The following is a 115,343-nucleotide window of genomic DNA, read 5'->3' as shown; positions in this document are numbered from 1 at the left end:
TGGCGGTGAAGTGGCTGGAGTTTGACAGGCCAATGGCAGAGCCGATGTCGGCGATCGACAGTGCGCTGTGGGTCAGTAGCCGTTTTGCTTTGGCAATGCGCCGATTCAGGAAGAACTGATATGGCGTGGTCTGGAATGTCGCGGAGAATGCTCTGGTGAACTCGCGCACGGTCATGCCGCAGCAACTGGCGAGCTGAGCCAGTCCGATGAGATGGTCGGGACTGGTATCCAGGTATTCGATCAGTGCGGCCTGCGCGGCCCTGTCCAGCCCGCGATAGAACGGGGGCTGCACCGCGCCATCGCCGGTGTGTCTGTCGGCAAGATGGAGCAGTAGTGATTCGGTGAGCGATTCGATCAGTAAGAGTGCGAAGACATCGTCTCGGTCCTTCACGTCGCTGATTCGCTCGATGAGGTGATGCGTTAGTGAATCACGTTGTCCAATAGCAGGTTTAATGGTGCCGTGGGTGATGGCCTTGGTGGGGATGGAGAGTTGGCAGTACTGGACGGTGTCGCCCTGCGCCAGTGCCGCGTATTGGTGTTCGGCGGGAATGACCCACACATCACCGATGTTCGGCAGCGCACGACCCGACGGCCCGTGCTCGATGTCGAATTCCATGGTGCGCATGCGGCCGAGGCGATGAATCACGATGACGTGATGGGATTCGCGCCAAGACCAATCCGTGGGCGCGGCGATGTTCTCGGTGGCAAGGGCCAGCTCGACGTCGCCCGCGGCAATCCTGGTGGACGAGGTCAGCCGACGGACACCCTTGGTCCGCTCGGCATACCGGGGCGTGTCAAGCATGGGTGTGACTCCGTCCGCGTGTCAGGAGTCCAGCGTATCTGTGCAGATGGCCAGCTGCAGTTCACGGGTGTCCTGTCGTTGCGTGAGCTAAGTTCACCGCGAAGCCATCAAACGCGCGACGCCACGCATCACGGTGCGACGCGCCAGGTCCCGTGCGTTGTCCGCGAGTGACCGCGTCGGGGGAGTAGGTGCCGTGCCGAGACGGGAAAAGAGCCTCAGAGCATTGGTACGGTCGATCGCGGCGCGAGCCGAGTTGTCCAGCGGGTAGTTCTCCAGACCGGCGGCGAACAGTTGTGAGGCTGCGAGCGGCGCGAACGGCCAGTCCGATCCGAACAGGACGTGACCGGGTTCGGCGAATGCCAGCAACGAGGGCAGTGCAGCGGGGCTGGAGGACAGCGCGGTATCGAAGTAGAAACTTGCGAAGTCATCCAGATTGTCCGCAGGGCTGGCTCCCGTGTCGCTGGTGATGGCGACGGCCATGCGGTGGCTGGCGTACGGCACGAAGCCACCCGCGTGACTGAGGATGAATTTGATGTTCGGGTATCTGCGGCGGATTCCGTTGCGGACCAATAGGTATGCGGCCCGGGTGGTATCGAGAAGGAAGTCGGCGGCGAAGGGCAGCACTCCGGTGATGGCCGGTCCGGGCAGATCGGCGGGATGGATGAAGACCACCGCTGAGCGGGCGTCCAGTGCGGCGAACAGATCGTCCTGTCCGTCCTGGCCGAGGTATACGCCGTCGTTGTTGGCCAGCAGGACCACGCCATCTGCGCGCAAGACATCCAGTGCACGAACAGTTTCGGCGACGGACGCATCGATGTGGGGCATCGGGACGGTGGCGAAGAAGCCGAACCGCTCCGGATGTCCGTCGACGACGGACGCGGTGTAGTCGTTCAGGTCGCGGGCCAACGCCGCAGCATCAGAGGCGGAGGACAAGAAGGTAGTGCCCGCCCGCCGGCCTCATCGATTCCGGCGGTCTGTAGGACCTTGCGATACAGGGCCGGGATGCAGTGATGGTGGGTGTCGATGCGTGCCATGAGTATCCGCCTCAGTTGTCGGTTTCAGGGTGCCGCACTGATTGTGCCCCCGATCTCGTGCCCAGCGGCCCTAGTGCGAGAGCACCTACAGTGGTTGTTCGAAGAACATCGAGAGGACCGTATGTCTACGGAAACGCCTGCTACACGCCTTGAGGCGGATGTCCGGGTTGTGCAGCCGCGCGCCTTCCTGCCGGTCTTTCTGCTGGCCTACTTCGCCTCCGCGGTCGCGCTGCTTGCCGCCGGTGCGGTGAGCATCCCGCTGCGGCTGGCCGAGCTGGACCCGGCGCACAAGACGCAGGTGCTGTCGCTGACGATGGCTCTCGGTGGCATTGCGATCATCGTGGTGACGCCTCCCTTGGGCCATCTCAGTGACACCTCGATCTCGCGGTTCGGTATTCGCAGGCCGTTCCTGGTGGGTGGCACTCTTGTCGGTGCGGTGGGTCTGACGACATTGGCCACGGCTCCGACGGTCGGTGGCGTGGTCGCGGGTTGGTGCATCACCCAGATTGGCTTCGCCGCAACTCTCGTGGTCTTCAACGCGCTGTTGGCAGATCAGATATCGGTCGCTATCCGGGCACGGGTGGCGGCGGTGTTTGGCATCTCGACCAGCCTTGCGCCTGTGGTCGGCAGCGTATTCATCAACGTCCTACCGAACGATCCGCGATGGTGGTTCGGCCTCCCGGCGGTACTGGCGCTGATGTTCAATGGCGCCGCCGTACTTGTTCTGCGTGACATCGTCCGCACGGAGCGGGTTCCCCGAAGCTGGCAAGCGATCCTCGCGAGCTATTGGATGAATCCAAGGAAACACCAGGATTTCGCGTGGGCATGGATCTGCCGTCTTTTCGTCACGATGTCGGTGCTGCTGGTGACGGTCTACATGCTGTACATCGTGGCGGGCACCTTGGGGTTGTCGGAGCATGAGGCCGCCGCCAAGTACGGCGTCATCATCGGTGCCTTCCTGATCACCAATACGGTCACCGCAGCGATATCGGCGTGGTGGTCAGATCGCACCGGCCGTCGTAAGGGCATCGTCTGGACCTCATGCCTGATCACTGCGGTCGGCCTGGTGATCTTGCTGCTGTTCAAGGACTTCCATTCCCTGTTGCTCGGCGCGGCAGTGATCGGAGCAGGGCAGGGTGCCTACGCCGCTGTGGATTTGGCGCTGATGACGGAGGTGCTCCCCGAGACGGAGTCGTCGGGGAAAGACCTTGGCGTGGTGGCCATGGCGTACCTGTTACCGCAGCTGCTTGTGCCCATGTTGGCAACAGCGCTATTTGGGTTACATCACGCCCAAGGGGACTTCAGCATTCTGTATCTGGCGTCCATGGTGCTGTCGGTCCTCGGTGCGCTGGCAGTGCTTCCGATCAAATCCGTACGGTAGCCGGCCCTACGTGATCGACGCGATGGTGGTGTCCGCTGCTGTCGGGGAGAACAAATCGATCGCCGGCAGCAACGCGCGCAGCACGGCGGCGTTGACCTCCACCGGCTGGTGAGTCACTGCGCGCGTGATCCAGCGGCCGGCCTCCTGTGCGGATAGGGCCACGGCGGCTTCGTATTCCGCTGTGGGCGCGATCATTTCGGTGCGTACCAGCGGGAAGTACACATTGGTCGCGCGGATACCGGGGTGTGGCTGTTCGGCGTTGAGGGTGCGGCCGAAGATCGCCAGTGCGCTCTTGGACGCGGCATAGGCAGAGAAGCGCGGAAAAGTGTTGGCGTGCAGGGCCCATGTGCAGACATTGACGATTTGGCCGCGTCCACGCTCGATCATTCCGGGCAGTAAACCCAGGGTCAGCTGCACGGGCGCGAAGTAGTTCAGCGCCATGGTCCGCTGGTAGTCGTGCAGCCGGTCGGTCGCGTCGATGATGCGACGGCGGATCGAACGGCCGGCGTTGTTCACCAACACATCCACGCGCTGATGGGCGAGGTCCTCCAGCAGTCTGGCGATTTCGGCCTCGTCGTTCAGATCGCAGGTGCGCCACTCGCAACCGGTCTCATCCGCGAGAGCCTTCAGCTCATCCGCGCGCCGGGCCACACCGATCACGCGGGCTCCCCGGGCGCGTAGTTGGATGACGGCCTGTCGGCCGATTCCGGCCGACGCACCCGTAACCACCACTGTCAGTTGGCTGACGTCACGTCCCGGTCCTGCCAGCAGGGAATCGAGCGGCGCCGGCAGCAGGGTGCGGCGCTGAGCAAGATTTTGGACAGTACGGCGTACGGACACGGAAATCCCCTTCACATCGGTGGTGGCCACTTCCTACCGATATGACCACACGGTCATATTAACGGCCTGGGTATGCCCCGTGGTCGGGGGTCTACGCGTATTGATGACGCCCGACGGTATGTGTACAGTGATCGAAAAGTGAGCAGTGATCACAGCTGGAGGCGTTGATGGCGACACTGAGTGACGAGGCGCGAGCGCTCCGAGAGCGCATCATGGCGCAGGTGCTGAATGACGGAACCGTGCCCACGGTTGCGCAACTACTCAGCGAGTTCGCGCTGTCGGAGGGGGAGCTCGCGTTGCTCCTACGTGACCTGGAGGGCGCGATCTGTGTGGCCCGCCAGGACCAGGAGCATGCGGATAGCGAGACTTTCCAGGATGAGGTGCTCGATGCCCCGCAGCCGCCGCGGGGCGAGCTGGTCTATGCGCGCCCGTTCGCGACCTTCAAGAACCACTACGCGATTACCGTTGAGGGCAAGCAGAAGTGGTTCGCCGAATGTGCTGTCGAGGCGTGCGCGATATCTGGGCAGTTCCCCGGCGCGGAGGTGATCGTGGACTCTGTGTGCCGGCACACCAAGCAGCCGGTGCGCCTCGTCGGGCGGGATGGCCTGCTGGTGGACTACTCACCCAAAACGCTGCGGGTGCACCTCGGATATCCGGTTCGTGAGATGCCCCATCGGGTCGTCGGCTGGTGCGATTACAACAGCTTCTTTGCCTCGGAAGACGCCGTGAACCAGTGGAGAGCAGAGCATCCCGAGATCGCCGGAGTTACTCGATCGCCCGCGGAGATGGCGCGCCTGGTTTCCGGCTCGATCGCGCAAGGGCGACACGACTACTCCTACCAACCCAGTCTGCCGCTGCTGACGATGGCGCGACAAATGCGGCAGATGGGCCTCACCCGCGCTACGCGGCTCGGGTTCCACGTGCCCGATCCATTTTGGCTGCCGACACCGAAGATGCTGTCCAGCTGGCGAAGGAACGGTCTGGGCAACTTCATCCGGCTGCGATTTCACTGAATACGTCGAGGGAATACGGAGCCAAGGGAGCTGAGGATGTCTCGAGCCGATGTGTACGCGATGGTTCAACAGGAGAAGCGCGACCTGGCCGCACTGCTGCGCACGCTCGCTCCGCAGGAATGGGACGCACCGTCGCTGTGTGCGGGATGGAGGGTGCGTGATGTCGTGGCCCATGTGTTGTATGACGGAACTTCGTTTCCCAGGTACTTCTACGAGGTCGTTCGGGTGCGCGGATCGGCCGATAAGTTGAACCAGCTCTATATCGACCGAGCAGAAGGGTGGTCGACGGACAAGCTGCTTGCGGCGTTCGAATCCACGATCGACAGAAGCTATTCGGCGAAGATCCAGCCAAAGCTGGTTCTCGCTGACCTGCTCATTCATCACCAGGACATCCGACGCCCGCTGAACCGGCTCCGGAAGGTGCCCGTTGGCACGCTGCGAACCGTACTGGAGAACCCTGACCCGTTTATTCACTCGAAACGCAGACTCAAGGGGTTGCGTTGGACGGCAACCGATGTGGACTGGACCTACGGCGACGGCCCGGAGATTCGAGGCCCAGGAGAGGCAATCGTGATGGCGGTCGGTGCCCGACCTAGCGTGCTGTCCGAGCTCACCGGCCCCGGCGTGGATCTACTTCGCCCCAGGCTCGGCAACAGCTGAGCACGCAGCATTCATAGACTGGCCACGTGCCCACCCCGACGAATGCTGCGGATGTCCCCGCCACGAGGCGGGCTAGACAGCGTGCGCAGACAACGGATGAGATCAAGTCCCACGCCAGAAAGCAGCTCGCCGACGGCGGCACCGGTGCCCTGTCCTTACGGGCGATCTCCCGAGAAATGGGCATGGCACCCGCAGCATTGTTCCGCTACTTCGATACGCAGGCGGCGCTGATTACCGCATTGTGCGTTGACGCCAATGTCGCCCTTGCCGAAGCGATGAGCGAGGGGCAAGAAGCTGCGGACCAGGGCAGTGCGACGGGCCGGGTACGCGCCGCGTTCGTCGCCGCTCGGCGCTGGGCGCTCGCCAATCCTGGAGATTTCGCATTGCTCAGCGGTACGCCCATCCCGGGATATCGTGCGCAGCCCTCCGAGACCGGTCCTGCTGCTGTGCAAGTCATGGTGTCCTTTATGGGTGCGTATCTCAACGCTGTCGCGGCGGGAGAGGCGGTGCCGCAACGCACTACATTCCGCCCGTTGGCTCCGGGGCCACTTCTTGCTGCGCTGCTGGGAACGACGTCGGACGAATCGGCTGACACCGCGATCATCGGGATCGGTATCTCGGCGTGGACATCCATCACCGGGTATCTCGCCGGCGAGATCTTCGGGAGCCTTCGGGATCTCGTGACAGACAGCGATGCGCTCTATGACGATCACGTGGACACCGTCATGCGTGGAATGGGCTTCGCCGTCAGCTAGTGTCGGCCGAAGGTGCGGGCGAACTTGCGGAGTCTCGGTGGCGGATCGGCGGCAAGTGCCTCGATCTGTTTCCGGCCCTTATCTGCCGCGCTGGCCAGTTCGGCACTGTGTTCTGAGATGCGTTCCGCGAGTTCACTTCCCCGCCGTGACGCAATATCCGCCAGCTGACCGCCTCGCCGTTGCGCGGCCTCGGCGATCTCTGCACTCCGTTCGCGGGCGTGTTCGGCGATCACGGGAACCTTTTCGCGCGCCGCCTCTCCCAGCTCTACCGTCTTGGCGCGGAGCGACTGTGAAGTGTCTTCGACTCCGGGGAGCGCAGAGGTAACCACAGCGACAGCATCGCTAGCTGCCCTGCGCGCGCGCCACGATAAGCCGGGCCGCCCCTCAGTATCGATGCCCGCGATGATCAGACCGCCCAAGATTGAGACGTTCTTCCAGAAGTCCGTCTTCTGCTGCAATTTGAGGGCAGGATCGGTCTCGCGCCAGAACGCCTTGCTGCCCAGGGTCACCGGGACCAGTGTGCCTGCCAGTACCCATGCCGATATCCGGGGAAGCCTTCCACTGGCCAAGGCCAAACCAGCGGCAAGCTGTGCTGCCCCGTGTATTTGGACGTAGGTCTTCGGGTCTCGTGGCAGGTAGCGGGTAGCTGAGCTGGGCGCGTTCTCCAAAAGATCGTTGACCAGTGGTTCAGCGACGGCGGCCGATGCCTCCGGATGACGCAGGCCATCGGCCCCCGCAGCGATGAATATGGACCCGAGCATGGGACGGGCAATGCGGCGTACCAACACTCAGAACCACACCTTGCGACCCGCGACGGGCCTGCCCACCGCCCCTAAGATCCACAGGACGGCACCGGCCACCACCAGGATTATCCCAACCGTCTGGAGAATCGGGACGGCCAAGACATACCCCAGGACTGCCAGCAGAACACCCAAAATAATCATGATGCTGCTCTCCTTGCTCAAGGTTCGTAGCGGCCACTTCGGCCTCACGGCGGGGGTATACCCGCTCGATGTGATTCCGAAACACGAACAATGGGCAGATGTTTCGAACGGCACGTGTGTGCGGTAGTTGGTGCCCAGATCAGCGGGTTTCGCCGCCGTCTTCCGTGGTGTTCCACGTTCCCGGGAGCATGGGGGTAACCCGGCTTTCGGGGGAGTCTCCGGCGAGGGTGGTGAGTCCGGCGGCTTCGGCAGGTGCTGATGTGGTGCGCACACCGGCGAAGCCGAGCCTCCCCACGCCTGTACGCGAGGCGCTCACCGTCAGTGGATCGCCGGTGGCGGTGTCGACGGCGATGTCGTTGTCCAGGGTGGCGTACTCGTGACGGTACCCGCGGTCCTCTGCGGTTCCGCGACGGCGCCTGCGGCTCTTGGACTTTCCGGGGTTGCAGGCCAGTGCGGCCGCAGCCGCCACGGCACTGCTCGGGGCCTGGGCCGCGGCGCCAATGCTCTGGCCCATGGTTGGCCCGAACCCGAATCCGGGGCCGTCCCCCCGAACGGCGTATCCGAGTCCTTCTGCGCCCGCGGGTGGTGGGGTGGCGGGAGCCGGGGCAGAGGTGGGAGTCACCGTGGAGGTGGATGGTGGGGGAGGTGCGGCCGAGCTCGCCGTGGTCACCGTGCCACCACTCATCGCGACAGCGTTCGGCTGGTCGGCACGGGGATGGACGACCTCCGCGGCGACATCGGCAGGTGGCGCCGCAGGCATCTGAGAGAGGCTGCCCAAGGTGATGGCGAGCGGCAGAGAGATACCCGCCGCGGGGCCCAAGATTGCGGCGTAGATAGGTGTTCCCATCACACCAAACGTTGCGGCATAGGCGAATACGAAGAACAGCGGCTGCCAGGTAACCAGGGCTGCGGCCGGATTGGTGGAGAAGTCGATGATGATCTGGATGATGGTGCCGACCGGGTCGGTAATCAGTCCCTTCAACGCACGATACATCCCCAGGAAGTGTTGGGAGTTCGCCAGCAACATCTCGATGGGATCGTTCGGATCGGGCACGATGGGCGGTGGCTTGGTGGCATCCTGAGCCGCGGCCCGCGCGGTGCGACCACTTTCTGGCGAGAGCACTGCCGGTGACGGGAGGGTCGGCGGTGCTGTGGTCACCGAAGTTTCGGAGACGGCCTGGTAGGTGCTCATCACGGTCGCGGCCTGTATCCACATCCGGATGTAGTCGGCCTCGTTGACGGCGATCGGAATGGTGTTGATACCAAAGAAATTGGTGGCGGTAAGCGCCCCATGCGCCGCGTGATTCGCGGCGAGCTCGGCAAGGGTGGGCATGGTGGCCAGCGCCTCGGAGTAGGCCGTGGCTGCCGTCTCGGTCTGGGCAGCCACTCCGGCGCTGACGGTACTGGTCTGCTGTAACCAGCTGAGGTATGGAACATGCGCCGCCTGGTATTGATCGGCGCTGGAGCCGATCCAGGGGCCGCTTTGTACCGTGCCCAACGTCGTAGTGAGTTCGGTTGCCGCCGCGGAGTATTCAGTGCTCAACGAGCGCCAGGCGTATGCCGCGGCGAGTAGAGACCCCGGGCCGGGGCCGCTGCTGAGTAGGGCCGAATGCACTTCTGGAGGTGCCGCCATCCATACCGGAGCCGTCATGACCTGTTGCCTGTGCGGTCGACCGGACCGACTGTGGGGGAATCAGTTTCACAACGCATCATCTGACCGATTTCCAGGGCCACACGCGTGCAGCCTGGCGTCTCCTCTCCAGTGCTGCTGGCCGCCTGTGAGATCGGGCCAGCCAATGAAGGTTAGCGTAACCTTCCTTCGATGTGGGGGCGTCCCTCCGTGGCAAATCTGGTTCGGCCGCGGTGCGAGATCGCTATCGGCTCAAGTCCCACTGGCCGAAATCGGTTGCCAGCACATCGTCTACGTCCACGTGGACGTCACCGATCAGTGGGCCGGGGTTCGACGCGGTGTTCACTGCGGTCTGGTACAGCACGGCTGCTGGCTCACGTGCCCCACCTGACCAGGCTCGTGTCTGCCAGGCCCAGCGGTAACCGCCGGTCGTGGAATGCCCGATGACGCCGTCGCCGATGGCCCATCCGCACGCCCGGGCGTGACCATAAATACCGGTACGGCGAACGCCGAGCACCGAATTGATACCCCGGAACCATTGGACTGCAAGTGTTTTCCAGGTGTTTTGGTCGATGTCCTCGTCAACGCTGAAGAAGATCGGTGCAGTATCGGGCCCGTCTGCGGCCCCGTGTAGCCGCAGGGCGGTCTGGGCATCGGCAACGCCGCCGTCGTAGCCGCGGGTGAAGTCGGACGGAGTGGGCCATCCTGGCTTGCCGTACTGGTAGCAGCTGACGATGTGCAGTCCGGCGGCACGTAACCCGGCGGTGTAGTCGCGGGTGACGGGTTTGAAGTCAAAGGTGGCTCCCGGCCGCAACTCGGATACATAGACGAGCGCACCCGCGTAGCCGGCGGATTTGATCTGTTCGGGGGTCACCAGCCGTTCGGTGAAGTCGATGAGTCTGAGCCCGTCCGCGGAGGCACTCGGTGCCAGGACCATCGGAAGGCCCGCGAGGATCGGCGCGGCCAAGGTGTATCGAAGGGCATCGCGTCTCGAAACCGGCCGGTGCATGGCGCGATGGTATCGGTCCGGTACGGGCGCGCGGGTTCTCTTGCATCGTGATGATGCGACGATGAAGCCATGACGGCAACGCTTGTCGCGAAAAATGTGGCCGGCGGATTCGCCCACCGCACCCTCTTCGAGGGGCTCGACGTAACCGTTGCGCCGGGGGACGTGATCGGAGTCGTGGGCGCCAACGGCGCCGGCAAGAGCACCCTTTTGCGAATCCTCGCCGGGGATTTAGAACCACTCGAAGGTGTGGTCAGCGTTGCTCCGGCCGACGCGTTCATCGGCTGGTTACCGCAGGAGCATGAGCGCCTCCCCGGCGAAACCGTCGCGGCCTATATTGCCCGCCGCACCGGGTGTACCGATGCCACTCAGACCATGGAGGCCGCGGCCGCGGCGCTGTCCGACCCCCGGCAGGGCCTGTTGGAGGCCGATCTGTCCGAGGCCTACTCCGCGTCGTTTGATCGTTGGCTCGCCTCTGGGGCGGCGGACCTCGACGAGCGGTTGCCGGCGGCGCTGGCCGATCTGGGCCTCGGTCTGGATACGGTGCGGCCGGAGTCGACCTTGATGACTTCCTTGTCGGGTGGGCAGGCGGCACGTGTTGGACTGGCGGCCCTGGTGCTCTCGCGGTTCGACATTGTCTTGCTCGATGAGCCGACAAACGATCTCGACCTGGACGGACTGGCTCGGCTGGAGGACTTCGTCCGCGATCTTCGCGGTGGTGTGGTGTTGGTGAGCCACGACCGCGAGTTTCTGGCCCGCAGCGTCACCCACGTCCTCGAACTGGACCTTGCCCAGAACACCACCACAGTGTTCGGTGGCGGTTACGAAAGCTATCTGGAAGAGCGTGAGGTTGGCAGGCGCCACCGGCGCGAACAATATGAAGAGTTCGCCGAGAAAAAGGCCGACCTGGTGGCGCGCGCACGCACTCAGCGGGAATGGTCGAGCCAGGGTGTGCGCAACGCGATGCGCAAGGCTCCCGACAACGACAAGATCCGGCGCCGGGCGGCCTCCGAATCCAGCGAGAAGCAGGCACAGAAGGTTCGCCAGATGGAGAGCCGAATCGCCCGTCTGGAAGAGGTGGTCGAGCCCCGCAAGGAATGGGTGCTCGAGTTCACTATCGGCGCCGCACCCCGGTCGAGTTCGGTTGTTGCGACCCTGGCCAATGCTGTTGTGCGGCAAGGCGACTTTGTTCTCGGCCCGGTCTCCCTTCAGGTTGATGCCGGTGAACGGGTCGGGATCACGGGGCCCAATGGGGCAGGAAAGTCCACGCTGCTGCGGCTGCTGTTGGGACGTCTGCAACCCGATGAGGGCCGTGCGAGCCTGGGAGCAAATGTCTCGATCGGCGAGATCGACCAGGCGCGTGGCGATTTCACCGGCTCGGATCGGCTTGTGGACCGCTTCGAGCAGCGGTTGTCGTCATGGTCGACAGCCGATGTACGCACCCTGCTCGCCAAGTTCGGGCTGCGCGCCGATCATGTGGAGCGCCCGGTCGACGAGCTCTCACCCGGTGAGCGCACCCGTGCCGGTCTCGCGCTGCTGCAGGCGTGCGGAACCAATGTGTTGGTTCTGGACGAGCCGACCAACCACCTCGACCTTGCCGCCATCGAGCAGCTCGAGCAGGCGCTCGAGGCCTATGACGGTGCGCTGCTGCTCGTGACACATGATCGCCGGATGTTGCAGAACGTTCGGCTGGATCGTTTATGGAGGGTCGACAACGGACGCGTGACAGAGCTCTAGCGCCGTCAGATCAGCCGAAGCGGACGTTCAACGTCGCCAGACCAAAGATCTTCTTACCGCTGGACTTCGCGGTGACGACGATGACGCCGGTGCGGGTTTCCGGATCCAGCGATTTGATCTTGCCGCAGAACTCGATGTCCGCGCCTTCGGCGGACGACACAATGGCCGGTGCGGACAGTCGCACCGCGTAACGGGTCACCGCACCCGGGTCGCCCGACCAGACCGAGAAGAATCCGGCACCCAATCCCATGGTCAGCATGCCGTGTGCGATCACATCGGGCAGTCCCGCCAGTTTGGCGATGTCTTCGTCCCAGTGGATCGGGTTGGCATCGCCCGCCACACCGGCGTAGTTCACCAGGTCGCCTCGGGACAGTCGGGTGTGGTGCACCGGTAGCTCGTCGCCGACCTGCACGTCGTCGAAGGATGGCGTGCCCGGTGCGCGGCTGGTGTCCGCGGCGATCCGAACCTCGCCCTCGGGCCGGACGGTCTTCTCGTAGGCCTCGGCGGCTACCCCGATGCCAGAGAAGTCGACGTCGTGCATCATCGCTCTCTGCACGGCCGCCATCGTGCCCGGATTGATTTCGTCGGCGGTGATCCCGACGACGGTGGTGTGCAGGGTGTGGACGCGATCGCCCGCCGTGTCGGTGAAGGTGTTGGTCACGGTAATCAGGTCTCTGCCCGCAACCCGGCGCACCGAGGTCAGTTCCACGTCGATGTGCAGCTCGTCACCGGCCACGATCGGGCGGTGCTGTTCAAAGACCTCTTCGGTCTGCAGGTAGGTGTCGTACCCGACGACCACGGACTCGAACATGCGCCGGTTACAGGCCATGGCCGGGGTCGACGTGAACGTCAACGGTGCCACCAGACCGGAATAGCCGAGCGCCGCGGCGGCGCCCTCGTCCCAGTGGGCGGGGTGGTAGTCCTGCACCGCGCGGGCGTACTCGCGCACCTTCTCCCGGCCCACCAGGTAGGGGCCGTCCATCTGGTAGTAGTGGCCGACGCGTGCTTCGAGTGCCGACGCTTCTGCTGGTGCAGTCATGAGGTGTCCAACTTTTCTACCGGCCTGTTCGCTGAGGCCGACGGAAGCACCCTAGCGCGCAGGTCCTGGGTAGTTGGTCGCCGATCCATATCCGAAACCCTCGTTGGAGCGATCATTAGTTTGTAAAATGGGTGGTCACCGCCCGTATTTGCCGTTGTTGTCGCTGAGAAACGGTGGTCGGGGGTGGTGCCCGTACAAAGAAGGGAGGGCACTGTGGCAGCCATCATGAGAGGTGTCGTGACCGCGGCCTTTGCCGCCGTGATCGCGGGTGCTTTTCAGGTCTCGGCCCCCGCGGCGTACGCGGCGCCTACCGCTCGCGTGATGTGCGAGAGGGTCAACGAAGTCGGCGATTGCGAGGAACTCCCTCCCAACCAGCAGGACAGCGGGGACAACTGTGTACTGGTCAACGCGTTGGGCGCCTGTGAAGACAAGCAGGAAGTCGACGATCCTCCACACACGATGGATAGGTAGCTTCCGCGGATCGCCACTGGGCCGAATGGCGCTTGTTGAGGTGCTGAGGCTATTTTTCTGAGGTGATTTCCTCAGCTGCTGGTGTCCTCGCGCGACGGATCGCTCCCCTGCTGGCCGTGATGTGCCTGGGCCTCTTCGTGGGCCCGGTGGCGCGTGCGGACAACCCTTTGGACGGTCAAGGGTTCTACGTCAACCCGAACTCGGCAGCCATGCGTGCCGCACAGGGCGCCGGGAGCCCTGAGCTGACGGCCATCGCCAACACGCCGCAGGCGTACTGGATGGACAATGTGTCGACTCCCAGCGTGGACGCGAAGTACATCAGCGCGGCGCAGGCCTCCGGCGCCACCCCGGTGCTGGCGCTCTACGCAATCCCCCACCGCGACTGCGGCAGTTTCGCCGCCGGCGGTTTCGGATCCGCCGATGCCTATCGGGGATGGATCGACGGCGTCGCATCGGCCGTGGGTTCAGGGCCGGCGGTAATCATCCTCGAACCGGATGCCCTGGCCATGGCGGACTGTCTGTCGCCCGGTCAACGCCAGGAACGCTTCGAGCTGATGCGCTATGCCGTCGACACGTTGACCCGTAACCCGGCCACGGCCCTCTATGTCGACGGCGGCCACTCGCGGTGGGTGAGTGCCGACGTGATGGCGGCCAGACTCAACGATGTCGGCGTCGGAAAGGCCCGAGGCTTCAGCCTCAACACCGCGAACTTCTTCACCACGGATGAAGAAATCGGTTACGGCGATGCGATTTCGGGAATGACGAATGGCGCGCATTACGTGATCGATACCTCGCGTAATGGAGCGGGCCCCACCGCGGATGCTCTCTACTGGTGCAATCCCAGCGGTCGCGCGTTGGGCACTGCGCCCACGACGGCCACCGCGAGCCCGAACGTCGATGCCTACCTGTGGGTCAAGCGTCCCGGGGAGTCTGACGGGTCATGCGACCGCGGGGACCCTCGGGCTGGCACCTTCGTGAACCAGTTCGCGATCGATCTGGCGCGTAACGCGGGCCGATAAGAGATTGGGCTACTTGCCCGTCCATTGAGGTGGGCGGCGTTCGAAGAACGCGGTGATTCCCTCTGCCATGTCCGCGGACTGCAGCACCGCCTCGAACGCCGTCTCGGTGTCGGCCCATCCGGCGTCATCTGCCTTCTCGAATGCCTTGTGCGTCGCGAGTAGACTTTCTTGAACAGAGACAGGCGAATTGAGCACGATCCGTTGGGCTAACGCGATCGCAGACTCCAGGGCCGAGCCGCTTTCGGTCACCTCATTCACCAGCCCCAGCTGGTAGGCACGATCCGCCGTTATCGGATCGCCGGTGAGCAGTATCTGCCGCGCGATGTTCAGAGGCAGCGCCCGCTGCGCGCGGAACAGGCCACCGCAGGTAGCGATCACTCCCCGGCGGGCCTCGGGCAGTCCGAAGGTGGCTGACGCGGACGCCACTACCAGATCGCACGCCAGCACGATCTCCATGCCGCCGCCCAGGGCCATTCCTTCGACGGCGGCGATCAGCGGCTTACGGCGCGCGCGCCGGATCACTCCGTACTCTCCGCCGCGAGTGGTGCGCGGGCCGGATGTCTCGGCGAGATCGGTGCCCGCACAAAATCCCTCGCGGTAACCGGTCAGCACGGCCACCCACAGGGTCGGATCGTCTTCGAAGTCGTTGAGGGCGGCGTCCAGTGCCAGGGTCATCTCTGGATTGATCGCGTTGCGCTTCGCGGGCCGGTCCATCCGGATCACGCAGATCCGGTCGTTCTTCTCGATCTCTACAGGCATACCGCTGAGCATGACCGATCTTGAGTCGGGTTTCTAAACTTTCCTACCGCGCGTGTGCGGATCGTCGATTCCCCACGCGATGATCCGGTGTGGGGTGATCCGGATGATGTCTCCGCTCAGCCCGCCGTCGGTGCTGCCTTGGCCGGGCAGCACCTCCGCAGTTCCCCGGATTTCGATTCCGTGCGCCCGCGGAGGTTGCACCGAGAGCACTTCGTCGACAATGAAGGCCACGCGAGGATCGCTGATTACGTTGCGCCACTTCTGTGTTGACGCAAGTGCGTGACCGGCGATATCTATCGTTGCTCCATCCGGACCGATGTGCACCCCGACCGGTCTGATCTGTGGATCGCCGTCGGCTCCAATGGTGCACAGGTGGCCGACGGGTTGTTGGAGTAGGAATTCTTGTTCCCTGGGCGTGAACGCCATGGACCCGACCCCTCAAACCTTGCGGGCGATCACGAGATGTCCGGGCAGTTGCGCAGTTGCATGGCCCGTCCCTGCTTGAAGATGGGCCGGGCGGATGCTCTCGATCTGCCAGTACTTCGAGATCACCTCGCGTAGTGCATCTTCGGTGAACTGCGTGGGTGCCGGACCGTCGTGGTTGGGGAACGCGTCGGTGCCGAACGCCAGGATGTAAAACGAGGCGTCTGGCGCCGCCGCACGATGGACGGATCGCAGGTACCCGTCGCGCAGCTGAGCCGGTAGCGCATGAAGCAGCCCGCTATCGAAGATGGTGGAGAAGCGGCCGTCGTAGCCCGTGAATGAGCTGATGTCCGCCTGTTGGAAGGTGGCGGTACGCAGACCGCGTTCGGCGGCGGCGAGTGTGGCGGCCTCGACCGCGGTGGGCGTCAGGTCGATCCCAACGACGGCGTGCCCGCGCGCGGCCAGTGCAAGTGCCAGTTCGGCGTAGCCGCAGCCGGCATCGAGGACCTCGCCCCGAACGACACCTTCTTGGTCGATGAGTGCGGCGAACTCGGGTTGCGGTTCACCGATGTTCCACGCTGGCCTGTCGCTTCGGTAGGCGCCATCCCAGTCGATCACGTGTGTCATCTATGCGGCCCTTCTCGTGAGTGTTGTCGATAGGATAACTCAACAGTTGTCTATATTTATTTCCTGCGAGGATGTGCCCATGTCTTCACCAACACCCGAGCGCAAGGGGCAGCGGACACGGCAACGGATTCTGTCGGCCGCCCGTCGGGTGTTCGCCGAGGTCGGGTACCAGAAAGCCACGATCCGGGGTATCGCGGCTGCGGCCGATGTGGACAAGTCGTCAGTCATCCAGTACTTCGGGAGCAAGAGCAACCTCTTCCGCGAGGCCGTTCAGTGGTCGATCCCGGTACAGGAGTTGACGGTGTCGAACCCGGCCGAAACCTCGGAGAACTACCTGCGTGGGTTGCTTTCGGGATGGGCGGCCGAGCCGAATGGGCCCATGGCGGTTCTGCTCCGCAACAGTATGACCAGCGAGGATGCGTTGGAACTGTTGCGTGAACAGGTCACCGATAACGCGGTGAGTTCGGTGGCGGCCACTATCGATGAGCCTGACGCGCGGCTGCGAGCGGCGCTGCTGAGTGCCGTGCTGATGGGTATCGCCAGCCAGCGCTATCTCCTGCAGTTGCCCGACTTGGCGGCCGCCAGCGACGACGAGATCGTCGCGCTGATGGCTCCGCTCTTGACCACGCTTATCTCCCCTTGAGGCGCTGCCGGAAAAGCGGCAATTTGGGGTCTTTCTGAGACCAGTTAGCGGGCGTTTTTCGCGGACTTTTTCGTTATCAAACCGTGGGGAACGCGTTACCGAAACGGCAAGCGCGCCCGCTACTTCGGGCGTTGGCACGTCCATACGATCACATCGTTCATGACGAAGTGGTCATCCCAAAGGGGTCGGTCGATGAGGACAGTTCTTCACATGGTTGTCGCAGTATCCGTGGTCGCGGCGACGATGGCCGGGCGTCCCCCCGGCATCGAGGCTGCGGCCGTCAGCCTGCCGCTCGATCTGGACGTCAGATCCATTGCGCCCATGCCGGATAAGCCGGTGGGCATCGCACATCCGGTGGTGGTGACATTCAATGGGGTCATCGCCAATCGCTATGCCGCCGAGCGGGCGCTGGGGATCACCTCCACGCCCGCCATGACGGGGAAGTACGAATGGCTCGAGGACAACGTCGTGCAATGGATGCCAGATCAGTTCTGGCCGTCGCACAGCACCGTAAAGCTCATGGTGGGCGGCAAGCCCGCGGAGATCACAACTGGCCCGGCTCTCGTCGGTATCGCCAGCATTTCGCGGCACACGTTCACCGTGTCCTATGAGGGAGTGTGGAGAAGGCCATCGGACGGGGTATCGGGATTGCCTGCGCCGCACCATCTTCCGCGCCTGGGTGAAGAAGGGGTATTTCCGGCTTCAATGGGCCGCCCAGAGTATCCGACACCCATCGGCACCTACGCGGTCCTGGGAAAGGAGCGCTCGGTGCTGATGGATTCCAGTAGTGTCGGCATCCCGGTCACCGCCGCCGATGGCTACAAGATCGATGTGGAGTACGCCGTCCGCTTCACCAGTCGTGGTCTGTTCGTGCACGCGGCTCCGTGGGCCGTACCGGCGATGGGCTATGAGAATGTCAGCCACGGCTGCATCAGCCTGAGTCCGGCGGCAGCCCAGTGGTACTTCGACAACGTCAACATCGGCGACCCGGTGGTCGTGCAAGAGTAGTAGTTCTGAATATTTGGCGAGAAACAGTAGTGCCGAGGCCGCGTTCGCGGCCTCGGCACTACTGAAGAATCGGGTTTGGTTTGGCTATCAGCCTTGCGGACCGGCGGGAGTCGGGACACCCGGCGTCGGCGCACCCGGGACCGTGGAACCGACCGGGATGCCCTTTCCGGCCACGGGGCCTGCGGCCAGGGCACCATCAAGGGGCGCGGCCGCGGGGACCACGGCAGGTGCGGCCGGAACTACCGGTGCGGCCGGAACCACGGGCGCCGCAGGAACAATCGGTGCGGCCGGGATGACGGGCGCTGCCGGTACGACAGGTGCCGCAACAGGCCCCGGCAGTATCGGCACCCCGGCCACGGGCGCGGCGCCTGCGGCGGGGGCGCCGACTAACGCACCCTTGCCGGAGCCTCCGGGGCCGTCTTCAACCGCGTGGTGCGCGCTCCCGGATGACTCTGCGACTGCGGATGGCGCCCATACGAACGCGGCCGCACATAAACCAGCGCTGGCAATTACCTGAATAGCCATTCGATCAAAGATGATGATCGCCACCGACCCGACTCCCTAGCTTGAGCGTGTAAATCACGCTGGTGAAATTCGATGGCTGAACTTTATAACGCCCCAAAATTGACGTCCAGCTGACGTTCAGGTTGGTTATGAAGTTGATGCGGAATATGAACTGTGGCTGTGACCTAACGGGCGCACGGCGGTAATCAGATGTCTCCCAGATGTCCGGATAATTGCCATGTCAGAAGGCGCATACCGATGAGACCGGGGGTATTTTCAGGCGAGATGGAACTGTGACGGAATAGTATTCGATATGAGTCGGTAGTCACGTAAAAGCGCCGGTATCTGAATAAATGAAGATCACTCGGTTTATGGGGGGCGAATGTGATTAATTAGCAATGCCTAAGAATGGCGCACGAACTGAACCAGAAATGCAAATTTCTACTCTGGAATTCAAAATACGTTCGTGACTCAAATAGTCTTGGTTTCCTATGCTTTCCCGGCCGCACCCCGGCGCGCCGCTTCCCGGCGTGCGCCGTCGACGAGGCTCGACATTGATTTACGCAGGACCCACACCATCGCGGTATCGGGTACTGGGATCAGCGGGGTGGACTCCATGGAATAGCGCACGGCCGTTCCCTGCGGGTGGTCGGTGAGGGTGATGGTTCCGATGTGCGAGCGCACCGGCAGTCCACCGACGACGCGATACTGAATGCGTTCCCCGGCAATAAGTTCGAGGATCTCTTCCTTGACGCCGACCGGGCCCACACCGATTCGGTGAATCGCCCCCACACCCTGCCGTTCGGTGGTGCCAGGCCGGACCAGCTTGACTGTGAAGGGCAGAAATTCGTTGTACCCTTCGCGGTCGGCGAACAATTCATACACAGTCGTTCGGGGTGCCTCGAAGATTGTTTCCTCGATGTACTGCGCCATGTGATGTCCTTTCCTATCCGTCAAAATCATTGGGTCGTTATGAGCGTTTGCGGGTTCGCAAGACATGCGAACCCAACCGGGAGAACCCCTTGACGCGCACGCCGCGCAGGTGACGGAGAACGAACTCGTCGTCGTCTCCCAGTGCCGCCGCGGCGGCGTCGTCGAGAAGGATCGTTCCGGGCCGGGCCACGCCGGTCAGTCGTGCGGCGACGTTGACCACGGTGCCGTAGAGATCGCCGAAGCGTACGAGCACTTGTCCGTAGGCCAGGCCCACCCGGATCTGCGGCATATCCGGAATGTCCTGTGCTGCTGCAGTAATCGCTGCATTCATGGCAACGGCGATGCGCGCGCCGGCCCCGGCGCTCGCGGCGGCGAACATGACTTCGTCGCCGACGTTCTTGATCACCCAGCCGCCGTGGGTGGTGACTGCCTCGGTGAGTGCGGTCTCGAAGGTCTCGAGCAGGTTGGTCAGTTCGTCGAGGTCCAGATGGCGGGAGAGGCGGGTATAGCCAACCATGTCGGCGAAACCAACAAGCAATTGTCTTGTGGTGCTGCCGGATTCATTCGACCGGGTGAGTGCTGCAGCCAAATGTCGCTGCCAGGCATAGTCCTGCAAGTCGGTCAGTGTGGAGATTGTGCGTGTAACCGCGTCGACGCTTGAGCCGGTTGTGAACGCGTCGCCATCGTTGGCAATGCGATCTTCGACCTCGCGGGTCAGTAGGTCTGCCTGCCATTCGGCCAGCCGCGCCATGGCCTGGCCGAGGGTGCGGGCCGCGGTGACCTGGCTCTGCTCGTTGGCTGCGGTAGCCGTTCCCAATGCGGCGAAGGTGCGGATCGCGGCGACGTCGGCATCGGTGAACACGACCTCGTCGTCGCTTTCCGCCGCGGCGAAGCCCAGTGCCACCCATAGCTTGCGGGCGCGTTCGACCGGAACGCCGGACAGCTCGGACACCTGAGACCGGGTGTACTTGCGGGGGCCACCGAGGAGCGACTGCTCGATCGCGGCGTCCACCACCTCGTTGAGCTCGCGAGACTCGGCCATCTCGCCAGTACAACACACCTACAACCCGGTGTCGGCAGAACCCTGTGAGCCGCAGGCAGTGTCAGGAACCTTGACTTGATTCAAAGAAACCCCGAGTATCTCCAGGGAGATTCCTCGATGGCGGGGCAAAGGGACGGTGCGATGAACTGGAACTTCTTGGGGCACAACTGGCACCTCTTCGGGTACCTGGCGATTCTCGCTTTTGTGGCCCTGCTGACCTTCGCGACGTGCATGTTCGTGTACACCACGCGCTTGAGGAAGCAGGTGTCGTCACCACTGGCGGACCGGATCGGTGGCTATCCATTGGTCTTGAGGAAGGTGCGCAAAAGGGAGCCAATGTCGCCCGATGAGCTCACCTTTGCACGGCAGGCCATCGCCGATCGCGGATCGTTGTGGGCGTTCTCCATTCCGGCGACCATCTTCAGCCTGGGCTGTTTCTATGTGCTCGGCAGCCTGGAGCAGCTACATGGAGCCACCCCCTCCGAGCGGACGTTCCTCGGGGTCATTCCGATGATCTCGTCGATCAACATCACGGCGCAGGTGCTGCGGATGCGGCGGCTGAAGGGGCGGCTGCCGCGCGCGTCGTGATACCGATCTGACGGATTGCCGAGGCCGGCGAAAGTTGCCGCTCGCATTCCCAGGTTTGGCTGATAGCATTTCCGACCGTACTTATGTCAGCTTCATTGACATGCACACGGCGCGAGGTCCGGGAGGGTGGTCGGGTGAGCCGACGTTCGGTTGGCAGGACGGTCCTGGCACGCGCCTGGATGCCGCTCGTCGCCGTCATCGCGCTGGGAGTGGCTGGTGGCTCGATGCTGAAGGTGCACGAACTGTCCGCTCCCGGACCGGTGCTCACCGTCAATCCGCCGCAGGCGCCACCGGAGTTCACCCCCAAGACGCTCACCTACGAGGTCTTCGGCACGGTCGGGAATGGCGGGATGCTGAGTTATGTCGATATCGATGGTCATCCGCACCAGGTGGATGTGACTACGCTGCCGTGGTCACATACGGAGACGACGACTCTCACCGTGGTTTCGGGCAGCATTTCGGTACAGGTGCGTGGGGGGCAGGTCGGTTGCCGGATACGGGTGAATGACGTTGTCCGCGACGAGATGTCCGATGACCATGCGGACGCGAACGTCATGTGCAGGGTGAAGTCCGCATGAGCGAGCACCGGGTGAAGAGGCCCTTCGTTCCCAGGATGGTTCGCATCCTGGCGGTGCCGATCATCGTCTTCTGGGCCATTGTCGCGGTGACGACGAATACGTTCGTGCCGCACGTGGAAGACGTTGCCGCCGAGCTCGCCGGTCCGATGATCCCGCACTACGCGCCGTCGCAGCGGGCGATGCTGCAAATCGGGGAGAAGTTTCACGAGTCGACGTCCACCAGCCTGACCATGCTTGTGCTGGAGGCCGATCGGCCACTCGGCGCCGCTGATCACGACTATTACGACGAGTTGGTGCGCCGGCTCAAGAACGACACCGAGCATGTGCAGTACGTGATGGACACCTGGGGAAAGCCGATCACGGCCGCCGGGGCTCAGAGTCTCGACGGCAAGTCCGCGTTCGTGTTGCTGCGTCTGGCCGGCGATATCGGCCAGATGCAGGCGAACAAGTCTGTTGACGCGGTCAAGGACCTGATCGATAAGGACACTCCGCCACCGGGACTCAAGGTCTACGTCAGTGGTGCGGCACCGCTGGCCTCGGACACGTTGAGCGTCGCGAACTCGAGCCTGAACAACATCACGATCGTCACGATCTTCCTCATCATCTTCATGCTGCTCATGGTGTACCGGTCGGTCACCACGATGCTGGTGCCGTTGTTCGGAGTTCTGGTCGAGATGCTGGTCGCCAGAGGAGTTGTCGCGACCCTCGGACATTTCGGATATATCGAGCTGTCCTCATTCGCCGTCAATATCGTCATTTCGCTGACGCTGGGCGCGGGCACCGACTACGGCATCTTCTTACTGGGGCGCTATCACGAAGCGCGCAACGCGGGATTGAGCCGGGAGGACGCGTTCTATGCGGCGTACCGCGGCGTTTCTCATGTCATCATCGGCTCGGGTCTGACGATCGCGGGCGCTGGTCTATGCCTGAGCTTCGCTCGTCTCAACTACTTCCACACGATGGGCCCGGCGGTCGCCATCGGCATGCTCTTGACCATCGCAGCAGCGCTCACCCTCGGCCCGGCCATGCTGCATCTGGGCAGCCTGTTCGGGCTCTTCGATCCCAAGCAGAAAGCCAAGGCGCATCTGTATCGGCGTATCGGGGCCAGTGTGGTGCGTTGGCCCAAGCCGATCCTTGTGGCAAGTGCGGCAGCGGTTCTCGTGGGCGCGGTCTTCGTGCCCACCTATCAGGTGAGCTATGACGATCGGGCCTATCAGCCGTCCGACGCCCCCGCGAAGGAAGGTTTTGCGGCGGCAGACCGGCATTTCCCGCCGAGCAAGTTGTTCACCGAGATGCTCATGGTCGAATCGGATCACGACATGCGTAACTCGGCCGATTTCATCTCATTGGACCGGGTCTCCAAGAGCCTGGTGCGGCTTCCCGGCGTTGCCATGGTGCAGAGCATCACCAGGCCGATGGGACGAGCGCTTGAACATGCTTCTTTGCCTTACCTGTTCACCACTCAGGGGAGCGGGAACGGTCAGCAACTGCCCTTCACGAAGGCGCAGAACGCCAACACCGACAAGCAGGCCCAGATCATGGCGCACTCGGTGGCGGTCTTGCGGCAGACCATCGACCTGACGCAAAAGCTCGCGGATGAAATGCACAACACCGTCGTGACGATGGAGGATATGCAGCAAGTCACCAAGGATATGAACGAGAAGGTCTCGAACCTCGACGACTTCATGCGGCCGCTGCGCAACTACTTCTATTGGGAACCGCACTGTTTCGACATCCCGGTATGCCTGTCGTTCCGATCGCTGTTCGACATGCTGGACAGCATCGACAAGTTGGCCGCCGACATCAAGGATGCGGTGGGCTCCCTTGAGGTCGTCGACCAGTTGTTGCCGCAGATGGTTTCGCTGTTGAAGCTCACGGCCAACGACCAGGAAGCGCTACAAGCCCTCATCGTCAACACCTACGGCCAGACGAATCTGCAGTCCACCGCCACGGACCAGACATTCGACGACATGATCAATGTCGGTAACGACTTCGATGCGTCCCGTAGCGACGACTTCTTCTACATACCGCATGAAGCTTTCGACAATGAGGACATCAAAACCGGTATGGCGCTGATGATGTCACCGGATGGCAAAGCGGCCCGGTTCATCGTCACGCACATGGGCAATGCCATGGGGCCAGAAGGAATTGAACACGTCAACGAGTTCCCTGATGCCATTACGACGGCGCTGAAGGAAACCTCGTTGGCGGGGTCAAAGGTCTACATCGGCGGAGCGGGGTCGAACAACAAGGACATCAAGGAGTACGCCGCATCGGATCTGCTCATCGCGGCGATCGCGGCCTTCACACTGATCTTCTTGATCATGATGGTCATCACCCGAAGTCTGGTGGCGCCGTTCGTCATCATCGGCACGGTGGCCTTCTCGTTCGCGGGTGCGTTCGGGCTTTCGGTGCTCATTTGGCAGCATCTCGTCGGTCTGCCCTTGCACTGGTTGATCCTGCCGCTGACGTTCATCATCTTGGTGGCAGTGGGATCGGACTACAACCTGCTGCTGATCGCCCGGCTCAAAGAAGAGACCCATGCCGGATTGAACACCGGACTCATCCGTGCGCTGGGAAGTACGGGAGGCGTTGTCACCTCCGCGGGTTTGGTGTTCGCCTTCACGATGCTGGCGATGCTTTCCAGTGATTTGCGAACCATTGGCCAGGTGGGCACCACCGTGTGCATCGGGCTGCTGCTCGACACGCTGATCGTGCGCTCCTTCATCGTCCCGGCCCTCGTTCGGCTACTGGGGACGTGGTTCTGGTGGCCAACGCGGGTGCTTTCGCGTCCGCGCCGGGAGCCGGTGCGTTCCTGAGTCGCGCACGCAAGCGGGCCCGGCGCCGCCAATGCCAGGTGCTCAGGCCGGTGAGTCCGAGCAGTAGTGGAGCCATGCCAAGAATGAACCAGATCGAGCGCCAGTAGCCGTTTACAGCAAGGCCGAAATGCGCGGCGGGCCCGGCCCATTCGTCGGCGATGGCGTTCGATGCGGTGGCAGGTTTGTCGCGGAGGATCTGCACGTGGCCGGCGTCGTGGGCGTCTACCCCGACAGAGCGGTTGCCGTGGTAGTTCAGGCTGTGCGCCCGCAAATCCGGTTCGCCGGGATCCAGGAGATCCACGGTGTAGAACGCATTGTCGTCATCCGGGAGCCCTATCCAGGTCACCTCGGACCCCGGGAACTGGCGCGCGGCGGCGTCCATGGCGCGTTCCACGGTGATGTCCTGGCCGCCGGGGCCTCCCGTGAACGTGCGCTCGGAGGCGTGCCCTCCGGTGAGGGAGTACCAGAGGGTGGTCAGCCCGGGGGCCTCGAATTGCATTCCGGTCAGCCCCCATACGATCAACGGCGCCGTGGCGACGATGCCGATCATGGCGTGCAGGTCGAAATCACGGGCGAATCGTCCGGAGGCCCATCGCACACGTAAGGCGTTGCGTAACTTACGAATCGACTTCCACCAGATGTACGGCGCGGGAACCACCAGGAGGAGCAGGATAAGGGCCGCCAGGGCGAGTAGTGCGGACCCCCAGGACATTCCGGCGAAGGCGTTGAGCTGCGCCAGCGGGAAGGCTGAGTCAGGATGGGCAGATAGCCGCTGTAGCCCTCGCAGGTGAACCCGCAGTCGTGCATGTTGACCAGGAATCCCAGTACTCCCGCGCCGAGATCGATTCGGCCGTTGAGGAGGCCGGTGCCCGCGTCGACGAAGAATGTGTCATGTGTGCCGGAGGCGTTGAGTAGATACACACCGTCCTTGAGAGAAGCACTCCCAAGCTGGATTTCGGGGTAGTGCGATTGGACCTCGGTGATCGCCCGCGCGAATCCGACCGGTTCGGTTGCGGATGTGGTGCGGAAGATCTCGGGGTGCAGTGCCCGTACCAGCTCCGGCTGGTACACGAGTATGGCGCCGCTGGTGCTGATGATCACCACGAGGAGTCCACCGATGAGGCCGATCCAGCGGTGAGTGAGAACCAAGGCGCGCCGCAACTTCAGGGACACACGCCGGCGTCGGGGTGTGGCCACCTTCTCCTCCGTAACGCGCACCGACCGCTGTCCGGGAAGTAAGGCTAGTGGTAGTGAAGGAGCAATGGGGCTCTACATCACCGGTTAGGCCTGCGCAGGATGGTGACGGACTCATCGATCTTTTTAAATGATGCGAAGGTTTCCGTCGGTACACCGAATATCGCGGCGAGGACATCGGGCGGCAGCTTGCTGATCGACGCGCCAATGCCAATGTCATCCTTGCCTTCCGCAGTGCTGGCGTTGAACACGATCAGCAGCTTGAGGTCCTCGGTGCCCTTGTTCTCGAAATAGTGCAGCGATCCCTGAGGTGCGAAGACGACATCGCCGACGTGCGCATCGAAGGTTTCACTGTGTCCCTCCGGGTCCAGCAACGTCCACTTCGCCACACCGCTGGTGATGACGTTGATCTCCCAGGCACTGGGATGCCAGTGGGGTTCCCGTATTCCGCCGGGCTGCAAGGTGACCATGACGATGCTGGCCTGCTGCCCGGTGAGGATAGGGAAATTGCCCTCGTGAGCCTGCCGCAGATCGCCCCCGTCGAAGGTCTGCGGCGCCAGTGCGCCAAGGTGAAACAGGTGCGGTTGTGCGGTGTTCAGCTCGGCGGGGAGGCGGGGATCGCCGAAGCGGGCGGCGTCATCGGTCACGGTCTGATCCTTTACATCGTCACGGGAGCGGGGAGAGGACAGAGCCCGGTCGGCTCCTGCGCCGGCGACGGCTGCGACCCCCGCCACTCCGGCACCGCCGAGGACGGTGCGTCGATTGATCGGCTTCATAACGTCAAGGTAGGACCACCCAACTAATTATGAAAGGCGATAGAAGCGATTAATTCAAACGGAATCGGTGATTAATTGGGGCGCTGGGCCAAGATGGCTCCGCCGAGCCAGCGCCTGAGAAAGCTGCGCAGTTCGTCACGGGAACGCGTGGCTTCATTGGGAGAGACGAAGAACGACAACATGATTCGTAGGGCGAACTCGACGAGTCCGCGTTTGGCGTCGTCGTCGTATCCGTACTGATCCCATTCGACGTCGAATCGGCCGAGCATGCGCAGACCGAACGCCTGTGCCTCGTCCGAGGTCATATCGCTGGTGTGTGAGTGTGCGTACGGTTCGGACATCATGATGGCCAAATGTGGTGTGCGAGTGACCTCTTCCAAGGTGTAGAGCACACCCTCGGTGAGTGCTTCGGCGGGATCGGTGATGCCGCGCACGACTCCCGTCAGCCGGTCCAGGAAGCTGTCCACCGACGCGATGGAGGCCGCGTGCATGAGTGCGTCAGCCGTCGGGAAGTACCGGTAGACGGTCTGCCGGATGACGCCGAGCTCTGCCGCGACGTCGGCCAGGCTTACCGCTGAACCTGTCTCGCCGATCAGCTTCACGGCTGCGGCGACTATCCGATCGGATGCCTCGACGTCACTGTTCGGTGGTTGACCGTCCCATCCCCGTCTACGCGCCATCGTGAAGTCCCCTGGCCGCCGGCATCTATGCATCATATCGACCGTTGACACGACCCGCTCGATCCAGTAATCATACAGAACAACAAATAAGCGTCTGATTGTATGTTCTAAGCGAGGTGCCTGTCATGACGGAACTCATCGTGCGTAAGTTGCGGTTTGCGTTCGCCGACCATCACGTTCCGTTCCTGTGGAACGAGTCCAACCCAGCCTTTTCGAGCATGGCCAACGCGGTCTCCTTCTTGGCGATCGCATTCGAGAAGATGATCGGGCAGATGATTCCCGAGGCTATGCCGCTGATTGCCGATCCGGCGATCGCCGAGGAGGCCGAGGCCTTCGTTCGACAAGAGGGACAGCACTCCATGGGGCATCGCCAGCACGCCAAGGGTCTGATCAAGAGTTACCCGGGCCTCAAGGAGACCTTGGATGAGGTAGTCGCCGCCTTTGACGACCTGACCGCGAACAAGCCGTTGAAGTATCGGTTGGCGTACACCGCTGACCTGGAGGCGACGTTCACACCGGTTTTCAAACTGATGCTGGATCACGACGACACCCTGTTCGCACCGGGCGACGACCGTGTCGCCTCGCTGTTCCTGTGGCACTTCGTCGAAGAGGTGGAACATCGCAGCTCGGCGCTGATCATCTATGACGCGGTGGCCGACGATCCCTGGTACCGCATGCGCGTGGCGCCGTCGATCTTCAGGCACGTCTGGTCGGTGTTACGCATCGCCTGCGAGGGCTTCAACAAGCATGTCCCTCTCGAGGATCGCAAGGTGGACGCGCTGTCGATGTTCGGCATGCAGGCGCGGAAGAAGTCTCTGCTGCAACGGCTTCCGTTTGTAGACGCACCGTACGACGGACCCATCGAGAACGCGTTCAGTAGCTTGCCGGTGCGTGAGGTGATGGTTGCGATGTCGGGCGCGGTGCGCAGTCAGATCCCGGGGCACAACCCAGCGCATGAGAAGTTGCCGGCCCTGGCCGACGAATGGTTCGCGCGATATGAGGCCGGTTATGAAGTGACGCAGTGGTACACGGCCGATCCGGCGGCACAGGTGGGAGTCTGAACATGTCTGATCTGTGTGCCCCCACCTTCGCCGATCTGGCAGCGCGCCTGGGATTCTCGTGCGACTCCGCGGGAGGGATCGTCGCCTTCCGCAGTCCGTTCTCACTGGAGAACTGGACGCTGCCAGTCCTGGAGCTGACCGTAATCGCGGGGGCGGTGTTGGCGCTGGTCTACGCCATCATTCGGCTCCGCCGCCACAATGATCCAACAAACATCGTCGTGTGGTTCGGAGCGATCGCGTACCTGCTGATCATCGAACCGCCGCTGTACTTCCCCGGGCCGTTCGGTATCAGCGAGCATGTGGACACGATGTTCGCGCACAACGTTTTTACAGTGGACTTCTTGTGGGGCCGGTTGCCCCTGTACATCATCGCCATCTATCCGATGATGGCCACCGTGGCCTTCGAGATCGTCAGGACACTGGGTGTGTTCCGCCGTTACGGCGTCCTGATCGGAGCAGCCTGCGTCGGCACGGTGCACCACGCGTTCTATGAGATCTTCGATCACCTCGGCCCGCAATTGCGCTGGTGGGAATGGACTCTGGACAATCCGCTGAACAAGCCATTCTTCGACTCGGTGCCTATGGGCAGCGTGGTCGTCTTTGCCGCACTGTGGCCGATGTCGCTGGCGTTCTGCGCCCAGTTGCTCGTGGGACGACATGTGGATGCCGGGCGGTCGTTCGCGGGTGGTCAGATCATCTGGCGCACGGTGGTTATCGGCGTGCTGGCATCGATCGGTACTGCGGTCTTACCGCTACCGGCAACCATCGCCGGTGCGGTATCGGGCAGCACCACCGTGGTGGGTGTCGTCTATGTCCTGGAGCTGATCGCCGTCGTGGCAGTGGCGGTGCCTGTGCTGATCAGACAGTGGCGCGGTGTTCGGCGCGACGGCGCGGACGGTTACACCACGCATCCGGCCATCCTGATCTATGCGGGGTTCTACCTGGTGGTGATGACGGTGCTGTGGGTGACGGCGCTGCCCGGCTACTTCGGGGCGGACAATGGCGTGACCGGCACCGGGGATCCGATCGGCAGTCTTTGGTACGCCGCGATTTGTTTGGGCACCGCGGCGGCGAGCACAATCGCCGCCTGGACTGTCGCCGCACCTGCCCGCCGAGATGGATTGGCGCAGCGGACGCGCACAGTAGCGATTGGCGCCGGCGAAGCCTAGAGCCAGTCGGGACAATTCCGCGGCGCACATTGTCCAAACTGGCTATCGCATTCCGGCGATCAGGGGCTCCAGACTCGGTGGATGCGGATGGCATCGACGCGCCGGAATGCTTTCGGGCGGTATGGGGCACGGCCGTGACACGACCAAAGTTTCGCGGCCTGGAACCGGGTTTGGATGAATTGGAGTGGCAGGTCAAAGCGGTCTGTCGCGGAATGTCGACGGATATCTTCTACTACGCCGAGACTCAGCGTGGAGCCTTGCGAAAGCAATACGAGGTGCAGGCGAAACAGATCTGCAACGAGTGTCCGGTACGCAGGCCGTGTGCGGCGTACGCCATGAGAACCGATGAACCATACGGTGTTTGGGGTGCGATGACAACGCGGGAGCGCCGAGTGGCCATGACACGCTCACGGCGTAAGGCCACCACGGCGGAGCGTGCTACATCTTGATCGACGGCAGCAGCCGCGTCAGATTCCAGAGTTGATTACGCCGGGCCGACAGGCTGGTAATCAGGAGCCCGCCCAGTGCGATGCAGAGCAGTGTGATCACCGACTGCCACAACCTGCCATCGATGCCGCCCAGAATCAGCTGACGTAGTCCGTCGACGCCATACGTCATCGGATCGTATTTGTGCAGCACTTGGAAGGGTCTCGAGGTGGTCTCCACCGGATACATGCCGCCGGCGCTAACCAGCTGCAACATGAGTAGGGCCATGAGCAGCACCCGCCCGACAGCCGGACCCACCAGCGCGTTGATGGCCTGGGTAGCGGCAACGAACGCGAACGAGACCAGCACCATAAACGCGAGCATCGCGACGGGGTGCGCGGCGTGCATTCCGAGCGCGAATCGCACCACGCAGTACAGGATGATCGCCTGGAAGATGCCGATGGTGGCGGCGGGCAGATAGCTGGAGAGGGCCACCCGAATCGGCAGAACCTCCGCCGCAATCGCTCGAGTCTGCAAGGGCCGCAATATCATCCACAGCACCAATGCGCCGAAGAACAACGCCAGCGTGACGAAGAACGGTGCCATACCGGTCCCGAAGTTGGGTGCGGCGTTCTCATGCGAGGTCTCCAGATGCACCGGACCGCCGATGGTGTCGGCGATGGCGTCCTTCTGCTGGGCATTCCAGTTGGGCACCTGCTTGGCGCCTTCGGCGAGCTTGGTCGCCAGTTCGGCCGAGCCGGAACGCAGCTGTGCGGTACCTGATTTCAGTTGTTGCGCACCGTCGTCCATGTGGGCGATACCACTGGACAGTTGCGCGTTCCCGGTGGCCAGCTGCTGCGCGCCGTTACGCAGCTGGGTGAGCTTGTTGGTGAGTTCCTGGCCCTTACCGCCGACCTGGTCGAGCGCAGACTTCAGCGGGCTACCGGGTCCGCGCAGCGTCTCGGTCATTGCGATCGACGCGTTCTCCGCGTCGGTCAGCTGCTGGCGAACCTGGGGTGTGAACTGATGTTCGCGCAGCTGATCCTGTATCCCGCGCAACGTGTTCGCCGCTGGGTCCTGGCGTCCGGCCAGCTGATCGATCACCGCGGTGAGCGCGTTGGCGGCGCTGTCCTGGGCCTTGGCGATGCCGTCGATCTGATCATTGGCCTGCCGGAGCGCGTCGGTGCCCTGCTGAAGCTTGTCGGTGCTGCCGCCGATGTTCGCGACCGCCTTGCTGACGGTCAGCAGGGGATCGGTCGCCTGGTTGATGCCGTCGGAGAGCTGCTTGGCGCCGGTGGCCAGTTGTGCTGATCCGGGTCGGGCGGTGTGCAGCCCGTTGGCGAGCTGCCCGGCGCCGTCGTCGACCTTGGCCGCGCCGTCTGCGAGTTTCTGGGCGCCGTCGGCGGCCTGCTGGATACCCGCGCCGGAGGAAACCACGACGGACAGAACCTGATTGACGGCCTGGCCGGAGATGCGGGTCGAGACGGCATTGAGCACCTGGTCGATGGCGGTGCGGCCGATGCTCGAGGAGATGTAATTGTTGGCGTCGTTGTAAACGGCGACCAGATTGGCCTGCTTCGGCTGACCGGTCAGCGGCGAGGCGATGGCCTCACTGAAATCGGGCGGCAGCTCCAACATGAAGTAGTACTTGCCGTGGTCAACACCGGCTCGCGCCTCATCCAGATTCAGGACGTGCCAGTCCATGCTGCCGTCAGCGGTGAGGCTCTTGGAGATCTCCTCGCCGATGTTCACCTGCTGGCCGGAAACAAGGGCGCCCTTGTCGGCGTTGACGAGGGCCACGGGCATCTTGTTGACGTGGCCGAAAGGGTCCCAGTAGGCCCACAGGTACAGCGCGCCGTACACCAGCGGCAGCAGCATGAGGACCACGATGGCGGCGCGGGTCATTCTGCTGCGGCCGAAACGCTTTATTTCTGAACCAAATGCGAGTCCAGCGAGCATGGGCTAGTCCCTCCCGGTGAGGATGCGATGGTCGTGCAAGTCGTGGATGGGCGCGTCGATACCCAGGGGGTTGGTCACCCCGACAACGATGGTGCGGTTCTCGGCGAGCGCACCGAGTCGTTCGACGGCCGTGGCCCGGCGCGAGTTGTCGCGGACCTGTTCCAGGTCGCCGATGACCAGGATGGGCCGGTCGGAGAGCAGGGCCAGCGTGATCCGCAGCAGGAACAGGTCGAGGTCGGACAGTTCGACGATGTACGTGTTTGCCGATGGCGTTGGAAGCTCGCCGAATACTTCGGCCAGTTTGTCGCGTCCGGTATCGGCAGGGACCCGCGAGAACCACGGGGCCAGCCAGCGGACCTGTTCAGCGAGAACAGTCTGCACCGTCACGGTCTCTTCGAGCTCATCGATATCGGCGAAAGCAGCGATGGCACAGTGCCGGCGGATGGCACGGGGATCGCTGTCACCCATCACGGTGACGGTGCCGTGGCTGGGCTTGAGTCGCCCGGCCAGCGCCAGTAGCAGTGTGTGCTGTCCGGGTCCACCGGGCATCTGAATGGCATGGAACCCCGAGGTGAGTTCCAGGTCGATATTGGAGAAGAGCGGTCCATGTTCACCGTCCACGCCCAGCCCCGTGGTGGTGATCAGGGCCGAAGCACTGTCCGAGGGAGCGTCCTCTCCCGGCTCCTCGGGTAGCGCGTTATCCGATTCATCCGATGTGGTGTCCGGCTCGTCCTGTGCGTTCACGGGTTGCTCGTTTCAGATCGCTGACTGGCACGTCCATTCGATCAAACATCAGGTTGCCCGGGGAAATCAGTGTGATCTCGAATATTCGTCTGGCCGTGAGTGACATTCGCGGGCTCCTCCGGGCCACCCGATCAGCCGTGCTCGGGGCGATAGGGATCGCCGTCGAACCGTTCGCGGGTGACGAATTCTTCGATGGCGTTGCGTCGCAGCCTGGTCAGCTGCTTGATCGGTTTGCCGATGGGTAACACCGCAGCCACCGCGTACGTATCGGGAATACCCAGCAGCTCACGTACTTTCGGCTCCTGCGCGACTGCCATGGTGGTGAGCGTTCCGCCGAAGCCTTCTGCTCGCGCGGCCAGCAGGATGTTCCACACCAGCGGGTAGACCGATGCTCCGCTGATGACTCCGACGCGACTGAGCTCCTGATCCGTCGCGGCGACAAGCCGCAGGTCTACACATACGACAAGGACGACTGACGCGGTGCGCAGCGTTTCGGATACCGACGCGGGAACTGTGGTCGCATCGATGGTTTCCGGATCAACCTGTGTGGGGGTTACCGGATTCCAGGGCGATTCGCCTGCCGTGATCTGCGCGAAGTAGCGGCGCGCTCCTGGCTGCGCCGCGGCGATGAGGCCTTCACGGGTCTGCTGGTCCCGGACCACGATGACGTGACCGGCCTGCCGGTTTCCTCCGCTGGGTGCGAACCGGGCGTTTTCCAGAATACGGTCTAATACCTTGTCGGGCAGGGGTTCTCCGGTGAACTCACGTGCCGCGAACGTGGTGCGCATGACGTCGTAAAGCTCCATGGCGTCACTCTAGTCAGCGCGTGGCGGACTCAGCCGTCGCTTGATCTCGTTCTGGAACGACACGAGGACGCTACGCACGGCGGACTCGGTGACGGTGACTGGTGTGAGCACAGATTCCGCGAGCCCGACGATCCGCTCGATGCGCGTCATGACGTTCTCCATGCGCTCGACGACGAGCATCATGCGGGGTGTGAGTTCGCCGATGACGCCAAGTGTGTCGTTCATGTCGATGAGAACGGCCGACATGTCGGTGAGTACGGTGTCGAGCTGCTCGACGGTGACGTCTGCGTTGAGTGCCGCGCGGGCCAGTTTCTGGATCCGCTCACGCCCGCTGCGGGAAGCGGGCGAGCCCTTCTCTGGGGTGTCGTCGAGCACCACGCCGTCAGTATTACAGCTCGGTGTGCTCAGTCGTGCTGATGTTCCAGCAGATCTGCCTGATTGATCTTGAATCTCGGCATAAGTAGCCATCGGAGGGTCTGCGCGCGTGCACGGTCGATGAGCTCACCGGAATGCGAGAAGTCGATCGGTGAGATACGGACGGGACACAGCGGCGGCACCACCCGCAGGTCGACGGTTCCCTCGAATCGGGCCACATCCACGGCCAGGCGTTGGTTGATGGCCAGTGTGGTGGCGTGCAACGCCATGGCCAGCGCACCTTTCGGGGCTTCGTGAAGAGCGCATGAGTATCCGGTGGGCAGCACCCAGATCTCGTCGGCGCCGAGCGAAACAGCGTGGGAGAGAGGGGTGTTGTTCACGACGCCGCCGTCGATGTAGTCCCGCCCGTCGATAGTCACCGGCGGCAGCACGGCGGGGATAGCGGCACTGGCGGCGATCGCGTCGATCGGATTACCGCGCGACAGCAGAATGTCTTTGCCGGTGAGCACGTCCGTCGCGACAACGTGCAAGGGAATGGGCGCGTCTTCGAGCCGGTGAAACTCCAGGTTTTCTCGCAATAATCGGCGCAGGCCCGAATCCGAAACCAGGCTGCGACGGCGACCGACAAACCCCAGGAACCCCGTGTACAGGTTGGTGGGAAAGACGTCACCGCGTGAGAGCGAACGCCACAGATCGGCGAGTGCGTTCACGCCGTCCATATCGGAGCGAGCGGCTAGCCAGCCGCCGTTCAGGGCACCCACGGACGTGCCGACGATGAGGTCGGGAGTGACGCCCGCCTCTGTCAGCGCCTGCAACATGCCGACTTGTATCGACCCGAGGCTGGCGCCACCGGACAACACGAACGCCGTTGTCATGGTCCAACACTAGCGATCCGCCGGAGAGCCGGGCGGCCGCATGGCCTTTCTGGACAGGTGTCTGATTTTCGGTAATAGTGGGTGCGATAGGTCGCATATATGACCTCGGCCACAAGCAATTTAGTGGCTGGACACTTGTCTATTTGGAGGTGGGCGTGGCCGGTGATCGTGTTCTGGTGACCGGGGCGTTCGGCCTGGTGGGATGCGCTGTTGTGGATGCCCTCGCGGCACAGGGGTACGCGGTGGCCGCCACGGATCTGGGCACACCGGCGAACCTGCGGAGTGCGGAACGTCTGCCACCCGGAGTGCAGGTGCACTGGGCTGACCTGACATCCGTCGCCGAGGCCACCACGTTGATCGAATCCGTGGCGCCCGCAGCGATTGTTCACCTCGCGGCGCTGATTCCGCCGTTCTGCTACGCGAATCGGGCCTTGGCGCAGGCAGTCAACGTCGAGGCGACGGGGCATCTCGTTGCCGCCACCGCTGGCCTCGCATCGGCGCCGCGCTTCATCCTGGCCTCCAGCGTCGCGGTGTACGGCACCCGAAACCCGCATCGTGACAAGGGGCTGCTCACCGCTCAGACGCCGGTCAACCCGAGGGATCTCTACGGCGCCAACAAGGTTGCCGCCGAGAAGCTGGTGACTTCGTCGGCGCTTGAATGGGTTGTGCTACGGCTCGGCGGGGTCTTGACGTCGGCACCTCGGTGGAGCATTGATCCCAACTTGCTGCGGTTTGAAGCGGTGCTTCCGTCGGACGGCCGGATCCAGACCGTCGATGTGCGCGATGTTGCACAGGCCTTTTGCGCCGCGGTATCGACGAGCCAGGTACGTGAGGTCTTCCTGATCGGCGGCGACAGCTCCCATCGCACCACGCAGTCGGCCATCGCATCCGAAACGGCGGCCGCAATGGGGCTTGTCGGCGGCGTTCCGGCGGGACGGCGGGGCGATCCCGACGATGATCGGAGCTGGTTCGTCACTGATTGGATGGATACCGAACGTTCTCAACAAGTCCTTGGCTTCCAGCGACATTCGCTACCCGTGATGCATGCTCAGACCAGTGCCGCGGTGGGGTGGCGGCGTGGACCATTGCGATTGGTAGCGCCGATAGTGTGGGCCGCGCTCAAATCCCAGTCGCCGTACCGCGGGATGGGCGGGCGTTTCGCCGATCCATGGCGTGCGATCGACCGGTGCTGGGGCGATCCGCAATACTGAAACCATGCGAAAGGTCGACGGATGAGTGGCATTGAGCGGGTCGTGACCCGCGGAACCTTCGAACTCGATGGCGGCAGTTGGGAAGTCGACAACAATATCTGGATCGTTGGTGAGGGCGACGATGTGGTGGTCTTCGATGCCGCCCATTCGGCGGAGCCGATCGTTGAGGCCGTCGCCGGGCGCAATGTCGTCGCGGTGGTGTGTACTCACGGCCACAACGACCACATCACCGTCGCTCCTGAGTTGAGTCAAACGCTGGACGCACCGGTGCTGTTACATCCGGCTGACGACGTGCTGTGGCGAATGACTCATCCGGACAAGGATTTCCGTGCAGTAGAGGACGACATGGTGCTGGCCGTCGGCGCACTGGAACTGCACGCCCTGCACACGCCGGGTCATTCGCCGGGCTCGGTATGTTGGTACGCACCGGAGTTGCGGGCCGTGTTCTCGGGCGACACCCTGTTCCAGGGCGGGCCGGGCGCCACCGGGCGGTCGTTCTCCGATTTCCCTACGATTCTGCGATCCATTTCTGGACGTCTCGGCCCGCTTCCCGCCGATACCGTGGTCTACACCGGTCATGGCGACACGACCACCATCGGCGACGAGATCGTGCATTATGACGATTGGGTGGCGCGCGGGCACTAGCGTGCGGTGGTTCGGAACCGGTCGCGGTAGGCCTTCGGTGAGACTCCCAACTCGCTGACGAACACTCGCCGTAAGGTCTCGGGGCTGCCGAATCCTGCGATTCGAGCGGCTTCGGCGACGGTGCTGCCCGCGTCCAACGCGCCGCGGGCCGCATCGATTCGGGCGAGCTCCACGTATCGTGCTGGCGTAGTGCTCAATTCGGTGTGGAAGAGCCGGGTGAGTTGGCGGGTGCTCAGCGCCGCCCGCGCGGCCAGCTTGCTGACGCTGTGATCGCCGGCGGGGTCGGCGGCGATCGCGTCGGTCGCCGGGCGCAGCGCCGAGCCCGCGGGTGGCGCCGACTCCACGAAGACCGAGAACTGGGACTGTCCGCCCGCGCGTTTGAGATAGACGACCAGTGACCGCGCCACCTCGCGCACGATGTCTGATCCGTAGTCGTCCTCGACGAGCGCCAGCGCCAGGTCGATACCCGCAGACACCCCGGCCGAGGTGAAAACATCTGCATCCCTGACGAAGATCGCATCGGGCTCGACGGTGATGTTCGGAAACGCCCGCTGCAGCAACCTGGTATGACGCCAATGCGTGGTGGCGCGACGATGGTCGAGCACACCGGCCTGTGCGAGCAGGAAGGCGCCCGTACAGATGGATGCGATGCGCCGGCAACGCGCGGGTACTCGGGCCAGGGCGTCCACGAGTGCGGGATCCAACGGGCGCCCGATCAGCACATCCCCGCCGGCCACCAACACGGTGTCCGTGGACTCGATGGAGTCGATTGTCGCGGTCACCGAGAACGCTGACCCGATGGATGTCGCCACGTCTTGCCCGTCGACCGAGGCCACCACCAACCGGTAGTTCGCGCCGAATCGGTTGGCCTCGGCGAACACCTCGGCGGGACCGGCCAGGTCCAGCAGCTTCATGCCGTCGAACACGACGATGGTGATGAGCCGCTCATCGGACATGACCTCAGGATCGCAGATGCGCGACCGCGCACATGTCCGGATCTGTGGGATCGACGGCGGTTGCGCACCTCCCACCCGCGAGTGTCTGCGCCAGAGACTCGTAGGTGACCCAGTTCAGCCGGACACGTTCCGCCAGATATGAGGAGATGCCATGACCGAGATTGCCGGAGTCGAGATCCCGGATACCCCGCTGGTCCGCGAGATCACCGAGTTCATCCGCGACACCGAGGACGATCTGCTGTTTCACCACTCCCGCCGGGTGTATCTGCTCGGTGCGTTACAGGGTCAACGTCGCGGTGTGAAACCCGATCTGGAGATGCTGTACGCCGGCGCGATGTTCCATGACATCGGTCTTACCGAGAGGTTCCGGGACTCGCAGCTGCGCTTCGAGGTAGACGGCGCAAACGCGGCCCGCGACTTCCTGACCGAACGCGGGGTAGGTGCGCAGGAGGCACAGAACGTGTGGCTGGCGATCGCGCTGCACACCACGCCCGGGATTACCGAGTTCTTGAGCCCGGAGGTGGCTCTGGTTACCGCTGGGGTTGAAACCGATGTGGTCGGCATAGCGCGGGATGCGTTGTCTGCCGAGGATTTAGATGCGGTGACCGCCGCGCATCCGCGGCCCGACTTCAAGAACAGGATCCTGAGCGCCTTCTTCGAGGGCAATCGGCATCGGCCGAACAGTACGTTCGGCAACATGAATGCCGATGTGCTCGCGCATTTCGATCCGTCCTTCGTGCGGGCGGATCTGGTCGAGCTGATCCGGGCCAATAGCTGGCCGGAATAGGTAGGGCGCCTAGAAGGGTGGCGGATCCTGGGCGATGAGTGCGGCCAGTGCAGCCTCGCGTTGTAGTCGATTGTGGCGGTTGAGGTTTCGTTCCGACTGGCGCCGACGGTCGCGTTCCTGTTTTCGGGTGCGCAAGCGGGTAAGGGCGGGGAAGAGGAAGCGGCTGGCAGGAGTGGTGACATAGGTGTGCCCCGTCGGAGCCTTCCAGTGCACGGTGCCGTCGGGCTCCTGGACCTCGGTCCAGCCGCCAAAGGTCTTGAGGAGATGATGTTTGCGGCACAACGCTTTCAGATTGGTGCCGGTGGTGGGACCGCCAGTGGCCCACGGCACGGTGTGGTCGGTGTCCGTCCGGTCGGCGGCGGTCTCGCAGCCTGGGAATCGGCACAGCTGGTCGCGGGATCGCACGAAGGACATAAGCCCATCGGATGGGCGATACCCAGTGCTGTGGGAGTCGGCAAGCGTCCGAGTGCGGGCGCCGGAGGCCACGGTGCGCGCTTGATCGGCGGCGAGCACCCCGAAGCCTGGGATATGGGCGGGTACATCGTCTTGACCGTCGAGGGTGGATTGGTTGACGACTACGTTGACGACGACTGCGACATCGGCGATATCGCGTCCTGCACAGTCAGGACGTCCACAGGTGCAACGCATCTGATCAAGACCCCGCGTCAGCGCGCCGACCGCGTCCGCACGGCGCTGGGCTTTGGTGCGTGGATCTGCTGGGCACACGGTGTTGGCCAGCAGATCTAGGCGTTTGTCCAGCGCGACGGCGTGGGGGGCCTGCAGGGTGCCCCAGATCTCGGCGACGGGTTCCCCGGTGCCGGCGGGGCGGATTTCGATATGCCTGGCTTCCTTGGCAGATCTGTTGCGCCGCACGGCGTCCTGATCGAAGTGAAGCACCAACGCATCGAGTGCCGCACTGATGCGTTTGTGTGACCAGCGCGCCCAGCGGGGCAGGGCCCGCACAATCGCGGTATCCACCTGGGTCACCGTGGCGTCGTTGTCGACGAGTTCGGTCCGGTTGACGATCAGTGCGACAGTCCTGAAATCAAGATCACCGGCGGTGAAGCGTTCAGCGACTGCTGTGAGGCGGTGCCGCAGAACCTGGGCGTACCGCATCTGGCTGGAGGCCAACGCCTGGGTGATGCCCTGAGCCGCTGCAATTTCGGCGGCAACCCTGTCCCAGCGATCTAGGGGGTGATGGTCACGCACATCGGCCTTGTCGAGGTCAGCGTGCCGGTCGACGAGCACGCCGATAGCGTGCAACCGTCGGGCACATGCCCGCGCCTCGGCCCGCTGTGCCGACGTGATCGCATCGATCAGATCGGCGTCTCCCCATGAATCGAACACACTTTCGATCCTAGGGGAATCTGCTGAGTCGCATCGTGCACCAGACCCTGGCTGTGGACAAACCGCCGATTGTGGATAACCCAGAGGGGGATCCTCTAGTGCGACCGTGGGTCCGTCAGGATCTCAACCAGGGCAGGGCCAGGATGGCTGAGGGCCTCGGCGATCGCCGAATTCAGCTCGGCGGCATCGCCAACGCGCCTGCCGTACGCTCCGCAGTCGCGGGCGAACTCGGCGAAAGACGGATTGTGCAGCGAGGTTTGCCACACGGCGTATTCGGAGCTGCGTTGTTCCTCGCTGATCTTGGCCAGCTCGCCGTTGTTGAGCAGGATATGGGTGATGTTCATGTCGTACTTCACGGCAGTGGTGAAGTCGGCGAGGTACTGGCCGAAACCGCCGTCACCGGTCACCGCGACGATGGGCCGGTCCGGGGCCGCTGCCCAGGCGCCCATGGCGGCGGGAAAACCGAAGCCGATGGAGCCGAGATACCCCGACATGAGCACCGCCTGTGCGGTGGGCTCGAAATAGCGGCCGAACGAGTACGCATGATTGCCCACATCGACTGTCAGCACTGCATTTTCGGGCACCAAACCGTTGAGCTCATGGAAGACGGCAGCAGCAGACACCCGTCCATGTGCGGGGGCGGCGGCCCGGCGCGCCTTTTCGGTGCGCCATACCGACCAGCGCTCCGCGAGCTCGGGACGTTGGTCGACTAGCGCCGGGTTTGTCCGAAGCGCATCGGACAGCGCCGCGGCCGTCACACCAACGTCACCGAGCACGGGTGCCGTGACCGGTCTAAAGCGGCCGAGCGCCAGTGGGTCGGTGTCGACCTGAATGGTCGGCTTGTAGGGCGAGATACCCGTGTGATTCGAGAACGATGCGCCGAATACCAAGAGCAGATCGGTCTTGTTCATCATCCAAGACGCAACCGGCGTCCCCGAGCGGCCCAGTACCCCGCCGGCGAGCGGATGACGGTCGGAGATCTGGCCCTTGGCCTTGAAGGTGGTGAGGATCGGGGCGTTCAGCCGCTCGGCCAGCGCGGTGATGGCTGCCATGTCGAATTTCGCACCGGCGCCCACCACGATCACTGGGCGCGTGGCCGATTCGATGAGGCGCAGCGCCGTGTCGAGTGCCGCCGTCGGTGGGCCCACCCGCAGATCCGGCATGCGGCCCTGCGGCCCGGTGGCCGGTTCGTCGGGCGCGGGGAGCACCTGAACCTCGTCGGGGAGCACGAGATGGCCGACACCGCGATCCAGGATGGCGTGCTTGAGCGCCATCGTCATCAGTTCGGCGTGGTCGGAGCCCGCCCGCACCATCGCCGAATACACGGACACGTCGGCGAAGGCCGCCAGCAGATCGATGTCCTGGAAGGCGCCCTTACCGGCCACCGATGAATCCACGTTGCCTGAGATGGCCAGCACCGGTGCGCGATCGGCCTTCGCGTCGTACAGCCCCGTCAACAGATTCGTCGAACCTGGGCCGGCGATACCGAAACACGCGGCGGGGCGTCCGGTCAGCTTCCCGTATGCCGAGGCGGCGAAGGCCGCCGCGCCCTCGTGCCTGATGCCGAAGTACCGCAATTTGCCGTCGCCTTCGGCGCGATGCATCGCCTCGGCGACACCGAGATTCGAGTGCCCGACCATGCCGAAGACGGTGTCGACACCCCAGTTGGTCATGGTCTCAATCAGCACGTCGCTGACCGTGCGGACATGAGGAGCCGGCGGCGGAGTGCCCACGTATACGCCGTCCTCGCGCACGTCCACGGGATAGGTCAGCACGTCGAAGTCGGGTCCGCCGGCTGCCGCGCCGGTGAACGGGTCGAAGTCAAATCCATGCCAGGGACAACGAATCTTGTCGTTCTCCAAGGTGCCTTGGCCCAGCGGACCGCCCTGGTGGGGGCACCGGTTGTCGATGGCACCGAAACGGCCGTGCAGTTTGGTCAAGGCCACGGACTTGAGGCCCACCGGGCAGACCGTCACCTCACCCTCATCCAGCGCATCCTGATCAGCCGCCTTGTGCCAGACCAGTTCCTGTTCGGTCACAGTGGTATCGCTCCTGCGTAGGGGACTGCGCTGAGGTATGCGAAGTCGCGGTCGAATGTGACGAGATCGTCGAGCTCCAGGTCGGCGAGGCGGCGATGCCCGCATGCCCTGGCCAGTATCGTCATCAGCTCGACGGTGGACTGCAGGAATCGGTGCAATCGGGCGGCCGCAAGGTCGATGGGCAGACGATCACGCAGCGCTGGATTCTGGGTGGCAATGCCGACAGGGCAGGTGTTGGTGTTGCAGGCGCGCATGCCGACACAGCCGATGGCTTGCAGTGCGGCGTTGGACAAACCGATGGCGTCGGCGCCCAGCGCCAGCGCCTTGACCATATCGGCCGGGGTGCGGATGCCGCCGGTCACCGCCAAAGTCACCTCCTGGGCACCGGAGCGATCGAGATGTCGACGCGCGCGGGCCAGAGCCGGAATGGTCGGTACGGAGATGTTGTCGCGAAAGAGAATTGGTGCAGCGCCGGTGCCACCCCCGCGACCGTCGAGAATGATGTAGTCGACGCCGATGGTGAGCGCCGCGTCGATATCACGCTCGATGTGCTGTGCGCTCATCTTGTAGCCGACTGGGATTCCCCCAGACAACTCGCGCACCTCGCTCGCGCAGTCACGGAACTGGTCCAGGGATGTCCAATCAGGAAAGCGAGACGGTGAGATCGCGGGGGTGCCCGGTGCGAGACCACGGACCTCGGCGATCTTCCCGACGACCTTGTTGCCGGGCAGATGCCCGCCGGTACCGGTCTTGGCGCCCTGGCCGCCCTTGAAATGAAAAGCCTGCACCTTCTTGACGTGCTCGAAGCTCCATCCGAATCTGGCGGAGGCCAGCTCGTAGAAGTATCGCGAATTGTGTTGCTGTTCTTCGGGGAGCATGCCTCCTTCACCCGAACAGATGCCCGTTCCGGCGAGATCGGCGCCTGCGGCCAGCGCGATCTTGGCCTCTTGCGAGAGTGCCCCGAAGCTCATATCACTGACAAACAGGGGGATGTCGAGGGACAGCGGGCGCCGTGCGCCCGGACCGATCACCGTGCGGGTGTCGACGGGTTCGTCGTCCAGCAGGGGCAGACGAGCCAGCTGGCCGGTCACCAGCTGAATCGAATCCCACGAGGGCAGCTTGTCGCGCGGAACCCCCATCGCCGCCATCGTCCCGTGATGCCCGACCCTGTCGAGCCCGTGGGCGGCGAGCTCGTGGATCTGGGTGACGAAGGGTTCCTCCGCGCTATCAGAGGGTTTGATCCACGCGCCCTGATAGCCGTCGTCCTCGTACGACGCCGGATGTACCTTCGCGAATGCCGAGACAGCCGATTCATCAACGTAAACAGTGCCGTTGGAGACCCAGGCGGGAAATTTCGTCAGTGCCACCGAGGGATTGACCGGTGAGATACCGCTGTCCACCTCGTAACGCCAGCCGTGGACCCCGCAGACCAAGAGGTCGCCTTCGAGGTAGCCGTCTGCCATCAGGGCACCGCGGTGTGCGCAGCGCCCGTACAGCGCCGAAACATTCTCGTCCTGGCGAATCAGAACGATGTCCACGCCGCTCACTCGGGTGGGGTAGGGCGCTCCCTCGGGGAGCGCGGACAACTCTGCCACCTGCAGTGCCGCCGTGGGCAGGGTAGTCATGGGTGCACTATGCGTCACCGTGGACATGGGCGCATCAGTCATATGACTGGTGCGGTGCGGGCCCAGCTACGTGATCAGGTCACGCAGCTCGTGCCGTCGGCTGATCCCCAGCTTGGGGTAGACGTGATACAGGTGAGATGCGATGGTGCGAGGTGAGAGGTTGAGCTGATCGCCGATCTGGCGGTTGGTCATGCCGGACGCCACAAGCCTGACAATCTGCTGCTCTTGCGCGGTCAGCGATTCGAAGCCTGCGGTGGTGCGGGCAGATTTCGAGACGACGCCCGCGGCACGCAATTCGGCACGGGCGAGTGCCGCCAGCGCCTCGGCACCCTGGCGCTCGAAGATCGCCAGGGCCGTCGATAGGAGGGGACGCGCCTCCGCGGAACGACGGGCTCGGCGCAACCACTCTCCGTAGTGCAGCCGGGCGCGAGCGCCTTCAAGTGGCCACTGATCTCCGCTGGAATCGTCTACCGCGAGCCGAAAGTAGTCCTCCGCGTTCGCGGTTGAGGACACCAGCGCCATTGCCTGGTGATGCAGCAGTCGGATTCGTGTGGGTGACGCGGGGTCCAGTTGCCGTCCGATGGCTTCGATCAACGGCCGTACCTCCTCGGTGCGGCCGCTGCGCGCAGCCGCCCAGGCCAGTTCGGCTACCCCGCGGTGCGATACGACGAAGTGCGTGGGCGTCCCGTCGGAATAAAACTGCGCGCGGAAGTATTGATACGCGCCGTCGAAGTCGTTGTGGAGGATCGCCGTCCATCCCCGCGCGCGCGTGAGCGCCGTGAGTGTCGCTCCTGACGTCGTGTCCAACGAGGAGGTGTCGATACTGCGCAACGCCGCTGTGGCGGCGGTGACGTCACCACGATACGCGAGCAGCTGCGCACGGCACACGGCGGTTTCGCTGTGCAGCAGTGCGAGATCGTGGAGCTCGTACAGGTCCGTGGTGGCGGCAAGGAGTTCACCGAGTTGATTCCAGCGGCCCGTGTCCAGAAGGGCCCAGGCAAGGGGTGCCAGTGCATAAGTGAAGCCCCGCATGCCGCTACTGCCTTTGAGCGATTCCACCGCCGCCGAGAGGTGGCGAACGGCAAGGTCGGAGTCGTCGGTGGAGGCGGCCATGAGGCCCACGACGAGATGCCGAAAGGGTTCCAGGATTGGCGCCTGCGGTGTCAGCCAGCACCGGTCGAAGGATGTCGGCCTGACGTGCCCTGCAGAGGCGGTGTCTGCGTACATGCCGATGTAGGTGCGCTGCAGGGCGGCGGCGCCCTCCGGGAACGTGAAGAATTCGGTCTGCGTCTCCTCCTGCTCGGTGTCGTCGAAGGGGAGGCGGGGAAGCCATTTCTGGAGGGACTCGCGATGTGCGATATCCCCGGAGTAGTACGAGGCCGAGGCGCCCAGATGAGCCAGGGTGAGGGCCAGCCGACCCTCCGGCGGCGTGGGTCCCTCCATGCAGCGGCGAACCAGCTCGAAGGCCTCGGCTGCCTGCGCTGATTGCAGCCGGATGGAAGCTCGGGTGAGGGAGGCGTAACCGAGGATACTGGGTTGACTGGTTAACTGAGAAGCCTTGTCGCAGAGTAGGATTGCCCAGGAGGTGTCACCGCCGAAGTTCGCGGCCGCCGCTGCGTGGGCGTACCGGCGCGCACCGTCGTCACCATGTGGACTCAGCTCTCCGGCACGCTGCAGCGCACGTGCGACCTCCAGATAGCCTCCGCGCTCCTGCGCCAGCTGCGCAGACTGTTCCAGTGCGGATGCGATGGCCTCGTCTGGCCCGGTGGCTGCCTCGGCCAGATGCCATGCACGGCAGGCATTGTCGAGCAGCAGAGAGTGCCCGAAGGCGAGATGGGCATCGCGTTGTTCGGTCAGGGTCGAATCGGTATAGGCGAGAGTCCGAAGCAGTGGATGGCAGAACTTGATCAACCTATCCGGGGTGATACTCAGCAGCCCCGCCTTTTCGGCATCGTTCCAGACTGATACGTCGGTACCGTAGCCGGCCACGTCGGTGATGATGTCCACGGTTTCGTATCCCGAACCAGATGCGCTGTACAACAACAGCTTTCGAGTTCTTACGTCGAGTGCCGACAACTCTATGGAGAAGATGGAATGCGCCCCGCGGTATCCGGCCATGTTGTTTCCGCGGAACACCGTGGCACCGGAAAGACCGTAGAAGCGCGCGCCTTCAATCAGCGCCAGCGGATTTCCGTCCGCCCACCGAATGATCTCACCGCGTACACCACGGTCGGGGGGCGGCACTTGTGTCTCGAGGAGATCACTCGCTTCGCGGTCGCTCAGAGCCGGTACGTCGATCACGGTGATGACCGAGTCGAGGCCGGGCAGCCCATCTCGGTGGCGGCCCGTCATGATCACCGATACCGGAGTGTGGATGAGCCTGCGGGACACGGAGGTCAGTACCTCACGTGAATCGCGGTCGAGTAGGTCGACGTCGTCGAGCGCGAGAAGGAGCGGTCGTTCACGAGCTACGGATTCCAGTAGAGCAAGGAGCGCATGCCGGATGATGACGGGACTGGGTGGTGAGGGCGTGCTCTTGATCCCGAGGATGTCGCTAAGGGTGTCACGCAGCAGCCTGGGCAGCGCGTTGACGTGCTCGCTCAAAGGGCAGATGAGTTCGGCCAGGGACGTGTAGGCGTGCAGCAGATCGGGCTGGCTCCCGGCGGCGAAGAGCACCCGGACTCCGGCGTTCGCGGCGGCTGCAGTGGCGTCCAGCAGTAGCGCAGACTTACCAATCCCGGCCTCTCCGAGCAGGAGTAACACGTTGGGCGGGTTGTCTGTCGTGGTCGCGACGCGCCTGACTACCTCGCGCAGGTCGTCGCGCCCGACGAACGAGGGAGGGGAAGGAACAGCGGTCATGGCGTTTGCGATGGTAGCGCCATGACCGCCTGGCAGCGGGGTGTGAGACCTACCGACGGCGCAGACGAGCGCCCAGGTTCGTTTTGGCCAGGTCGATGAGCTCGTCGCCACGGCCGGACAGCAGGGTTCTCGTTGCCCACAGGGAGAAGCCTGCCACCTGCGCGGCGGTGATGGTCGGTGGAATCGAGAGCTCTTGTCGGGCGGTGAGCACTTCCACGAGGGCCGGTCCGTCGTGGCTGAAGGCATCCGACAACGCCGCGTCGAGCTGGTCCGGGCGGTCCACACGGACACCGTGAATCCCGAGTGCCCTTGCGAGGTCGGCAAATACGGGGTTGTCCAGCGCTGTGCCGTAGTTCACGATTCCGGCGGCCTTCATTTCCAGCTCTACGAAGCTCAGCGCACCATTGTTGAACACCACCATCTTGATGGGCAGCTGCGACTGGGTCAGTGTGATGAGGTCTCCCAACATCATCGCGAGCCCGCCGTCGCCGGAGAGCGTGACGACTTGGCGACCCCGTTGTGACGCTTGGGCGCCGATTCCCTGAGGTACTGCATTCGCCATGCTGCCGTGGTTAAACGAACCGAGTAGGCGCCGGCGGCCATTCATGGACAGGTAACGCGCGGCCCAAATGACGGGTGTGCCGACATCGGCGATGAACACCGCGTCTTCGTCGGCCAGCTCGTCGATCCTGCGCGCTACCAGTTCCGGCCGCACGGGCGTCTGATTGCGATCGTCCACCGCCAGCCGGTCGAGTTGGGCACGCGTACGCGTGTAGTTCTCCTTCGCGCGCTCCAGATGCTTGCTGTCGGAATGCGGAAGAAGTGTCGAATTAAGCTGTTGCAAGGTGTCTTTCACCGAACCGATGAGCGGAACATCCACCCGGACACGACGGCCGATGTGTTCACCGCGGATATCGACCTGGATCACAGTGGCCTTCGGTGGATAGAACTGTCGATATGGGAAATCCGTCCCGAGCATCAGCAGCACGTCGGTGTCCTCGAGTGCGTCGTATCCGGAACGGAATCCCAACAGGCCCGTCATGCCGACATCGAACGGATTGTCGTACTCGACGAATTCCTTGCCACGCAACGTGTGCACGATCGGGGCCTGCAGTGTGCGGGCAACCGCCAGCAGCTCGGCATGGGCGCCTTCACAGCCGGCCCCGGCAAGGATCGTGACCGCATTGGACCCGTTCAGTACGCGCACCGCTCGCTCCAGGGACTCGGGGTCCGGCAGACGGGTCCCGATGCCCGCGACGATAGGCGCCGAGGGCGGCGTCACATCGGTTTTGGCGCTGAGAATGTCTCCGGGAATCGTCAGGACGGCCACACCCCGCTGATCAAGCGCGGCGCGGATGGCGGTGTCCAAGACGTAGGGCAGCTGTTCAACGCTGCTCACCAGCTCGCTGTACACACTGCATTCGGCGAACAGATTCTGTGGATGCGTTTCCTGGAAGTAGCCGCTGCCGATTTCGGCGCTGGGAATGTGCGATGCGATTGCCAGGACGGGAACGCGGCTGCGGTGCGCGTCAAAGAGCCCGTTGATGAGATGCAGATTGCCTGGACCACAGCTGGCGGCACATACCGCAAGGGTGCCGGTCAGTGCGGCCTCGGCTCCTGCGGCGAATGCGGCCGCCTCCTCATGGCGCACGTGAACCCACTCCACGGTGCCGTCGCGGCGCAGAGCTTCGGTGAAGCCATTCAACGAGTCGCCGGGAAGGCCATAAATACGTTGAACACCAGCGGCTTTCACGGTATCGACGATGAGTTGCGAGACTGTGCGGGCCATGATGCCCTCCAAGGGGATGAGGCGTGCTGGACGGTCAGGGACGGTTGACACTCTTCATTGGATGCTAGCGGGGGACGCGATGGTCGGCCATCAGTCATTCGACTGGTGGACGGGACAGCGACGACTAGTTCGTGTTCGCGTATGTATCGAGAGCCTCAGCGGCGCAACGGCGCCCGACCTCGATGACCTCGGAAGCGCGATGAAAGTCCAGACTGCGACTGACACTGCGCGGCACCTCGATGAGAACATCAGGCGGGTGTGCCGCGAGCTGCATGCGGGCAAGGGAGGACTGCATGACCTCGATGGTGCGGTTCATCACCTCGAAGCTCGTCAGTTTCGCGGCGGGATCCGGTTGGCCCGCGGCCTCGGTGCCATCGGTTTCGAAGAGCGCCGAGGTGCTGCGCAGCAGCCGGTTCAACCATTCCGTCGTCACGCGCGGCTCACGAGGCTCGGGGTCCAGCGGCGGAGCCGGGGCGCGTACTTCTTCGCCCCCGCTGAGGCTTACCGCCACTCGCAGCTCGGCGTGCACCCCGGCTAACGGCGCTACCGCCATCAGATCGAGAACACCGCCGTCGGCCAGCACTCTGCCGTCGAGTACATGCGGAGAGATCATTCCGGGAATCGCGATGGACGCGCGAATGGCCGAAGCCAATGAGCCGCGCTGTAGCCAGACCGATTTACCGGCGATCAAGTCGGTCGCGACCGCGGTGAACGGGATCGGCAGGTCTTCGATCGCGACGTCGCCGAGTAGTTCGCGCACCACGTCCAGAATCTTCTCGGCACGGAAGAAGCCGGGGCTGGTCCAGGTCGGATCCAACAGCCGCAATACCGCGCGCTGCGTTAACGAGGTTGCCCACGAGGTGAATCCGTCGAGCGCACCGGCTGCTTCCAGCCCGCCGACCAGCGCCCCCATCGACGACCCCGAGATCCCGGAGATCTCGAAGCCGCGCTCGCGCAGTTCCTGGATCACGCCGATATGCGCGTAACCCCGGGCCCCGCCCGCGCCTAGCGCCAGCGCGATCTTGGTGCCGGGTGCGCCGGTGCTCGCCTCGTCAGTCATCCACTCAATCTTGGCAAGAGCGAAGCGAGGTATCCAGGTGAGGTGTGCGACACCCGTTACTGGCGAGCGTGGGGATCGGAGGCGTTGAGCGTCGCGACGACGTGGTCGTAGTCACCGCGTGCCTCGCCGTAGCGCAGGAACTTCACCCGCTCTACCTGGATCTCGTTGGCATCGGGCTGCGTCTCCAGCAGAGTGATCACCTCGTCGACGAAGTCCTTCAGGGGCATTGCGAAGTCGCTCTCTTGCTGTCCCGGCATGAGGTCTGTGCGCACCGCGGGTGGCTGGAGTTCCTTGATCGTCACGGTGGTATCCGCGAGCTGCAGCCGGAGCGTCTCACTGAGCATGTGGATGGCAGCCTTGGACGCGTTGTAGCTGGGCGTGACCTTCAGCGGTGCGAAGGCCAATCCGGACGACACCGTGATGATGGTGGCTTCCGGTTGGGCCTGGAGGTGCTCGACGAAGTTTGCGATCAACCGAATCGGGCCGAGCACATTCGTGGTGATGATCTCCTCGGCCGACTGCAGGAAAGACTCAGGGTGGTGCCAGTCCTCGACGCGCATGATCCCCGCCATCGCGATGAGGACATTCACGTCGGGATGATCGGTGAGTACCTGCTGGGCGGCGGTGTGGATGCTCGCTGGATCGGAAATGTCGATCTGCACTGCCGAGATGCCGGGGTGCTCGGCGGAGATTCGCTCAAGCAGCTCGGTGCGGCGGCCGCCGACGATCACAGTGTTTCCTTTGGCCTGCAAGGCTATGGCCAGTTCCAGGCCGATCCCGCTGGTGGCTCCGGGGATGAACACCGTGTTGCCCGTGATCTTCATGTGTGACCTCCGATCGATTATGTGTACGTACCGTACATATCAATAATGTACGGTACGTACACATAGTTGGCAAGGGGACGGAGGCGATGGTGGCCCAGGCGGAACGGGACGCGGTGAGGCAGCCGCGACGAGGGCGGCGCCCGGCCGACGAGGTGCGCGAGGAAGTGCTGCAGGCGGCGGGCGAGTTGCTCTTCGCCGACGGCATGAGCGGATTCACCATCGAGAAGGTCGCCGCTCTTTCTGGTGCGAGCAAGATGACGATCTACAAGTGGTGGCCGTCGAAGGGCGCCCTCGCGCTTGATGGCTACTTCCGAAAGGTTGGACCGGAATTGGGGTTTCCCGATACCGGGGAGATCGAGCGCGACCTCCGCGCTCAGCTACGCGCTTTCCTCGGCGTCATCCGCGACACGGTCGGGGGCGGAATCATCGGAGAGCTTATTGGTCAGGCCCAGCTCGATCCCGACCTCAAAGCGGCCTTTCTGCAACGGTATTCGGGTCCGCGGCGCGCACTTGCGGTGGCGGCGTTACGTCGCGCGCAGGAGCGCGGCCAGCTCGATGCGAATGCGGATCCGGAAGTCGTCGTGGACCAACTGTGGGGCGCTTGCTACCACCGGCTGCTGGTACCGGATCAGCCGCTCACGGCTGACTTCGTGGATGCCTTGCTCGCCAATGTGCTTCGGGGGATCGAATCCAGATGAATCCAGGTATGGGAATAAGCCCGACAGATCGCGGGGTTTGACGCAACATGCCACGTCAGTTCAGTGAAGTAGAGCGTCAGGATTTTCTCGCGGCCAAGCACATCGCTGTGCTGTCGGTTGCGGCAGATAAGGGACGTCCGCCGGCCAGCGTACCGATCTGGTACGACTACGTCCCCGGTGGAAACATCCGTATCAGTACGAGTGCGGGAAATCGCAAGGCGCGGCTGATTGAGCAGGCCGGGGCAGTGACGCTGACCGTCCAGCACGAAGAGCTGCCGTATCAGTACGTGATCGTCGAAGGCAGTGTCGTGGAAACTGCTCAGCCGGCCCCGGAGGCGGCGCGGGTGGAAATCGCCATCCGATACCTCGGCGAGGAGGGCGGCCGCGAGTTTGTGCGTAGCTACGACGGTGGAGACAACGTGCTGTTCACGATCCGTCCGGACCGCTGGTTCACCGCCGATTTCTCGGACGATCTCTGAGCCGCGAAAGGCAGGCGCGGGTCACCGCGCTCACGCCAGGGCGAGAAACAGTTTCTCGAGCTCGGCCTCGGTCATGGGCGCGGTGTCTCCGTTGCGATCGGCGGTGATGCATTCCCGCAGCCCGGTGGCGACGATCTTGAAGCCGGCGCGGTCGAGGGCGCGTGATACGGCAGCCAGCTGAGTCACGACGTCTTTGCAGTCGCGTCCGTTCTCGATCATGTTGATGACGCCGTTGAGCTGACCCTGTGCCCGGCGCAGTCTGCTGAGGATCGCGGTGATGCTGTCTTGATCGTCGATCATGTTTCTACCTTTCGGGGGCGCCTAGCTACTAGCAGTATACCCTCCTGGGTATAGGGTTCGTGCGTATTCTCAGCGGCCACCAGAACCATGGGCCGAGCAACCCGGCTATGGACGGGGTCATCAGTGAGCGCACGATGAGTGTGTCGAATAGTAGGCCCAGACCGATGGTGCTTCCGGCCTGGCCGATCGAGCTCAGATCGCTTGCAGCCATGGACATCATGGTGAACGCGAATACCAGCCCCGCGGACGTGACGACTCCGCCGGTCTCTCCCATTGAACGGATGATCCCGGTCTTGAGTCCCGCACCGATCTCTTCCTGGAATCGGGATACGAGCAGCAAGTTGTAGTCGGAGCCGACAGCCAGCAGGATGATCAGTCCGAAGACCGGAGCGATCCAGTTGAGCTCGAGACCAAAAATGTGTTGCCACACCAGCACCGAGAGTCCGAATGCGGCGCCGAGGGACAGCAGTACGGTGCCGACGATGGCCAGTGAGGCGATCAGCGCCCGCGTGATGATCATCATCACGGCGAAAATCAGTGTCACAGCGGCGATTCCGACGATCAACAGGTCATAGTGAGAGCCGGATTGGATGTCGCGGTAGATCGCGGCGGTGCCGGTGAGGTAGAACTCGGCATCGGTCAGGGCGGTTCCCTTGACGGCTTGATGGGCGGCCTCCAACTCGGAGATGACCGAGGAGATTCCGGCGGGGGTGGCCGGGTCCTTGTCGTGGGTGATGATGAAGCGTGCGGCTTTGCCGTCGGGGGACAGGAACAGCTTCAGTCCGCGCTGAAAGTAGGCATTCTGGAATGCTTCTGGCGGTAGATAGAAGTAATCCCCGCTCCGGGAGGCGTCGAAGGCCTGTCCCATTGCGCTGGCGGTGTCGGTCATCTGTGTCATCTGTGTCACCAGGTTCGAGAAGCTGCTGTGCATGGTCAGCAGGCTCCCGCGCATGGACTTGGCCACGGCGATGATCGGCGGGAATTGGGCCGCCATTTGGGGAATGATTGCGTCGATATTGCCGACGTCTGCGGTCAGTGTGCGCATCGTGTCGCTGAACGTGTCGACGCCGTCGATGGCGTCGAACACCGAACGTACGGCAGAGCATGCCGGGATATCGAAACAGTGCTGATCCCAGTAAAAATAGTTGCGCAGTGGTCGTATCACGTCGTCGAAATCGGCCAGATGGTCCCGAATTTCGTTGAGCGTCGCCGTCGCATCTGTCATGTCCGTGCTCATGCGGTGAGTCGTGCCGCTCATCTGGCTCAGCAGGGATTGCATGCGTTCCATGGAGCTGATCATGGAGCCGAGATCCTCACTCATGGTGAGCATGTCGGCTGCGCGGTCCCCCATGAATTGAAGATTCTGCTGGATGGGAATCGACTGGGCGCTGATCTGGAAGGGAATGGAGGTGTGCTCGATCGGCCCGCCCAAGGGGCGGGTGATGCTTTGTACCATTGCGATTCCCGGCGAGCGGAACACGTCCTTGGCGATCTTGTCGAGAATGATCATGTCGCCGGAGTTGCGCATGTCGTGATCGCTCTCGACCATCAGAATGTCGGGATTCATTGTGGCGGCCGTGAAATGGCGTTCGGCGGCAGCGTAACCGACGTTCGAAGGCAGGTCGGCCGGTATGTAGAACCGGTCGTTGTAGCTGACCTTCATGGTTGGCATGATCGCTATACCGATGATCGCTATGCCCAGTGAGGCGGCGAGCACCGCGCCGGGCCAGCGCACAGTGGCGGTGCCGATACGCCGCCACCGCCGAACTTTCACAGCCCGCTTGGGTTCCAGCAGCCCGAACCTGGTTGCGAGGACGATGACGGCGGGCGCTGCGGTGAGGGCGCCTGCGACAACCACGAGCAGCCCCAGCGCAGAGGGGATGCCGAGGGCTTTGAAATACGACAGTCGCGCGAGATGCAAACACAGTGTTGCGCCGGCGATGGTCAGACCAGATCCCAGGATGATGTGGAAGGTTCCCCGGAACATGGTGTAGTACGCGGCTTCTTGATCCTGTCCGGCCTGGCGCGCCTCCTGATAGCGGCCGATGAGAAAGATGGCGTAGTCGGTTCCCGCGGCGATCGCCAACGAGGACAACATGGCCACCACGAATGTCGAGAATCCCAGGAGGTCGTAGTTACCGAGAATCGCGACAACACCTCTGGCGGTGCCCATCTCGAAGCCGACCATGACCAGAACCAGCAGCATCGTGCTGACGGAGCGGTACGTGATGAGGAGCATGATCATGATGACCGCGCCGGTCACTCCCATCATGATCAGCATGCTTTTGTCGGCGGCCTCATTCATGTCGGTGGTCAGCGCAGCCGGGCCGGTGACGTATACCTTGAGGCCCTGCGGTGGGGCGGAGTTGTCCACGATGGTGCGGACCGCTGTCACAGACTTGTTGCCGAGGGTGCTGCCCTGGTCGCCAGCCAGATTGAGCTGTACATAAGCGGCGTGACCGTCCCGGCTCTGAACACCGGAAGCCGTCAGCGGGTCGCCCCACACGTCCTGAACGTGCTGAACGTGGCCGGTGTCTGCCCGCAGTGCGCGTACCAGGTTGTCGTAGTAGTGGTGTGCCGATTCGCCGAGCGGATTGTCGCTCTCCAGCACGATCATGGCGATACTGTCGGAGTCAGATTCCTGGTACTTCTCGCCGATGTGCTTAGCCGCCATCATCGCCGGCGCGTCATGCGGCGACATCGTCACCGCATGATCTCTTGCCACCGACTCGATGGGTGGCACAAGCAGGTTCACCGCCACGGTCAGTAGTAGCCAGGCCAGCACAATGGGGATGGCGAATCTGCGGACAAATCGCATGAAGGCAGGACGTTCTTGAGCAGGGGCGTTCATGCGGCTTTCACCAGACAGGAGATCTGGGCGTGGTGCCCGTCGGCAGATTGATCGTCTTCGATTCGGCCGTTCACGATGATTCGGCACCCAATCGCGGCGCTATTGCCTTGCGCCACCACACTGGCAATAACCGCAGGGACGGTGGTTTCGATTGTGTAGGTCCAGGGCAAAGTGGCGAAATCGGCGGACTGTGCTTGAGCGTTCTTGTCGAGATAGTTCACCGCACCTGCGGTATCGCTGGGGCCGTAGATCTCGTATCGCACGTGCTTGATCGCGGACGGCGCGAGCGGCCGTGCGCTGCTGCCGGTGGCCGAGAATATGGGTTCGGAGCCGAACGCTCCGCGCAGGTGATTCACGGCGATTGCGCCGATACCGATTGCACATGCGACAACCGTCGCGACCCACGCGCGCTTCATCGCGGCAACTATCGCTGTGCGCACCTTCCGGCCACCTTTCTGTTGTAGATCAAATGTTTTCGGCGCCGACATGCGCCCCTCTCGCCCGTGTCGACTCTACAAATACCATACCCCCTACGGTATATGGACGACATCTCATCTCGGCTGAGATACCGTAGGGGGTATGGTATAAACGGAATCAGAACGAGCTCGCGAGCTGTGATGGGAGACGCCGGATGTCCACAGACAGTGGTTCTGCACAAGCCGACACGTTCGACGTGAGGGTGTGGCTCGACCCGGTGTGCCCGTTCTCCTGGAATACCGCTCGATGGCTGGACACAGTCGCGGGCCAGTCAGGCTTGTCGATCGATTGGCAGCTGATGAACCTGGCCGTCTTGAATGAGGGCAGGGAGCTCCCGCCCGCACAACAGGCACGCATGGATGACTCGCGACAGGTGGGTCGACTGATGGCCGACGTTTATCGTCAATTGGGCCAGCGAGGCCTACGCACCGCGTACTTCAGCTTTGGTGAACTGTATTTCGACGAGTCGATGCCGGTCGGCGCAGATCTGGTAGATCGGGTACTGGCAGCGGTCGTACCCCACCAGGTGTCTCGTGAATCGCTATCGGACAGCTCCCTCGATGCACTGGTCCGTTCCTCTCATGAGGCTGGGCAGCAGGCGCTGGGAGATGTTGGGGGCAGCCCGCTGTTGCAGGTCAACGACCGCACGTTCTTCGGCCCCGTGTTGACGGCGTTGCCGGCGCACGGCAACGCGCGTGCGCTTTTTGACGCGGTCACCGTGCTGGCAGGTGTGCCGGAGTTCACCCAGCTGCAACGTCCGCGCCCGGCGCATTAGGTCCGGTCATGTGGTCGCCACGTCTTATGTCCGTGAAAACAAAGTGCCCGCATAGGGGCCAGTTCAGGAAGAGGGATCGCAGAACATGAAGAAGAAGGTTGTCATCCTGGGTGCCGGAATCGGCGGTCTGAGCGTGATCAACGAATTCCGTCAGTCGCAGGTACCACTGGGTGACCTCGACATCACGATCGTGGACGAAGACTTCGCGCACTTTCTGGGATTTACCTTGCCGTGGGTCATGAGGGGCTGGCGCGACACCGCAAGTGTGCCAATACGGCCCAGCTCCGCGGCGCTGTCGGGGATCACCACGGTCACCGGCTCCGTCATCGGCATCGATCCCATTGGCCGCACCGTAACCCTCTCCGACGCATCGGCTCTGGACTTTGACGCGCTCATCATCGCCACCGGTGCGCGCAACGCCCTCGACAAGATTCCGGGCCTGAGCGAAGCAGCGGCACGAGGTGAGGCGGTGCACTACTACGGCGTCGACGCGGCCGGTGATGCCCGGCGCGCGATGGAAGGTTTCTCGGGGAGCAAGATCGTCTTCCTGGTGACTTCACAGCCTTACCGTTGTCCGGTGGCACCCTATGAGGGTGCCCTGCTGGCCTCGGATTTCTTGAACGACAAGAACATGCGATCGGATGTCGACATCAGCGTGTACACCCCGGAGAAGCATCCGATGCCCTCGGCGGGCCCCTACGCGGGACCGCAGCTGGTGCAGCTACTCAGGGACAACGACATCACCTTCCACGGTGAACACACCACAGAACGCGTCGATCCGGACAAGAAGGTTGTCGTGTTCGCAGACGGCACCACGGTGAGTTTCGACCTGTTGGTGTTCGTACCGCCGCACGAGCCATCCGTGACCATCGACGGGCCAGAATGGATCGGGGTCGATGCGCAGACCATGCAAACGCCCTATGAGGGCATTTGGGCTATCGGTGACACCGTATCGGTGACATCCCCCTCCGGCAGGCCACTGCCGAAGGCTGCCATCTTCGCCAAGAACGGGGCAAAAGCGGCTGCCCAAAACGTGCTGCACTACCTTGAGAGGTCCGACCGGACCGCATCACTTTCGGGACTGGGGTACTGCTACCTCGATACCGGGCAGCATCGTGCGGCGCAGGGTAAAGGCGACTTCTTCACACTGCCGCATCCGGAGATCACCCTTACCGAGCCCTCCGCCGGTCAGCATCGTGACAAACAAGAAGAGGAAGCGCAATGGCGCAACATGTGGGAGTCACGTTCCGGTGCTTGATATCTCAGCCACTGTTCCGTAGCGCGGTGGCCAGACCGCTCATCGTGAGCAGTATGCCGCGCTGCACCAGCTCATCCTGATCACCGGACCGGTACCGGCGCAGCAGTTCCACCTGTAGGTGGTTAAGGGGCTCCAGGTACGGAAAGCGGTTGAACACCGAACGTGCCAGCGCCGGGTTGTCGGCAAGCAGATCCTCATGCCCGGTGATCAATTGATGCATGGCAATGGTTCTGTCGTGCTCGGCCACGATCTTGTCGAACACCCGGTGCCGCAAGGTTTCGTCGTCGACGAGTTCGGCATAGCGAGAAGCTAATCCCATGTCTGACTTGGCCAGTACCTGGGCCATGTTTGACAGAACCGTCTGAAAGAACGGCCATCGGCGATAGAGCTGTTGCAGCACCTCAAGTCGTCCGTCGCCTTCGGCGATCCACTGCTCGATCGCGGCGCCCGTGCCGTACCAGCCGGGCAGCATCACCCGAGACTGGCTCCAGGCCAAAACCCATGGGATGGCGCGCAGGTCGGCTATCGATGTGGTGGGCTTCCGGGAGGTTGGCCGACTGCCGATATTGAGCGCGCCGATCTCGTTGACCGGTGTCGACGCCTTGAAATACTCGACAAAGCCTGGTGTTTCATGCACCAGTTCGCGGTAGGTGCGTTGGGCGCGTGCGGCAAGATCATCGAGTATTTCGTAGGCTGCGCCCGCCGCCTCTCCCAATCCCTCGACGTCGAGCAGTGTCGACTCCAGCGTTGCCGCCAACAGCGTCTCGAGGTTGCGATGGGCCGCACGCGGTTCGGCGTACTTGGCGGCGATCACCTCGCCCTGCTCGGTGATACGAAGCGACCCGGACACCGCCCCGGGGGGTTGGGCCAGAATAGCGTCGTAACTCGGACCGCCACCGCGTCCTACGGTGCCACCGCGGCCATGGAAGAGCCGCAAGCGAATCCCATTCCTGCGGGCCGATTCCACCAGGTCCAGTTCGGCGCGGTACAGCGCCCAGTTGGCAGCCAGATAGCCGCCATCCTTGTTGGAGTCCGAGTATCCGAGCATCACTTCCTGGCTTTCGCCTCGAGCTGCCACCAGGGCCCGGTAGAGCGGAAGTTCCAGGGCTGCTTCGAGAATGGCGGAACCACGTTGCAGGTCGTCAATCGTCTCGAACAGCGGCACGATGCCCACCGGACAGAATGGTCGTGGCCGTGAAGCGTCAAGCAATCCTGCTTCTTTCAGGAGAATCGCCGCTTCCAGCATGTCTGAAACCGATTGGCACATCGAGATGATGTAGTTGGGAACCGCCCTGGGGCCGTATGTCTGAACCGCCCGCGCAGCAGCGGCGACGATATCGAGTTCCTTGCGGGCAAGCTCGGAGAGCTCGGCACCCTCGCCGATCAAGGGGCGGCGGGTACGTAGCTCGGTGACAAGTACCTCGATACGCTGCTGCTCCGAGAGCGATCGGTAGTCCGAATGCACACCGGCCCAGGCAAGTAACTCGGAAACTACCTCTTCGTGGACATCTGAGTTCTGCCGCATGTCCAGCCCACTGAGATGAAAACCGAAGACATGAATGGATTCTCGTAGCGCGCGCAGTCGATCATCCGCCAACACCACGCTGCCGTGTGCGCGCAACGAAGCGTCCACGATATCGAGATCTCGCAGTAGCTCGTCCGGTGTGCGGTACGGAATCAGGTCTAGATCCAGGCCGTGCTCCGGCAGCTGGTCAAGGATGTTCGCGGCCGTCGCGGTAAGGCGCGCGTGGATGACGCGTAGTGCACGACGGTAGGGCTCGTCTGCCCGGTCGGTTTCGCGGCCCTGCTCGGCCAATGCGAGTAGATCGGCAGAAACCGTGACCAGACGGACCGATAGGGAGAGCTCCTGTTCCAGCGCCACCAATTGTTCGAAGTAGTAGGCGATCGCCGTCTGTGCGGCACTACTTGTCGCAAGATGCACTACCTCGGCGGTGACGTTCGGATTCCCGTCCCGGTCGCCACCGATCCACGAGCCGGGTCGCAGAATCGGTTCGCTGAGCAATTCGGCGTCCGGCCACCGGCGGCGTAACGCCGTTCGGATCTCGGCATTGATCTCAGGTATCACCTCGAAGAACGAGGCCTGGTAGTAGCGCAGCCCCACGGCGATTTCGTCTTGAATCTTCAACCGGGACAACCGGATCAATGCCGTCTGCCACAGTGTGAGAATGTGTCGCTGAAGTTCGTGCTCGATATTCCGGCCGGATTCGGTCTGCGACAGTCCCTGCATGCGTAGCCGCATGAGTTCGGTGATGCGATGTTGGGTGTCGAACACGGTGCGTCGGCGGGTCTCCGTCGGGTGAGCGGTAATGACCGGCGACACCAGCGCGCCGGTGAGGGCGTGCGCAACGCGATCGGAAGAAAGTTGTGCGGCATCGAGTTTGAGATACGTGGCGGCGAGACTACTGTCCTGCGGTGGTGCGCCCGCGGCGACGTGCACGGCCCGCCGACGCTCTCGATGGATATCCTCGGCCACATTGGCCAGCAGCGCGAAATGGGTGAAAGCCCGAATGACGGGGATGGCTCGATGGATATCGACGCCGTCGAACAGCTGCGCCAGTTCGGCGCGATCGATCTCTGATCGGCGCACGCGGAATGACTCCACTCGCGCCCGCTCCACGAGCTCGAAGACTTCGTCGCCGCACTGCTCACGCACCGTAAGACCCAAGATGGTGCCCAGCAGCCGGATGTCTTCGCGCATCGGCTCGGTGGCCTCCCGGCCCACCTGTGTCCGGGTGACGGCGCCTATCGGTGCAAGATCCGTAACCTCAGCCATGGATCGAGTATCCGTGGCAACGACGCCGCTCGCACGATGAGCGCCGATGATGAGGCGAGATTGGCAGCTGAGCTACCAGACCCTGATCCAGTCGACGAGCATATCCGCCGGGTAGGTGCCGCCGCGCGGATCGCCACCGCCGGATCCGGCCACGGCCAGGTTCAGCACCGCGAAAGCCTTGTGCCCGGGATTGTTGAACGGCCAGTCCGCCAGGGAGTTGGCCGGGACATCGAAGTACGGCGCCGCCCCGTCGGTGTAGTCCCGCCAGAAACGAATCCCCTTGTCGTCCCACTGGGTGCGCCAGGTGTGCCAGCCGCTGTCCAGGGTCAGGTTGTGGGTCTTCCATTCCGAGCCGTTTGCCTTGGCGTGCACCGTAGTTGCGGCTGGCCAGCTGCCGTTGCCGTACCACTCGACGATGTCGATCTCACCGTCCTGGTCGCTGCCGAGCCAGAACGCGGGCCACGCGCCCGGGGTCAGGCAGTTGAACTTGATGCGCGCTTCCCAGGTGTAGCCGATACCAAGTTCGGTGGTGCTGTAGATCTTGCCGCCGTAGTACGTGTTGCCTTCCTTGGCGGCCTTGATGACCAGATTCGAGTTGCCGTCGAGGTAGACATTCTTGCGATCGTCGCGGTACTGACCGACGTTCTCGGGGAGCTCCCAAAACGTCGGGTCCTTCATGGACTCGCGAGCCTTCGATACAGCCCACTTGGACCCGTCGGGCGCAGACCCGGCCGGGCCGTCGAACTCATCGACGAAGACGTACTTGCCGGTGGGGGGTGCCGCCGGCGGCCGGTTGGGCGGGTTTTGTGGTGCCGGTCGCGCCCACGCCTGCGGCATAGAAGCCGCTGCTGCCAACATGCCAAGCCCTGAGAACGCCATCATTCGGCGCCGATCCATGTTCACCATCGACGCCGACGATAACAGGATTCGCTCGGCGCGGTCCGGGTCTGCGGGACGGCTACTAGCGGCTGGCGCGCAGCGACTCGCGATCGGGCGACAGCATTGCGGCGTCCAGTCCGCGAGCGGCCAGATCTTCTGGAACCGGGCACTGTGCGGCCAGTGCGGCCCCAATCCGCGCGAGCGCCGGGGCCATCTGGATGCCATAACCACCTTGGGCGGCGTACCAGAAGAAACCCTCGATATCCGGGTCTTCCCCGACAACCGGCGTGCGATCGGGGGTGAAGGACCGCAACCCCGCCCATGCGGAATTCACGGTCCGGATACCGAGGGTGGTGGCCTCGTTGATCATCCCGATCGCCCGCGCCATCTCCAGCTCGTCCGGTCGAGGGTCTCCGGGTGACTGAAGCGTCTCGTCGGCGGGCGAACACAGGAATTGGGCGCCGTCGGGTTTGAAATAGAAGGTGTCTGAGGTGTCCAGTGTCATAGGAATCGAGCCGGCAGACCTGTCCTGTGGCGCGGACACCATGAATGCGGTACGTCGAAGCGGCATGATCCCCACCGGCTGCGCGCCCATGGCCTGCGCGAGTTCATCGCACCAGGCGCCGGCGGCGTTCACGACGGTTGCCGCTTCAAATTGTCGTCCGGCCGAGTCCCGCAGAACCCACCTGCCCCGATGGCGGGTGCTGCTCACGATGGGCGCCGACTTGACGATGCTTCCGCCGCGGCGGCGCAGCCCGCGCACATAGCCCTGGTGCAGCCCGTGGACGTCCAGCTCCATGGGAGTCGGATCGATCGTCGCTAATCGCGTGTGTCCGGGGCGCAGGTACGGGTTGATCTCCTCGGCCGCCGCGCCGTCGACCAGCTCCGTATGACAGCCCTGGAGCAAGGCCAGGCCATGTAGTTCGCGCAGCGTCTCCGCATGCGCGTCATCGGCGATGATCAGCAGCGGCAACGATGTGGCGAGCGGGGCATCGAAGCCCTCGCGGGGGTCGGTGAAGAAGTCGCGGCTTGCCGCCGTCAACATCCGGATGACGGGATTTCCGTAGTTCTCGATGAAGGTGGCCGCAGATCTTCCGGTGGTGTGAAACGCGAGGGTCGATTCGCGTTCCAGCAGTGCGACGGTGTGATTTTCGGCCAACTCGTAGGCAATCGACGCGCCCGACATCCCGCCTCCGACGACAATGGTGTCGACGGACAGTTCGGTAACGGTGGACTGGCTCACATGTCCGAGGGTAGGTCCTCACGACCGCCGTATGGTCGGTCTAAGACGTAGCAACATAAACAGTGGGAGAGCCCGGATGACGATCACGCTGCCCGACAACTGGGCGGACACTTTGGGGGACTTAGCCGACTTCTACCGCGACCTGCACCAGCATCCGGAACTCTCGTTCCAGGAACGCCGGACCGCGGCCAAGATCCAGGAGGCGATTGCGCCACTCGGGCTGGAGGTGACATCGGGCGTCGGGGGGACCGGAGTTGTGGCCGTGTTGCGCAACGGATCCGGTCCGGTGGTGTGGCTGCGGGCCGACTTCGACGCACTTCCGGTACAGGAGCAGACCGGCCTTCCCTACGCGAGCACGGTTCGCGCCACCAACCCGGACGGCAGGGATGTTCCCGTCATGCACGCGTGCGGGCACGATATGCACGTCACCGCGCTGGTAGGCGCCCTTCGGCTGCTGAATGAACTTAAGACCGCGTGGTCGGGAACGGTGGTCGCGGTTTTCCAACCCGCCGAGGAGGTGGGCGGGGGTGCGAAGGCGATGATCGCCGACGGCATCCTGGATCGGTTCCCCAAGCCTGAGGTCGTTCTCGGTCAACACGTCGGTCCGTTGCCTGCCGGGATGATCGCGTACAAGACGGGCACGGCGCTGGCCGCCTCGGATTCGCTCAAGATGCAACTGTTCGGGCGGGGCGGCCATGGCTCGCAACCGGAATCGACCATCGATCCGGTGGTGATGGCCTCGAATGTGGTGCAGCGTCTGCAGACCATCGTCTCGCGCGAGCTGTCCCCGTTCGAACCCGCCGTGGTCACCGTCGGCTACCTACATGCGGGGGCGAAGGACAACATCATCCCCGATGACGCCGAACTCGGTATCAACGTCCGCACCTTCAATGAGGAGGTGCGGCGCAAGACGCTGGCGTCCATTACGCGGATCGCTCAGGCTGAGTCGGCGGCTTCGGGTGCCGACAAGGAACCGGCGGTGACGTCGATGCACACCTTCCCGATCACCGTCGTCGACAACGCGGCGATGCAGGCGATTGCCGCCGTGTTCCGTGAGCACTTCGGTGCCGAACGGGTGATTGAGTCTCCGAATCCGTTGGCAGGCAGTGAGGATGTCGGATCTTTCGGTACCGCGGCCGGTGTCCCCACGGCGTTCTGGTTCTGGGGCGGGTACGAACAACAGCGTTTCGAGGATGCCGCGGCGGCCGGAAAGCCGGTGCCGTCCAACCATTCTCCGGAGTTCGCCCCAGTGCTGGAACCGACGCTGAGCACCGGGGTCGAGACGCTCACCGTGGCGGCGTTGTCGCGGTTGACCGCTACGGCGTGATCAGGCCCAGCATCCGTGCGCGCTCCAGAATGATCCGGGCGCGATTCAGCCGGGGCAGGTCGCTGCCGTCCTGTGGCTTTCCCCCGTGGCTGTTGAACTGCTCCACGAAGTCCTGAGCCCACAAAACGTCGTCATCGGAGGGGCTCAAACCCCTGTTGATGGTGTCGGCATCGGATGAGTGCAGCGCCAGCTTTCCTGTCATACCCATGCGGCGAGTCAGCGCGACTCCCTCGGCCAGCTGGGCCGGGTCGCGCGTTGGTCCGTCGATCGGTCCCGGAATGTGTGCGGCGCGCGAGGCCACCACAAGCTGAGATCTGCTGTACGCCAGGGCCAGTGGGTCTGGATCGACACCTATATCGAGCGTGTAGTCATTGACGCCGAAGGCGATACGAAAGCAGGGTCGAGCCGCCGCGATGTCGTGTACGCGGGACAGACCCCGCGCGGTCTCAATCAGAGCGATCACAGGAGTTTCGCCACCGAGGCGGTTGGCGGTGTCCCACATGTGATTGCCACCCTCGGTCTTGGCCAGCACCACACCCTTGAGGCCCTGGGCCTCCGCGAGGGTTCGGCAGTCGGCCGACCAGAAATCACTGGAAGCATCGTTGACGCGCACCCAGGCGTGTCCGCCTGATTTGAGATACTCCAGCACGCGTGCGCGTGCCGACTCTTTCTCATTCGGCGCGACGGCATCTTCCAGGTCCAGGATCACCTCGTCGGCATGTGTGGATGCGACCGCAGCACCGAGGTCGGGCTCCCGGGAAGGATTGACCAGAAGCCATGAGCGTGAAACCTTCGAGTTCACTGCCACCTCACCAGTATTTCGTAGAGCGGCGCCGCTACCGCGGGATTCGATTCAGCCAAGCGGACTCTCCATCAACAGGCTGGTTGTCGATGACAACCATGGGCACACCGGATTTGGGGAATGCGCGCAGCAGCGGCAGATTGTTCGCCGCGATGGCGCGGGCATCAAAGGGGACCGGCAGCCCGACCCTGATCAGATCCTGTGCGCTCTGGGGCGCGTTGACTCGGGCAGCCAGCTCCGCCAGCTGGTCGTTGCTCAGGTCCGTGTCACCTTCCTCCTCGGGCTGCTGGTCCTTGGCGTAGAACTCTCGGATGAAGCGCCAGGTGATGTCGCTTGACCGCGACTGATCGGCGACCACGAAGCTGGCATAGATCGCACGGCTGTCGTATGTGCCGCTGGCAGAGTACTTATCGAGGAAGTCCACGAATCTGAGGTTGATGTGCAGCTTGCCGGACTCGATGCGCCGCCCGATCTCCTCGCCCTGACTCTGAACCATCTTCCCGCTGTAAGGGCACAGCGGGTCCAGGTAGAGATCGATCTGCCCGGGGGCAGCCGGGTCACCGAGGGACAACACATCTCCGGCGGGCGACGCATCGGCCGCGTGCGCGAGTCCGGCGTTGGGGCCAAGGACCAGTACCGCGGTCAGTAGACCGATGATCGTTGCGAAGCGCTTCACTGCATGCATCGGTCCATCATCGCTCAGTCGGCTACACCTTCCGGTTCTCGGACTTGATCAACCAGGCCAGCTTCTCCAAGCCGTCGATGAGCTGGTGCAGGATGTCGGCGGTGGTGGGGTCCTCGTCATCCACCGCGTCGTGCACCGCGCGCAGCGTCTTCACCGTGGCATAGATGCGGGTGGTGATTAGGTCGACGACATCGCCGGTGCTGCGTTCATAGGGCGGGAACTCCGGCAGTGTTGTGCTCGCCGCGACGGTGTCGGATCGGCCGTCGGGCAGCGCATCGAGCGCGCGCATGCGCTCGGCGACGGTGTCGCTCGATTCGCGTGCGAAGTCGACCAATTCGTCGAGCTGCAGGTGCAGATCGCGAAAATTGCTGCCCACGACATTCCAGTGCGCTTGCTTACCCTGCAGATGCAGTTCGATCAGGTCGACCAGGACCTGTTGCAGACTCGCGCTCAGTGCGGCGGAGGCCTGGAAATTAGTGACGTCGGATTCGGGAGTACGGGTTGTGTTCGGCATGTCAGGTGCAACCTGATCTAATTTGGATCTATTCCAGATTAGATCGATAGTTCGACGCTGTTGCGCGCATAGGGCGCGATATCGATACGGGTGATCAGTCCGTCGCGGATGTCCATTCGGATGATGGCGAAGGGGTGGCCGCCCGGCGCGATGACGGCACCCGGCCTGCCATCGACGAAAAGCGTTGTCGCCACCGCGATGCGGTCGACAAAGGCGCGCGTTTCCTCGGCGACGGCTCGGGCACCCTGCACGAGTGTCGATGCGTCGCTGGGGATCAGTGAGTGGTCGACCGTGCGGACCACATCGGGCGCCATCAGCGTGATCAGGTGATCGATGTCGCCGCCGCGAGCCGCCGACAGGAAGGCATCGACGATCGCCCATTGGTTCGGAACGTCGCTGGCCTGCACCGAGTCCGCGGCATCGAGGCGCAGTCGCGCTCGGCTGGCGAGCTTCTTGGCAGAGACGGCAGTGGTATCAAGCGCTGCGGCGATGTCCTCGAACGGTATGGAAAACAGGTCATGCAAGACGTAGGCCACACGCTGTTTGGGGGACAATTCGCCGAGCACCACGAGTAGTGCACGCGAAACCTGCTCGCGCTTCAGAAAGTCTTCGTCGGCACCGAGCTGCGTGCCTGGGACGTTTTCGGCAGACAGGGGAATTTCTCCGTGCCGGCCGCGCACCCGCAGCTGATCGAGGCAGAGCCGGGCCGTGACCGTGGTGAGCCACCCGTCGAGATTGTCCACCGCGTTGAGGTCGGCCGACTGCGCCCGGATCCACGCAGCCTGTACCGCGTCCTCGGCATCGTGGTGCGAATCCAGGATCCGGTGCGCCACAGATAGCAGCCGTGGCCGCGCGGCCTGGAATCTTTCGATGAGATCCACAGGAGGTCACCTTTCCGTCATGCCGGTCGTCAAGGGGGTGAGGTCAACGAAACCGACGAGAGAGGAGGCACAGATGAGCGTACAGATGGTCCGCTTCAGCACAGATGCCGAACGGGTGCACGAGGTTGAGGATGCGATCGCGGCGCTATTCACGGCGGTGAGTGCGGCAGCGCCCATGGGCATGACCTACACGGCAGGCAGGGTCGGGGATGGTCCCGACTTCGTATTCCTGCTGCAGCTCGCCGAGGGGGTCGACAATCCACTCCTGGGCATCCCGGATGCGCTCGAGTTCCGTGGCAGGGTCGCCGGATGGGCGACTGAACCGGTTGCCCCCCAACCTTTCACCGTGCTGGGAAGGTATGCGGGCTGATGTCGGTTCTCGGAATTGGGCTGTGGGTGACGACGGTCCTCTGCGTCATCGCCAATGGATTCGAGGTGGTGGCCAAGGCCGTCAAGGCACCGTTCGTGGTGCAGAACTCGGGTGACGTGGGATTGGCCCCGCGCTGGATTCCCTATCTCGCGGTGATCGAAGGAGCTGGGGTGGCCGGCCTGATCATCGGGCTGGCCGGAGTGCGCCCCATCGGCCTTGCCGCGGCAATCGGGTTGGTGGCGTTCTTCATTGGTGCTGTGGGTGTGCACATCCGCAGCAATGTGCTGCACAACATCGCCTTCCCCGGTGTGTTCCTGGCACTCGCGGTGGGGTCGCTGGCCTACTTCGCGCTATCGGTCTAGGGACCGAGGGCAGGGGTCACCGGTGCAAGCGGTGCGTGCTGGCGATGATCGCGTCACACAACGCCTGTTCGGGTTCGGACAGCACACTACGACGACGCACCAGCACGAACTCCAGCTCGCCAAGGTCGGGCAGGCTGTCATCGCGAACCGTGACAAGGCCATCGGGGAGAAGGGATTCAGCGTGTGAGATGACACCCATACCTGCCAGAGCCGCTGCCCGTAGTCCCAGCTGACTGTCGCTCACACAGGTGATGCGCCAGGTACGGCCCTCCCGCTCGAGTGCGCGCAGTGCCGCGTGCCGAGTCAGGCTCGGCGGGGGATAGGTGACTATGGGCACCGGGTCGCGCACGTCATGTGTGTTCGGCCGGCCCGCCCACACCAGCTTGTCGCGCCAGAGCAATTCGCCATGCTTTTCACCCGGCAGGCGCTTGGCCACCATCAGATCCAGCTCGCCCGCGGTCATGCGCGTCTTGAGGTACTCGCTGAGCCCGACGACCAGCTCCAGATCCACACCGGGATGGGAGTCCTGAAACTCGACGAGGACATCGGGCAGCTCACGGGCCACTAGGTCATCGGAGGCGCCGAGCCGGATGAGTCCGGTCAGCTCCGAACTTGCGAAGTAGCGATCGGCTTGGCTCTGCGCGTCCAGGATGGAGCGGGCGAAGCCGACCATTGCGGCGCCGTCGGCGGTCAACGCCAAATTGCGGGTATCACGGCGAAACAACTCCCGGCCGACGGACTGCTCGAGCCGCGCGATATGTCCGCTCACGGTGGACTGGCGCAGCCCGAGAATACGTCCGGCAGCGGTGAATCCCCCGGCTCTTTCGACGGTCAGGAAGGTCCGCAGTAGTTCGGGATCCAACATATCCATCACGGTACGCGTTCATAGATATCACTTCTATCGGCTTTCATAATTAGTTCCTGCGCTCGTACTGTGGCGTAGTGACGTGGCTGGCCAAACTCCGTATTGACGGATTCCTACTCGGACTGTTCGCTGCCATGGGGATTGGGCTGCTGCTCCCCGCGCGCGGCGACGCGGCCGATGTCCTGGATTGGGCAACCAAGATCGCCATCGCAGTGCTGTTCTTCCTCTACGGAACTCGATTGGAACCGCGCGAGGCGATTGAGGGTCTCAAGCACTGGAAACTGCACACCACAGTGTTGGCCGCGACCTATGTCCTGTTCCCCCTGCTGGGCCTGGCGATGCGGCTGTTGGTGCCCTCGGTGCTGACCAACGATCTCTACACCGGTGTGCTGTACCTGTGTCTACTGCCCTCGACGGTGCAGTCCTCGATCGCCTTCACATCCATCGCCCGCGGCAATGTCGCGGCCGCGGTGGTGAGCGCCTCGTTGTCGAATATGTTGGGCGTCTTCATGACTCCCGTGTTGGTGATGCTGCTCATGCAGACCACCGGGGAAGCGACGGTCTCGCCCACCGCGATCCTGGAGATCGTGGTCCAACTTCTGTTGCCCTTTGTCGCCGGCCAATTGTTGCGCCCCAAGCTGTATCGAATCCTGTCCCACACCACGCTCACCAAGGTCGTCGATCGGGGATCTGTCTACTTGGTGGTCTACGCGGCCTTCAGCGCTGGGATGGTCGAGCATGTGTGGCAGGGTCTGCAGATCTCCCGGTTGTTGGCCGTGTTCGCGGTCAGCATCGTGCTGCTGGCGGTGGTGCTGGGCGTCACGGCGGGGGCCGCACGGCTGCTGCGGTTCGACCGGGCAGACCTCATCGTCGTGATCTTCTGCGGCTCCAAGAAGAGCTTGGCGACCGGATTGCCCATGGCGACCGTGTTGTTCGCGGGTCACCCGGTGGGCTTGATCGTGCTGCCGCTGATGATCTTCCACCAGATTCAACTGATCACCTGCGCGGCGCTAGCGGGACGGTGGGGACGGGCCGAGGGTTCCAATGCGGCAACCGTCGGAGACGAGACCGTCTCTGCTGCCTGATCTTTGCGTATAGCGGCCTCGCTATGACTCCGGTGCGGAGTTCGGTAGCCTGTGACGGCTAGCGCAAGGAGGCCTCGGAATGCCAGAAGGCGACACGGTTTTCCGAACGGCGCGGCGCCTGGGCGATGCACTGACCGGCCGGGTGCTCACGGGCTGCGATATCCGTGTTCCACGTTTCGCGACCATCGATTTGAGTGGGGAACGCGTGGACGGCGTGGCTGCGCGCGGAAAGCACCTATTCATTCGCGTCGGCTGGGCAAGTATTCACTCGCATCTGAAAATGGATGGCAGCTGGCGAATCGTGTCCACTCGGGAGTCCGTACCCACGTGGGACCACCGAATCAGAGCGGTACTCAGGACGGACGACTCGGTGGCCCTCGGAATCAGCCTGGGTGTTCTGGATGTGGTCAAGCGGGGACGGGAAAACGACATCGTAGGTCATCTGGGCCCGGATCTTCTTGGGGCAGATTGGGATCCGGCCGCCGCCTTGGAGCGATTGATGGCGCGAGCAGATGATGAGCTGAGTTCGACGCTTCTCGATCAGAGAGTCATGGCGGGTATTGGCAACGTGTATTCCAACGAACTGTGTTTTCTGGCTGGGATGCTGCCCACCTCACCGGTGCAGGACCTCACCGACCCCGAGCGATTCATCGAGCGTGCCCATGCGTTGTTGCATGCGAACAAGGACAGCCATCGCAGGACTACGACTGGTGATCCGCGCCCCGGCCGTGAACTGTGGGTTTACGGCCGGCATGGAAGGCCGTGCCGCCGTTGCGGAACCCGGATCACGCGCGATCAGGCCCTGCCGCGCGTGACATATTGGTGCCCCAATTGCCAGCGGTGACGTGACGCCCCGTACCCGGGCGCCAGTTCCCCTGGGGTGTCGGAGGGCTGGCTTAAAGTCCATCCAATGAGGCTGCGGCGTTTCAGACGGAGGGCTGCTCGTAGGTGGCACCGTCTTTCGCGTGCACTGGTTGTGCTGATCATCGTGGTGCTTGCCGGGCCGATCATCGCGCTGGCTGTCTGGCCCGGTGTCCTGGTGTACCGGAACACGGCAGACCCCGCGCTTGCCGCGCTGGTACAGGTCGGTTATCTGGCTTCGCCGTATGCGGTGTATCTGATTCTGCGTGGAGCGGGATGGTGCCTGCGTCGGCTCGGCGATGTCATGGCGCAGCGTCGTTACGAAGCCCAGCTGCGCAGGTATATGACAATGTCAGGGCTTTCCGAGATCGATGAGATGTCCGGCATCGATTTCGAGACCTTCGTTGCGGCGCGCATGCACGGAGCCGGATGGCATATCGAAACCACCTCGGCATCTAGTGATTACGGTGTGGACCTGATAGCCACCAATCGGCGTGACGTCGTCGCCGTCCAATGCAAGCGATACTCGAAGACAGTGGGTGTCAGGGCCGTTCAAGAGGTCGTTGCGGGGGCGCGACATTACGACTGCACCCGCACCATGGTGGTCAGCAATCAGGATTTCACCCGCCAGGCGCATGCTCTGGCCGCGACCAGCAAGTGTGAACTCATTGGTCGTGATCGGCTGCCGCGCTGGCTGAATCAAACTGAGATGCACGGCTCTTCGAACGCCGCACTGCCCAGATGACCACCAGAAGCGCGATTCCGGCGAGTGGATAGCCCATCGCGATGCGTGCGATGGCCAGCCAGCCAACCGAATCAGCGGCGTACAGCCATTCCTGCACAACAAATCTGGAGGCGAAGACGGCCGCCATGGTCAGTGTCGCCAGTGTGAAAGCGAACCGCGAGGGTTTGTCTTTGCGCCAGCGGTGTCCGGTGCCGGTTAAGCCGTGCCAGATCACTCCGGCAAGTGGCCAACCCACCAAGACTGAGACCAGGAACACCACTGCGCCGATCAGGTTGGTCCAGATACCCATCAGGAAGAAGCCCTTGGCCGAGCCGGTTTGGTAGGCGATAGCCACCGAGATGGCCACCCCCAACAACCCGGAGATTGCCGGCTGCAGTGGTTGGTTGCGTAGCCACCGCCACGCGGCGATGGCGCCCGCCGTAGCCATGGATATCCAGATGGCACCGGCCAAACCAAAAGCACTGTTACCCAGTGCAAATGTCACACTCGGTAGGCCGGCGTAGATGAGTCCGGATAGTCCACCGACCTGTTCGAGAAGTGTGGGCTTGTTATCGGGTTTCCGTGAGAACTCAACAGTTTCGATCACGACACCTGCCGTCCGCCCAGGTACTGAGCCAGGAATCGCTCCGTCGCACGGAACAGGTCGATCTGGTTTTCAGGGTTCAAGAACCCGTGCCCTTCGTCCTCCTTGACCATGTATTCGACCTCGATACCACGGGCCCTCAGTGCGGCCACGATGTTGTCGGACTCCGCTTGGACCACACGAACGTCGTTGGCGCCCTGTACGACCAGCAATGGGGTACGGATCTGCTCTACCCGGCTGATGGGTGAGCGGGCGAGCATATCGGCTTCCTGCTCCGGCACCGCGGGATCGCCGACGTAGCGATACCAGTTGTTGTTCAGGTGCGGACGGACGAACGCGGGAAGGGTGCGCATGAAGTTGGCGAGGTTGGAGATGCCCACGTAGTCGATGGCGGCCGCGAAGACATCGGGAGTGAAGGTAACTCCGACCAGTGCGGAGTAACCACCGTACGAGCCACCGAATATCGCGACCCGGCTCGGGTCGGCGTAGCCCTGTTTGACCGCCCAGTCGACGGCGTCGATCAGATCGTCGTGCATCTTGCCCGCGAACTCGCCGATCGCCGCCTTCGTGAATGCCTTCCCATAGCCGGTGGATCCGCGGAAGTTGACCTGCAGCACTGCGTATCCACGGTTGGCCAGGAGCTGCACCGACGGATCGAATCCCCAGCTGTCACGGTGCCACGGACCGCCGTGGACCACCAGCACCAGGGGTAGTCCTGCGGGTTCCACACCTATGGGCAGCGTCAGGTAGGAGTGCAGACTCAAGCCGTCGCGCGAGGCGATCGTGACGGGCGTCATGGGCGCGAGCGTCGTCGGATCCAGGTGCGGATACGGACGGAACAGCTGTCTGCTTTCGCCCTTCTCGTGGTCGTAGAAGTAGGTGACACCGGGATCCCGGTCGTGGGTGAAGCTGACCACCCAACGGTTGCCGTTCTCGTCGCACGAGATTTCCGCGAGGTCACCGTCGGAGAGCTCCTGAAGCTTTTCCAGCACCGGAGCGAAGTCCGGATCGAGAACCCGGATATCTTGCCGCTCACCGAGATAGCGAACGGCCAGTAACTCTCCGGTCTTGCGATGCCGGATCAGCGCCGGTGCCAGGCCCAGGGCGGCGGAGAGGTCGAACGAAGGGTGGCTGTCGACCACCGACTCCGCACCGGTGGCCAGGTCGAGCCGCACCAGACGCGTGCGATCGGTATCGCGGCTTGAGCCCATCCACAACCCGGTACCGTCCGGTGTCATCTGTGTCGGGTGCATGCCGACCGGGTAGTCCGCGCCGTTGTATACGACGAGAGACTCCAGCGCCCCGAACTCGTATCGGGAGAACTCGATATCGCCTTCAGATGTCAGCGATTGCGTGAACACTTCATGATGAGGGCCGCAGAACCAGGACATGACGTTGCCGGGGTTTTCGGCGAGCATGGTCAATTCGCCGGACGCGACATCGAGCTCGTGCAGGTCGACTTGGTCGATCCTGCGGTGGTTCAGCTGAACGAACAGCTTTCCGGGACGACCGTGGGGCTGCTCCAGGCCCAGCAGACGCACACCGGGATACGGAGTGAGATCGACAGCCGGGGTGCCGGGATTGTCCAGGTCAACCCGATATAGATGCCAGTTCTCGTCACCACCGGAGTCCTGCACGTATAGCAGCCAGCGCGGGTGATCGACCCAGAGAAATCCTGTGACGCTTCGTGTTTCGTCGTAGGTAACACACCGTGCTGCGTCGTTGTCGTCATCGAGGGTTTGGACCCATACGTTGAGTCGGTTCTTCCTCGGTGCCAGGTACGCGATCTTGGTGCCGTCCGGTGAGATCGATGCGGATGCGCGAACCGGCGGATCGAAGAATTCCTCGACGGTGATGAGCTTGGGCAGCACGATGGGTGTTCCTCTCGGTGTAACGAAGTAACACCAGGAGAAACTATGCCGCTACGGCACAGTCAACTGTGGCGTCGCCGACCTGCTGAATGGTGCGCGAAGTGTCGCGATGACGTGCCTGCGGTTGACGATCAAGCCGGCAACGGCCAACACGGCGTACACGCCGCACAGGATGAGCCGACCGTGGGTCGAGGTGATGGGGAATTGGATCACGAACAAGGCCAGCAGCGCCCACGCGGTGCCACGGTGGAATCGCAGTGCGAGGATCAGGGCCACGCCCATCATGGTTTGCGTGGCTGTCAGCAGGGTTTCCTCGACCTGACGGGCATCGAGCACCAGGGAGTACCCGCCACCGCCCGCGAGATGGGCGATCGGGAGCGAACCGATCAGGAGCGTCCACTGATTGACCTTGGACGAGATCAAGGTCGCGATGGCGGCGGTTCCCTTGCCCCGCGCGGCGAAGATCGCGGCGATGATGAACTCGGGCGCTTCGGATGCCAACGGCGCCAACCACTGCACCAGCAGGAACTGGTCGATGCCCAGTTGTGTTCCGGCGCTTACCAGGCTGTTGGCGAAGGGTTCTGCGCACAACAGGATGATCGATGCGGCAAGGATGAACATCGTCACAACGGTGCTCCGGCGCATGTGCTTGGGCAGCATGCCGATGGCTGCGGCGGTGCCCACCAGCTGCGGTTCTTCGGCTTCGCCGCGGCTGATCGTGAACAGATAGAACCCGAACCAGGCCAGCAACGCGATGCCCAGCACGAGGTGAATCTGGCCGCTTGCCGGTATGACGAACGCCACGACCCCGGCCACGAGCAGGAATCCAAGCTCGATGCGGTTAGAAGGCTCCAGCGACAGCAGGTTGGTGGGGCGACCGGATGTCTTGCGCGCCACCGCGAGTGCGATGAGAACGACAACGGGCCAGCCCAGTCCCATCAACAACCTGTTCGAGCCGGTCATGTTCGCCGCGGCGTATTGGCTGTACTCGGGGACCTGGCCGGAGATGTAGGCGTAGTAGAGATCGACGGCGTATTCGGGCAGTACTGCGATCAGGGCCAGCACCGCGATGGCCAGGCCGCCGGAGACGTCGATCTGCGCGGCCTCCGCGGCCCAGGCCAAGACGAAGCTGGCGGCTACCACCGCAGCGCCGTAGATCACGAGAGCTATTACTGGATTCGGATGCAACCCACCGATCCGAGTGATCAGTGCGGGCGCCATGAACAACGCCGTGATGAACACCGACCGCAGGAGCTGACGGCGCAGCGCACCGGGCACTGTGGTCACGTTGGCGGTGGTCTGCACGGGACCAAGTTAGCACCGCCGCGTGCGCTCAGCAACAGATCGATACCCCTGCGTGATGCACTTGAAATGGGAAAATTAGCAGCTAGTAGGCACCGTTATGAATTCTTCGGTTACCCTAATATCAGAATGTGGCAAACCAGATCGTGAGCGTTGACTCGGGAGTTGCTGGTAGCCGAGGGTTTCGAATGTTGACCATGCCGCAGCGGCATAGTGTGCAGTGGGCGGTATGTCGGCAGATGCAGAAGGAGTAACGGTGGGCTGGAGTACGCGGGAGCTTGCCGAGCTCGCCGGCACCAGCCTGCGTGCTGTGCGCCATTACCACGACATCGGCCTGCTCGATGAGCCGAAACGTCGGTCAAACGGCTACAAAAGCTACGGAGTCGCACACCTGGTCAGAGTGCTGCAAATCAAACGTCTTACGGGGCTGGGTCTCTCGTTGAAGCAGATCGCGGAGATGGATGAGGCCGACGAGGATCCGCAAGAGGCGTTGCGGGCGCTGGACACGGAACTCGCTGCCACCATCGAACGGCTGCAACGTATCAGAGACGAGCTCGGTCAAATACTGTCCAGCAAGGTGCCGGCCGACATGCCGCCCGAATTCGGCTCCGCGGCAGTCGCTATGGAGCTCACCGATACCGACCGCTCGCTGGCATTCGTCATGTCCCGGGTGCTCGGTCCGCAAGGGCTGCAGGCCTTCATCGGGATGTTCCTGGACCAGCAAGACCGCGATCTCGACCGCGAGCTGGAAAACCTGGCGTCAGACGCCGACGAGCGGACGCGCGCCGATCTCGCGGCCCGGATGTCCACACATGCGCGGAAGCTCTACGCCGAGCATCCGGGGATGCTGAACTCGACCGCGGACGCTCCGCGCGGGCAGCAATTCGCCGAACGCACCGTGGCGCGGGCGCTGTTGGACCTGTTCAACCCGGCGCAGCTCGACGTGCTGGTTCGCGTGGGTGCGGCGATCAGATCAGAGCCAGGCTGAGTGGTTCACGGGCTTGGCTGTGGGATGTTGCACTGACTGACTGTCGGATTGAGTCCCGCGTAGTTGAGCGGACCGGCGAGCACAGTCAGTGCGATTGTTCCCGCGCTGGCACAGGTTTGCGGGCTGTTGGTGAAATATCCGCGTTGAGCGACGGCGATGGCCCCTACGATCAGCCAGACGGTGACCAACAATCCTGCGTACCGCATGATGTACTCCTTTGCGGCTCTTAGTAGTAGTGGCGACGGCCACCGATGGCGTGCCCCATGCGGCCCGCCACCATCAGGATCAATCCGATGACGATGAGCACGACCCCGCCGGTCCACAACCATCCAATGTCGAGAAAGAAGCCGGCGGCCAACAGGATGGCTCCGAGGACGATCATGGCCCTCACCTCGTTCCGTGCGGGTTCCCACGCACTACATTTTGTTTACGACGTTAACCATACGCCGTCGGCCCTCATCGGGGGAGATGTTTGAGCGCGGTGTTCGCGGCGTGTACACCGCACATGCCGTGGGCGCCGGGGCCGGGCGGTGTGGCCGCCGAACAGATGAACATGCCCGGTGTGCCAAGGCTGTAGGGGGCGAGCCCGACACGGGGGCCGAATATCAGCTGTCGAATGTCCTTGGCGCCCGTCATGATGTCTCCGCCCACGTAGTTGGCGTTGTACATCGACATTTCCGTGGTGGAGCGCACCGCCAGGCCAACGATCCGTTCACGGAACCCGGGCGCGAATCGTTCGATCTGCTCGATGATCGCCTGGGTGGCGTCTCCGGTGTAACCGAATGGCACGTGCGCGTAGGTCCACAGTGGGTGGATGTTGCCGGAGGAGCGCTGCGGATCGGCCAGATATTGTTGGCCGACAAGGACGAAGGGGCGCTCCGGCATGATGCTCGCATGGATCTGCCGCTCGGTTGAGGCCACTTCGGCGTAGGTCCCGCCGAGGTGCACAGTGCCTGCTCGGTGGGCGGCGGGTGCGGTCCACGGTACGCCGCCCTCGATCGCGAAATCGACCTTGAAGGCGCCGGGCCCGTGCCGGAAACGCGTAAACGCACGGGCGACTCGCGTGGGCAGCCGATCACCGAGAATCTTTGCAACAGAGCTGGGTTCAAGGTCGAACAGCGTGAGATCGGCGGCAGGTAGTTGCCCGGCGTCATTGATGCGAACGCCCGTGTGCACCTGTGCGCCCAGCTCTCCGAGCGTTGTGGTCATGGCGTCGACGAGAGAACCGGTGCCGCCGGAGACGACGGGCCAGCCGTAGCGATGGCCCGCCGTCATGATTCCGAGGCCCACTGCGGCAGTCATCGGGTAGTGCAATGGCCGGAAGGCATGCGCGGCGACGCCGCCGTACAGGGCGCGGGCGGGTTCAGTGCGGAGCAGTTGCGCGATGGCTGAGGCGGGCAGGGCGGCGGGCATTCCGAATCGCGCCATCTGAACCGGGTGGCTGGGCATCCGCAGCAATGGCGCGGTGATGTCTTCCACGAGGGTGCCGAAATGCCGCGACGGATAACCGAACAACGCACGCCAACGGTTGCCGTCTCGCCCCATCTGTGCGGCGGTGTCCTCGACCGACCGAAGCAGTACACCCGCCAAGCCGTCGTCGAGGGGGTGAACGCAGTCGATCTCGGGTAGCAGCCAATGCACACCATGGCGGGCCAGATCCAGGCTGGTCAAGAAGGAGGACCCGATGGCCATCGGGTGCACGGCCGCACAGTGGTCATGGATGAGCCCGGGGTGGAGCATCTCTGAGGAACGGCACCCGCCCCCGGGTTCATCAGTGGCTTCCAACACAGTGACAGAGATCCCCGCACGGGCGAGGGTAATTGCTGCGGCTAGTCCGTTGGGTCCGCTGCCGACCACGGTGGCGGTGCTCATCGGGCTACCGGGAGGCTGGCCCAGACACTGCGAGATACACAGGTAATCAACGAATTACAGGCGACCTGCACCGTGATATCCACCTCCGTCGGGTCCGTCACCCGAGTCTACAAACCGGGTTGCGGAGCCCTTGGCTGGCCGTCGTTGACGTCAATTTCGGCAGTTGACGAAACTGTAAACGTAGTGCAAATTTTGTCCCTGTGGCGGTACTCAGTGAGCAGGCAGGGATCGGCGACCTTGTGGAGCAGCTCCATGGGCGACATCCGAATCTGACCCGCGACATTGTGGAGGCGGTAGTTCGGGCCGAGCACTCCCGCTTCGATGACAGCCCGCTGCGTGACTACGTTCCACTGCTGGTGGAGCGGCGGGCACGCGAGGAACTGGCCCTGCTCAGCGTCTAGCCACCTATCTATCGGGTGCTACTGCGGCTCCGTGGATTGCTGCGCGAACGGCGGCCTCTACCGCGCTGTTGGCGATGAAGAGCATCTCGTCCCCGGCCACCAAGACATCCTCGGCCTTGGGGACTACGACGGTTCCGTTCCGAACCAAGGTGACCAGTGCGGTGTTTGGCGGCAAGTCCAGGTTTGCCACACGCTGTCCCACCAACGGATTGTCTTCGGGCAGCGTCAGTTTTGTCAGTTCCGCACTACCCTCGCGCAATCCCATGAGACGTACCAGGTGTCCGATGTCGATCGCGCCCTCGATACCTGCCACCATGGCGCCGGGTGTCGAAACCGCCACATCGATACCCCAGGCCGGGCCGAACAGCGACTGGTTACGAATGTCGTTGATGCGGGCCACCACCCTGGGCACCCCGAACTCGGTCTTGGCCAGCAGGCCCACAACCAGATTTGCCTTGTCGTCACCGGTGGCAGCGACCACGACGTCACAGGTCTCGATCCCTGCTTCTTCGAGAGTCTCCAGCTCGCAGGCATCGGCGTTGAGCCAGTCGGCCCCGGGCACCGCGTGCGGATCGAAGTTGCTGCGCTCGCGTTCGATCAGCAGGATCTTGTGGCCGTAGTCGAGCAGCTCGCGGGCAACGGAACGGCCGACCTTGCCGGCGCCGGCAACAGCGACTCGCATCTTCCGTTCCACCATCCCGCTATCGTGCCCTATTAATCAGAGTCGACCGACGGGAATGACGTGAGCCTGCACGAGCTGTACCTGGCCTTGCTTATCGGTGGGCTTGTGCTGCTCGCCAGCATTGTCGGCACTCGGGTGGCTACGCGTATCGGGTTCCCCAGCCTTTTGTTCTTCCTTTTGGTGGGTGTGGTGCTCGGCGAAGACGGGCTCGGCCTTGACTTCGACAATGTGGAACTGGCCCGAAATGTGTGCACCGCAGCACTGGCGGTCATTCTCGTCGAGGGTGGTTTGACCACGCGGTTTTCCGATATCCGTAAGGTGCTCGCACCCGCCGGTGCGTTGGCCACCGTCGGTGTGGTGATCAGCACGGTGGTAACCGCCGTCGGTGCGCACGTGTTGTTGCGCATGGACTGGCAGTTGGCATTGCTGTTGGGCGCCATAGTGTCCTCCACCGATGCCGCGGCCGTGTTCTCCGTGCTGAGGGTGCTGCCGCTGCCGCGCCGGCTCGCGGGTCTGCTGGAGGCGGAGTCCGGATTCAACGACGCTCCTGCCGTGATTCTGGTCTTGATGTTCAGCATCGTGCCCTTCGTATTCGAACCGAAGAGTGCCGTTGTTCAGATCGTGTATGAGCTCCTGGCCGGTTCTGCGATCGGATTGGTGTGCGGGTTTGTTGGGGCGATGGCACTGCGCCGCGTTGCCCTGCCCGCGTCGGGTCTGTACCCGATCGCGACATTCGGTATCGGTCTGGTCGCGTTCGCGGCTTCAGGCAGCGTGCACGCCAGCGGATTCATCGCCGCCTATCTGGCCGCCGTGGTGCTGGCCAATTCCGGTCTACCGCACCGGTCTGCTACCCGATCGTTCGCAGAGGGGCTCGGTTGGCTGGCGCAGATAGGTCTCTTCGTGCTGCTGGGCTTGCTGGTCAATCCCAGTGAGTTGTGGGGCGACCTGGTTCCGGCAATCGTCGTCGGGCTCGTGCTGCTGCTGGTGGCCCGGCCGCTGTCTGTGGTGGGATCACTTGTCGGTTTCGGAATCCCCTGGCGCGAGCAGGCCTTTCTGTCCTGGGCAGGTTTGCGCGGTGCGGTGCCCGTCGTTCTTGCCACCTTCCCGATCGTGGAGGGCGTGCCGAACAGTTACCGTCTGCTGAATATCGTGTTCGTTCTGGTGGTGGTTTTCACCCTGGTGCAGGGGCCGAGCTTGCGGCCCGTCGCGCGCCTGCTCGGCCTGATCACTCGCGAAGCCACCCGTGAAATCCAAGTCGAGGCGGCACCTTTGGATGTGCTGGATGCCGAGCTGCTCACCATGAAGGTGCAGTCGGATTCCCGGTTGCGCAATGTCACCATCCTCGAATTGCGATTACCCGATCCGGCTGTCGTCACCCTGATCATCAGGCAGGGCAATACCTTCGTTCCGTTACCGGACACCAGGATCGAATCAGACGACGAGTTGATGATCGTCACTACCAGCAAGGCGCGGGCGCTGACAGAGTCACGACTGCGTGCGGTGAGTCGGCGTGGCAAGCTCGCGTACTGGTTCGACGAGTACGGGGATCTCGGCTGATTGGTGGCGCATGCCGCTAAGAACTTGTGGGGAATCAGGGTTTGCGTTGACGCACAGCAGCACTCGGGCATACAGTAACGCGCGTCAGCACCTCGCTAGGCGAGGCTCCTGCACGAACACAGGCCACTGATCCGACGACGTCGAGAGACGCCCAGGGTTAGGACAGATCTCCCCGGCCTAAGGGGTGATCCGAGGTGGCTGCCCTTTGGGGATTACGTCGTGCAGTGCCGAAGCTCTGACGAGAGAGGTGGTCGGCCCTTCCAGTGACGGGCGCTCTCCTGTCTGGGTGCCATTGATGTGCGCTGACATGAAGATGTTGCGGCACAGCCGCTCTGGCAGCGAGGAGGTGAGGGACGACATGCAGTCCGGCGATAGTCCGTATCTGAGTCCGGATCGACAATCTGGCCTAGGCCAGCACGTACACGTGTTCCCAGCCTTCCACTGCGGTACCGCTCACGCCTGACCTGTCGCGAAAAACACTGCGCCAGGCTTGGTTTGCCGTGCGCGGAGAACGTCCGCAGTGGACCGAACCCTGAGAAGGGCGGCATCTGCTATGGCATTTTTCAACGGCGTTTCCCGCCGATACGACGACAGCACCCACGCTCCTACCGGCGCCGTCATGGACAGCGCGCATGTCGGCGACATCGTCGGCGCGCTGGGCACCATCGGGCGGCATGAGAGCTCCGAGGGCCGCAGTAAGCGGCAGCGATTCCGGATGTTGTTGGCAGTCTTGGGTCCCGGCCTCATCGTGATGGTCGGCGACAATGACGCGGGCGGCGTCGCCACGTACGCCCAGGCCGGACAGAACTACGGCATGGCGTTGATATGGACGTTGGCCCTGCTGATTCCCGTGCTCTATGTGAATCAGGAGATGGTGGTCCGGCTCGGTGCGGTCGCGGGGGTGGGGCATGCGCGGCTGATCTTCACCAGGTTCGGACGGTTCTGGGGTGCGTTCAGCGTCGGCGACCTGTTTGTGGTGAACGCGCTGACGATCGTGACCGAATTCATCGGGGTGGCGATGGCGTTGAGCTACTTCGGGCTTCCCCGGTGGATCTCGGTGCCGTTGGCTGCCGTGTTGTTGTTCGCGGTGATCGCCGGAGGATCGTTCCGGCGCTGGGAGCGATTCCTGTTCGCGCTTATCGCGCTCAATGTGGTGATGATTCCGATGGTGGTCTTGGTTCGGCCCACGCTGGCCGAAACGGCCTCCGGATTCGTGCCGTCATTTCCGGGTGGGTTGAACGCCGAACTGCTGATGTTGATCGTTGCGATCGTGGGTACCACGGTGGCACCGTGGCAGCTGTTCTTCCAGCAGTCCAACATCGTGGACAAGCGTTTGACACCGCGGTGGATCCGTTACGAACGAATCGATTTGGCCATCGGAATCGTCGTGGTGATGGTTGGCGCCATGTGCATCATGGGAGCGGCCGCATTCGGCCTGGCAGGTACCGACGCTGTCGGGAACTTCACTGATGCGGGCGCAGTCGCGCGGCTGCTGCACGAGCATGTGAGCCCCACAGTGGGTGCACTTTTCGCCCTCTTGCTGTTGGATGCCTCGCTCATCGGAGCCAACGCGGTGGGTTTGGCCACCACCTATGCGCTGGGCGATACCTTCGGCAAGCGCCACTCGCTGCATTGGAAGCTCAGCGAGGCACCCACCTTCTACCTGGGCTATGGCACGTTGCTCGCGGTCGCCGCGGCGGTGTCGTTCAGTCCGGATCCGGTGCTGGGTGTGCTCACCCAGGGGGTGCAGGCACTCGCCGGCGTGCTGTTGCCGTCGGCGACGGTGTTCTTGGTGCTGTTGTGCAACGACAAGGCTGTCCTGGGGCCGTGGGTCAACACCGTGCGTCAGAACATCGTTGCGGGAGCGATCGTTTGGTCGTTGGTGCTGTTGTCGTTGTCGCTGACCGCAGTGACATTCTTCCCGGATCTGACGACCCAACAGCTCAAGGTGTTCTTTGGGGCCGGAGTGGTTGTCGGCGTCCTTGGCGGGCTGGTGATTTACGCGATGCAGAAGCGGGCGGAGCGTGCTGGCGCTCGTGTCACGGCCGGCGATCTCGGGGGACTGGATCCCGCGGAGATCTGGGATCTGGAATCGGCGCCGCGTGATCGGGCGCTGAGGCGGGAAGTTCTGCGGCAGGAGCGCGAAACCTGGCGCACCCCAGCGCTTGACACGCTGGAACGCCCAGCGTGGTCACCGCTGCGCACCGGGGGAATGGTGGCCCTTCGTGGCTATCTCGTGCTCGCGGTGGTGCTGGTCGGTGTCAAAGTCGCGCAGACGATCGGGGGGTAGCGGAAATGAAGTGGCTTGAGTGGGCGCGCTGCCGTGGCATGTCGACCGATCTGTTCTTCTCGCCGGATAACGAGCGGGGAAGGGCCCGAAACCTGCGGGAGGCACGCGCCAAACAGATCTGCCGGAATTGCCCCGTGCGGGACCCGTGCGGTAGGTACGCCATCGCGGCAGGCGAATCGTTCGGGGTGTGGGGAGCGACCACCCCACGGGAACGGCGCGACCGGAGCGGGGTGCCGCCGCGGAAGCGAGCACTAGACGTAGTTAGTTATTCCGAATAATATAGTTAGGTGACCCGAAACCATGAGATGGATATGGGGCCCCGCCACGCGTCCTGGTGTGAGACGGTTGCGATAGCGCAAGCAATCGCTCAGGGAGACAAGGTTTCCGCGGCGGGGATCTTACGGACCAGCCAGCGCCCGCTCGTGGTGTCCGAGGGTCTGCTGCACCTGCTCTCGGTGCTGATGCGCACGGCTCCGGTCGGTGATACGAGGCGACTACTCGACACCGCGCGGACCTGCACACCGCCGCCGCCTATACCGAATCTCGTTCCAGCACAACCACTCCAGGAGGTCACGCCCACTATGCCCACGCTCACCGATGAGATGAAGCGGATGCTCGGTTCCCAGCTGGCGATTCTTGCGACCGTGACCGACGGCACGACCCCCAACATTGGACCCAAACGCTCCCTTCGGGTCCGGGATGAGCATTCGCTGATTTTCAACGAGAACACCGGCGGGCAGACTTTGGCCAATATTCATGCAGGATCGAAGGTCTCGGTTGCGGTGATCGATCGCGAAGCGTTGGACGGCTACCGGTTCGTCGGTTCGGCCCACGTTCACGAATCGGGGCCCGCGTTCGACGATGCCGTCGCGTTCGCGCAGGAGCGCGGCCTGAAGTACCCGCGCTGTGCCGTCGTCATCGCGATCGACGACATCTACACGCTCAAGCCAGGTGTCACTGCGGGGAAGCCCGTGTAGACATGGATCATGACGAAGCCCATTTCAGAGTCTGACGAGGTTGTCCTGTACTGGCGACCGGGCTGTCCCTACTGCATCAAACTCCGGGCGGAACTGCGCTTCAGCGGACTTCGCTACACAGAGGTCAACATCTGGGAATCCGCGGAGGCGGCAGCTTACGTGCGTTCCGTCGCCAACGGCAACGAGACTGTGCCGACTGTGGACGTCGCGGGGCATGCCGTGGTGAACCCCTCACGGCGACAACTGCTGGCCTTGGTGCGAGAGCATGCGCCACAGGCGTTGCGAGAGTGACGCTCCTCACCTCACGGTGGCATCCGTGCTGGACCCGCTCGGCCTGGACCAGCATGAATGCGCGCTCGGTGGGAGGGGAGAGCCGAACGCTCACAGGGAATAGTTAGCGTAGGTATGTACTTTTCTTCTGTAGGCGTAGCCGCCCCCACGTACTTACTTACATCGACTACCGAGGTGTCTAGGCATGACTGAAACGATTTCCACACCCGCCGCAACCACGACGCCCGACCTCGCCGATCAGCAAGAGCTTGAACGACGTGTCGCGCAGGTCGTGTCCAACGACCCGCAGCTGCAGGCCCTCCTTCCCGATGACGCGGTGTCCGGCGCGGTCAACGAACCCGGCCTGACACTCATCGAGCTGATCAGGCGTCTGCTGGAGGGCTACGGGGATCGCCCGGCTCTCGGGCAGCGCGCCGTCGAATTGGTGACCGACGAGCACGGTGCGACCACCGTGGCGTTGAAGACCGAATTCGTCACGACCTCCTACCGCGAGCTGTGGAATCGTGCCGAGGCCATCGCCGCCGCCTGGTACGCACAGGGAATTCGTGACGGGGACTTTGTCGCTCAGCTCGGATTCACCAGTACGGACTTCGCCTCATTGGATGTCGCGGGGCTACGTCTGGGCACCGTCTCGGTGCCATTGCAGACCGGCGCATCCGTGCAGCAGCGCAACGCGATCCTTGAAGAGACGCAGCCCACGGTGTTCGCCGCCAGCGTCGAGTACCTCGAAGCCGCCGTGGATTCCGTGCTCGCGACGCCGTCCGTGCAACTGTTGTCGGTGTTCGACTACCACCCGGAGGCGGATGCCCATCGTGCGGCACTGAGCGCCGTGCGTGACCGGCTGGAGACGGCCGGCCGGACGATCACCATCGATTCGTTGGGTGATGCCATCGCCCGTGGCCGCGAGCTTCCCGCAGCACCACAGCCCAGCGAAGACCCCGACGCGCTGCGCCTGCTTATCTACACCTCCGGCAGCACCGGCACCCCCAAGGGGGCGATGTACCCGCAGTGGCTGGTGGCCAACCTGTGGCAGAAGAAGTGGCTCACCACAACGGTGATTCCATCCGTGGGCGTCAACTTCATGCCGATGAGCCACCTCGCGGGCCGCCTTACTCTCATGGGCACCCTCTCCGGAGGCGGTACGGCCTACTACATCGCTTCCAGCGACCTATCGACGTTTTTCGAGGACATCGCGCTCATCCGGCCGACCGAGGTGCTGTTTGTGCCGCGCGTCGTGGAGATGGTCTTTCAGCGGTATCAGGCCGAGCTGGATCGTTCGCTCGCGCCCGGCGAAAGCAATGCCGAAATCGCCGAAAAGATCAAGGTGCGCATCCGCGAGGAGGACTTCGGTGGGCGTGTGCTCAACGCCGGATCTGGTTCTGCGCCACTGTCTCCCGAGATGAATGACTTCATGGAGTCGTTGCTGCAGGTAGCGATGCTTGACGGCTACGGTTCCACCGAGGCCGGCGCAGTGTGGCGTGACGGTGTGTTGCAGCGCCCTCCGGTCACCGAGTACAAGCTTGTTGATGTTCCCGAACTTGGTTACTTCACAACGGATTCTCCACATCCTCGGGGAGAGCTACGCATCAAGTCGGAGACCATGTTCCCTGGCTACTACAAGCGCCCCGAAACCACGGCGGATGTCTTCGACGAGGACGGTTTCTACATGACCGGTGACGTGGTTGCCGAGTTGGGACCGGACCACCTCAAGTACCTCGACCGCGTCAAGAACGTGCTCAAGCTTGCCCAGGGTGAGTTTGTCGCGGTGTCCAAGCTGGAGGCTGCCTACACCGGTAGCCCGCTGGTTCGGCAGATCTTCGTGTACGGAAACAGCGAGCGTTCGTACCTGCTGGCAGTCGTGGTGCCCACTCCGGAAGCCCTTGAACGATACGCGGATTCGCCGGATGCGCTCAAGCCGCTGATCCAGGATTCACTGCAGCAGGTCGCCAAGGGTGCGGAGCTGCAGTCCTACGAAATCCCCCGGGACTTCATCGTCGAGACCGTGCCGTTCACGGTCGAGTCCGGACTGCTATCGGATGCGCGCAAGCTGTTGCGCCCCAAGCTGAAGGAACACTACGGCGAACGACTGGAGGCTCTGTACGCCGACCTGGCCGAGAGTCAGAATGAGCGTCTGCGCGAGCTGGCGCGGGAGGCGGCCGGCCGGCCGGTGCTCGATACCGTGACCGATGCCGCTGCGGCCCTGTTGGGGGCGCCCGCGGCAGACCTGGGCCCCGATGTCCGGTTCATCGACCTCGGCGGCGACTCGCTCTCGGCGCTGTCGTACTCCGAATTGCTGCGCGACATCTTCGAGGTGGACGTTCCGGTCGGTGTCATCAACAGCGTCGCCAATGATCTCGCCGCCATCGCTCGGCACATTGAGGCACAGCGCACTGGCGCCGCGACGCAGCCGACGTTCGCATCGGTCCACGGCAGAGATGCCACGGTTATCAACGCGGCCGAACTCACCCTCGAAAAGTTCATCGACGAGTCGGTACTGAAGGCGGCCAAGGAAATTCAGCCACCTACCACAGACGTGAAGACCGTATTGGTGACCGGCGGCAATGGCTGGCTAGGACGCTGGTTGGTACTGGACTGGCTCGAACGGCTGGTTCCCGCCGGAGGAAAGGTATACGCACTCATCCGCGGTACCGATGCCGCGGCCGCCCGTGCGCGCCTCGATGCCGTCTATGAGTCCGGAGACCCGAAGCTGACGGCGCACTACCGTCAGCTCGCGGAGCAGGGACTTGAAGTGATCGCCGGTGACTTCGGTGACCAGAACCTGGGTCTGTCCCAGGATACTTGGCAGAAGCTGGCCGGAGATGTCGATCTGATCGTCCATTCCGGTGCATTGGTGAACCATGTGCTGCCCTACAGCCAGCTGTTCGGCCCCAATGTGGCGGGCACCGCCGAGATCATCAAGCTGGCGATCTCCGAACGGCTCAAGCCGGTCACTTATCTGTCGACGGTTGGCATCGCCGATCAGATCCCGGTGACGCAGTTCGAGGAAGACTCCGATGTCAGGGAGATGTCGGCGCAGCGGCAGATCAACGACGGCTACGCCAACGGATACGGCAATTCGAAGTGGGCCGGCGAGGTGCTGCTCCGTGAGGCCCATGACCTGGCGGGGCTGCCGGTGCGGGTGTTCCGATCCGACATGATCCTGGCCCACAGCGAGTACCACGGTCAGCTCAATGTCACCGACGTGTTCACGCGAACCATCCAGAGTTTGTTGCTCACCGGCGTCGCACCGGGCAGCTTCTACGAATTGGATGCCGAGGGCAATCGTCAGCGCGCTCATTATGACGGCGTCCCAGGTGATTTCACTGCCGCCTCCATCACCGCGATCGGCGGTGTGAACGTGACGGACGGTTACCACAGCTTCGATGTGTTCAACCCCCACCACGACGGCGTCTCGATGGATACCTTCGTGGATTGGCTCATCGAGGCCGGGTACAAGATCGCCCGGATCGACGACTACGGCCAGTGGCTGGCTCGGTTCGAGACGGCCCTCAAGGGATTGCCCGAGCAACAGCGCCAGCAGTCCGTGCTACCGCTGCTCAAGATGTACCAGAATCCGCAGTCGGCGATCGACGGAAGTGCGCTGCCGACAGCTGAATTCAGCGGAGCCGTGCGAGAGGCGAAGGTTGGCGGACTGGGCCAGACACCAGGTGAGATCCCGCATGTCACCAAGGAGCTGATCCTCAAGTACGCCGACGATATCAGTCTGTTGGGTCTGATCTAGCCGATAGAATCCCGCCTGTGACCCATGCAGGCGAGGAGCAGCGCCTGCGCGACCTCGCGCGTCTTCGCCGGGTACGCGACCGGATCGACCGCGAGTACGCGCAGCCGCTGAACGTCGAAGAACTGGCCCGCGATGCTCATATGTCCTCGGGTCACCTGAGCCGTCAGTTCAAGAGCGCATACGGGGAGTCGCCGTACTCCTACCTGATGACCCGACGGATCGAGCGGGCCATGATGCTGTTGCGCCGGGGAGACATGAGTGTCACCGAGGTCTGCTTCGCGGTCGGTGGCTCATCGCTCGGCACTTTCAGCACGCGTTTTACCGAACTGGTCGGGGTTCCACCCAGTGTGTACCGAGAGCGCTCTGCAGAGCACGTCGCAGGCATCCCGGCGTGCGTCGCCAAGCACGTCACCAGACCGATCAGGAATCAAGAAGCCACCACGGCGCGGCGCAGCTAGCGTGACCGGCATGGACATCACGATCAATGCGAGCTTCCTGCCACACACCGACCCGGAGGCCTCGCTGGCCTTCTATCGTGACGCGCTTGGGTTCGAGGTTCGCAAGGACGTCGGATATGAAGGGATGCGGTGGATCACCGTCGGGCCGGCAGGGCGTCCCGATATGAACCTCGTGTTGACACCCCCTGCTGCGGACCCGGGAATCACGGAGGAGGAGCGCCGGACTGTCACCGAGATGATGGCCAAGGGCACGTACGCGAGCATCATGCTGGCCACCAACGACCTGGCCGGGCTTTTCGAGCGTGTGCAGGCGACCGGTGCCGAAGTCATGCAGGAGCCAACCGATCAGCCCTGGGGTTCTCGAGACTGTGCCTTCCGTGATCCTGCCGGCTGCACCGTCCGCATCCAGGAGCTGCCCTGAATGGCCAAGAGCGCCAAAATAACCGACAACCATCCAGCCGACAGCCACGATCTGATCCGCGTGCATGGCGCGCGGGTCAACAACCTCAAAGACATCAGCGTCGAGCTGCCCAAGCGCCGACTCACGGTATTCACCGGTGTCTCCGGCTCAGGCAAGAGTTCGTTGGTGTTCGGCACCGTGGCCGCCGAATCGCAACGCCTGATCAACGAGACATACAGTGCGTTCGTGCAGGGATTCATGCCGTCCTTGGCGCGACCAGATGTCGATGTGCTCGACGGGCTGACGACGGCGATCATCGTCGATCAGGAACGCATGGGCTCAGATCCGCGATCCACGGTGGGTACCGCAACCGATGCCAATGCGATGCTGCGCATCCTCTTCAGTCGACTCGGTAGGCCGCATATAGGCTCGGCACAAGCATTTTCGTTCAACGTTGCCTCGATAAGCGGTGCGGGAGCGGTAACCGTTCAGCGTGGCTCACAGCCCACGAAGGAGCGTCGGGAGTTCAGTATCACCGGGGGTATGTGTCCACGGTGCGAAGGCCGGGGTTCGATCAACGACATCGATCTCACCGCGCTCTATGACGACGGCAAGTCGCTCAACGAGGGCGCACTGACCATCCCCGGGTACAGCATGGACGGGTGGTACGGGCGCATCTATCGCGGTTGCGGATTCCTAGACCCCGACAAGCCGATTCGCAAGTACACCAAGAAGGAACTGGATGATCTGCTGCACAAGGAGGCGACCAAGCTCAAGGTTGATGGCGTCAACCTGACATACCTCGGGTTGATTCCGCAGATCCAGAAGTCATACTTGTCCAAGGACATTGAGTCCATGCAGCCACACGTACGCACGTTTGTGGAGCGGATTGCCACCTTCACCACCTGTCCGGATTGCGACGGAACCCGGCTTTCGGCGCTGGCACGATCGTCGAAGATCAAAGGCAAGAACATCGCCGAGGTGTGCGCGATGCAGATCAGCGACTTGGCCGAGTGGGTGAGTGCTCTGGAGGAACCTTCGGCCGCTCCGCTGTTGGAAAAGCTAAGGCATTCATTGGACTCGTTCGTGCAGATCGGTCTTGGCTACTTATCACTGGATCGGCCGGCTGGAACATTATCCGGTGGAGAAGCTCAGCGCACCAAGATGATTCGCCATCTCGGCTCCTCGCTCACCGATATCACCTATGTGTTCGACGAGCCGACTATAGGGCTGCATCCGCATGACATCCAGCGGATGAACAGTCTGCTGCTGCAGCTGCGCGACAAGGGCAACACCGTGCTGGTGGTGGAGCATAAACCTGAGACCATCCACATCGCGGACCATGTCGTCGATTTGGGACCCGGTGCGGGTGCCGGGGGTGGGACTGTGTGCTTCGAGGGCACGGTGGCGCAGCTGCGGACCAGCGGCACCGTCACCGGGAGACACCTCGATGACCGTGCCACGCTGAAGGGCTCCGTGCGGAGATCGAACTCATACTTGGAAATTCGAGGCGCCAGCACCCATAATCTGCAGAAGGTAGACCTCGACATCCCTCTCGGTGTGCTGGTGGTCATCACCGGCGTCGCGGGCTCCGGCAAGAGCTCGCTGATCGACGGATCGGTGGCCAAGCTCGATGATGTGATCACCGTGGACCAGACCCCGATCCGGGGCTCACGGCGTAGCAACCCGGCGACCTACACCGGCCTGCTGGAGCCGATCCGTAAGGCATTCGCGAAAGCCAATGGGGTGAAGCCGGCCTTGTTCAGTGCGAACTCGGAGGGGGCGTGCCCCCACTGCAATGGTGCGGGTGTCATCTACACCGATCTGGGTGTGATGGCGACGGTGGCGACCACATGCGATGTGTGCGAAGGCAAGCGGTTCGACACGGCCGTATTGAACTATCACTTCGGTGGCCGCGATGTCAGCCAAGTGCTGGCACTGTCGGTCGCCGACGCGCAGACGTTCTTCGGGGAAGGTGACGCGAAACTTCCGGCAGCCCACAAGATTTTGAACAGGCTGAATGAGGTCGGCCTGGGCTATCTCAGCCTCGGTCAGCCGCTCACCACGCTCTCCGGCGGAGAGCGGCAGCGCCTCAAGCTGGCCACACACATGGGCGCGGCAGGCGGTGTCTACGTCCTGGACGAGCCGACCACGGGCCTGCATCTCGCCGACGTCGAGCAGCTCCTCGGCTTGTTGGATGGGCTGGTGGTTTCCGGGAAGTCCGTGATTGTCATCGAGCACCATCAGGCGGTGATGGCGCATGCCGACTGGATTATCGACTTGGGTCCGGGTGCCGGGCACGACGGAGGCCGCGTGGTCTTCGAAGGTACGCCCGAAGATCTTGTCAGCGCACGGTCGACGCTGACGGGCAAGCACCTCGCCGAGTACGTGGGCGCCTAGCGATACCGAGCGCGCCTGGATCGTCGACTTTCCACTACGTCTGTCGTGAAAGCCACTACGTCCGTTGTGAAAACGCGTTGTCTACGCTGTCCTGGACACAGGAGGTCGCACATGGCAACGAAGCCCAAGGCTGTTCTCGGTGGCACCGCATGGGCCGGGGCGGCCGCGGCGGTGGCAGGGATAGCAGGGACCGCGACCGCTTTGCGCAATCCTGCGGTGGTGCATCGACTCAACGGCTGGGCGGCGCGCAAGCTGACCGACGCGCAGCGGGCCGATCGGCATGCCGCCATCCTGCCGACGCCGATACCGGGGCCCAGCTTCTATTCGGACCCAGGTGATCTGACCAGTCGTGCCAACGGAGAAATCGTTCGTACCCATCGAGTGTTTCCGCGGATTCCGCTGCCTGGATTTACTATTCAACGATTTATGGTGCGCTCCACCGACACGGCGGGCAATGCCGTGCCCGTGACGGCGACTCTGGTCGAGCCGAACCGCCCATGGCGGGGCCTGGGTGCGCGGCCGGTGGTGGTACGCAATCAGCCGATCAACTCGCTGGGGCTCAAGGCGGCACCCTCGTACCGGGTCGAGCGCGGCATGTATGTAGATGTGCCGCCGCTGGCGCCGCTGCTGCTGGCACGAAACTACGCGGTGCTCGTACCCGATCATGAGGGCCCGCGGATGGCCTACTCGGCGGGCATCATGGCTGGCCACGCCGTACTGGATTCGGTACGGGGAATGCGTCGACTATGTCCGGATCTCGTGGAGTCCCCCATGGTGATGGACGGGTACAGCGGTGGTGCCATCGCAACGGTGTGGGCCGCCCAGGAGCAGCCGGTCTACGCGCCGGAGTTGAGTTTCAAAGGGGCCGTCGCGGGTGGTACACCGACGGATTACGCGCTGTTGTACCGCAGCATGAACAGCGCCTTGGGGTCTGGGCTTTTCGCCGCGGCCACGATCGGGCAGGCACGTGAGTATCCGAGCATGCTGGAGCTGTTCGGCGACTTTGCCTTCTATATGACGACCTTGATCAAGGACTTACCCCAGCCACCCCTGGCTGTGGCCGGGGTAGCACGTATCGATCTAGATGTATTAGCGTCAATTCCAGAGCCTTTCGAGTCCGCGATTGCGCAGAATGTGATCGCCGCGAACAAGCCCGGCGCCACGGCACCGGTGATGCCGATCCTGCTCTACCACGGATCACGCGACCGGTTCATCGGTGATCAGTTCGTCCCAGAGCAAGGTGTGAGGACGCTCATCGAGAGTTGGCGGTCCAAGGGAGCGACAGTGGACTACCTGCCCGTGCCTGGCGAACATCTGATCGCGGCAGGATGGGCGATGCCCAGCGTGTTGCGTTGGATGCGCGGCGTACTTGGGGATTAAACATTCTCGAATCAGGATGTGACTCAGGGTTTTCCCGGAGGCGGAGAGGACTATCGGACGGCTACGCTCGCTGGCATGACGACCGTTGCGCCCGGGCATTCCGGCACCGCCGAAGATGAGGGAGCCGGTACCGCGCCGCGGTGGACCCCGTTGCAGAAGTTCGGATTCCGTCTGCTGTTCACCATCGGCGGCGGGATTCTCCTGCTCTCGGTGTACGACAACCTAGGTCTCTACAGCTTGTTTGAGCCGGTGCTGTGGCTGACGGCCCAAATCGGAAGTTTCCTCATTCGCGGCCGCGGTATCGAACTCACCGTCTCCTCCGGCGGCGACCTGCTGTGGCTGTGGTGCTACCACCTGGGGTGGATCGTGCTCGCGGTGGCGATCACCGCGATATGGACGGTGTTGGACCGCCGCCGCTCGAACTATCGGGGCCTGGCAGCCTCGCTGTGGGTGTTCGCTCGGTTCGGTCTCGCGATGTCGATGATCACGTATGGAATCGCGAAAGCGATTCCCACGCAGATGGGGTTCATGGCTCTGCCCGATCGGCAGCTGCAATTGGTCGGTGACACAAGCTTGTTCAATACGCTCTGGGGTTTCATGGGTGCCTCGGAGCCCTACTCCATCGCTACGGGGCTCGTGGAACTGGTGTCGGGACTGCTGCTGCTGTGGAACCGCACGTGGGTGCTGGGCGCCCTGGGGTCTGTCTTCGCCATGGCACAGGTGTTCCTTCTCAACATGACCTATGACGTTCCGGTGAAGCAGGTATCCGGAGAGTTGTTCCTGATAGCCGTCGCGGTCACCGCACCCCTGTGGCCAAACCTCGCTCGGGTGATCTCGAATCGTGTGAGCACGCAACCGGTGTGGCTGTGGCGAGCGCTCGGCTCCAGTCGGAAGTGGCTGCTCACCACCGGTGTCGTGCTGAAATTCGGAGTGGCATCAGTTCTCACCGCGCTCATCGTCCTGCAGTCGCTGGCGGTGTACTCGACGTACAAGACACCAACCTCGAGTCTCGATGGGGTGTGGCATGCAACGTCATTCACTATTGACGGGCACGGGGCAACGCTGAACCAGACTCAGCCGGCGCCCTGGCCCAACGTCGCGATCTCTCACCGCGACACGGTGGCGGAATTCAGCGTGATGAAGTTCGTTTCCCAGACGCCGGACGGACGTACCTCGGCGTGGCTGCTACAGGCCAAGGATGATCGGCTCGAGTTGCGCAAGCGCGAGTCCGATCGACCTCAGCTGGTTCTTCAGGCGCATCAACCCAGCCGGGACCGGCTGGTGCTCAGCGGTACCGTGGATGGCAAGAGGATCGAGGGCACCTACGAGCGCCGGTTCATGGAGCGCAGCAATTCCGGATTCCGTTGGATTCAACCGGAAATGGACCCGGATTCTGTCGACGCCGACGGATAGCCAATGAGGTGGCGACCGGACCGTCCCATCGTGTTTCAGCACGGTAGATAAGAACCGGTGTTGCAAAAGATTCAGTTAGATCTCGCTGCGCCGTTCTCTCCCAGCGGATTTCAAGGTCCGGCCTGTTTGTGATGTGATTACGGCTAGGCTCCAAATCCGGGCGAACAACGATTTCTGCACGAGCATTTCATTCCCAAATTTGCTTGTTATCAAGGTATTAGACGTTTCCAGACCGAGATCACGGATTGTGTCCTTCGTGATGAGTCAACGTGGTTTACTCGTCGGAATCGGGTCGCGCGCGACGAGGCGTGCCGCACGTTGGCGGTGCTTCGCACATGACCGAGCCTGGGTGCCGCCGCATTCGAAGTTCGGTTATCCGTTGTGTTCACATCCGATCTGGAGATACATGTTTGTGCAGCTGACATGCTGCCGAGCGCGGAAGACAGTCGGAGGGACTCGAGATTTTCACGATCTTGAAGCGTGTGTGGATTCCGTTGGTGCTAGCGGTCGTGGGAGTTGCGGGCGGATTCACCGTGTCGCGGCTGCACGGTGTCTTCGGTAACGAGCGTCGTCCCGCGTACGCCAACACCGAGCGGGAAGAGAAGCGGCCACACGATCCGAAGTACCTGGTCTACGAAGTGTTCGGTCCCCCTGGCGCGGTGGCGACCATCAGCTACTTCGATGCCGACGCGGAGCCGCAGGTCATCAGGGAGGCCACGCTGCCTTGGTCGGTGGAATTCCCGATCACCGAGGCGACGGCCATGGGTAACCTCACCGCGCAGGGTGACGCAGACAGCATCGGGTGCCGCATTCTCGTGGGTGACAAGGTCAAGGACGAGAAGATCCGATACGGCGTCAGCGCATTGACCTTCTGCATGTTGAAGGCCGCATGAGCACCCTCAATGACCCTCCGACAGAGCCGTTGCCGGTAAGCAACCGCCCCCCGTTCTTGGCGCGAATGATTCGTCGCCTCTCGATTCCGATCATCCTCGGCTGGCTGGCGATAGCTGTCATCTTGAGCATCAGTGTCCCCTCACTCGAGCAGGTCGAGAAGGAGCACGCGGTGGCGATGAATCCGGATGTGGCACCATCATTTCAGGCGACGCAACGGATGGGCCAGCTGTTCGGTGAGTCCAATTCCAGCGTGGTGGCGATGATCGTCGTGGAGGGGCAGCAACCTCTGGGCGACGATACGCATCGCTACTACGACGAACTGATTCGTCAATTGAAATCCGACACGGCGCATGTGCAGCACGTCCAGGATTTCTGGGGCGACCAAATGACGCAGGCCGCTGCGCAAAGCCTTGATGGCAAGGCCACATATGTGCAAGTAGCCCTTACTGATCCCCGGGAGGGGGCGTCGGCGAATCAATCCGTCGAGGCGGTACGGGCCATTGTGGACCGGACACCGGCGCCGTTGGGAGTGAAGGCCTATGTGACCGGCCCGGCAGCGTTCGCCGCGGACTTGGGTCCTGCCGGCAACAGGACTGTTCTTCTGGTCACGGGTCTGAGCCTTGCGGTGATTTTCACGATGCTGCTCTTGGTCTATCGATCGGTCGTTTCCGTCATTCTCATGCTCGTTGTCGTCGGAATAGAGTTGACGGTGGCACGAGGATTCGTGGCGCTACTCGGCAACCTCGGTCTTATCGGTATCACCACGTTTGTCGTCAATCTTTTGGTGGCACTTGCCATCGCGGCAGGTACGGACTACGGCATATTCTTCACCGGGCGATATCAGGAGGCGCGCCAAGCCGGCGAGGACCGGGAGAACGCGTTCTACACCACCTTCCGCAGTGTTGCCAAGGTGGTCCTGGGCTCGGGATTGACGATTGCCGGTGCGGTCCTCTGTCTGCACTTCACGCGGTTACCCGTCTATCAGACGTTGGGTGTAGCCACCGCCGTGGGCATGGTCGTCGCCGTGGCGGTGGCGATCACACTCGTTCCGGCAGTTATCGCGGTAGGCAGCCGCTTTGGGCTGTTTGAGCCCAAGCGAAAGGTCACGGTCCGTCGATGGCGGCAGATCGGCACGGCGATCGTGCGCTGGCCGGCGCCGATCCTGGTAGCGACGTGCGCGGTGGCGCTCATCGGGCTGTTGACACTGCCCGTTTACCAGCCGAGCTACAACGACCAGAAATACATCCCACAAGACATTCCGGCCAATGTGGGCTACGCGGCAGCCTCACGTCATTTCCCGCAATCGTTGATGATGGCACCCGATGTTCTGTTGATCGAAGCCGATCACGATATGCGCAATCCTGTCGATTTTCTGGTGCTGAACAAGCTTGCCCGCGGAGTCCAGGCTGTGCCCGGTGTGTCCAGGGTGCAGGCGGTGACCCGTCCCGGAGGTGAGCCGCTCAAACACACCACCATCCCGTTCATGCTCAGCATGAGCAGCGCGAGCCAATCCCATCTGATGCCGTTTCAGAGAAATCGCATGGACGATCTGCTGGTCCAGGCGGACGACATGCTGAAGACGATCGCCATCATGAAGCGAATGCAGTCGTTGACCGAACAGATGGTGGGCACCACCCACGACATGGTCGGAACCACGCACGAACTCGAAGTGATCATGAACGAGTTGCGGGACCACGTCATGGATTTCGATGACTTCATCAGGCCGATCCGTAACTACCTCTACTGGGAAAAGCACTGCTACGACATTCCCGTTTGTCAGGCCATCCGTTCAGTCTTCGACACTCTCGACGGAGTCGACGAGGTATCCGACAAATTGGGTGACCTCGTTGCCAATCTTGATCGGCTGGACGAACTCCTTCCGCAGATGGCGGAACAGTTCCCGGTGATGATCGAGACCATGGAATCCACACGGAAAATGATGCTTTCCATGCATAGCACCATGTCGGGGATCTTCGATCAGATGGAGCAGTCGACCAGTAACTCGACTGCGATGGGTAAGGCCTTCGATGCCGCCCAGAACGATGACTCCTTCTATCTGCCTCCGGAAGTGTTCGACAACGAGGACTTCAAACGTGTGATGAACATCTTCCTGTCATCGGACGGAAAGGCCGCGCGGATGCTCATTTCGCAGCGGGGCGATCCCGCGACGCGCGAGGGCATGTCATTGGTGGATCCGATTGAGACGGCGGCGGCAGAGGCACTCAAGGGCACGCCGTTGCGAAACGCCAAGATCTATATGACGGGTACAGCCGCATCGGTCAAGGACATCGTCGACGGTTCGAAGTACGATCTGCTGATCGCGGCAACCGCGGCGCTTTGTCTGATCTTCGGGATCATGCTGATCATGACGCGAAGCTTTGTCGCGGCACTGGTTATCGTTGGCACAGTGGCACTTTCGTTGGGCGCCGCATTCGGGCTCTCCGTGCTCATCTGGCAGAACATCCTCGGCATCGAACTGCATTGGCTGGTACTGGCGATGTCCGTGATCATCTTGTTGGCGGTGGGTTCTGACTACAACCTGTTGTTGGTCTCGCGAATGAAGGAGGAACTGGGCGCGGGCATCAACACGGGGATCATTCGGGCCATGGGCGGTACCGGCAAGGTGGTGACCTCTGCGGGTTTGGTGTTCGCGTTCACCATGTTGTCGATGGTGGTCAGCGACCTGCGTGTCATCGGGCAGGTTGGTTCCACGATCGGGATCGGTCTGTTGTTCGACACGTTGGTGGTGCGTGCGTTTATGACGCCGGCGATCGCTGCGCTGTTGGGCAGGTGGTTCTGGTGGCCACAGCGAGTACTCCGCCGCCCCGCCAGAGCACACCGAGATGTGGAGAGACCCCGCCCCTTGGTGATGCAAGATGCCTGACTTCGGATTACGAAAAATATTGGTAAGAAAGGAAGTACGTATATGTTCTCCGTGTCGCTTGCTCGACTGTCTGTAGGGTTGGGAGCACTGGCGTTGTCGCTGGCCACGGCGGCCGGGATCGCATCCGCGGATCCTGACCTGGATTTGGCCATCAACACCACATGCAGCTATCCGCAAGTGGTGGCGGCCCTCAATGCGCAGGATCCGCAATTCGGTAAGGCGTTGTCCCAATCGCCGATACTGCAACGCGGGTTACGCGAATTCCTCGCGGCAGGGCCAGAAAAGCGGGCACAGACGGCTCAAGATGTGGCGAATGCACCAGCCTTTCAGCCATATCTGGGAGTGATGGAACAGGCCTACCGAACCTGCCACAACTTCTGACCCGCAACGTTCGCCCGTTCGGCGTGACCGCACATGGCGGAGAAATCCGTCAGTGGATCTCGCCGATCAAACCGAAATCGGCCAGGGTGAGCTCGGCCAGTTCACGGAGCGACTCCTTAGTGTTCGCGGTGCCCGGCTGGTAGGCGCCGACACTGATGAAGATCTTGCCGTTGAGGCGCCCGGAGAGTATGAACATGCGACCACCAGTGCGCTCGAGTAGCTGTCGTCTCTCGCGTTGCCCGGTCGCTCGTGCGTTTTGGAAGTCGGCGAGCGTTCCGGCGGGATAGCCGATCATGGAGCTGAGATCGCCTAGATACGAACAGAACACCGACTGATCCGGATCAGCGGGCATCCTGGCGACCATCCGTTGTAGCGTCCGTTTCGGTGCGAACGAGGGCAGCCACAGGAGCTGTTTGGACTCGTCGGGCGTCTCCCTCAGGGCCGTCAGCGTCTGTTTGATGGCAGACCGGACATCGCGTAGATCCGTTGTGAGTGAGGTTGGGTCAATGCTGACGCGGGCATAGGAAAGTGCCATGGCACGGGTGTCGTCCTCAGTGCGCTCGCTGATCGGTATCTGCAGGGTCACCGTGCCGCTGTCTGTGCGTCGCCGCCCGATCCGCTCCCCGAACCGGGCGGCAAAGGCGGCGGCAAGTGTATGGCTCGCCCCGGCGAGGGCGTCCGCACGGGCATCCCAGTCATCCAGGCTCACGTAGATCGTGAGGGCCGGTACGAGAACGAATTCGTCGGCCTCGTTCGGTTCGGCAGCGACCGGTTGCGGTGCCGGCACTCGGTCGGTTCGACTCCTATCACGCGCCTGTTTTCGGCCGAGCTTCACCGCCGCCACCAGAGCTTTCGCGACCTGAGGTACGTCACGCGCCGTCTGTCGCGCATCCTGACCCAATGCTCGTAGCCGGGTGCGCGATAGTGGCAGCGGATAGCCAAGATCGCGGGTCTTGCCCAGGGCCGCTTCAACTATCACAAGCGCCAGCCCGAGCCCATCGATCAGATTGTGCGAGAGCACCAGGCTGATCGCGGTGGTTCCGTCGTCGAGAGGCAGCACACCGATATGCCAGCCAGGGCCTGCCTCGGGGTCGATGCGCATCTGCGACCGCTCATCGATCCAATCGCTGAACTCGGCGCGGGGTCGTGCGTGTTGAACGACATCGATGTCTGACGCGCCCCGGTCCTCCACCCAGCGATGCCGGGCGATCGACAGCGCCGGGCGTTCGATGCGTCGGCCCAACAGGCCCCGACCGAGATTGTGATGAAAGCGCCGTAACGCCTCGAGGTCGACGGCGTGGCTGTAGAGCCAGGTCACCTGGATGATCACGTTCATGCCTGCGGCATGATGCTCCGCCAATAGAGCCTCGTCTGCCAAGTCCAGCCGATTGTCCAGCCGTACAGTAGCTTTGGACACCCTCCGGTCGTTGAGAGACTTTCGCACCCGATGTAACCGTCCAGGCACCAGTCAGACTCCTTCATTCCCAGCTGTGCGTTTGCGGTTTCGCGCTGTGGGCGACAATGGATTTGACGACGCGCGTGTTCCAGATTGCGGCGCACGCTGCCAGGCGCCCAGCCGAGCTTGATCAACCGAATTGATCGGGAGCCTAGCTGTTCGGTGGACATGTTGTGGCGAAATCTTTTTCGCCGAGGGCGTCGGATATCTGACGGACGCCTGGACCCAGATCTCGGGCCTGGTGCAGAAGAAAGTAACTGCATCGTCATTGCATTTTTCATGCCCTGCAGCGCATTTGATTTCACGACTGTCCTGCCCTACGGCGCCGCTGTGATCCATGATGTTCTACGTGGAGAACAGAGCCCGCGATATCTCGTGCATGCCTCGGGGCGGCCCGGATGCTTCCTGGCTGGACAGGCGGTTGCAGACCGGACGTCTGGAGTATCTGGACCGCGATGACGTCGATGATCTCAAGAGCAAGGTCATGTGCTCGCTCGATCGTGCGGGGCGGCGACGGTGGATAGGCATTCACGAGAAGTGCGCCCGCATGGCGCTACGCGAGGTCGCTGATGTGAACTCTCCGAAGATCCTTGAACTTGGTGCAGGTCTTGGTGGATTGTCACGCAAGTTGTTGGACATGCATCCAGCGGCCCACGTGACGATTACCGACATCGACCCCAGTTTCGTGGCCTCGGCAGCCGCCGGTGATCTCGGCAGCCACCCCCGTGCCACGGTGCGGGAGATGGATGCCACCGCAATCGACTCCCCGGACGATCATTACGACCTTGCGATATTCGCGTTGTCACTGCATCATCTTTCGCCCGATCTCGCTGCTCAAGTGTTCGCATCGGGAACCCGTGCGGCGAGGAAGCTCTTGATCGTGGACCTGCCCAGGCCGCCGGTCCCGGTTCATATCGCGTTATTGGCGGTGGGGCTGCCCCTTGTCAGGTTCTCGCCGCTGCAGCACGACGGTTTCATCAGCTCCTTGCGCGCCTACAGCCCGTCCGCGCTGCGCGCGCTTGCCCATCACGCAGATCCGGGTATCGCCGTGGAGTTTCGGACTAGACGGGGGCTGGGCCCGACGGTGATGGTTGCGAGTCGCGCTGGGCGAAACGATTGAGAAACAGGGAAAGAGTTCATGATGCAATGTGCGGCAGTCAATTACGTCTTGAGACGAGCGGTCTCGTGACTCCGGCTGGTCAGTCCCGCCCCGTGATTCTGTTTGTCATGGGTATGGCGCGATCGGGGACATCGGCGATAACCCGTGCGCTGTCACTGTGCGGCGGCGCGCTCCCGTCAGCCCTGGCGGGTGCGAACCCGGCCAATCCACGGGGATATTGGGAACCGCGCAAGGTCATCATCCTCAATGAGAGGATTCTGCATCGCAACGGCAGCTCCAGGTTCGACACGACCTTGCGTCTGCAAGAAGAGGGCGCGTTCGATGCCGGTGAAAGGGCGACCTGTATCGCCGAGATCCGGACGTACCTGGGGACGTTGCCGTTGGCGCCACTGATTATCGTCAAGGACCCGAGGATAAATCTGCTGTCTGATATGTGGTTCGAAGCAGCAGATCTGGCCGGTTTCGATGTGGCGACTGTGATAGCGGTGCGCCACCCAACGGAGGTCATCGCTTCGGTTGCCGCCCAGGCGGCCGCCTCGCCGGAGTTCTCGAGCGCACTGTGGCTCAAGTTCAATCTGTTGGCCGAGGCATGTACGCGCGACGTCCCGCGGGTGTTCGTGGGATACACGAACCTCCTAGAGGACTGGCGCCGGGAGATGAAACGTACTGCGGTAGCGCTCGGGCTCGACTTAGAAGCCAGGGACGAGGCCGAGATAGAGGATTTCCTCGAAACTGACCTTCGGCGCCAGAAGTACAGTGGGCCCGTCACAGAGCCCTTCGGCACGGACTGGATGTCGGTGGTGCACGAAACGCTCTGCGCGGCCGCTGCCGACGAGCCCTGGGAGCCGTCGGCATTGGACCAGGTCTTGGACGCGTATCGGACGAGCGAGCGAGGTTTCCGGGCGATGGTCGAGGATTTCCAGCGATTCCACAAGCTCAGCCGACGCACTCGCCCATCGATGATGAAGTTGATCTACGAAGTCATGGCGACGGCCAACGGGCGCAGTGGGACATGGGCCTGACACGAGCGAATCGCATATCGAACCACCTATTCAGGCAATACCGTTGACTACCTGAATCATCCCAGCGACTGAGAAAATGGTAATCAACATCTGGCGGCGGTGTGCGAGTGCCCAGTCGTGCAACGGCCTCAGTACCGCAAGGGTTTTCGTGGGTGCAACGAGATAGCTGACGAGCGTGATCTCGACGACCGTGAACATTCCGAAGACGAACAGGATGACGGCGATGACCTGGGTACCGATCGGGGTCCCGGAGGCCACTATGGGAGTGAGTACGAAGATCACCAACATGGGCGGCGGTAGCCCGGCGAGGCCAAACACGAACGCAACCCACAAAGCCCCGTCTTCCCAGGCCTTTTGAAGGCGATAGAGGAGGCTGCGGAACACCGAACCGCGCGCCTCGGCCTCACTTTGGGGGGTGCCGAACGGCGATGTGATGTGGTGGGCCATATCCGAATCGTGTGGCTGCGCGGAGGTGTCGCCTATCGTTGCGCCTACGCGTGACCGCTCGCGAAGTGACCGCACGATCATCAGTGCGGCTATCGACAGCATGAGAACGCCCATGCCGAGGTTTACGAGTCGCGTGGTGATGCTGTTGCCCGGCGTGGCCATGTCCTCCACAAAGGAGCGAAACGATGGCGCTATGTGTAGCACGATCAGCGGAATAAGTAGACCGGCAAGGCTGACGATCATGCTGCCGACCCAATAGGCCGCCAGATTCTGTACTGGCTGAGGGCGCGAGATCATCAAGACGATGATGGCAAGAAGGACCGGATTGACCGCGAACATGATCGCCATCGCGAGCAGTAGACCCCACACGGCCCGGAACACTACCCAGGTGGGCGTAATTTCTCGGCAGAATCGGGAACCAAGGCGGCCGGGAACCCCGCTGACGAATTTGGCGAACCGTTGTGTCCGAATGAATTTCGTGCAGGCATCGGTCCTTTTGGTTCCTCAGATGCCGCCCAGGCCGTGGATCAGAAGTGATATCCCGGCCACTACGCACATGGCTACCAGAATCTTTCGCCGATGAGCCAACGCCCAGTCATGCAGCAGTTGCACAACCGCTTGGGTTTTCGTGGGGGCGACGAGATAGCTGACCAGGGTGAGCTCCACGATTGCCAGCACTCCGACGATGAAGACGGCAGCCACCGTGATCTGCGTCCCGAGCGCGGCACCGGAGGTCACCAGAATGGCGATAAGGAACAGGCCCGCGTCGGGCTCGATACCGCCGAGAAGCAGGCCGATCAGGAAGGCGACCCATAACGAACCGCTCTCCCACGCGTTGGTGGCGCGGCGGACTAGTCGTTGGAGCAGCGAGTCGCCGTCAGTCGGTGCATCTCCCGCCCGCCCCAGGAGCCGCGAGATCGGGTTCTGGGTAGGCAGATTCGGCTGGGATGCCGTCGCGGTCCCACTCGTTGATCCCTGAAGCTGGAGCTGCCGGCCACGCAGCAGTGGCCGCGATGCGATGAGTGCGGCGACCGACAGCGCCAGCACTCCCATGCCGAGTTGGACGTGCCGAATGGTGGGGCTGCCCGCCACACCTTGCGCGAATGATCTGAACATCGGTGTCACATGCAGAAGTGTCAACGGAACCACTACGGCGGGGATGCAGCCGATGAGACAGCCCGCCCAGTAGATCAGCAGATTTTGCACAGGCTGCGGCCGCGAGATCACGAGGAGGGTGATGCCCAGTCGTATCGGGTTCAGGGCGACCAATACCACGAGCGCTAGCACCGATCCCCACACGTACAAAGACACTACGCGGTAGGTTCGTCGTCTGGGGTTCCTTTGAAAGCTGTTCTGTGGCGCCCGGTCACGAGCCCATGGCAAGCAGTGCGCGTTCTCTGGACCCAGAGTCTTGTAGGGGAGATGTGAATGACGGCGGTTACCAGTACATGCCGACTGTGCGGCTCGACGGGTCCTCACCGAACCCTCGAGATACGCGAAATGATGTTTGGCACCCGTGAGGTGTTCGAGTACTTCAGTTGCGCCGCGTGCGACACGTTGCAGATGGTCGACGTGCTGCAGGGCGAAGAGCTCATGCGGCATTACCCACAGGCCTATTACTCGCACAATGGATCGGCCCAGCCGAAGGCATTTCAATGGTTGGTCACGCAGCGCGACAGATTCAAATTACGCAGTGGTGGGCGGGTATTCGGTTCCGTTATGACCTCGCCGATACCGGAGGGCATCTTCCGCGTGCTGCTGGGTGGGGATGCTGTCAAGATGCTTGCCGGGCTTGGAATTGAACGTGATGCGCGGATCCTGGATGTTGGATGTGGAAGTGGCGCGCTGCTCGACAGGCTGGCACGGGTCGGCTTCGTCAGCCTGCTCGGGGCGGACCCGTTCATCGCTGAAGACGGCGAGTCACATGAACGGATACCGCTCCTACGGCGTTTTTTATGTGACGTACCAGGTGAATTCGATCTTATTATGTTCAACCATTCGCTCGAACATATGCCCGATCCGGTGGCCACACTCGAGGTAGCGTCCAAGAAGCTGGCCGTCGGCGGCACATGCCTGGCTCGGGTGCCTACAACGTCATCGGAGGCGTGGTCCATGTACGGGGCCGATTGGGTGCAGGCCGATGCGCCTCGGCACATGGTCATACCTTCGCGTCAGGGAATGGCGCTGGCCGCTGAGCGTGCCGGTCTGCGAGTAGATCAGACATTTGATGATTCAACTTTTGGTCAGTTCACCGGGAGCGAGGCTTATCGGGGTGATGTTCCGGTCACCGACCCCAAGATCCTCCGTATGTTCCGTCCGAAGCAGATCTGGGAATGGGAGAAGCGGGCGACTCAGCTCAATCAGCAGAATCGCGGTGACCAGACTGGTTTTGTGCTGCGACTCAAGTGACCTGAATCTGCACGGCTCGTCTAGAGATGCGATCGTATTCCTTTGCTATTCAGACGATTCAGCGAAATTGAAGGTAATCCGACGAGCGTCGATGATTCCGGCCAGGAATTTTTGGTTTGTCGCTGGACCTGACCTGCGGTGGCCGAGGATCATCCGCAAGGCTCGCCCTGGCGCGGATGGCTGTCGAGGTAAAGCCCAAATCTCTTGAATTGAAAGACGATAACGGAGGCATCGGGATATGCTGCCGGGCGGTCGAGCTGTGGCGAGGCTCCCGCTCTCATTCCGCAGGAACACTGGATGTGAAGGGCTCTGCGATGAAATTCGTACTGTCATTCTATGGCACACGCGGCGATGTCGAGCCGGGCGTGGCGGTTGGCCGCGAGCTCTTACGCCGCGGGCATGAGGTACGCATGGTCGTTCCGCCCGACTTAGTTGGTTTTGCGGAGTCGGCCGGGCTCTCTGCGGTCGCCTGTGGTCCAGATGTTCGGGTATGGCAGGACGTGAATCGCGACTTCTGGGCCCGCTTCTTGCGGAACTTCTGGAAGAACTTCTGGCGGATCCGGGATCTCCGGGAGCTACTCCGTGAAGATTGGCGGTTCTTGGTTCAGTGTTGGGAGGACGTGAGTACAACACTGAGATCGCAGGCGGCCGATGCCGACCTGCTTTTCACGGGTGTCCTCGGTGAGGAGTCGGCTGGTAACGTCGCGGAGTACTACTCCCTTCCGTTCGCCACGCTGCACGTGTTTCCGATTCGCGCGAATGGCCAGCTCGTCCCGGGACTACCTGCACGGCTTGGCCGGTCGATTATGCGGCTGTCGGAGTGGCTGGGCTGGCCGATGTTCAAGAGGCTCGAGGACCCACAGCGTCGCTCGCTGGGTCTCCCCAAGGCCACCGGACCTTCGCCGTGGCGGATAGCGGAGCGCGGTTCTTTGGAGATCCAGGCCTACGACGAGGTCTGTATGCCTGGTCTGGCCGACGAATGGGCCCAATACGATGGTCGACGGCCCTTTGTCGGTGCACTGACACTCGATCTACCAACAGATTCCGATACCGAAGTGGCCTCGTGGATAGAGGCGGGAAGACCGCCCATCTGCTTCGGCTTCGGCAGCATGCCCGTCGAATCTGCCGCCGAGACACTGGCCATGATTAGCGCGGTATGTGATCAGTTGGGAGAGCGGGCCCTGGTGTGCGCCGGCGGAAGTGATTTCAGCCGTGTCTCACTTTTCGAGAACGTCAAAGTGGTCGCCGCGATGAACTACACCGCGGTCTTTCCAGCATGCCGCGCAGTGGTGCATCACGGTGGCGCCGGCACCACCGCCGCGAGTCTGCGGGCCGGGGTCCCCACATTGGTTCTTTCGACAGATCTCGATCAGACGCTGTGGGGTGCGCGGGTAAAGCGGCTGAAAGTGGGTACCGCCCGCCGCTTCTCGGCCACCACCGAGAAGACCCTGCTCGCGGACCTGCGGACCATCCGCGACTCGCAGTACGTCACGCGGGCCCGCGAGGTCGCTACCCGAATGACCGGGGTCGCCGAGAGCCCGGTGACCGCCGCCGATCTGCTGGAAGATTTCGTCCGTCTCAAGAGGGCTGGCTGATGCCCCGATGAAGTTTGTACTGGCGAGCTACGGGACACGCGGCGATATCGAGCCGTGCGTCGCGGTCGGCCGAGAGCTGTTGCGCCGGGGCCATGACGTGCAGATGGCCGTCCCACCCGATCTCATCGCCTTTGTGGAAGCGGCCGGACCTACCGCAGTCGCCTACGGCCCGGATCTGCAGGCGGTTCTGGACGCACATCGCGATTTCTGGACGCACTTCTTTCGTAATTTCTGGAAGATACGAGATCTGATCAGGATGCGGCGTGAGGTCGTGGAGCCGTTCCTGCAATGTTGGAAGGACATCGTCGCGACGCTGACATCGTTGGCACAGGGCGCGGACGTGCTCTTTACCGGCGTCAATTTCGAAGACGCAGCAGGGAATGTGGCGGAGTATTACGACATTCCGCTGGCCACGCTGCACTTCTTTCCGTTGCGGGCCAACGGGCTGTTCCTACCTCTACTGCCTGCGCCGTTGGGCCGATCGACGATGAGGCTAGGAGAGTGGCTGGCATGGCAGAACGCGAAGAAGGTCGAGGGTGTACAGCGCGGTGAGCTGGCGCTGCCGCGAGCCACCGCACCCTCACCGTGGCGAATCACCGCACGTGGATCGCTGGAGATCCAGGCCTACGACCAGGTCTGCTTTCCTGGCCTCGCCGAGGAATGGGCGGGGCATGAGGGCCGTAGGCCCTTCGTCGGTGCGCTGACACTGGATTTACCAACAGATTTCGATGACGAGGTGGCCTCGTGGATCGCTACCGGGACGCCGCCGATCTTCTTCGGCTTCGGCAGCCTGCCGGTGGAATCTGCCGCCCAGACGCTCGCAATGATCAGTTCGGCGTGTGCAGAGTTGGGCGAGCGGGCGTTGGTATGTTCTGCCGGGTCCGATTTCAGTCAGGTGTTGCCCGCAGAGAACATCAAAGTGGTGGACGCGATGAACTACTCAGCGGTCTTCCCGGTCTGCCGCGCAGTGGTGCATCACGGCGGCACCGGCACAACCGCTGCGGGCCTGCGGGCCGGTGTTCCCACGTTGATCCTTTCCACAGACCTCGACCAGACGTTGTGGGGTACACGTGTCAAACGATTGAAAGTGGGCACCGCCCGGCGTTTCTCGACCACGACCGCGAAGACATTGGTGACCGACCTACGTACAATTCTCGAACCGCACTGTGTGGATCGTGCCAGGGAGGTCGCCACACGAATGACCAGACCCGCTGAAAGTGTCATTGCTGCAGCAGATCTCGTTGAAGGTCTGGCTAGGAGTAGTTAGCGGTGACCAGATCCGGCCCACGGCCGTAGGTTTAGCGCCGAGGGTCGGCCGACTGCGTCGTGCCATGAAGGCCAGCAGGACACCGTGGTGGCGCTGCGGGCGCACAGTCCCGGATCGCCTGAACCTCAATGTACCCGCCACGATGTGGCACGAAGGTGACGTGTTTTGCCTGCTGCTTCTCATCGGGCGCGGTGGTGGTGCTCAAGTCGACCCGGCGCAGGATCTCACGGAGCACCACTCGCATTTCGACCATCGCGAAGGTGGCCCCGAGGCAGCGGCGATTGCCGCCGCCGAATGGCAGCCAGGTGGTTGGGCTCTGCGTGGTACCGAGCATTCGGTCCGGGTCGAATCGGTCTGGATCCGGATACACCGTGGCACTTGAGTGCACGAGTCCGATTGCCGGATCGACCATGATGCCGGCCGGTAGCAGATAGCCGCCAACCTCTACAGGCTCCTTGAGCACTCTGCCCGAGCTGAAGATGACCGGGCGGATTCGTAACGTCTCCTTGGCGACTGCGTCGAGGTACTCATCGCCGCCCGGATCTCCCGTTGCGCTGGCATCGGCGGCGCGTACAGCCTTGGCCAACGCGGCTGGGTGCCGTGTCAGTCGCTCCAGCACCCAGGACAGTGCGGTCGCGGTGGTCTCATGTCCGGCCGCGATGGACGTCAAAAGGTGATCACGCAGCTCTTGGTCGGACATCGTGCGGCCGTCATCATCGGTGGCGCTGACAAGCATGGCCAGCACATCGGTGCGCTCGTCCAGATTGGGGTCAGCGCGACGCTCGGCGATCTCCGCGTAGAGCAGAGCATCCGTCTCGGCCATCCGTCTGCCGACCCCCCGCCACGGGAAATACCGTCGCAGGCGAGGATTGGTAATCGCTGGGGTTTCCCACGGCTTCATGTAGAGCAGACGCGGTACCACTTTGCGCAATGCAGCTAGCCGTACCGGGTCGGTAGCGCCGATAACTGTTCGCAGGATCACCTCGAGTGTGATCTCTGTGGTGAACGGGGCAACGGGGAAGCTCTGACCAACCGGCCATTTGGTTATGTTTGCGGCAGCGATGTCTGCCATCTGAGTCGTCTGGCGCGCGACGGCATCACGATGAAAGGCGGGCATGAGAAGGCGACGCTGATCGTGGTGTTCGTCCTCGTCGAGCACGAACAGTGAGCTGTCGCCAAGCAGACCACGAAAGAACCAGTGTGCCTCTCCGGAATGAAAGACCCGTGGGTCGCCGGCGTAGACCTTCTTGATATCGGCCGGATTCGCCAGATATACGACCTTGCCAGACAAGGGAATACGCAGTGTGAATACATTGCCGTAGCGGCGCTGACAGCCGGCGAGAAAGCGCAGACCATAGGCCGCCATCAGTATGGACTGCGCCACCAATGGGAGCGGAGGTCCGGGCGGTAGTACCGGTTTCGCGATTTTGCTCACTGTGCGTGATCCTAAGCAATAGTGGGTATGACAGCTCACACGCCGATGGTCCCGGCCATCACTGGCGCGAGTTTGCCTGTCGCGGAGAGTGACTCAGTTCGAGACGCACGGTGCCATCCAACGGTACGAGTGTTGCGGCGGGTACGCACGTACTTTCGGAAGTCGGGTACTTCGTTGGCGTGGATGCTCACTCAGGCTTGTCGAGTGCGGCCTTCACGCCACATATCTGGTCACGTACGGTACCTCGTCGAACATCAATTGATGAGTGCCAGAGGCTATACAGCAAACTATGAGACAACTGGCTTTGTCTGTGTCGTGGCCATGGCGTCGAGCTGTTCACGCCCGGTTTGGTTACGACTAGCAGCCAATTCGCCCCTCTTGGGGCTCTCATGTTCGGCAATGTCGGACGGTATGCCCCGGCCGTAACCAGCCAGTAGCAAGTATTGGTGATTTCTCTAAAAACGCGCACTCACCGTGATCTCTCGGTTAGTTTTAGAACAGGTTCCACTTATCGTGCGTGGATGGTGTCGGGAGAAGTGTTGAGTATCAATCCATTTGATGACGACAATGGCAGCTTTTTCGTTCTGGTCAACGACGAGGAGCAACACAGCTTGTGGCCGGCCTTTGTCGAGGTGCCGGCTGGCTGGCGGGTGGTTTTCGGCGCAGCGGACCGTGCCGCCTGCCTGGACAACATAGAGCAGAACTGGCCGGATATCCGGCCAAAAAGCCTGCGCGAGAGGGTGGCACACGGTCGGACTGTTGAACATTAAGCAGTGGGTGGGGACCAATGGAATGTGATCATGGGGCGCTCCCGCTTACGCGGGGGCAGTTGGACATTTGGCTTGCCGAGGAAACTGGTCACGCCGGAGTCAAATGGCAGCTGGGCATGCTCGGCCGCATCGAAGGCGTCATCGACCATGACCTGCTGGAGCGGGCCGTGCGTCATGTGGTGTGTGAGGCGGAACCACTCAGAGCCGCATTTTCTGAACGGGATGGCCAGGTTTTCCAGACGGTAGTCGACTATCCGGACGTTGAGCTCGCTCACCATGACCTAACTGGCTCTTCGGATCCTATGCGTGATGCCTATCGGATAGCGGCGTCGATCCGCCGTAAGCCGATGCCGCTCAACGGCCCGCTGTTCAAGTTTGCACTGATGCAGGCACGGGCTGACGACTTCTATTTCTTTGTGTGCTGCCACCACATCGCGACAGACGGAATCGGCATGGGACTGCTATGTCACCGCATCGCCACCGTCTACTCTGCGATCGCTACGGATACACCGATACCTGCGCCCATCTTTGGATCGTTGAAAAGTCTCATCGACTGTGAGTCCGAGTACGAGGCCTCTGACGACTACGCCGCCGACGAGGCCTATTGGGCCAATTGCGGACCGCTGGAGAGCGAACCGCGGCGGGGGCCGACACATGTTGTCGTGACTCCAGCCAGAGAGTATGAGCCGTCGGCACCCATTCAGTTGGACCCGTCGGTTGTCGCCAAGGCCCGTGAGTTGTCCCATGTGTTGGGGGTGCGTCGTGCCGCCGTGATCACCGCGGCATGCGCACTGTTGGTGCATGGCGAGGTCGGGGGTACGGAGATCGTCCTCGACTTCCCGGTGAGTCGACGGGTACGCCCGGAGTCATTGTTGGTGCCCGGAATGAGTTCTGGTGTTGTGCCCTTGCGGTTGACAACATCGCCGACTGCCACGGTGGCCGAATTTTGTAGACATGTCGATGGGCGTATCCAAGAAGCATTGCGGCATCAGCGCTTCCCGCTGCGGGCTATTGAGAACAAGACAGGTCTTCAGCGCGGCGGGCAGGTGACGAATCGCGCGGCCATCAACTTCATTCCGACAACCCGGTTGGCGGACTTCGCCGGAGCAGCGGGGTCGGGGACCGTAACCCACACGGGGCTCGTAGATCAGTTCGGACTCGTCTTCATCAAGAACGATGAGGAGCTCTTCCTCAGTACGTCGGGTATCGGGACGTTGTTCTCCGACTGTGATGCGCGCGCCCTGGCTGACCGCTTCGAGCGAGTGCTGTTGGCAATGACCGCAGATTCGGGCCGTATGCTTTCGGCGATCGATGTCCGCTACGAGGCCGAATGCCCCCAGCTGGATGTGTGGAGTAATCGCGGGGCGCTGATGTCGCCGATGCGCCAACCGGTATCGATCCCGGAGGTCTTTGCCGCTCAGGTGGCGCGCGATCCGGGCGCCGTAGCGGTGAAATTCGGCGACAGTGCAATGACCTATCGCGGGCTGGATGCTGCCTCGAATCGGTTGGCACACTTGTTGGTTGCGCACGGAGTGGGTCCCGGGCAGCGGGTGGCGTTGCTGTTCTCGAGATCTGTCGAGGCGGTCGTGGCGATCATGGGTGTGCTGAAAACCGGTGCGGCTTACGTGCCGATTGATCCGGTGGTGCCCGATGCGCGGCTGGAGTTCGTGCTATCCGACGCTGGGACAGCTGTCGTTGTGACTTCCGTGGACCTGGTGAATCGCCTGGATGGGCGCGCGGTGACTGTGATCGATATTGACGACCGCACGGTGTATGGCCAGCCGTGTGCAGCATTAGAGGTAACACCGGCACCCGATGACATCGCGTATCTGATCTACACCTCGGGCACCACCGGTGTTCCGAAAGGCGTTGCCATTCCGCATGACAATGTCACACGGTTGTTAGATGCGATCGATGCCGACCTTGAACTGCTGCCGGGGCAGGTGTGGGCGCAGAGCCATTCTCTGGCCTTCGATTTCTCGGTGTGGGAGATTTTCGGTGCGCTGCTCCATGGCGGGCGGCTGGTGGTGGTTCCCGAGTCCGTCACGCGCTCACCGGAAGACCTTCACGCCCTCTTGGTTCGCGAACGCGTCGGTGTGTTGAGTCAGACGCCGTCGGCCTTCTATGCCCTGCAATCCGTCGATACGCAGCTGCCCGAACATCAGCAGCTTGGGCTCGAGGTGGTGGTATTCGGCGGGGAAGCCCTCATGCCACAGCGTCTCGGAACCTGGCTGGCCGATCATCCGGGACTGCCGCGACTAATCAACATGTACGGGATTACCGAGACGACGGTGCATGCCTCGTACCGGGAAGTCACCGCCGCCGATGCGGACACTGCCGCCAGCCCGATCGGTGTCCCGTTGGCAGACTTGGCCTTTTTTGTGCTTGATGATTGGCTACGTCCGGTGCCCGCCGGTGCTGTTGGAGAGTTGTATGTTGCCGGTGTTGGCGTGGGCTATGGCTACCTCGGTCGGAATCCGTTAACAGCGACTCGATTTGTGGCGTGCCCGTTCGGCGGCCGCGGAGCGCGGATGTATCGAACCGGTGATCTGGTGTGCTGGGGCCTCGATGGACAGTTGCAGTATCTGGGGCGCGCGGACGAGCAAGTCAAGGTCCGGGGTTATCGCATCGAACTTGGCGAAATCCAGTCGGCATTAATGGAATTCGACGATGTCGAGCAGGCGGTCGTGATTGTCCGGGAGGACCGCCCCGGAGATAAACGCCTGGTCGGCTACATCATCGGGGCTGCCGACACCGGCGCCTTGCGCACCGCGATGGCCGAGCAGTTGCCGTCCTACATGGTGCCGGTAGCGATTGTGGTGCTGGAAACCTTCCCGTTGACGGTTAACGGGAAACTCGACAAAAACGCCCTTCCCGCGCCGGAGTATCGATTTGTCGATCGGTACAGGGCGCCCAGTACCACCACCGAGGAGGTCCTGGCCGACATCTACGCGCAGGTCCTGGGCTTGGACCACGTTGGCGTCGACGACTCATTCTTCGAGCTCGGCGGGGACAGCATCCTGGCAATGCAGGTGTCCTCGCGAGCGCGCGCCGCGGGACTGGAGTGCCGTCCGCGCGACATCTTTGTCCAGCAGACCGTGGCGCGACTGGCCCGGGTAGCCGCCGCGACCGGCGGTATCCAAGAATCGATCGATGAGGGCCTTGGGCCGGTACCGACAACACCAATCATGCTGTGGCTGAAGAGCCTTGATAAGACCAGCGAGTCGGTCAGTGAGTTCAACCAGACGGCGCTGATCCAAGCGCCCACGGGTGTCACAGAGAACGACACCGTGGTCATGTTGCAGGCCTTGCTCGATCGCCATGCCATGCTGCGGCTGCGTGTGGACGACGACGGCGTGGGCGGGTGGTCGTTGACAGTGCCGGAGGTAGGCGCGGTCGATGCGCACGCCTGCCTGCGCGCGGTGGATGTGCTGTCCGATGAGGCGCTGATGACAGCGCGGTCGCGATTGAATCCGTCCACCGGCGTGATGCTCAGTGCGCTCTGGGTGACCTCCGTGAGCCAGCTGGTGTTAATCGTGCACCATCTGGCCGTCGACGGGGTTTCGTGGCGAATCATGTTGGAAGATATCAATATCGCGTGGCGCCAGCACCGCGAAGGATCGCCGGTGGCGCTGCCATCGACGGGCACATCATTCGCCCGGTGGGCCGAGCTGCTGGTCCATGCTGCCCAGAACCCGGGTGCCGTGGAACAAGCACAAGCGTGGCGACAGATGATGTCGGCGCTGGCGGTGTTGTCAGCCCCGCGCGCGGACACGGATACCTACCAGAGTGCTGGACAGCTGTCGGCATCGTTGGACGCCGAGACTACGCGCACACTGCTCGCCCGGGTGCCGGCGGCCTTCCACACCGGAGTGCACGAGATCCTTTTGATTGCATTCGGATTGGCGGTCGCTGAGTTCACAGGAAGCAGCGGTCTGCCCATCGGTATCGACGTGGAGGCGCACGGACGCCACGAGGAATTGGCCGATTTGGGGGGAGCCGCCGGTCGCAGTATCGATCTTTCGCGCACGGTCGGGTGGTTCACCGCGAAGTATCCCGCCTCGCTGGCACTGGGCGGGCTGCGCTGGGCCCAGGTGGTGGACGGTGACGCCGCGCTGGGGACGGTGATCAAAGACGCGAAGGAGCAGCTACATAGCCAACCGTCCGGCGTGATCTACGGTCTGCTGCGCTACCTCAACGCCGATGTCGACCTCGAAATACCCGACCCCGTAGTGGCGTTCAACTACCTGGGCCGCCTCGGTGGAACCGCGGGCGACGCGTGGCGAATCTGTTCCGAGGGCCTTTCGGTGACACGCATTGCCGGGATGGTGCCAACTTCACTCGGGCATAGCGTTGAGCTCAATGCCGCCACCGTCGACACGGACACCGGCCCACGCCTGCACGCCGACTGGACGTGGGCACCCTCGGTGCTTGATCACGCACAAGTCGGCAGGCTCAGCCAACTGTGGTTCGACGCGCTGGCCGGCATCTGCACGCATGTGCGCCGGGGCGGAGGCGGACTAACCCCCTCGGATATCGTTCCTGCCTCGCTGAGTCAGCGCCAGATCGATGAGCTGAGCCAGCAGCACCGCATCGCCGACGTCTTGCCTCTCACCGCCCTACAACAGGGTCTGCTCTTTCATGCCGGCGCGGCACAGGGGTCCGAGGATGTCTACGCGATGCAGCTGAGCGTCGTCATGAATGGGGCACTCGATGCGGAGCGCCTCCGCGACGCTGTTCACACCGTGATCGGACGGCACCCGCATCTGGCGGCCCGCTTCTGCCAACAGTTCGAACACCCGGTGCAGGTGATTCCCCTCGATCCCGAAGTACCCTGGCAATACCTCGAACTCGCCAACGCGCACGGAGCTGACTTTGATGTCGAGGAGCAGATCCGGAAGGTCTGTGCCGCCGAACGCACCGCAGTCTGTGACCTCACGAACCAGTCGGCTGTCCGGGCCGCGCTCATCCGCATCGCTGAGAACCGGCACCGTTTCGTCCTGACCGCCCACCACATCGTGCTCGACGGCTGGTCGATGCCGATCCTCATGCGAGAGATCTTCGCCGGCCTCGCTGGGCAACGGCTGCCCGTGCCCGCGCCGTACCGCAGCTTTGTCACCTGGTTGACCGAGCGCGATCGCGTGAGTGCCCAGGCAGCGTGGGGTGCGGCGCTGGCCGGTTTCGACACCCCCACATTGGCCTGCCCGACCAGCCGAGACAAATTGGGACGCAGAGGTGTTGAATCCTTCCGGCTGCCGGAAGACACCACGCGGGCGCTCGGCGAGCTGGCGCGCACGCATCACACGACCGCCAACACCGTGCTCCAGGGTGCGTGGGCGTTGCTCCTGAGTTCAATGACCGGCCAGCATGACGTGGCGTTCGGTACGACGGTCTCCGGACGACCGGCGGAGGTCCTCGGTGCGGAATCGATGGTGGGCCTGCTGATCAACACGGTGCCCGTGCGCGCGACCCTTACACCGAGCACTACCACGTCAGACCTATTGCACCAATTGCAGACTTCTCATAACGACACCCTTGAGCATCAGCACCTCGCACTGAGCGATATCCATCGCATCACCGGCCAGGACGCACTGTTCGACACCCTATTGGTGTTCGAGAACTATCCGATCGACAGCACCGGGCCGCTTCTCGTAGACGGCTTGTCCATTACCGAATTCGACTTCCGCGAATCCAATCATTACCCGCTGGCCGTGCAGGCACTGCCGGGCCGCGAGTTGGGCCTTCGTGTTGAATACGACACCGGCAGCTTCGACCTCGCCGCCGTGGAAGCCCTGGTCGAGCGGCTGAAATTGGTTCTAGCGGCGATGATTGCCGAGCCCGGTCGGGCGTTGTCATCGATCAGTCTGCTGGAAGTGGCCGCGCAGGCATGCCTCGAGTGCTGGAGCAACCGGGCAGAACTGGTGAAACACGCAGACCCAAAGCCCATTCCGACGTTGTTCGCGGAGCAGGTGACTCGCACCCCCGACGCGGTGGCGGTGACCTTCGACGGCCGGTCGATGACGTATCGGGAACTCGACGAGGCTGCCAACCGGCTGGCGCAGGCCCTGGCGGCACAGGGGGCACGCCCGGGTGAGTTTGTCGCGCTGATGTTCTCCCGCTCTGCGGAGGCCATCGTGGCGATCCTGGCCGTGTTGAAAACTGGTGCGGCGTATGTTCCGATCGACCCGGCACTACCGGTCTCCCGCATTGAGTTCATGGTGGCCGATGCCGCACCGATCCTGGGTGTTACCGCAGCGAGGCAGCGGCACCGGCTGGACAGGCTCGGACTTACCGTGGTCGAGATCGGTGATGTAGTGGACACCGATGAGGGGCCCGGTGCTGAGCTGGCGGGCCCAGCCGCCGAAGACATCGCCTACCTCATCTACACCTCAGGAACGACCGGCGTCCCCAAAGGTGTTGCCATCCCGCATCGCAACGTACCCGGACTGTTCGGATCGCTGGGTGTCAACGTCCTGTCGGAGCCGGGACAGGTGTGGGCTCAGTGGCATTCCTACAGCTTCGATGTTTCGGTGTGGGAAGTCTTCGGCGCACTGCTGCATGGGGCGCGCCTATTGGTGGTGCCCGAACCAGTCTCCGCATCGCCCGAAGACTTCCACGCCTTGCTTGTCGCCGAACAGGTGACGGTGTTGAGCCAAACCCCGTCGGCGGCGGGCATGATCTCGCCACTGGGACTGGACTCGACGGCGCTGGTGGTGGCGGGAGAGGCTTGTCCACCGGAGCTGGTGGAGCGCTGGGCACCTGGACGCGTGATGATCAACGCCTACGGCCCGACCGAGGCCACGGTGTACGCATCGCTGAGCGAACCGCTCACCACCGGGTCTGCGGTGCCGATCGGCGCACCGGCATCGGGTGCGGCGCTGTTCGCGCTGGATGGGTGGTTGCGTCCGGTGGCGCCAGGGGTGGTCGGTGAGTTGTATGTCGCGGGCCGCGGTGTGGGTCTGGGCTACTGGCGCCGTTCAGGTTTGACATCTTCTCGGTTTGTGGCCTGCCCGTTCGGTGAGCCCGGTGCGCGCATGTATCGCACCGGAGATCTGGTGCGGTGGAGCGCGGATGGACAGCTGCACTACCTGGGGCGCGCTGACGAACAGGTCAAGATTCGCGGTTATCGCATCGAGCTTGGTGAAGTCCAGGCGGCACTGGCGGCACTCGACGGAGTGTCTCAGGCCGCGGTCCTCGCTCGTGAAGATGAACCCGGACAGAAGCGTCTGGTCGGGTACATCACCGGTACCGCCGACCCGAGCCAGATTCGGACATTGCTGGCCGAGCGGCTGCCGAGCTACATGGTGCCGACCGCGGTTGTGGCGATAGATGCGTTGCCACTG

General features: G+C 62.9%; 102 protein-coding genes, 1 pseudogene and 1 riboswitch (2 of these 104 cut by a window edge). Of the genes and pseudogenes, 51 read left to right on the top strand and 52 right to left on the bottom strand.

Going from position 1 to position 115,343, the window contains the following annotated elements; all coding sequences use genetic code 11:
• Positions 1 to 802, bottom strand: partial view of a helix-turn-helix transcriptional regulator gene (locus tag BB28_RS23890; RefSeq protein WP_081252324.1) — the 5' portion only. The gene continues 53 nt to the left of window position 1, outside the view; 802 of the gene's 855 nt are visible here — the first part of the coding sequence; its start codon is at positions 800 to 802; its stop codon lies beyond the left edge, outside the window.
• Positions 803 to 895: 93 nt separating this feature from the next.
• Positions 896 to 1,735: an amidohydrolase family protein gene (locus BB28_RS23885; RefSeq protein ID WP_419894509.1), complete on the bottom strand. Its 840-nt coding sequence runs from the start codon at positions 1,733 to 1,735 to the stop codon at positions 896 to 898.
• Between the two features lie 222 nt (positions 1,736 to 1,957).
• Here BB28_RS23885 and BB28_RS23880 point away from each other — a divergent pair, with 222 nt between their 5' ends.
• Positions 1,958 to 3,217 (top strand): MFS transporter, encoded by a 1,260-nt coding sequence (locus BB28_RS23880; protein WP_046255343.1) that lies wholly within the window; start codon positions 1,958 to 1,960, stop codon positions 3,215 to 3,217.
• A 6-nt stretch (positions 3,218 to 3,223) separates the two neighbouring features.
• On the opposite strand, the gene BB28_RS23875 is transcribed toward BB28_RS23880, so the two are convergent.
• Positions 3,224 to 4,057: an SDR family NAD(P)-dependent oxidoreductase gene (locus tag BB28_RS23875; protein WP_046256139.1), complete on the bottom strand. Its 834-nt coding sequence runs from the start codon at positions 4,055 to 4,057 to the stop codon at positions 3,224 to 3,226.
• A 167-nt stretch (positions 4,058 to 4,224) separates the two neighbouring features.
• On the opposite strand from BB28_RS23875, the gene BB28_RS23870 reads away from it, so the two are divergent.
• From BB28_RS23870 to BB28_RS23860, 3 genes are read left to right on the top strand one after another with little or no spacing between them, the layout of a single operon-like run.
• Positions 4,225 to 5,070, top strand: a complete 846-nt coding sequence (locus tag BB28_RS23870; RefSeq protein ID WP_046255342.1) for an alkylmercury lyase family protein — start codon at positions 4,225 to 4,227, stop codon at positions 5,068 to 5,070.
• A 36-nt stretch (positions 5,071 to 5,106) separates the two neighbouring features.
• On the top strand, positions 5,107 to 5,730 hold the full coding sequence (locus tag BB28_RS23865; RefSeq protein ID WP_046255341.1) for a maleylpyruvate isomerase family mycothiol-dependent enzyme: 624 nt from the start codon (positions 5,107 to 5,109) through the stop codon (positions 5,728 to 5,730).
• A 26-nt stretch (positions 5,731 to 5,756) separates the two neighbouring features.
• Positions 5,757 to 6,485 (top strand): TetR/AcrR family transcriptional regulator, encoded by a 729-nt coding sequence (locus tag BB28_RS23860; RefSeq protein ID WP_046255340.1) that lies wholly within the window; start codon positions 5,757 to 5,759, stop codon positions 6,483 to 6,485.
• On the opposite strand, the gene BB28_RS23855 is transcribed toward BB28_RS23860, so the two are convergent.
• From BB28_RS23855 to BB28_RS23845, 4 genes are all read right to left on the bottom strand, one after another.
• Entirely contained in the window at positions 6,482 to 7,273 is a 792-nt protein-coding gene (locus BB28_RS23855) for a DoxX family membrane protein (protein WP_046255339.1), read from the bottom strand. The genes BB28_RS23860 and BB28_RS23855 overlap by 4 nt on opposite strands.
• Positions 7,274 to 7,429: a hypothetical protein gene (locus tag BB28_RS25405; RefSeq protein ID WP_044105576.1), complete on the bottom strand. Its 156-nt coding sequence runs from the start codon at positions 7,427 to 7,429 to the stop codon at positions 7,274 to 7,276.
• Positions 7,430 to 7,568: 139 nt separating this feature from the next.
• Positions 7,569 to 9,080, bottom strand: coding sequence for a PPE domain-containing protein (locus BB28_RS23850; RefSeq protein WP_064393552.1), 1,512 nt, complete (start codon positions 9,078 to 9,080; stop codon positions 7,569 to 7,571).
• A gap of 223 nt (positions 9,081 to 9,303) precedes the next feature.
• Positions 9,304 to 10,068, bottom strand: coding sequence for a DUF1906 domain-containing protein (locus BB28_RS23845; RefSeq protein ID WP_046255337.1), 765 nt, complete (start codon positions 10,066 to 10,068; stop codon positions 9,304 to 9,306).
• A gap of 69 nt (positions 10,069 to 10,137) precedes the next feature.
• Here BB28_RS23845 and abc-f point away from each other — a divergent pair, with 69 nt between their 5' ends.
• On the top strand, positions 10,138 to 11,802 hold the full coding sequence (gene abc-f / locus BB28_RS23840) for a ribosomal protection-like ABC-F family protein (RefSeq protein WP_046255336.1): 1,665 nt from the start codon (positions 10,138 to 10,140) through the stop codon (positions 11,800 to 11,802).
• A gap of 10 nt (positions 11,803 to 11,812) precedes the next feature.
• Here abc-f and BB28_RS23835 read toward each other — a convergent pair whose 3' ends face one another.
• A complete protein-coding gene (locus BB28_RS23835; RefSeq protein ID WP_046255335.1) occupies positions 11,813 to 12,841 on the bottom strand; it encodes a fused (3R)-hydroxyacyl-ACP dehydratase subunits HadA/HadB in 1,029 nt (342 codons plus the stop codon).
• Between the two features lie 213 nt (positions 12,842 to 13,054).
• On the opposite strand from BB28_RS23835, the gene BB28_RS23830 reads away from it, so the two are divergent.
• Together BB28_RS23830 and BB28_RS23825 are read left to right on the top strand one after the other, a co-directional pair.
• Positions 13,055 to 13,312: a hypothetical protein gene (locus BB28_RS23830; RefSeq protein ID WP_225421965.1), complete on the top strand. Its 258-nt coding sequence runs from the start codon at positions 13,055 to 13,057 to the stop codon at positions 13,310 to 13,312.
• A gap of 119 nt (positions 13,313 to 13,431) precedes the next feature.
• Positions 13,432 to 14,331, top strand: coding sequence for a glycoside hydrolase family 6 protein (locus BB28_RS23825; protein WP_046255334.1), 900 nt, complete (start codon positions 13,432 to 13,434; stop codon positions 14,329 to 14,331).
• A gap of 9 nt (positions 14,332 to 14,340) precedes the next feature.
• Here BB28_RS23825 and BB28_RS23820 read toward each other — a convergent pair whose 3' ends face one another.
• The 3 genes from BB28_RS23820 to BB28_RS23810 are packed head-to-tail and all read right to left on the bottom strand — an operon-like array spanning position 14,341 to position 16,140.
• A complete protein-coding gene (locus tag BB28_RS23820) occupies positions 14,341 to 15,090 on the bottom strand; it encodes an enoyl-CoA hydratase-related protein (protein WP_046256136.1) in 750 nt (249 codons plus the stop codon).
• Positions 15,091 to 15,123: 33 nt separating this feature from the next.
• On the bottom strand, positions 15,124 to 15,516 hold the full coding sequence (locus tag BB28_RS23815; RefSeq protein WP_046255333.1) for a PPOX class F420-dependent oxidoreductase: 393 nt from the start codon (positions 15,514 to 15,516) through the stop codon (positions 15,124 to 15,126).
• Positions 15,517 to 15,528: 12 nt separating this feature from the next.
• Positions 15,529 to 16,140, bottom strand: a complete 612-nt coding sequence (locus BB28_RS23810) for a class I SAM-dependent methyltransferase (protein ID WP_046255332.1) — start codon at positions 16,138 to 16,140, stop codon at positions 15,529 to 15,531.
• A 79-nt stretch (positions 16,141 to 16,219) separates the two neighbouring features.
• Here BB28_RS23810 and BB28_RS23805 point away from each other — a divergent pair, with 79 nt between their 5' ends.
• Positions 16,220 to 16,783, top strand: coding sequence for a TetR/AcrR family transcriptional regulator (locus BB28_RS23805; RefSeq protein WP_046255331.1), 564 nt, complete (start codon positions 16,220 to 16,222; stop codon positions 16,781 to 16,783).
• Positions 16,784 to 16,993: 210 nt separating this feature from the next.
• Positions 16,994 to 17,791, top strand: coding sequence for a L,D-transpeptidase (locus BB28_RS23800; RefSeq protein WP_046255330.1), 798 nt, complete (start codon positions 16,994 to 16,996; stop codon positions 17,789 to 17,791).
• Between the two features lie 87 nt (positions 17,792 to 17,878).
• On the opposite strand, the gene BB28_RS25280 is transcribed toward BB28_RS23800, so the two are convergent.
• The 3 genes from BB28_RS25280 to BB28_RS23785 all read right to left on the bottom strand — a co-directional run bounded on the left by BB28_RS25280 (position 17,879) and on the right by BB28_RS23785 (position 20,270).
• A complete protein-coding gene (locus tag BB28_RS25280; RefSeq protein WP_046255329.1) occupies positions 17,879 to 18,316 on the bottom strand; it encodes a hypothetical protein in 438 nt (145 codons plus the stop codon).
• A gap of 468 nt (positions 18,317 to 18,784) precedes the next feature.
• Positions 18,785 to 19,228, bottom strand: coding sequence for an SRPBCC family protein (locus tag BB28_RS23790; protein ID WP_046255328.1), 444 nt, complete (start codon positions 19,226 to 19,228; stop codon positions 18,785 to 18,787).
• 37 nt (positions 19,229 to 19,265) lie between these two features.
• Complete coding sequence (locus BB28_RS23785) at positions 19,266 to 20,270, bottom strand: adenylate/guanylate cyclase domain-containing protein (RefSeq protein ID WP_046255327.1); 1,005 nt, start codon at positions 20,268 to 20,270, stop codon at positions 19,266 to 19,268.
• 141 nt (positions 20,271 to 20,411) lie between these two features.
• On the opposite strand from BB28_RS23785, the gene BB28_RS23780 reads away from it, so the two are divergent.
• The 3 genes from BB28_RS23780 to BB28_RS23770 all read left to right on the top strand — a co-directional run bounded on the left by BB28_RS23780 (position 20,412) and on the right by BB28_RS23770 (position 24,255).
• On the top strand, positions 20,412 to 20,858 hold the full coding sequence (locus BB28_RS23780) for a hypothetical protein (protein WP_046255326.1): 447 nt from the start codon (positions 20,412 to 20,414) through the stop codon (positions 20,856 to 20,858).
• A gap of 179 nt (positions 20,859 to 21,037) precedes the next feature.
• Positions 21,038 to 21,436 (top strand): MmpS family transport accessory protein, encoded by a 399-nt coding sequence (locus tag BB28_RS23775; protein ID WP_046255325.1) that lies wholly within the window; start codon positions 21,038 to 21,040, stop codon positions 21,434 to 21,436.
• A gap of 35 nt (positions 21,437 to 21,471) precedes the next feature.
• Positions 21,472 to 24,255, top strand: coding sequence for an MMPL/RND family transporter (locus BB28_RS23770; protein WP_046255324.1), 2,784 nt, complete (start codon positions 21,472 to 21,474; stop codon positions 24,253 to 24,255).
• Here the strand turns inward: BB28_RS23770 and BB28_RS25755 are convergent.
• From BB28_RS25755 to BB28_RS23755, 3 genes and pseudogenes are all read right to left on the bottom strand, one after another.
• Positions 24,161 to 25,428, bottom strand: a pseudogene (locus BB28_RS25755) (PepSY-associated TM helix domain-containing protein). The gene BB28_RS23770 and the pseudogene BB28_RS25755 overlap by 95 nt on opposite strands.
• 101 nt (positions 25,429 to 25,529) lie before the next feature.
• Positions 25,530 to 26,225 carry a cupin domain-containing protein gene (locus tag BB28_RS23760; RefSeq protein ID WP_030097598.1) on the bottom strand — a complete coding sequence of 232 codons (696 nt, stop codon included), beginning with the start codon at positions 26,223 to 26,225 and terminating at the stop codon, positions 25,530 to 25,532.
• A 71-nt stretch (positions 26,226 to 26,296) separates the two neighbouring features.
• Positions 26,297 to 26,905 carry a TetR/AcrR family transcriptional regulator gene (locus tag BB28_RS23755; RefSeq protein WP_030097597.1) on the bottom strand — a complete coding sequence of 203 codons (609 nt, stop codon included), beginning with the start codon at positions 26,903 to 26,905 and terminating at the stop codon, positions 26,297 to 26,299.
• 125 nt (positions 26,906 to 27,030) lie between these two features.
• Here BB28_RS23755 and BB28_RS23750 point away from each other — a divergent pair, with 125 nt between their 5' ends.
• Genes BB28_RS23750 through BB28_RS25750 form a run of 3 tightly spaced genes read left to right on the top strand, consistent with a single transcriptional unit; the run spans position 27,031 to position 29,584 of the window.
• Positions 27,031 to 27,966 carry a metal-dependent hydrolase gene (locus tag BB28_RS23750; RefSeq protein WP_046255321.1) on the top strand — a complete coding sequence of 312 codons (936 nt, stop codon included), beginning with the start codon at positions 27,031 to 27,033 and terminating at the stop codon, positions 27,964 to 27,966.
• A gap of 2 nt (positions 27,967 to 27,968) precedes the next feature.
• The gene (locus BB28_RS23745) at positions 27,969 to 29,135 is read left to right on the top strand and encodes a hypothetical protein (RefSeq protein WP_046255320.1); all 1,167 of its coding nucleotides are present in this window, start codon (positions 27,969 to 27,971) and stop codon (positions 29,133 to 29,135) included.
• A gap of 38 nt (positions 29,136 to 29,173) precedes the next feature.
• On the top strand, positions 29,174 to 29,584 hold the full coding sequence (locus tag BB28_RS25750; RefSeq protein ID WP_052740415.1) for a WhiB family transcriptional regulator: 411 nt from the start codon (positions 29,174 to 29,176) through the stop codon (positions 29,582 to 29,584).
• Here the strand turns inward: BB28_RS25750 and BB28_RS23740 are convergent.
• From BB28_RS23740 to BB28_RS23720, 5 genes are all read right to left on the bottom strand, one after another.
• Positions 29,574 to 31,520, bottom strand: coding sequence for a YhgE/Pip domain-containing protein (locus BB28_RS23740; RefSeq protein WP_046255319.1), 1,947 nt, complete (start codon positions 31,518 to 31,520; stop codon positions 29,574 to 29,576). The two genes, BB28_RS25750 and BB28_RS23740, sit on opposite strands and share 11 nt — an antisense overlap.
• 3 nt (positions 31,521 to 31,523) lie before the next feature.
• Positions 31,524 to 32,264: a hypothetical protein gene (locus BB28_RS23735; RefSeq protein WP_046255318.1), complete on the bottom strand. Its 741-nt coding sequence runs from the start codon at positions 32,262 to 32,264 to the stop codon at positions 31,524 to 31,526.
• A 131-nt stretch (positions 32,265 to 32,395) separates the two neighbouring features.
• Positions 32,396 to 33,070, bottom strand: a complete 675-nt coding sequence (locus BB28_RS23730; RefSeq protein ID WP_046255317.1) for a nitroreductase family protein — start codon at positions 33,068 to 33,070, stop codon at positions 32,396 to 32,398.
• Positions 33,071 to 33,079: 9 nt separating this feature from the next.
• Positions 33,080 to 33,448 carry an ATPase gene (locus BB28_RS23725; protein ID WP_225421963.1) on the bottom strand — a complete coding sequence of 123 codons (369 nt, stop codon included), beginning with the start codon at positions 33,446 to 33,448 and terminating at the stop codon, positions 33,080 to 33,082.
• A gap of 26 nt (positions 33,449 to 33,474) precedes the next feature.
• Positions 33,475 to 34,320 (bottom strand): patatin-like phospholipase family protein, encoded by an 846-nt coding sequence (locus tag BB28_RS23720; RefSeq protein WP_046255316.1) that lies wholly within the window; start codon positions 34,318 to 34,320, stop codon positions 33,475 to 33,477.
• A gap of 155 nt (positions 34,321 to 34,475) precedes the next feature.
• Between BB28_RS23720 and BB28_RS23715 the strand changes: the two genes are divergently transcribed.
• Entirely contained in the window at positions 34,476 to 35,531 is a 1,056-nt protein-coding gene (locus tag BB28_RS23715) for an NAD-dependent epimerase/dehydratase family protein (protein ID WP_052740413.1), read from the top strand.
• 21 nt (positions 35,532 to 35,552) lie between these two features.
• Positions 35,553 to 36,176 carry an MBL fold metallo-hydrolase gene (locus BB28_RS23710; protein ID WP_046255315.1) on the top strand — a complete coding sequence of 208 codons (624 nt, stop codon included), beginning with the start codon at positions 35,553 to 35,555 and terminating at the stop codon, positions 36,174 to 36,176.
• Here BB28_RS23710 and BB28_RS23705 read toward each other — a convergent pair.
• On the bottom strand, positions 36,173 to 37,132 hold the full coding sequence (locus BB28_RS23705; protein WP_046255314.1) for a GlxA family transcriptional regulator: 960 nt from the start codon (positions 37,130 to 37,132) through the stop codon (positions 36,173 to 36,175). The genes BB28_RS23710 and BB28_RS23705 overlap by 4 nt on opposite strands.
• 151 nt (positions 37,133 to 37,283) lie before the next feature.
• Between BB28_RS23705 and BB28_RS23700 the strand changes: the two genes are divergently transcribed.
• The gene (locus tag BB28_RS23700; RefSeq protein WP_046255313.1) at positions 37,284 to 37,919 is read left to right on the top strand and encodes an HD domain-containing protein; all 636 of its coding nucleotides are present in this window, start codon (positions 37,284 to 37,286) and stop codon (positions 37,917 to 37,919) included.
• A gap of 9 nt (positions 37,920 to 37,928) precedes the next feature.
• On the opposite strand, the gene BB28_RS23695 is transcribed toward BB28_RS23700, so the two are convergent.
• From BB28_RS23695 to BB28_RS23665, 7 genes are all read right to left on the bottom strand, one after another.
• Complete coding sequence (locus BB28_RS23695; RefSeq protein ID WP_046255312.1) at positions 37,929 to 39,266, bottom strand: HNH endonuclease signature motif containing protein; 1,338 nt, start codon at positions 39,264 to 39,266, stop codon at positions 37,929 to 37,931.
• 95 nt (positions 39,267 to 39,361) lie between these two features.
• The gene (locus BB28_RS23690; protein WP_052740351.1) at positions 39,362 to 41,305 is read right to left on the bottom strand and encodes a thiamine pyrophosphate-dependent enzyme; all 1,944 of its coding nucleotides are present in this window, start codon (positions 41,303 to 41,305) and stop codon (positions 39,362 to 39,364) included.
• Positions 41,302 to 42,930: a glutamate synthase-related protein gene (locus BB28_RS23685; protein WP_046255311.1), complete on the bottom strand. Its 1,629-nt coding sequence runs from the start codon at positions 42,928 to 42,930 to the stop codon at positions 41,302 to 41,304. The genes BB28_RS23690 and BB28_RS23685 overlap by 4 nt, the downstream gene beginning before the upstream one ends.
• A gap of 66 nt (positions 42,931 to 42,996) precedes the next feature.
• Positions 42,997 to 45,789, bottom strand: a complete 2,793-nt coding sequence (locus tag BB28_RS23680; RefSeq protein ID WP_046255310.1) for a helix-turn-helix transcriptional regulator — start codon at positions 45,787 to 45,789, stop codon at positions 42,997 to 42,999.
• 49 nt (positions 45,790 to 45,838) lie between these two features.
• Positions 45,839 to 47,578 (bottom strand): ubiquinone-dependent pyruvate dehydrogenase, encoded by a 1,740-nt coding sequence (gene poxB, locus BB28_RS23675; protein ID WP_046255309.1) that lies wholly within the window; start codon positions 47,576 to 47,578, stop codon positions 45,839 to 45,841.
• A gap of 124 nt (positions 47,579 to 47,702) precedes the next feature.
• Positions 47,703 to 48,638 carry a patatin-like phospholipase family protein gene (locus tag BB28_RS23670; protein WP_030097581.1) on the bottom strand — a complete coding sequence of 312 codons (936 nt, stop codon included), beginning with the start codon at positions 48,636 to 48,638 and terminating at the stop codon, positions 47,703 to 47,705.
• Positions 48,639 to 48,694: 56 nt separating this feature from the next.
• Entirely contained in the window at positions 48,695 to 49,462 is a 768-nt protein-coding gene (locus BB28_RS23665) for an SDR family oxidoreductase (RefSeq protein ID WP_046255308.1), read from the bottom strand.
• A gap of 152 nt (positions 49,463 to 49,614) precedes the next feature.
• On the opposite strand from BB28_RS23665, the gene BB28_RS23660 reads away from it, so the two are divergent.
• The gene (locus BB28_RS23660) at positions 49,615 to 50,160 is read left to right on the top strand and encodes a TetR/AcrR family transcriptional regulator (protein ID WP_225422061.1); all 546 of its coding nucleotides are present in this window, start codon (positions 49,615 to 49,617) and stop codon (positions 50,158 to 50,160) included.
• Positions 50,161 to 50,207: 47 nt separating this feature from the next.
• Positions 50,208 to 50,639: a pyridoxamine 5'-phosphate oxidase family protein gene (locus tag BB28_RS23655; RefSeq protein WP_046255306.1), complete on the top strand. Its 432-nt coding sequence runs from the start codon at positions 50,208 to 50,210 to the stop codon at positions 50,637 to 50,639.
• Between the two features lie 30 nt (positions 50,640 to 50,669).
• Here the strand turns inward: BB28_RS23655 and BB28_RS23650 are convergent, their stop codons facing one another.
• The 3 genes from BB28_RS23650 to BB28_RS23640 are packed head-to-tail and all read right to left on the bottom strand — an operon-like array spanning position 50,670 to position 54,206.
• The gene (locus BB28_RS23650; protein WP_030097577.1) at positions 50,670 to 50,939 is read right to left on the bottom strand and encodes a metal-sensitive transcriptional regulator; all 270 of its coding nucleotides are present in this window, start codon (positions 50,937 to 50,939) and stop codon (positions 50,670 to 50,672) included.
• A 28-nt stretch (positions 50,940 to 50,967) separates the two neighbouring features.
• On the bottom strand, positions 50,968 to 53,790 hold the full coding sequence (locus tag BB28_RS23645; protein WP_046255305.1) for an MMPL/RND family transporter: 2,823 nt from the start codon (positions 53,788 to 53,790) through the stop codon (positions 50,968 to 50,970).
• A complete protein-coding gene (locus tag BB28_RS23640) occupies positions 53,787 to 54,206 on the bottom strand; it encodes an MmpS family transport accessory protein (protein ID WP_046256131.1) in 420 nt (139 codons plus the stop codon). The genes BB28_RS23645 and BB28_RS23640 overlap by 4 nt, the downstream gene beginning before the upstream one ends.
• A 215-nt stretch (positions 54,207 to 54,421) precedes the next feature.
• On the opposite strand from BB28_RS23640, the gene BB28_RS23635 reads away from it, so the two are divergent.
• Complete coding sequence (locus BB28_RS23635) at positions 54,422 to 55,042, top strand: mycothiol-dependent nitroreductase Rv2466c family protein (RefSeq protein WP_046255304.1); 621 nt, start codon at positions 54,422 to 54,424, stop codon at positions 55,040 to 55,042.
• Between the two features lie 85 nt (positions 55,043 to 55,127).
• Complete coding sequence (locus BB28_RS23630; protein ID WP_046255303.1) at positions 55,128 to 56,300, top strand: NAD(P)/FAD-dependent oxidoreductase; 1,173 nt, start codon at positions 55,128 to 55,130, stop codon at positions 56,298 to 56,300.
• A gap of 4 nt (positions 56,301 to 56,304) precedes the next feature.
• Here the strand turns inward: BB28_RS23630 and ppc are convergent, their stop codons facing one another.
• The 3 genes from ppc to BB28_RS23615 form a co-directional block, all read right to left on the bottom strand.
• A complete protein-coding gene (ppc, locus tag BB28_RS23625; RefSeq protein WP_046255302.1) occupies positions 56,305 to 59,094 on the bottom strand; it encodes a phosphoenolpyruvate carboxylase in 2,790 nt (929 codons plus the stop codon).
• Between the two features lie 72 nt (positions 59,095 to 59,166).
• Positions 59,167 to 60,000 carry a glycoside hydrolase family 16 protein gene (locus tag BB28_RS23620; protein WP_046255301.1) on the bottom strand — a complete coding sequence of 278 codons (834 nt, stop codon included), beginning with the start codon at positions 59,998 to 60,000 and terminating at the stop codon, positions 59,167 to 59,169.
• Positions 60,001 to 60,055: 55 nt separating this feature from the next.
• Entirely contained in the window at positions 60,056 to 61,216 is a 1,161-nt protein-coding gene (locus BB28_RS23615; protein ID WP_046255300.1) for an NAD(P)/FAD-dependent oxidoreductase, read from the bottom strand.
• A gap of 76 nt (positions 61,217 to 61,292) precedes the next feature.
• Here BB28_RS23615 and BB28_RS23610 point away from each other — a divergent pair, with 76 nt between their 5' ends.
• Positions 61,293 to 62,543 (top strand): M20 family metallopeptidase, encoded by a 1,251-nt coding sequence (locus tag BB28_RS23610; protein ID WP_046255299.1) that lies wholly within the window; start codon positions 61,293 to 61,295, stop codon positions 62,541 to 62,543.
• On the opposite strand, the gene BB28_RS23605 is transcribed toward BB28_RS23610, so the two are convergent.
• Genes BB28_RS23605 through BB28_RS23590 form a run of 4 tightly spaced genes read right to left on the bottom strand, consistent with a single transcriptional unit; the run spans position 62,533 to position 65,425 of the window.
• Positions 62,533 to 63,345, bottom strand: a complete 813-nt coding sequence (locus BB28_RS23605; RefSeq protein ID WP_046256130.1) for an HpcH/HpaI aldolase/citrate lyase family protein — start codon at positions 63,343 to 63,345, stop codon at positions 62,533 to 62,535. The genes BB28_RS23610 and BB28_RS23605 overlap by 11 nt on opposite strands.
• Positions 63,346 to 63,379: 34 nt before the next feature.
• On the bottom strand, positions 63,380 to 64,030 hold the full coding sequence (locus BB28_RS23600) for a thioredoxin domain-containing protein (protein ID WP_046255298.1): 651 nt from the start codon (positions 64,028 to 64,030) through the stop codon (positions 63,380 to 63,382).
• Positions 64,031 to 64,052: 22 nt separating this feature from the next.
• Positions 64,053 to 64,544 (bottom strand): Dps family protein, encoded by a 492-nt coding sequence (locus tag BB28_RS23595; protein ID WP_046255297.1) that lies wholly within the window; start codon positions 64,542 to 64,544, stop codon positions 64,053 to 64,055.
• Between the two features lie 38 nt (positions 64,545 to 64,582).
• Entirely contained in the window at positions 64,583 to 65,425 is an 843-nt protein-coding gene (locus BB28_RS23590) for a sigma-70 family RNA polymerase sigma factor (protein WP_046255296.1), read from the bottom strand.
• 73 nt (positions 65,426 to 65,498) lie between these two features.
• Between BB28_RS23590 and BB28_RS23585 the strand changes: the two genes are divergently transcribed.
• The gene (locus tag BB28_RS23585) at positions 65,499 to 65,795 is read left to right on the top strand and encodes a hypothetical protein (protein ID WP_046256129.1); all 297 of its coding nucleotides are present in this window, start codon (positions 65,499 to 65,501) and stop codon (positions 65,793 to 65,795) included.
• Complete coding sequence (locus BB28_RS23580) at positions 65,795 to 66,157, top strand: DoxX family protein (protein ID WP_046255295.1); 363 nt, start codon at positions 65,795 to 65,797, stop codon at positions 66,155 to 66,157. Before BB28_RS23585 ends, BB28_RS23580 begins: the two co-directional genes overlap by 1 nt.
• Before the next feature lie 16 nt (positions 66,158 to 66,173).
• On the opposite strand, the gene BB28_RS23575 is transcribed toward BB28_RS23580, so the two are convergent.
• A complete protein-coding gene (locus BB28_RS23575; protein WP_046255294.1) occupies positions 66,174 to 67,028 on the bottom strand; it encodes a LysR substrate-binding domain-containing protein in 855 nt (284 codons plus the stop codon).
• A 71-nt stretch (positions 67,029 to 67,099) separates the two neighbouring features.
• On the opposite strand from BB28_RS23575, the gene BB28_RS23570 reads away from it, so the two are divergent.
• The 3 genes from BB28_RS23570 (at position 67,100) to BB28_RS23560 (ending at position 69,713) form a co-directional block, all read left to right on the top strand.
• Positions 67,100 to 68,107, top strand: a complete 1,008-nt coding sequence (locus tag BB28_RS23570; protein ID WP_046255293.1) for a bile acid:sodium symporter family protein — start codon at positions 67,100 to 67,102, stop codon at positions 68,105 to 68,107.
• A gap of 79 nt (positions 68,108 to 68,186) precedes the next feature.
• Entirely contained in the window at positions 68,187 to 68,951 is a 765-nt protein-coding gene (gene nei2 / locus BB28_RS23565; protein ID WP_046255292.1) for an endonuclease VIII Nei2, read from the top strand.
• A gap of 66 nt (positions 68,952 to 69,017) precedes the next feature.
• Positions 69,018 to 69,713: a restriction endonuclease gene (locus BB28_RS23560; RefSeq protein ID WP_046255291.1), complete on the top strand. Its 696-nt coding sequence runs from the start codon at positions 69,018 to 69,020 to the stop codon at positions 69,711 to 69,713.
• On the opposite strand, the gene BB28_RS23555 is transcribed toward BB28_RS23560, so the two are convergent.
• From BB28_RS23555 to BB28_RS23545, 3 genes are read right to left on the bottom strand one after another with little or no spacing between them, the layout of a single operon-like run.
• Complete coding sequence (locus BB28_RS23555) at positions 69,634 to 70,299, bottom strand: DUF3159 domain-containing protein (RefSeq protein ID WP_046255290.1); 666 nt, start codon at positions 70,297 to 70,299, stop codon at positions 69,634 to 69,636. The genes BB28_RS23560 and BB28_RS23555 overlap by 80 nt on opposite strands.
• Positions 70,296 to 72,170 carry a S9 family peptidase gene (locus tag BB28_RS23550; protein WP_046255289.1) on the bottom strand — a complete coding sequence of 625 codons (1,875 nt, stop codon included), beginning with the start codon at positions 72,168 to 72,170 and terminating at the stop codon, positions 70,296 to 70,298. Before BB28_RS23550 ends, BB28_RS23555 begins: the two co-directional genes overlap by 4 nt.
• A gap of 48 nt (positions 72,171 to 72,218) precedes the next feature.
• A complete protein-coding gene (locus BB28_RS23545; RefSeq protein ID WP_046255288.1) occupies positions 72,219 to 73,472 on the bottom strand; it encodes a sodium:proton exchanger in 1,254 nt (417 codons plus the stop codon).
• Positions 73,473 to 73,698: 226 nt separating this feature from the next.
• On the opposite strand from BB28_RS23545, the gene BB28_RS23540 reads away from it, so the two are divergent.
• Positions 73,699 to 74,457: a helix-turn-helix domain-containing protein gene (locus tag BB28_RS23540; RefSeq protein WP_046255287.1), complete on the top strand. Its 759-nt coding sequence runs from the start codon at positions 73,699 to 73,701 to the stop codon at positions 74,455 to 74,457.
• Positions 74,458 to 74,462: 5 nt separating this feature from the next.
• Here BB28_RS23540 and BB28_RS23535 read toward each other — a convergent pair whose 3' ends face one another.
• From BB28_RS23535 to BB28_RS23530, 3 genes are all read right to left on the bottom strand, one after another.
• Positions 74,463 to 74,663, bottom strand: coding sequence for a hypothetical protein (locus BB28_RS23535; RefSeq protein ID WP_046255286.1), 201 nt, complete (start codon positions 74,661 to 74,663; stop codon positions 74,463 to 74,465).
• Positions 74,664 to 74,683: 20 nt separating this feature from the next.
• Positions 74,684 to 74,839, bottom strand: coding sequence for a DUF6131 family protein (locus BB28_RS25400; RefSeq protein ID WP_044105428.1), 156 nt, complete (start codon positions 74,837 to 74,839; stop codon positions 74,684 to 74,686).
• Between the two features lie 74 nt (positions 74,840 to 74,913).
• The gene (locus tag BB28_RS23530) at positions 74,914 to 76,329 is read right to left on the bottom strand and encodes a phytoene desaturase family protein (protein WP_046255285.1); all 1,416 of its coding nucleotides are present in this window, start codon (positions 76,327 to 76,329) and stop codon (positions 74,914 to 74,916) included.
• A 200-nt stretch (positions 76,330 to 76,529) separates the two neighbouring features.
• Here BB28_RS23530 and BB28_RS23525 point away from each other — a divergent pair, with 200 nt between their 5' ends.
• Entirely contained in the window at positions 76,530 to 76,730 is a 201-nt protein-coding gene (locus tag BB28_RS23525) for a three-helix bundle dimerization domain-containing protein (protein WP_064393551.1), read from the top strand.
• Positions 76,731 to 76,734: 4 nt separating this feature from the next.
• On the opposite strand, the gene BB28_RS23520 is transcribed toward BB28_RS23525, so the two are convergent.
• Positions 76,735 to 77,412: a potassium channel family protein gene (locus BB28_RS23520; RefSeq protein ID WP_046256128.1), complete on the bottom strand. Its 678-nt coding sequence runs from the start codon at positions 77,410 to 77,412 to the stop codon at positions 76,735 to 76,737.
• A 60-nt stretch (positions 77,413 to 77,472) separates the two neighbouring features.
• Here BB28_RS23520 and BB28_RS23515 point away from each other — a divergent pair, with 60 nt between their 5' ends.
• The 14 genes from BB28_RS23515 to BB28_RS23455 all read left to right on the top strand — a co-directional run bounded on the left by BB28_RS23515 (position 77,473) and on the right by BB28_RS23455 (position 96,479).
• Positions 77,473 to 78,969, top strand: coding sequence for a potassium/proton antiporter (locus BB28_RS23515; RefSeq protein WP_046255284.1), 1,497 nt, complete (start codon positions 77,473 to 77,475; stop codon positions 78,967 to 78,969).
• Positions 78,970 to 79,053: 84 nt separating this feature from the next.
• A riboswitch (M-box (ykoK) riboswitch) is annotated at positions 79,054 to 79,223 on the top strand.
• A gap of 299 nt (positions 79,224 to 79,522) precedes the next feature.
• Positions 79,523 to 81,259 (top strand): NRAMP family divalent metal transporter, encoded by a 1,737-nt coding sequence (locus tag BB28_RS23510; protein ID WP_046255283.1) that lies wholly within the window; start codon positions 79,523 to 79,525, stop codon positions 81,257 to 81,259.
• Between the two features lie 38 nt (positions 81,260 to 81,297).
• Complete coding sequence (locus BB28_RS24815; RefSeq protein WP_046256127.1) at positions 81,298 to 81,537, top strand: WhiB family transcriptional regulator; 240 nt, start codon at positions 81,298 to 81,300, stop codon at positions 81,535 to 81,537.
• Positions 81,538 to 81,840: 303 nt separating this feature from the next.
• Positions 81,841 to 82,236, top strand: a complete 396-nt coding sequence (locus tag BB28_RS25275; RefSeq protein ID WP_046256126.1) for a pyridoxamine 5'-phosphate oxidase family protein — start codon at positions 81,841 to 81,843, stop codon at positions 82,234 to 82,236.
• A 9-nt stretch (positions 82,237 to 82,245) separates the two neighbouring features.
• Complete coding sequence (locus BB28_RS23500; protein WP_046255282.1) at positions 82,246 to 82,527, top strand: glutaredoxin domain-containing protein; 282 nt, start codon at positions 82,246 to 82,248, stop codon at positions 82,525 to 82,527.
• A gap of 184 nt (positions 82,528 to 82,711) precedes the next feature.
• Entirely contained in the window at positions 82,712 to 86,269 is a 3,558-nt protein-coding gene (gene car / locus BB28_RS23495; protein WP_046255281.1) for a carboxylic acid reductase, read from the top strand.
• 17 nt (positions 86,270 to 86,286) lie between these two features.
• Positions 86,287 to 86,727, top strand: coding sequence for a helix-turn-helix transcriptional regulator (locus BB28_RS23490; RefSeq protein WP_046255280.1), 441 nt, complete (start codon positions 86,287 to 86,289; stop codon positions 86,725 to 86,727).
• Positions 86,728 to 86,737: 10 nt separating this feature from the next.
• Positions 86,738 to 87,148, top strand: coding sequence for a VOC family protein (locus BB28_RS23485; RefSeq protein ID WP_046256125.1), 411 nt, complete (start codon positions 86,738 to 86,740; stop codon positions 87,146 to 87,148).
• Positions 87,149 to 89,527 (top strand): ATP-binding cassette domain-containing protein, encoded by a 2,379-nt coding sequence (locus BB28_RS23480; protein ID WP_046255279.1) that lies wholly within the window; start codon positions 87,149 to 87,151, stop codon positions 89,525 to 89,527.
• Positions 89,528 to 89,638: 111 nt separating this feature from the next.
• Positions 89,639 to 90,907, top strand: a complete 1,269-nt coding sequence (locus BB28_RS23475) for a lipase family protein (RefSeq protein ID WP_046255278.1) — start codon at positions 89,639 to 89,641, stop codon at positions 90,905 to 90,907.
• Between the two features lie 75 nt (positions 90,908 to 90,982).
• Positions 90,983 to 92,320: a hypothetical protein gene (locus BB28_RS23470; RefSeq protein WP_046255277.1), complete on the top strand. Its 1,338-nt coding sequence runs from the start codon at positions 90,983 to 90,985 to the stop codon at positions 92,318 to 92,320.
• Between the two features lie 482 nt (positions 92,321 to 92,802).
• A complete protein-coding gene (locus tag BB28_RS23465; protein WP_081252321.1) occupies positions 92,803 to 93,213 on the top strand; it encodes an MmpS family transport accessory protein in 411 nt (136 codons plus the stop codon).
• On the top strand, positions 93,210 to 96,098 hold the full coding sequence (locus tag BB28_RS23460) for an MMPL/RND family transporter (RefSeq protein ID WP_109550454.1): 2,889 nt from the start codon (positions 93,210 to 93,212) through the stop codon (positions 96,096 to 96,098). Before BB28_RS23465 ends, BB28_RS23460 begins: the two co-directional genes overlap by 4 nt.
• Positions 96,099 to 96,140: 42 nt before the next feature.
• Complete coding sequence (locus BB28_RS23455; protein WP_046255275.1) at positions 96,141 to 96,479, top strand: hemophore-related protein; 339 nt, start codon at positions 96,141 to 96,143, stop codon at positions 96,477 to 96,479.
• Positions 96,480 to 96,528: 49 nt separating this feature from the next.
• Here BB28_RS23455 and BB28_RS23450 read toward each other — a convergent pair whose 3' ends face one another.
• Positions 96,529 to 97,875: a hypothetical protein gene (locus BB28_RS23450; protein WP_419894533.1), complete on the bottom strand. Its 1,347-nt coding sequence runs from the start codon at positions 97,873 to 97,875 to the stop codon at positions 96,529 to 96,531.
• A gap of 400 nt (positions 97,876 to 98,275) precedes the next feature.
• On the opposite strand from BB28_RS23450, the gene BB28_RS23445 reads away from it, so the two are divergent.
• Complete coding sequence (locus BB28_RS23445) at positions 98,276 to 99,055, top strand: methyltransferase domain-containing protein (protein ID WP_046256123.1); 780 nt, start codon at positions 98,276 to 98,278, stop codon at positions 99,053 to 99,055.
• A 107-nt stretch (positions 99,056 to 99,162) separates the two neighbouring features.
• Positions 99,163 to 100,077, top strand: coding sequence for a sulfotransferase family protein (locus BB28_RS23440; protein ID WP_225421962.1), 915 nt, complete (start codon positions 99,163 to 99,165; stop codon positions 100,075 to 100,077).
• A 30-nt stretch (positions 100,078 to 100,107) separates the two neighbouring features.
• Here BB28_RS23440 and BB28_RS23435 read toward each other — a convergent pair whose 3' ends face one another.
• Together BB28_RS23435 and BB28_RS23430 are read right to left on the bottom strand one after the other, a co-directional pair.
• A complete protein-coding gene (locus BB28_RS23435) occupies positions 100,108 to 100,893 on the bottom strand; it encodes a GAP family protein (RefSeq protein ID WP_046256122.1) in 786 nt (261 codons plus the stop codon).
• 135 nt (positions 100,894 to 101,028) lie between these two features.
• On the bottom strand, positions 101,029 to 101,823 hold the full coding sequence (locus tag BB28_RS23430; protein ID WP_046255272.1) for a GAP family protein: 795 nt from the start codon (positions 101,821 to 101,823) through the stop codon (positions 101,029 to 101,031).
• A gap of 129 nt (positions 101,824 to 101,952) precedes the next feature.
• Between BB28_RS23430 and BB28_RS23425 the strand changes: the two genes are divergently transcribed.
• From BB28_RS23425 to BB28_RS23415, 3 genes are all read left to right on the top strand, one after another.
• Positions 101,953 to 102,933: a class I SAM-dependent methyltransferase gene (locus BB28_RS23425; protein WP_046255271.1), complete on the top strand. Its 981-nt coding sequence runs from the start codon at positions 101,953 to 101,955 to the stop codon at positions 102,931 to 102,933.
• A 314-nt stretch (positions 102,934 to 103,247) separates the two neighbouring features.
• The gene (locus BB28_RS23420) at positions 103,248 to 104,528 is read left to right on the top strand and encodes a glycosyltransferase (RefSeq protein WP_046255270.1); all 1,281 of its coding nucleotides are present in this window, start codon (positions 103,248 to 103,250) and stop codon (positions 104,526 to 104,528) included.
• Between the two features lie 7 nt (positions 104,529 to 104,535).
• Positions 104,536 to 105,795 (top strand): glycosyltransferase, encoded by a 1,260-nt coding sequence (locus BB28_RS23415; RefSeq protein WP_046255269.1) that lies wholly within the window; start codon positions 104,536 to 104,538, stop codon positions 105,793 to 105,795.
• A 31-nt stretch (positions 105,796 to 105,826) separates the two neighbouring features.
• Here BB28_RS23415 and BB28_RS23410 read toward each other — a convergent pair whose 3' ends face one another.
• Entirely contained in the window at positions 105,827 to 107,230 is a 1,404-nt protein-coding gene (locus tag BB28_RS23410) for a cytochrome P450 (protein WP_046255268.1), read from the bottom strand.
• Positions 107,231 to 107,769: 539 nt separating this feature from the next.
• Here BB28_RS23410 and BB28_RS23405 point away from each other — a divergent pair.
• Positions 107,770 to 108,000: an MbtH family protein gene (locus BB28_RS23405; RefSeq protein ID WP_046256121.1), complete on the top strand. Its 231-nt coding sequence runs from the start codon at positions 107,770 to 107,772 to the stop codon at positions 107,998 to 108,000.
• 17 nt (positions 108,001 to 108,017) lie between these two features.
• On the top strand, positions 108,018 to 115,343 hold the beginning of the coding sequence (locus BB28_RS23400) for a non-ribosomal peptide synthase/polyketide synthase (RefSeq protein ID WP_046255267.1). 17,070 nt of this gene lie beyond the right edge of the window; only the first 7,326 of its 24,396 coding nucleotides appear in the window; its start codon is at positions 108,018 to 108,020; its stop codon lies off the right edge, out of view.

Source organism: Mycobacteroides chelonae CCUG 47445, from assembly GCF_001632805.1.
Taxonomy (GTDB): domain Bacteria; phylum Actinomycetota; class Actinomycetes; order Mycobacteriales; family Mycobacteriaceae; genus Mycobacterium; species Mycobacterium chelonae.
This window is presented reverse-complemented; position numbering and strand designations above follow the sequence as displayed.

Coding starts and splice junctions, on each gene's coding strand:
- BB28_RS23880 (WP_046255343.1), top strand. CDS start 1,958: ATGTCTACGGAAACGCCTGCTACACGCCTTGAGGCGGATGTCCGGGTT.
- BB28_RS23870 (WP_046255342.1), top strand. CDS start 4,225: ATGGCGACACTGAGTGACGAGGCGCGAGCGCTCCGAGAGCGCATCATG.
- BB28_RS23865 (WP_046255341.1), top strand. CDS start 5,107: ATGTCTCGAGCCGATGTGTACGCGATGGTTCAACAGGAGAAGCGCGAC.
- BB28_RS25405 (WP_044105576.1), bottom strand. CDS start 7,429: ATGATTATTTTGGGTGTTCTGCTGGCAGTCCTGGGGTATGTCTTGGCC.
- BB28_RS23850 (WP_064393552.1), bottom strand. CDS start 9,080: ATGACGGCTCCGGTATGGATGGCGGCACCTCCAGAAGTGCATTCGGCC.
- BB28_RS23845 (WP_046255337.1), bottom strand. CDS start 10,068: ATGCACCGGCCGGTTTCGAGACGCGATGCCCTTCGATACACCTTGGCC.
- abc-f (WP_046255336.1), top strand. CDS start 10,138: ATGACGGCAACGCTTGTCGCGAAAAATGTGGCCGGCGGATTCGCCCAC.
- BB28_RS23835 (WP_046255335.1), bottom strand. CDS start 12,841: ATGACTGCACCAGCAGAAGCGTCGGCACTCGAAGCACGCGTCGGCCAC.
- BB28_RS23825 (WP_046255334.1), top strand. CDS start 13,432: ATGTGCCTGGGCCTCTTCGTGGGCCCGGTGGCGCGTGCGGACAACCCT.
- BB28_RS23820 (WP_046256136.1), bottom strand. CDS start 15,090: ATGCCTGTAGAGATCGAGAAGAACGACCGGATCTGCGTGATCCGGATG.
- BB28_RS23815 (WP_046255333.1), bottom strand. CDS start 15,516: ATGGCGTTCACGCCCAGGGAACAAGAATTCCTACTCCAACAACCCGTC.
- BB28_RS23810 (WP_046255332.1), bottom strand. CDS start 16,140: ATGACACACGTGATCGACTGGGATGGCGCCTACCGAAGCGACAGGCCA.
- BB28_RS23805 (WP_046255331.1), top strand. CDS start 16,220: ATGTCTTCACCAACACCCGAGCGCAAGGGGCAGCGGACACGGCAACGG.
- BB28_RS23800 (WP_046255330.1), top strand. CDS start 16,994: ATGGTTGTCGCAGTATCCGTGGTCGCGGCGACGATGGCCGGGCGTCCC.
- BB28_RS25280 (WP_046255329.1), bottom strand. CDS start 18,316: ATGGCTATTCAGGTAATTGCCAGCGCTGGTTTATGTGCGGCCGCGTTC.
- BB28_RS23790 (WP_046255328.1), bottom strand. CDS start 19,228: ATGGCGCAGTACATCGAGGAAACAATCTTCGAGGCACCCCGAACGACT.
- BB28_RS23785 (WP_046255327.1), bottom strand. CDS start 20,270: ATGGCCGAGTCTCGCGAGCTCAACGAGGTGGTGGACGCCGCGATCGAG.
- BB28_RS23780 (WP_046255326.1), top strand. CDS start 20,412: ATGAACTGGAACTTCTTGGGGCACAACTGGCACCTCTTCGGGTACCTG.
- BB28_RS23775 (WP_046255325.1), top strand. CDS start 21,038: ATGCCGCTCGTCGCCGTCATCGCGCTGGGAGTGGCTGGTGGCTCGATG.
- BB28_RS23770 (WP_046255324.1), top strand. CDS start 21,472: ATGGTTCGCATCCTGGCGGTGCCGATCATCGTCTTCTGGGCCATTGTC.
- BB28_RS23760 (WP_030097598.1), bottom strand. CDS start 26,225: ATGAAGCCGATCAATCGACGCACCGTCCTCGGCGGTGCCGGAGTGGCG.
- BB28_RS23755 (WP_030097597.1), bottom strand. CDS start 26,905: ATGGCGCGTAGACGGGGATGGGACGGTCAACCACCGAACAGTGACGTC.
- BB28_RS23750 (WP_046255321.1), top strand. CDS start 27,031: ATGACGGAACTCATCGTGCGTAAGTTGCGGTTTGCGTTCGCCGACCAT.
- BB28_RS23745 (WP_046255320.1), top strand. CDS start 27,969: ATGTCTGATCTGTGTGCCCCCACCTTCGCCGATCTGGCAGCGCGCCTG.
- BB28_RS23740 (WP_046255319.1), bottom strand. CDS start 31,520: ATGCTCGCTGGACTCGCATTTGGTTCAGAAATAAAGCGTTTCGGCCGC.
- BB28_RS23730 (WP_046255317.1), bottom strand. CDS start 33,070: ATGGAGCTTTACGACGTCATGCGCACCACGTTCGCGGCACGTGAGTTC.
- BB28_RS23720 (WP_046255316.1), bottom strand. CDS start 34,320: ATGACAACGGCGTTCGTGTTGTCCGGTGGCGCCAGCCTCGGGTCGATA.
- BB28_RS23710 (WP_046255315.1), top strand. CDS start 35,553: ATGAGTGGCATTGAGCGGGTCGTGACCCGCGGAACCTTCGAACTCGAT.
- BB28_RS23705 (WP_046255314.1), bottom strand. CDS start 37,132: ATGTCCGATGAGCGGCTCATCACCATCGTCGTGTTCGACGGCATGAAG.
- BB28_RS23700 (WP_046255313.1), top strand. CDS start 37,284: ATGACCGAGATTGCCGGAGTCGAGATCCCGGATACCCCGCTGGTCCGC.
- BB28_RS23685 (WP_046255311.1), bottom strand. CDS start 42,930: ATGACTACCCTGCCCACGGCGGCACTGCAGGTGGCAGAGTTGTCCGCG.
- BB28_RS23680 (WP_046255310.1), bottom strand. CDS start 45,789: ATGACCGCTGTTCCTTCCCCTCCCTCGTTCGTCGGGCGCGACGACCTG.
- poxB (WP_046255309.1), bottom strand. CDS start 47,578: ATGGCCCGCACAGTCTCGCAACTCATCGTCGATACCGTGAAAGCCGCT.
- BB28_RS23670 (WP_030097581.1), bottom strand. CDS start 48,638: ATGACTGACGAGGCGAGCACCGGCGCACCCGGCACCAAGATCGCGCTG.
- BB28_RS23665 (WP_046255308.1), bottom strand. CDS start 49,462: ATGAAGATCACGGGCAACACGGTGTTCATCCCCGGAGCCACCAGCGGG.
- BB28_RS23655 (WP_046255306.1), top strand. CDS start 50,208: ATGCCACGTCAGTTCAGTGAAGTAGAGCGTCAGGATTTTCTCGCGGCC.
- BB28_RS23650 (WP_030097577.1), bottom strand. CDS start 50,939: ATGATCGACGATCAAGACAGCATCACCGCGATCCTCAGCAGACTGCGC.
- BB28_RS23645 (WP_046255305.1), bottom strand. CDS start 53,790: ATGAACGCCCCTGCTCAAGAACGTCCTGCCTTCATGCGATTTGTCCGC.
- BB28_RS23640 (WP_046256131.1), bottom strand. CDS start 54,206: ATGAAGCGCGCGTGGGTCGCGACGGTTGTCGCATGTGCAATCGGTATC.
- BB28_RS23635 (WP_046255304.1), top strand. CDS start 54,422: ATGTCCACAGACAGTGGTTCTGCACAAGCCGACACGTTCGACGTGAGG.
- BB28_RS23630 (WP_046255303.1), top strand. CDS start 55,128: ATGAAGAAGAAGGTTGTCATCCTGGGTGCCGGAATCGGCGGTCTGAGC.
- ppc (WP_046255302.1), bottom strand. CDS start 59,094: ATGGCTGAGGTTACGGATCTTGCACCGATAGGCGCCGTCACCCGGACA.
- BB28_RS23620 (WP_046255301.1), bottom strand. CDS start 60,000: ATGGTGAACATGGATCGGCGCCGAATGATGGCGTTCTCAGGGCTTGGC.
- BB28_RS23610 (WP_046255299.1), top strand. CDS start 61,293: ATGACGATCACGCTGCCCGACAACTGGGCGGACACTTTGGGGGACTTA.
- BB28_RS23600 (WP_046255298.1), bottom strand. CDS start 64,030: ATGCATGCAGTGAAGCGCTTCGCAACGATCATCGGTCTACTGACCGCG.
- BB28_RS23595 (WP_046255297.1), bottom strand. CDS start 64,544: ATGCCGAACACAACCCGTACTCCCGAATCCGACGTCACTAATTTCCAG.
- BB28_RS23585 (WP_046256129.1), top strand. CDS start 65,499: ATGAGCGTACAGATGGTCCGCTTCAGCACAGATGCCGAACGGGTGCAC.
- BB28_RS23580 (WP_046255295.1), top strand. CDS start 65,795: ATGTCGGTTCTCGGAATTGGGCTGTGGGTGACGACGGTCCTCTGCGTC.
- BB28_RS23575 (WP_046255294.1), bottom strand. CDS start 67,028: ATGGATATGTTGGATCCCGAACTACTGCGGACCTTCCTGACCGTCGAA.
- nei2 (WP_046255292.1), top strand. CDS start 68,187: ATGCCAGAAGGCGACACGGTTTTCCGAACGGCGCGGCGCCTGGGCGAT.
- BB28_RS23560 (WP_046255291.1), top strand. CDS start 69,018: ATGAGGCTGCGGCGTTTCAGACGGAGGGCTGCTCGTAGGTGGCACCGT.
- BB28_RS23540 (WP_046255287.1), top strand. CDS start 73,699: ATGTCGGCAGATGCAGAAGGAGTAACGGTGGGCTGGAGTACGCGGGAG.
- BB28_RS23535 (WP_046255286.1), bottom strand. CDS start 74,663: ATGCGGTACGCAGGATTGTTGGTCACCGTCTGGCTGATCGTAGGGGCC.
- BB28_RS25400 (WP_044105428.1), bottom strand. CDS start 74,839: ATGATCGTCCTCGGAGCCATCCTGTTGGCCGCCGGCTTCTTTCTCGAC.
- BB28_RS23530 (WP_046255285.1), bottom strand. CDS start 76,329: ATGAGCACCGCCACCGTGGTCGGCAGCGGACCCAACGGACTAGCCGCA.
- BB28_RS23520 (WP_046256128.1), bottom strand. CDS start 77,412: ATGCGAGTCGCTGTTGCCGGCGCCGGCAAGGTCGGCCGTTCCGTTGCC.
- BB28_RS23510 (WP_046255283.1), top strand. CDS start 79,523: ATGGCATTTTTCAACGGCGTTTCCCGCCGATACGACGACAGCACCCAC.
- BB28_RS24815 (WP_046256127.1), top strand. CDS start 81,298: ATGTCGACCGATCTGTTCTTCTCGCCGGATAACGAGCGGGGAAGGGCC.
- BB28_RS25275 (WP_046256126.1), top strand. CDS start 81,841: ATGCCCACGCTCACCGATGAGATGAAGCGGATGCTCGGTTCCCAGCTG.
- BB28_RS23500 (WP_046255282.1), top strand. CDS start 82,246: ATGACGAAGCCCATTTCAGAGTCTGACGAGGTTGTCCTGTACTGGCGA.
- car (WP_046255281.1), top strand. CDS start 82,712: ATGACTGAAACGATTTCCACACCCGCCGCAACCACGACGCCCGACCTC.
- BB28_RS23485 (WP_046256125.1), top strand. CDS start 86,738: ATGGACATCACGATCAATGCGAGCTTCCTGCCACACACCGACCCGGAG.
- BB28_RS23480 (WP_046255279.1), top strand. CDS start 87,149: ATGGCCAAGAGCGCCAAAATAACCGACAACCATCCAGCCGACAGCCAC.
- BB28_RS23475 (WP_046255278.1), top strand. CDS start 89,639: ATGGCAACGAAGCCCAAGGCTGTTCTCGGTGGCACCGCATGGGCCGGG.
- BB28_RS23470 (WP_046255277.1), top strand. CDS start 90,983: ATGACGACCGTTGCGCCCGGGCATTCCGGCACCGCCGAAGATGAGGGA.
- BB28_RS23460 (WP_109550454.1), top strand. CDS start 93,210: ATGAGCACCCTCAATGACCCTCCGACAGAGCCGTTGCCGGTAAGCAAC.
- BB28_RS23455 (WP_046255275.1), top strand. CDS start 96,141: ATGTTCTCCGTGTCGCTTGCTCGACTGTCTGTAGGGTTGGGAGCACTG.
- BB28_RS23445 (WP_046256123.1), top strand. CDS start 98,276: ATGTTCTACGTGGAGAACAGAGCCCGCGATATCTCGTGCATGCCTCGG.
- BB28_RS23440 (WP_225421962.1), top strand. CDS start 99,163: ATGGGTATGGCGCGATCGGGGACATCGGCGATAACCCGTGCGCTGTCA.
- BB28_RS23425 (WP_046255271.1), top strand. CDS start 101,953: ATGACGGCGGTTACCAGTACATGCCGACTGTGCGGCTCGACGGGTCCT.
- BB28_RS23420 (WP_046255270.1), top strand. CDS start 103,248: ATGAAATTCGTACTGTCATTCTATGGCACACGCGGCGATGTCGAGCCG.
- BB28_RS23415 (WP_046255269.1), top strand. CDS start 104,536: ATGAAGTTTGTACTGGCGAGCTACGGGACACGCGGCGATATCGAGCCG.